Source organism: Neptunomonas sp. ABH4_499, assembly GCF_056160565.1.
This window is the reverse complement of the sequence record NZ_JBSWXK010000012.1, coordinates 1-115343: the sequence shown is the minus strand read 5'-3', so window position 1 is coordinate 115343 and position 115343 is coordinate 1. Positions and strand designations below refer to the sequence as shown.

General features: G+C 48.7%; 107 protein-coding genes, 8 tRNA genes and 3 pseudogenes (1 of these 118 running past the window's edge). 43 read left to right on the top strand and 75 right to left on the bottom strand.

Going from position 1 to position 115343, the window contains the following annotated elements:
* Nucleotides 1-338: the end of a hypothetical protein gene (locus ACXAF9_RS13540; protein WP_475075137.1), read on the top strand. The gene continues 835 nt to the left of window position 1, outside the view; 338 of the gene's 1173 nt are visible here — the last part of the coding sequence; its start codon lies beyond the left edge, outside the window; the stop codon is at nucleotides 336-338.
* A 128-nt stretch (nucleotides 339-466) separates the two neighbouring features.
* Nucleotides 467-1432 carry a methylenetetrahydrofolate reductase gene (locus tag ACXAF9_RS13535; RefSeq protein WP_475075134.1) on the top strand — a complete coding sequence of 322 codons (966 nt, stop codon included), beginning with the start codon at nucleotides 467-469 and terminating at the stop codon, nucleotides 1430-1432.
* Here the strand turns inward: ACXAF9_RS13535 and ACXAF9_RS13530 are convergent.
* The 3 genes from ACXAF9_RS13530 to ACXAF9_RS13520 are packed head-to-tail and all read right to left on the bottom strand — an operon-like array spanning nucleotide 1429 to nucleotide 3903.
* Nucleotides 1429-2175: a retropepsin-like aspartic protease gene (locus ACXAF9_RS13530; protein WP_475075132.1), complete on the bottom strand. Its 747-nt coding sequence runs from the start codon at nucleotides 2173-2175 to the stop codon at nucleotides 1429-1431. The genes ACXAF9_RS13535 and ACXAF9_RS13530 overlap by 4 nt on opposite strands.
* Before the next feature lies 1 nt (nucleotide 2176).
* Nucleotides 2177-2551: a translation initiation factor Sui1 gene (locus ACXAF9_RS13525; RefSeq protein WP_475075129.1), complete on the bottom strand. Its 375-nt coding sequence runs from the start codon at nucleotides 2549-2551 to the stop codon at nucleotides 2177-2179.
* Between the two features lie 23 nt (nucleotides 2552-2574).
* Complete coding sequence (locus ACXAF9_RS13520; protein ID WP_475075126.1) at nucleotides 2575-3903, bottom strand: deoxyguanosinetriphosphate triphosphohydrolase; 1329 nt, start codon at nucleotides 3901-3903, stop codon at nucleotides 2575-2577.
* Nucleotides 3904-4398: 495 nt separating this feature from the next.
* Between ACXAF9_RS13520 and ACXAF9_RS13515 the strand changes: the two genes are divergently transcribed.
* Nucleotides 4399-4965 carry a peptidylprolyl isomerase gene (locus tag ACXAF9_RS13515; RefSeq protein ID WP_475075122.1) on the top strand — a complete coding sequence of 189 codons (567 nt, stop codon included), beginning with the start codon at nucleotides 4399-4401 and terminating at the stop codon, nucleotides 4963-4965.
* A gap of 24 nt (nucleotides 4966-4989) precedes the next feature.
* Here the strand turns inward: ACXAF9_RS13515 and ACXAF9_RS13510 are convergent, their stop codons facing one another.
* From ACXAF9_RS13510 to ACXAF9_RS13495, 4 genes are read right to left on the bottom strand one after another with little or no spacing between them, the layout of a single operon-like run.
* Entirely contained in the window at nucleotides 4990-5550 is a 561-nt protein-coding gene (locus ACXAF9_RS13510) for a nitroreductase family protein (protein ID WP_475075120.1), read from the bottom strand.
* Between the two features lie 34 nt (nucleotides 5551-5584).
* Nucleotides 5585-6412 (bottom strand): NADPH-dependent 7-cyano-7-deazaguanine reductase QueF, encoded by an 828-nt coding sequence (queF, locus tag ACXAF9_RS13505; protein WP_475075118.1) that lies wholly within the window; start codon nucleotides 6410-6412, stop codon nucleotides 5585-5587.
* Nucleotides 6412-7185: an ABC transporter permease gene (locus tag ACXAF9_RS13500; RefSeq protein WP_475075116.1), complete on the bottom strand. Its 774-nt coding sequence runs from the start codon at nucleotides 7183-7185 to the stop codon at nucleotides 6412-6414. Before ACXAF9_RS13500 ends, queF begins: the two co-directional genes overlap by 1 nt.
* Nucleotides 7182-8114, bottom strand: coding sequence for an ABC transporter ATP-binding protein (locus tag ACXAF9_RS13495; RefSeq protein ID WP_475075114.1), 933 nt, complete (start codon nucleotides 8112-8114; stop codon nucleotides 7182-7184). The genes ACXAF9_RS13500 and ACXAF9_RS13495 overlap by 4 nt, the downstream gene beginning before the upstream one ends.
* 107 nt (nucleotides 8115-8221) lie before the next feature.
* Here ACXAF9_RS13495 and ACXAF9_RS13490 point away from each other — a divergent pair, with 107 nt between their 5' ends.
* On the top strand, nucleotides 8222-8629 hold the full coding sequence (locus ACXAF9_RS13490; RefSeq protein WP_475075112.1) for a PA2817 family protein: 408 nt from the start codon (nucleotides 8222-8224) through the stop codon (nucleotides 8627-8629).
* Between the two features lie 34 nt (nucleotides 8630-8663).
* On the opposite strand, the gene ACXAF9_RS13485 is transcribed toward ACXAF9_RS13490, so the two are convergent.
* The 11 genes from ACXAF9_RS13485 to ACXAF9_RS13435 all read right to left on the bottom strand — a co-directional run bounded on the left by ACXAF9_RS13485 (nucleotide 8664) and on the right by ACXAF9_RS13435 (nucleotide 17526).
* Nucleotides 8664-11441, bottom strand: a complete 2778-nt coding sequence (locus ACXAF9_RS13485) for a diguanylate cyclase domain-containing protein (RefSeq protein WP_475075110.1) — start codon at nucleotides 11439-11441, stop codon at nucleotides 8664-8666.
* Nucleotides 11442-11456: 15 nt separating this feature from the next.
* Nucleotides 11457-12569 carry a hypothetical protein gene (locus tag ACXAF9_RS13480; RefSeq protein WP_475075108.1) on the bottom strand — a complete coding sequence of 371 codons (1113 nt, stop codon included), beginning with the start codon at nucleotides 12567-12569 and terminating at the stop codon, nucleotides 11457-11459.
* 61 nt (nucleotides 12570-12630) lie between these two features.
* Entirely contained in the window at nucleotides 12631-13056 is a 426-nt protein-coding gene (locus ACXAF9_RS13475) for a hypothetical protein (protein WP_475075106.1), read from the bottom strand.
* 108 nt (nucleotides 13057-13164) lie between these two features.
* Nucleotides 13165-13240, bottom strand: a tRNA-Glu gene (locus ACXAF9_RS13470).
* A gap of 12 nt (nucleotides 13241-13252) precedes the next feature.
* Nucleotides 13253-13328, bottom strand: a tRNA-Gly gene (locus ACXAF9_RS13465).
* A gap of 33 nt (nucleotides 13329-13361) precedes the next feature.
* Nucleotides 13362-13437: transfer RNA gene (locus ACXAF9_RS13460), tRNA-Glu, on the bottom strand.
* Nucleotides 13438-13496: 59 nt separating this feature from the next.
* Complete coding sequence (locus tag ACXAF9_RS13455) at nucleotides 13497-17036, bottom strand: DUF6701 domain-containing protein (protein WP_475075104.1); 3540 nt, start codon at nucleotides 17034-17036, stop codon at nucleotides 13497-13499.
* Nucleotides 17037-17159: 123 nt separating this feature from the next.
* Nucleotides 17160-17235 (bottom strand) — tRNA-Gly (locus ACXAF9_RS13450).
* Between the two features lie 24 nt (nucleotides 17236-17259).
* Nucleotides 17260-17335 (bottom strand) — tRNA-Glu (locus ACXAF9_RS13445).
* Nucleotides 17336-17346: 11 nt separating this feature from the next.
* Nucleotides 17347-17422, bottom strand: a tRNA-Gly gene (locus ACXAF9_RS13440).
* Nucleotides 17423-17450: 28 nt separating this feature from the next.
* Nucleotides 17451-17526, bottom strand: a tRNA-Glu gene (locus ACXAF9_RS13435).
* A gap of 131 nt (nucleotides 17527-17657) precedes the next feature.
* Here ACXAF9_RS13435 and ACXAF9_RS13430 point away from each other — a divergent pair.
* On the top strand, nucleotides 17658-18383 hold the full coding sequence (locus tag ACXAF9_RS13430; protein WP_475075102.1) for a hypothetical protein: 726 nt from the start codon (nucleotides 17658-17660) through the stop codon (nucleotides 18381-18383).
* Here the strand turns inward: ACXAF9_RS13430 and ACXAF9_RS13425 are convergent.
* From ACXAF9_RS13425 to ACXAF9_RS13415, 3 genes are read right to left on the bottom strand one after another with little or no spacing between them, the layout of a single operon-like run.
* The gene (locus tag ACXAF9_RS13425; RefSeq protein WP_475075100.1) at nucleotides 18367-20064 is read right to left on the bottom strand and encodes a sensor histidine kinase; all 1698 of its coding nucleotides are present in this window, start codon (nucleotides 20062-20064) and stop codon (nucleotides 18367-18369) included. The two genes, ACXAF9_RS13430 and ACXAF9_RS13425, sit on opposite strands and share 17 nt — an antisense overlap.
* Nucleotides 20065-20070: 6 nt before the next feature.
* Nucleotides 20071-21123: a substrate-binding domain-containing protein gene (locus ACXAF9_RS13420; protein ID WP_475075098.1), complete on the bottom strand. Its 1053-nt coding sequence runs from the start codon at nucleotides 21121-21123 to the stop codon at nucleotides 20071-20073.
* 22 nt (nucleotides 21124-21145) lie between these two features.
* Nucleotides 21146-22249 carry an HDOD domain-containing protein gene (locus ACXAF9_RS13415; protein WP_475075096.1) on the bottom strand — a complete coding sequence of 368 codons (1104 nt, stop codon included), beginning with the start codon at nucleotides 22247-22249 and terminating at the stop codon, nucleotides 21146-21148.
* A 588-nt stretch (nucleotides 22250-22837) separates the two neighbouring features.
* Here ACXAF9_RS13415 and ACXAF9_RS13410 point away from each other — a divergent pair.
* From ACXAF9_RS13410 to ACXAF9_RS13385, 6 genes are all read left to right on the top strand, one after another.
* Nucleotides 22838-22966 (top strand): hypothetical protein, encoded by a 129-nt coding sequence (locus ACXAF9_RS13410; protein ID WP_475075094.1) that lies wholly within the window; start codon nucleotides 22838-22840, stop codon nucleotides 22964-22966.
* A gap of 12 nt (nucleotides 22967-22978) precedes the next feature.
* On the top strand, nucleotides 22979-23407 hold the full coding sequence (gene aroQ, locus ACXAF9_RS13405; protein WP_475075092.1) for a type II 3-dehydroquinate dehydratase: 429 nt from the start codon (nucleotides 22979-22981) through the stop codon (nucleotides 23405-23407).
* A gap of 100 nt (nucleotides 23408-23507) precedes the next feature.
* The gene (locus ACXAF9_RS13400; protein WP_475075089.1) at nucleotides 23508-23834 is read left to right on the top strand and encodes a hypothetical protein; all 327 of its coding nucleotides are present in this window, start codon (nucleotides 23508-23510) and stop codon (nucleotides 23832-23834) included.
* A 14-nt stretch (nucleotides 23835-23848) separates the two neighbouring features.
* A complete protein-coding gene (locus ACXAF9_RS13395) occupies nucleotides 23849-24847 on the top strand; it encodes an NAD(P)/FAD-dependent oxidoreductase (protein ID WP_475075087.1) in 999 nt (332 codons plus the stop codon).
* 3 nt (nucleotides 24848-24850) lie between these two features.
* Nucleotides 24851-25492, top strand: coding sequence for a GTP cyclohydrolase I FolE (folE, locus tag ACXAF9_RS13390; protein ID WP_475075085.1), 642 nt, complete (start codon nucleotides 24851-24853; stop codon nucleotides 25490-25492).
* Between the two features lie 34 nt (nucleotides 25493-25526).
* The gene (locus tag ACXAF9_RS13385; RefSeq protein ID WP_475075083.1) at nucleotides 25527-25874 is read left to right on the top strand and encodes a DUF6482 family protein; all 348 of its coding nucleotides are present in this window, start codon (nucleotides 25527-25529) and stop codon (nucleotides 25872-25874) included.
* Here the strand turns inward: ACXAF9_RS13385 and ACXAF9_RS13380 are convergent.
* From ACXAF9_RS13380 to ACXAF9_RS13335, 10 genes are all read right to left on the bottom strand, one after another.
* Nucleotides 25871-28036 (bottom strand): putative bifunctional diguanylate cyclase/phosphodiesterase, encoded by a 2166-nt coding sequence (locus tag ACXAF9_RS13380; protein WP_475075081.1) that lies wholly within the window; start codon nucleotides 28034-28036, stop codon nucleotides 25871-25873. The genes ACXAF9_RS13385 and ACXAF9_RS13380 overlap by 4 nt on opposite strands.
* Nucleotides 28036-30900 (bottom strand): hybrid sensor histidine kinase/response regulator, encoded by a 2865-nt coding sequence (locus ACXAF9_RS13375; protein WP_475075078.1) that lies wholly within the window; start codon nucleotides 30898-30900, stop codon nucleotides 28036-28038. Before ACXAF9_RS13375 ends, ACXAF9_RS13380 begins: the two co-directional genes overlap by 1 nt.
* Nucleotides 30901-30905: 5 nt before the next feature.
* Nucleotides 30906-32030, bottom strand: a complete 1125-nt coding sequence (locus ACXAF9_RS13370) for an ABC transporter substrate binding protein (protein ID WP_475075075.1) — start codon at nucleotides 32028-32030, stop codon at nucleotides 30906-30908.
* An 18-nt stretch (nucleotides 32031-32048) separates the two neighbouring features.
* The gene (locus ACXAF9_RS13365; RefSeq protein WP_475075071.1) at nucleotides 32049-33182 is read right to left on the bottom strand and encodes an ABC transporter substrate-binding protein; all 1134 of its coding nucleotides are present in this window, start codon (nucleotides 33180-33182) and stop codon (nucleotides 32049-32051) included.
* 20 nt (nucleotides 33183-33202) lie between these two features.
* On the bottom strand, nucleotides 33203-34795 hold the full coding sequence (locus ACXAF9_RS13360; protein ID WP_475075069.1) for a hypothetical protein: 1593 nt from the start codon (nucleotides 34793-34795) through the stop codon (nucleotides 33203-33205).
* On the bottom strand, nucleotides 34792-36129 hold the full coding sequence (locus ACXAF9_RS13355; RefSeq protein WP_475075067.1) for an MFS transporter: 1338 nt from the start codon (nucleotides 36127-36129) through the stop codon (nucleotides 34792-34794). Before ACXAF9_RS13355 ends, ACXAF9_RS13360 begins: the two co-directional genes overlap by 4 nt.
* Nucleotides 36130-36137: 8 nt before the next feature.
* Nucleotides 36138-37277, bottom strand: coding sequence for a diaminopimelate epimerase (locus ACXAF9_RS13350; protein WP_475075065.1), 1140 nt, complete (start codon nucleotides 37275-37277; stop codon nucleotides 36138-36140).
* A 399-nt stretch (nucleotides 37278-37676) separates the two neighbouring features.
* On the bottom strand, nucleotides 37677-38396 hold the full coding sequence (locus ACXAF9_RS13345) for an SDR family NAD(P)-dependent oxidoreductase (protein WP_475075062.1): 720 nt from the start codon (nucleotides 38394-38396) through the stop codon (nucleotides 37677-37679).
* An 18-nt stretch (nucleotides 38397-38414) separates the two neighbouring features.
* Nucleotides 38415-39725, bottom strand: a complete 1311-nt coding sequence (locus tag ACXAF9_RS13340; RefSeq protein ID WP_475075060.1) for an ABC1 kinase family protein — start codon at nucleotides 39723-39725, stop codon at nucleotides 38415-38417.
* A gap of 37 nt (nucleotides 39726-39762) precedes the next feature.
* Nucleotides 39763-40443 carry a glutathione peroxidase gene (locus ACXAF9_RS13335; protein WP_475075058.1) on the bottom strand — a complete coding sequence of 227 codons (681 nt, stop codon included), beginning with the start codon at nucleotides 40441-40443 and terminating at the stop codon, nucleotides 39763-39765.
* 171 nt (nucleotides 40444-40614) lie between these two features.
* Here ACXAF9_RS13335 and ACXAF9_RS13330 point away from each other — a divergent pair, with 171 nt between their 5' ends.
* The 4 genes from ACXAF9_RS13330 to ACXAF9_RS13315 are packed head-to-tail and all read left to right on the top strand — an operon-like array spanning nucleotide 40615 to nucleotide 45025.
* Nucleotides 40615-42105, top strand: a complete 1491-nt coding sequence (locus ACXAF9_RS13330; protein ID WP_475075055.1) for an exonuclease domain-containing protein — start codon at nucleotides 40615-40617, stop codon at nucleotides 42103-42105.
* Complete coding sequence (locus ACXAF9_RS13325) at nucleotides 42095-43627, top strand: cryptochrome/photolyase family protein (protein WP_475075051.1); 1533 nt, start codon at nucleotides 42095-42097, stop codon at nucleotides 43625-43627. The genes ACXAF9_RS13330 and ACXAF9_RS13325 overlap by 11 nt, the downstream gene beginning before the upstream one ends.
* A 20-nt stretch (nucleotides 43628-43647) precedes the next feature.
* On the top strand, nucleotides 43648-44175 hold the full coding sequence (locus ACXAF9_RS13320; protein ID WP_475075048.1) for a lipocalin family protein: 528 nt from the start codon (nucleotides 43648-43650) through the stop codon (nucleotides 44173-44175).
* A gap of 13 nt (nucleotides 44176-44188) precedes the next feature.
* Complete coding sequence (locus ACXAF9_RS13315; RefSeq protein WP_475075045.1) at nucleotides 44189-45025, top strand: TonB-dependent receptor domain-containing protein; 837 nt, start codon at nucleotides 44189-44191, stop codon at nucleotides 45023-45025.
* Between the two features lie 51 nt (nucleotides 45026-45076).
* On the opposite strand, the gene ACXAF9_RS13310 is transcribed toward ACXAF9_RS13315, so the two are convergent.
* Entirely contained in the window at nucleotides 45077-46156 is a 1080-nt protein-coding gene (locus tag ACXAF9_RS13310; RefSeq protein WP_475075042.1) for an acyltransferase family protein, read from the bottom strand.
* A 169-nt stretch (nucleotides 46157-46325) separates the two neighbouring features.
* Between ACXAF9_RS13310 and ACXAF9_RS13305 the strand changes: the two genes are divergently transcribed.
* Entirely contained in the window at nucleotides 46326-46883 is a 558-nt protein-coding gene (locus ACXAF9_RS13305; protein WP_475075041.1) for a TFIIB-type zinc ribbon-containing protein, read from the top strand.
* Here the strand turns inward: ACXAF9_RS13305 and ACXAF9_RS13300 are convergent.
* From ACXAF9_RS13300 to ACXAF9_RS13290, 3 genes are all read right to left on the bottom strand, one after another.
* Complete coding sequence (locus ACXAF9_RS13300) at nucleotides 46865-47779, bottom strand: substrate-binding periplasmic protein (RefSeq protein ID WP_475075039.1); 915 nt, start codon at nucleotides 47777-47779, stop codon at nucleotides 46865-46867. The two genes, ACXAF9_RS13305 and ACXAF9_RS13300, sit on opposite strands and share 19 nt — an antisense overlap.
* Nucleotides 47776-50187, bottom strand: coding sequence for a bifunctional diguanylate cyclase/phosphodiesterase (locus ACXAF9_RS13295; RefSeq protein WP_475075036.1), 2412 nt, complete (start codon nucleotides 50185-50187; stop codon nucleotides 47776-47778). The genes ACXAF9_RS13300 and ACXAF9_RS13295 overlap by 4 nt, the downstream gene beginning before the upstream one ends.
* A gap of 130 nt (nucleotides 50188-50317) precedes the next feature.
* On the bottom strand, nucleotides 50318-51004 hold the full coding sequence (locus ACXAF9_RS13290; protein ID WP_475075034.1) for a GntR family transcriptional regulator: 687 nt from the start codon (nucleotides 51002-51004) through the stop codon (nucleotides 50318-50320).
* Between the two features lie 339 nt (nucleotides 51005-51343).
* Between ACXAF9_RS13290 and ACXAF9_RS13285 the strand changes: the two genes are divergently transcribed.
* The 8 genes from ACXAF9_RS13285 to ACXAF9_RS13250 all read left to right on the top strand — a co-directional run bounded on the left by ACXAF9_RS13285 (nucleotide 51344) and on the right by ACXAF9_RS13250 (nucleotide 61855).
* The gene (locus ACXAF9_RS13285; RefSeq protein ID WP_475075032.1) at nucleotides 51344-52402 is read left to right on the top strand and encodes an ABC transporter ATP-binding protein; all 1059 of its coding nucleotides are present in this window, start codon (nucleotides 51344-51346) and stop codon (nucleotides 52400-52402) included.
* Nucleotides 52403-52458: 56 nt separating this feature from the next.
* The gene (locus ACXAF9_RS13280) at nucleotides 52459-53790 is read left to right on the top strand and encodes an ABC transporter substrate-binding protein (protein WP_475075030.1); all 1332 of its coding nucleotides are present in this window, start codon (nucleotides 52459-52461) and stop codon (nucleotides 53788-53790) included.
* Nucleotides 53791-53837: 47 nt separating this feature from the next.
* Nucleotides 53838-54692, top strand: coding sequence for an ABC transporter permease (locus ACXAF9_RS13275; protein ID WP_475075029.1), 855 nt, complete (start codon nucleotides 53838-53840; stop codon nucleotides 54690-54692).
* Nucleotides 54693-54694: 2 nt separating this feature from the next.
* Entirely contained in the window at nucleotides 54695-55513 is an 819-nt protein-coding gene (locus ACXAF9_RS13270) for an ABC transporter permease (protein ID WP_475075027.1), read from the top strand.
* A 10-nt stretch (nucleotides 55514-55523) separates the two neighbouring features.
* A complete protein-coding gene (locus ACXAF9_RS13265) occupies nucleotides 55524-56219 on the top strand; it encodes an aspartate/glutamate racemase family protein (RefSeq protein ID WP_475075025.1) in 696 nt (231 codons plus the stop codon).
* A gap of 142 nt (nucleotides 56220-56361) precedes the next feature.
* Complete coding sequence (locus ACXAF9_RS13260) at nucleotides 56362-59712, top strand: MHYT domain-containing protein (protein ID WP_475075023.1); 3351 nt, start codon at nucleotides 56362-56364, stop codon at nucleotides 59710-59712.
* 11 nt (nucleotides 59713-59723) lie between these two features.
* A complete protein-coding gene (locus tag ACXAF9_RS13255; protein ID WP_475075021.1) occupies nucleotides 59724-60749 on the top strand; it encodes a response regulator in 1026 nt (341 codons plus the stop codon).
* Between the two features lie 191 nt (nucleotides 60750-60940).
* Nucleotides 60941-61855, top strand: coding sequence for a helix-turn-helix domain-containing protein (locus tag ACXAF9_RS13250; protein WP_475075017.1), 915 nt, complete (start codon nucleotides 60941-60943; stop codon nucleotides 61853-61855).
* A gap of 49 nt (nucleotides 61856-61904) precedes the next feature.
* On the opposite strand, the gene ACXAF9_RS13245 is transcribed toward ACXAF9_RS13250, so the two are convergent.
* On the bottom strand, nucleotides 61905-62309 hold the full coding sequence (locus ACXAF9_RS13245; protein WP_475075015.1) for a cytochrome b/b6 domain-containing protein: 405 nt from the start codon (nucleotides 62307-62309) through the stop codon (nucleotides 61905-61907).
* The gene (locus tag ACXAF9_RS13240; RefSeq protein ID WP_475075013.1) at nucleotides 62290-62610 is read right to left on the bottom strand and encodes a PepSY domain-containing protein; all 321 of its coding nucleotides are present in this window, start codon (nucleotides 62608-62610) and stop codon (nucleotides 62290-62292) included. The genes ACXAF9_RS13245 and ACXAF9_RS13240 overlap by 20 nt, the downstream gene beginning before the upstream one ends.
* Nucleotides 62611-62649: 39 nt before the next feature.
* Here ACXAF9_RS13240 and ACXAF9_RS13235 point away from each other — a divergent pair.
* The 6 genes and pseudogenes from ACXAF9_RS13235 to ACXAF9_RS13210 all read left to right on the top strand — a co-directional run.
* Nucleotides 62650-63348: pseudogene (locus tag ACXAF9_RS13235) on the top strand (methyl-accepting chemotaxis protein); the annotation flags it as partial.
* 33 nt (nucleotides 63349-63381) lie between these two features.
* Nucleotides 63382-63765, top strand: coding sequence for a CZB domain-containing protein (locus tag ACXAF9_RS13230; RefSeq protein ID WP_475075179.1), 384 nt, complete (start codon nucleotides 63382-63384; stop codon nucleotides 63763-63765).
* A gap of 183 nt (nucleotides 63766-63948) precedes the next feature.
* A complete protein-coding gene (gene speD, locus ACXAF9_RS13225; protein WP_475075011.1) occupies nucleotides 63949-64764 on the top strand; it encodes an adenosylmethionine decarboxylase in 816 nt (271 codons plus the stop codon).
* A gap of 220 nt (nucleotides 64765-64984) precedes the next feature.
* Nucleotides 64985-65866 carry an MBL fold metallo-hydrolase gene (locus ACXAF9_RS13220; protein ID WP_475075008.1) on the top strand — a complete coding sequence of 294 codons (882 nt, stop codon included), beginning with the start codon at nucleotides 64985-64987 and terminating at the stop codon, nucleotides 65864-65866.
* A 42-nt stretch (nucleotides 65867-65908) separates the two neighbouring features.
* The gene (locus ACXAF9_RS13215; protein ID WP_475075006.1) at nucleotides 65909-67654 is read left to right on the top strand and encodes a bifunctional protein tyrosine phosphatase family protein/NAD(P)/FAD-dependent oxidoreductase; all 1746 of its coding nucleotides are present in this window, start codon (nucleotides 65909-65911) and stop codon (nucleotides 67652-67654) included.
* Nucleotides 67655-67713: 59 nt separating this feature from the next.
* The gene (locus ACXAF9_RS13210) at nucleotides 67714-69417 is read left to right on the top strand and encodes a SulP family inorganic anion transporter (RefSeq protein ID WP_475075004.1); all 1704 of its coding nucleotides are present in this window, start codon (nucleotides 67714-67716) and stop codon (nucleotides 69415-69417) included.
* Between the two features lie 7 nt (nucleotides 69418-69424).
* On the opposite strand, the gene ACXAF9_RS13205 is transcribed toward ACXAF9_RS13210, so the two are convergent.
* The 8 genes and pseudogenes from ACXAF9_RS13205 to ACXAF9_RS13170 all read right to left on the bottom strand — a co-directional run bounded on the left by ACXAF9_RS13205 (nucleotide 69425) and on the right by ACXAF9_RS13170 (nucleotide 80244).
* Complete coding sequence (locus ACXAF9_RS13205; RefSeq protein WP_475075002.1) at nucleotides 69425-70156, bottom strand: 3'-5' exonuclease; 732 nt, start codon at nucleotides 70154-70156, stop codon at nucleotides 69425-69427.
* 3 nt (nucleotides 70157-70159) lie between these two features.
* On the bottom strand, nucleotides 70160-72034 hold the full coding sequence (locus tag ACXAF9_RS13200; protein ID WP_475075001.1) for a DUF294 nucleotidyltransferase-like domain-containing protein: 1875 nt from the start codon (nucleotides 72032-72034) through the stop codon (nucleotides 70160-70162).
* A gap of 93 nt (nucleotides 72035-72127) precedes the next feature.
* Nucleotides 72128-73780, bottom strand: a complete 1653-nt coding sequence (locus ACXAF9_RS13195; protein WP_475074999.1) for a BCCT family transporter — start codon at nucleotides 73778-73780, stop codon at nucleotides 72128-72130.
* Between the two features lie 157 nt (nucleotides 73781-73937).
* A complete protein-coding gene (gene dbpA / locus ACXAF9_RS13190) occupies nucleotides 73938-75320 on the bottom strand; it encodes an ATP-dependent RNA helicase DbpA (protein WP_475074997.1) in 1383 nt (460 codons plus the stop codon).
* Nucleotides 75321-75387: 67 nt separating this feature from the next.
* A complete protein-coding gene (locus ACXAF9_RS13185; RefSeq protein WP_475074992.1) occupies nucleotides 75388-77346 on the bottom strand; it encodes an alkaline phosphatase D family protein in 1959 nt (652 codons plus the stop codon).
* 114 nt (nucleotides 77347-77460) lie between these two features.
* A complete protein-coding gene (locus ACXAF9_RS13180) occupies nucleotides 77461-78252 on the bottom strand; it encodes a CLCA_X family protein (RefSeq protein ID WP_475074989.1) in 792 nt (263 codons plus the stop codon).
* A gap of 9 nt (nucleotides 78253-78261) precedes the next feature.
* Nucleotides 78262-78924 carry a carbonic anhydrase gene (locus tag ACXAF9_RS13175; protein WP_475074986.1) on the bottom strand — a complete coding sequence of 221 codons (663 nt, stop codon included), beginning with the start codon at nucleotides 78922-78924 and terminating at the stop codon, nucleotides 78262-78264.
* A 112-nt stretch (nucleotides 78925-79036) separates the two neighbouring features.
* Nucleotides 79037-80244, bottom strand: a pseudogene (locus ACXAF9_RS13170) (pyruvate carboxylase subunit B).
* A gap of 247 nt (nucleotides 80245-80491) precedes the next feature.
* Here ACXAF9_RS13170 and ACXAF9_RS13165 point away from each other — a divergent pair.
* Nucleotides 80492-81790, top strand: a complete 1299-nt coding sequence (locus ACXAF9_RS13165) for an NtaA/DmoA family FMN-dependent monooxygenase (protein ID WP_475074982.1) — start codon at nucleotides 80492-80494, stop codon at nucleotides 81788-81790.
* A 2-nt stretch (nucleotides 81791-81792) separates the two neighbouring features.
* On the opposite strand, the gene ACXAF9_RS13160 is transcribed toward ACXAF9_RS13165, so the two are convergent.
* Entirely contained in the window at nucleotides 81793-82602 is an 810-nt protein-coding gene (locus ACXAF9_RS13160; RefSeq protein ID WP_475074978.1) for an IclR family transcriptional regulator, read from the bottom strand.
* A gap of 157 nt (nucleotides 82603-82759) precedes the next feature.
* On the opposite strand from ACXAF9_RS13160, the gene ACXAF9_RS13155 reads away from it, so the two are divergent.
* Nucleotides 82760-84832 (top strand): TonB-dependent receptor, encoded by a 2073-nt coding sequence (locus ACXAF9_RS13155; protein ID WP_475074974.1) that lies wholly within the window; start codon nucleotides 82760-82762, stop codon nucleotides 84830-84832.
* A 62-nt stretch (nucleotides 84833-84894) separates the two neighbouring features.
* Here the strand turns inward: ACXAF9_RS13155 and ACXAF9_RS13150 are convergent, their stop codons facing one another.
* Genes ACXAF9_RS13150 through ACXAF9_RS13135 form a run of 4 tightly spaced genes read right to left on the bottom strand, consistent with a single transcriptional unit; the run spans nucleotide 84895 to nucleotide 88702 of the window.
* On the bottom strand, nucleotides 84895-85857 hold the full coding sequence (locus ACXAF9_RS13150) for an ABC transporter substrate-binding protein (RefSeq protein WP_475074971.1): 963 nt from the start codon (nucleotides 85855-85857) through the stop codon (nucleotides 84895-84897).
* Between the two features lie 9 nt (nucleotides 85858-85866).
* Nucleotides 85867-86916 carry a FecCD family ABC transporter permease gene (locus ACXAF9_RS13145; protein ID WP_475074969.1) on the bottom strand — a complete coding sequence of 350 codons (1050 nt, stop codon included), beginning with the start codon at nucleotides 86914-86916 and terminating at the stop codon, nucleotides 85867-85869.
* Entirely contained in the window at nucleotides 86913-87929 is a 1017-nt protein-coding gene (locus tag ACXAF9_RS13140) for a FecCD family ABC transporter permease (protein WP_475074965.1), read from the bottom strand. The genes ACXAF9_RS13145 and ACXAF9_RS13140 overlap by 4 nt, the downstream gene beginning before the upstream one ends.
* The gene (locus ACXAF9_RS13135; protein WP_475074963.1) at nucleotides 87929-88702 is read right to left on the bottom strand and encodes an ABC transporter ATP-binding protein; all 774 of its coding nucleotides are present in this window, start codon (nucleotides 88700-88702) and stop codon (nucleotides 87929-87931) included. Before ACXAF9_RS13135 ends, ACXAF9_RS13140 begins: the two co-directional genes overlap by 1 nt.
* Before the next feature lie 246 nt (nucleotides 88703-88948).
* Between ACXAF9_RS13135 and ACXAF9_RS13130 the strand changes: the two genes are divergently transcribed.
* Nucleotides 88949-89197, top strand: coding sequence for a hypothetical protein (locus tag ACXAF9_RS13130; RefSeq protein WP_475074960.1), 249 nt, complete (start codon nucleotides 88949-88951; stop codon nucleotides 89195-89197).
* On the opposite strand, the gene ykgO is transcribed toward ACXAF9_RS13130, so the two are convergent.
* From ykgO to ACXAF9_RS13100, 6 genes are all read right to left on the bottom strand, one after another.
* A complete protein-coding gene (gene ykgO, locus ACXAF9_RS13125; RefSeq protein WP_475074958.1) occupies nucleotides 89194-89337 on the bottom strand; it encodes a type B 50S ribosomal protein L36 in 144 nt (47 codons plus the stop codon). The two genes, ACXAF9_RS13130 and ykgO, sit on opposite strands and share 4 nt — an antisense overlap.
* A 13-nt stretch (nucleotides 89338-89350) precedes the next feature.
* Nucleotides 89351-89605, bottom strand: coding sequence for a type B 50S ribosomal protein L31 (locus tag ACXAF9_RS13120; RefSeq protein ID WP_475074956.1), 255 nt, complete (start codon nucleotides 89603-89605; stop codon nucleotides 89351-89353).
* Nucleotides 89606-89722: 117 nt separating this feature from the next.
* Nucleotides 89723-90307: a LysE family translocator gene (locus ACXAF9_RS13115; RefSeq protein ID WP_475074954.1), complete on the bottom strand. Its 585-nt coding sequence runs from the start codon at nucleotides 90305-90307 to the stop codon at nucleotides 89723-89725.
* Nucleotides 90308-90355: 48 nt separating this feature from the next.
* The gene (locus ACXAF9_RS13110) at nucleotides 90356-91183 is read right to left on the bottom strand and encodes a helix-turn-helix domain-containing protein (RefSeq protein ID WP_475074952.1); all 828 of its coding nucleotides are present in this window, start codon (nucleotides 91181-91183) and stop codon (nucleotides 90356-90358) included.
* 85 nt (nucleotides 91184-91268) lie between these two features.
* A complete protein-coding gene (locus ACXAF9_RS13105) occupies nucleotides 91269-91640 on the bottom strand; it encodes a YbaN family protein (RefSeq protein ID WP_475074950.1) in 372 nt (123 codons plus the stop codon).
* Between the two features lie 70 nt (nucleotides 91641-91710).
* The gene (locus tag ACXAF9_RS13100) at nucleotides 91711-92640 is read right to left on the bottom strand and encodes a LysR family transcriptional regulator (RefSeq protein ID WP_475074947.1); all 930 of its coding nucleotides are present in this window, start codon (nucleotides 92638-92640) and stop codon (nucleotides 91711-91713) included.
* A gap of 120 nt (nucleotides 92641-92760) precedes the next feature.
* Between ACXAF9_RS13100 and ACXAF9_RS13095 the strand changes: the two genes are divergently transcribed.
* Together ACXAF9_RS13095 and ACXAF9_RS13090 are read left to right on the top strand one after the other, a co-directional pair.
* Nucleotides 92761-93177, top strand: a complete 417-nt coding sequence (locus ACXAF9_RS13095) for a VOC family protein (protein ID WP_475074945.1) — start codon at nucleotides 92761-92763, stop codon at nucleotides 93175-93177.
* A 25-nt stretch (nucleotides 93178-93202) separates the two neighbouring features.
* Nucleotides 93203-93796, top strand: coding sequence for a glutathione S-transferase family protein (locus ACXAF9_RS13090; protein ID WP_475074944.1), 594 nt, complete (start codon nucleotides 93203-93205; stop codon nucleotides 93794-93796).
* A 607-nt stretch (nucleotides 93797-94403) separates the two neighbouring features.
* Here the strand turns inward: ACXAF9_RS13090 and ACXAF9_RS13085 are convergent.
* The 17 genes from ACXAF9_RS13085 to ACXAF9_RS13005 all read right to left on the bottom strand — a co-directional run bounded on the left by ACXAF9_RS13085 (nucleotide 94404) and on the right by ACXAF9_RS13005 (nucleotide 105827).
* The gene (locus ACXAF9_RS13085) at nucleotides 94404-94505 is read right to left on the bottom strand and encodes a hypothetical protein (protein WP_475074941.1); all 102 of its coding nucleotides are present in this window, start codon (nucleotides 94503-94505) and stop codon (nucleotides 94404-94406) included.
* 16 nt (nucleotides 94506-94521) lie between these two features.
* Complete coding sequence (locus ACXAF9_RS13080) at nucleotides 94522-94689, bottom strand: GNAT family N-acetyltransferase (protein WP_475075177.1); 168 nt, start codon at nucleotides 94687-94689, stop codon at nucleotides 94522-94524.
* A 12-nt stretch (nucleotides 94690-94701) separates the two neighbouring features.
* Nucleotides 94702-94857 (bottom strand): hypothetical protein, encoded by a 156-nt coding sequence (locus tag ACXAF9_RS13075; protein WP_475074939.1) that lies wholly within the window; start codon nucleotides 94855-94857, stop codon nucleotides 94702-94704.
* A 30-nt stretch (nucleotides 94858-94887) separates the two neighbouring features.
* The gene (locus ACXAF9_RS13070; protein WP_475074937.1) at nucleotides 94888-95568 is read right to left on the bottom strand and encodes a penicillin-insensitive murein endopeptidase; all 681 of its coding nucleotides are present in this window, start codon (nucleotides 95566-95568) and stop codon (nucleotides 94888-94890) included.
* Nucleotides 95569-95593: 25 nt separating this feature from the next.
* Nucleotides 95594-96055, bottom strand: a complete 462-nt coding sequence (locus ACXAF9_RS13065; RefSeq protein ID WP_475074934.1) for a hypothetical protein — start codon at nucleotides 96053-96055, stop codon at nucleotides 95594-95596.
* Between the two features lie 179 nt (nucleotides 96056-96234).
* A tRNA-Pro gene (locus ACXAF9_RS13060) sits at nucleotides 96235-96311 on the bottom strand.
* Between the two features lie 85 nt (nucleotides 96312-96396).
* Nucleotides 96397-97626 carry an FIST signal transduction protein gene (locus ACXAF9_RS13055; RefSeq protein WP_475074933.1) on the bottom strand — a complete coding sequence of 410 codons (1230 nt, stop codon included), beginning with the start codon at nucleotides 97624-97626 and terminating at the stop codon, nucleotides 96397-96399.
* Between the two features lie 150 nt (nucleotides 97627-97776).
* The gene (locus tag ACXAF9_RS13050; protein WP_475074930.1) at nucleotides 97777-98136 is read right to left on the bottom strand and encodes a MerR family transcriptional regulator; all 360 of its coding nucleotides are present in this window, start codon (nucleotides 98134-98136) and stop codon (nucleotides 97777-97779) included.
* Nucleotides 98108-98419, bottom strand: coding sequence for an integration host factor subunit alpha (ihfA, locus tag ACXAF9_RS13045; protein WP_475074926.1), 312 nt, complete (start codon nucleotides 98417-98419; stop codon nucleotides 98108-98110). Before ihfA ends, ACXAF9_RS13050 begins: the two co-directional genes overlap by 29 nt.
* A 15-nt stretch (nucleotides 98420-98434) precedes the next feature.
* A complete protein-coding gene (gene pheT / locus ACXAF9_RS13040) occupies nucleotides 98435-100822 on the bottom strand; it encodes a phenylalanine--tRNA ligase subunit beta (protein ID WP_475074922.1) in 2388 nt (795 codons plus the stop codon).
* 48 nt (nucleotides 100823-100870) lie between these two features.
* A complete protein-coding gene (gene pheS, locus ACXAF9_RS13035; protein WP_475074919.1) occupies nucleotides 100871-101854 on the bottom strand; it encodes a phenylalanine--tRNA ligase subunit alpha in 984 nt (327 codons plus the stop codon).
* 188 nt (nucleotides 101855-102042) lie between these two features.
* Nucleotides 102043-102399 carry a 50S ribosomal protein L20 gene (gene rplT / locus ACXAF9_RS13030; protein WP_475074916.1) on the bottom strand — a complete coding sequence of 119 codons (357 nt, stop codon included), beginning with the start codon at nucleotides 102397-102399 and terminating at the stop codon, nucleotides 102043-102045.
* Nucleotides 102400-102439: 40 nt separating this feature from the next.
* Nucleotides 102440-102634: a 50S ribosomal protein L35 gene (gene rpmI, locus ACXAF9_RS13025; protein ID WP_075171641.1), complete on the bottom strand. Its 195-nt coding sequence runs from the start codon at nucleotides 102632-102634 to the stop codon at nucleotides 102440-102442.
* 93 nt (nucleotides 102635-102727) lie between these two features.
* Nucleotides 102728-103270: a translation initiation factor IF-3 gene (gene infC, locus ACXAF9_RS13020; protein WP_475075175.1), complete on the bottom strand. Its 543-nt coding sequence runs from the start codon at nucleotides 103268-103270 to the stop codon at nucleotides 102728-102730.
* An 18-nt stretch (nucleotides 103271-103288) separates the two neighbouring features.
* On the bottom strand, nucleotides 103289-105205 hold the full coding sequence (gene thrS, locus ACXAF9_RS13015; RefSeq protein ID WP_475074914.1) for a threonine--tRNA ligase: 1917 nt from the start codon (nucleotides 105203-105205) through the stop codon (nucleotides 103289-103291).
* Nucleotides 105206-105364: 159 nt separating this feature from the next.
* Nucleotides 105365-105511, bottom strand: a complete 147-nt coding sequence (locus ACXAF9_RS13010; RefSeq protein ID WP_475074912.1) for an entericidin A/B family lipoprotein — start codon at nucleotides 105509-105511, stop codon at nucleotides 105365-105367.
* Between the two features lie 76 nt (nucleotides 105512-105587).
* Nucleotides 105588-105827 (bottom strand): DUF2789 domain-containing protein, encoded by a 240-nt coding sequence (locus ACXAF9_RS13005; protein WP_475074910.1) that lies wholly within the window; start codon nucleotides 105825-105827, stop codon nucleotides 105588-105590.
* 174 nt (nucleotides 105828-106001) lie between these two features.
* Between ACXAF9_RS13005 and ACXAF9_RS13000 the strand changes: the two genes are divergently transcribed.
* Entirely contained in the window at nucleotides 106002-106628 is a 627-nt protein-coding gene (locus ACXAF9_RS13000; RefSeq protein WP_475074908.1) for a YigZ family protein, read from the top strand.
* 135 nt (nucleotides 106629-106763) lie between these two features.
* On the opposite strand, the gene ACXAF9_RS12995 is transcribed toward ACXAF9_RS13000, so the two are convergent.
* On the bottom strand, nucleotides 106764-107324 hold the full coding sequence (locus tag ACXAF9_RS12995) for a hypothetical protein (RefSeq protein WP_475074906.1): 561 nt from the start codon (nucleotides 107322-107324) through the stop codon (nucleotides 106764-106766).
* A 202-nt stretch (nucleotides 107325-107526) separates the two neighbouring features.
* Between ACXAF9_RS12995 and ACXAF9_RS12990 the strand changes: the two genes are divergently transcribed.
* The 4 genes from ACXAF9_RS12990 to ACXAF9_RS12975 are packed head-to-tail and all read left to right on the top strand — an operon-like array spanning nucleotide 107527 to nucleotide 112425.
* Complete coding sequence (locus ACXAF9_RS12990; protein ID WP_475074904.1) at nucleotides 107527-108690, top strand: YjgN family protein; 1164 nt, start codon at nucleotides 107527-107529, stop codon at nucleotides 108688-108690.
* The gene (locus ACXAF9_RS12985; RefSeq protein WP_475074902.1) at nucleotides 108687-109775 is read left to right on the top strand and encodes a M48 family metallopeptidase; all 1089 of its coding nucleotides are present in this window, start codon (nucleotides 108687-108689) and stop codon (nucleotides 109773-109775) included. Before ACXAF9_RS12990 ends, ACXAF9_RS12985 begins: the two co-directional genes overlap by 4 nt.
* 41 nt (nucleotides 109776-109816) lie before the next feature.
* Complete coding sequence (locus tag ACXAF9_RS12980; RefSeq protein WP_475074900.1) at nucleotides 109817-111895, top strand: DUF4150 domain-containing protein; 2079 nt, start codon at nucleotides 109817-109819, stop codon at nucleotides 111893-111895.
* Nucleotides 111892-112425: a hypothetical protein gene (locus tag ACXAF9_RS12975; RefSeq protein WP_475074899.1), complete on the top strand. Its 534-nt coding sequence runs from the start codon at nucleotides 111892-111894 to the stop codon at nucleotides 112423-112425. Before ACXAF9_RS12980 ends, ACXAF9_RS12975 begins: the two co-directional genes overlap by 4 nt.
* A 76-nt stretch (nucleotides 112426-112501) precedes the next feature.
* On the opposite strand, the pseudogene ACXAF9_RS12970 reads toward ACXAF9_RS12975, so the two are convergent.
* A pseudogene (locus ACXAF9_RS12970) lies at nucleotides 112502-113452 on the bottom strand (IS30 family transposase).
* An 80-nt stretch (nucleotides 113453-113532) separates the two neighbouring features.
* Between ACXAF9_RS12970 and ACXAF9_RS12965 the strand changes: the two are divergent.
* Genes ACXAF9_RS12965 through ACXAF9_RS12955 form a run of 3 tightly spaced genes read left to right on the top strand, consistent with a single transcriptional unit; the run spans nucleotide 113533 to nucleotide 115205 of the window.
* Nucleotides 113533-114177, top strand: a complete 645-nt coding sequence (locus tag ACXAF9_RS12965) for an AHH domain-containing protein (protein WP_475074898.1) — start codon at nucleotides 113533-113535, stop codon at nucleotides 114175-114177.
* The gene (locus tag ACXAF9_RS12960; protein ID WP_475074896.1) at nucleotides 114174-114773 is read left to right on the top strand and encodes an imm11 family protein; all 600 of its coding nucleotides are present in this window, start codon (nucleotides 114174-114176) and stop codon (nucleotides 114771-114773) included. Before ACXAF9_RS12965 ends, ACXAF9_RS12960 begins: the two co-directional genes overlap by 4 nt.
* A gap of 3 nt (nucleotides 114774-114776) precedes the next feature.
* Nucleotides 114777-115205, top strand: a complete 429-nt coding sequence (locus ACXAF9_RS12955; protein WP_475074894.1) for a hypothetical protein — start codon at nucleotides 114777-114779, stop codon at nucleotides 115203-115205.
* Nucleotides 115206-115343 lie beyond the last annotated feature (138 nt).

The following is a 115343-nucleotide window of genomic DNA, read 5'->3' as shown; positions in this document are numbered from 1 at the left end:
GGGATGACCAAGGCTTATGGGGGATTGTACAAACCGGGCTGACCAGTCGATTTGCCAAGGGGATCGTTTTAGATGATCGATCAGAGCCCATCAGCGCCTTGATACCGCGCGAGGCTGATGAACGCTTGGCGGATAAAACCAGCTCCTTTTTGGGGAAGCGTCTTCACCAAAAGGTAGCCACAACCTATGTGTTTAACTATCAAAAAGGGGTGATCGGTAAAAACCCAAACACCATTCATCCGGGGCAACAGTTGATCATCGTGGCTTTTACCGAATCCGAATTGCTCGATATTTACCAAGCCTTCGCCCATCAAGACCCATCCGGAGGTCAGCTCTGATCTGATAACGACAGGTTATTAGCCATATTCAACATAACGCGTAAAGATTTCATCTTCTGATCCAATCACTTGAAATCGATTCACTGTTAGAATGGCTCCTTACTTTGTTATCAAAAAGACAGAAAATCATGAGCGCATCTCTTTCACAACGTTTTTCCGATCCTAATCGCGGTGTTTACTTTGTAGGTACGACACCTCCAAAAGACTCCACACCGATGGATCGCGTCGAAGAGATCGCTGTCAAGCTTTTGGATCGCCTTTCGGCTGTCGATTTCGATGGCTTGATCGTGTACGACATTCAGGACGAAAGCAGCCGAACCGACAAGCCGCGTCCTTTCCCCTTCATGCACACGCATGATCCACGGGATTACTCGCGCTTGATTCGTCAAAAATCGGCTCACCCTGTGATCACCTACAAAAGCGTGTCACAACGCGATCGTGCTGACTTCGAGCAGTGGTTGAACGATGCGTGGGAAAACTACGATATCCGTGACATTGTGATGGTCGGCTCCCCGTCATCCGAGGGTGAAGTCCGTCTATCCCTGAACGAGGCGTACAGCACTCTTGCGGATAACCAAAATGACTTTCACCTAGGCGGCGTAACCATTGCGGAGCGCCACGCGAAAAAAGGTGACGAGCACCTGCGCTTAATGACTAAAGCTGAACAAGGTTGTGAGTTTTTTGTCTCACAAGCCGTTTACAACGCTCAAGCAACGGTCGACTTACTGACGCGCTATGCAGTGTCATGCAAAGAGCAAGGCGTACTGCCAAAGCGCATCATTTTGACGTTTACGCCGTGCGGCAGCGCTAAAACGCTGGAGTTTATGGAATGGCTGGGTATTTCGGTACCGGATGCCACCAAACTGCGCATTCTGAACGCACCCAATCCCTTAGCTGAGTCGGTTAAGATTTGCCGTCATAACCTAGAGATCATCCTTGAAGCGTGCCTGCATTTAGGCATTCCGCTGGGCCTTAATATCGAATCCTTAACCAACCGTAAAGATGAGATCGATGCGTCTATTCGTTTGTTCAAGCTGCTGAAGGCCACGTTGGACCTAAAGCTTGCCGAACGTGAAGCAGAAGAAGAGCGCTAGCCTTCGGGTTGCTCTTTGGCTAAAGTCTGGAGCTCTTCGTAACGCTTAGGGTTCCAGATAATAACGCTGCGCTGCTTATCCAACTTGTAATCAACGTTCATCAAGAAATCCATCCCTAAAAGACCGTCAAAACCGCTGTTGGGCTGCTTGTTTTTGATCACCAAGGAGCGTGCGTTTTTGGCTTTGTAAGGCCCAATCTCGATCTTATCAAACTCAATCTGGCTTAAACGCACAATGCCACCGCCGGCCACTCTGGCGTACCCGGCTTCGCTTTGCTGTGGCTCTAATCGTGCCAGCGCATCGTCGTGAAACACGGTGCTGGATGCTCCTGTATCCATCAGCATGGTCACTTGCGCCGAATAGCCATGATAAGTCACGGTCACAGGCACCAAAATTTGGTTACGCTGAATCACCACCGGGGTTTCTAGCTGACTGAGCGCTTTGGATAACTGACGCTCGGACATTAACTGTCGAATCGTGGTTGAGGCTTTGGTGTTGTTCTTTGAAAACTCACTGACATTGCTGACCATGCCAGAGGGGCTTTGAATCTCTAATTGATCCTTAAAGCGGTCGGGCACCTGACTTAGGCTGCCAACAAACACTTTTCGTCCGTTTTCATCAATGTACTTGTAGATATCTGCTTCGGCCTTGCTGATCATTAAGATCATCAACATTGCCGCCAGCACAAAAAAGATCGCAACCCAACGGATCTGCTGACATCGCTGGCATCGTTTTTTGGCCATGCTAGCCTCCTGCTAATTTAACCTTGAATCCTTTCTTTTCCAGCAGCGCTTTGATCTTATCGCGATGATCCCCTTGGATCTCGATCACATCATCCTTTAGCGCACCGCCGGTACCACATTGCTGCTTGAGCTCTTTTGCTAACTTTTTCAGCGCGTCTTGAGCGATAGGTACACCGGTGACGGTCGTAACTCCTTTTCCTTTGCGCCCAGAAGTCTCACGTCGAATTCGGACAATGCCATCCAACGTTTCCAAACGCGCTTCATCCGCTAGGGATTGGCACTCGCACGCCTCTTTCGGCTTACGACAGTCCGGGCATAGATCGCCCGATTCTGTGGAATAAACGAGTCGACTGAGTTGATCTTGTAAACTGGCCATAACTGCTCTTGGGTCAAAAATTCTTACTGGCTAAGACCTGTGATTTGCCGTCCTAGATAAGCGGCGTAATTGTCGGTCATCCCGCTGATAAAATCCAATGCGCGCATGTACGCATGGTACAAGGGCCAATCAGCACCTGGGGCGTGAATCCCCATGAGGCTGATGATTTTCTCGCTGCGATAGCTTAGGTCATCCACCGAGCCTTTTTGGTACTGCTCAAAGACGGCGTGACAAAACGCATCCAGCAATACCCCTAATGAGCTGTAGGCACCGACTTCCAGCTCCGCTTTGCGAGTGTCCGGAAATACGCGGGTACGAGCCAGATGCTTAGCTTTAGCGAGCCCTGCTTTCACATTGGGATCGCCATCGGCCAATAGTTCCCCCTGATAGGTGCCTGAGATGATGGCATCGTAATGTTCGATGAAAGCCATCAAGGCGGAGTTGACCATGTTCTCCATCGCACGACCGCGCAGTGCCGATATCTTACGACGCGCCGACGCTGCTGATTGGAAGATCTCATCCTCCAATTCTTGATCGCCGCACAATTCAAAGAGGATTGGCTTAACCGTATCAAAGTCGAGAATGTTGAGCTCAATCGCATCTTCAAGATCTAAGATGGCGTAGCAGATGTCATCCGCAGCCTCCATCAGATAGGTTAGTGGGTGTCGACAGTAGTAGTTGTCACCCAGTGGCACCAAGCCTAGCGCTTGGGCGACGGTATTTAAGGTTTCTACCTCGGTTAAATAGCAGCTGAACTTGCCTTTTCCGGTGGCTCTATCAGACGTCCACGGGTATTTCAGCATGGTGCCTAAGGTTGGATAGGTTAAGCGCAAACCACCGTCGTATAGATGGTTTTCGATGCAGGTGACCACTCGAAAGCCTTGTGCATTGCCCTCAAAGGTTTCAAGGTCGAGCCGCTCGGCTGCGGATAACGGTGCCAGAAACTCCGATTGAGCAAAACGTTTAAACCAGTCGCGAATGGCGTACTCCCCCGCATGACCAAACGGCGGGTTACCGATGTCGTGAGCAAGACACGCTGATTGCACAATCATGCCGATGTCATCGGCGGTCGCCCAATGCGGCAGTCGGTGACTGAGCCACTCCCCTGCCCGAATGCCTAAGCTTCGGCCAACGCTGCCTACCTCAATGGAGTGGGTCAGGCGTGTATGGATATGGTCATTAAGGGCCAGCGGATGCACTTGGGTTTTGCGTCCTAAACGGCGAAAGGCACTGGAGAACACAATCCGATCGTGGTCTTTATGAAAATGACTCCGCCCCGCTTCTTCATACGCCGATGAGGACTCATGTCCGTATCGCTGAGTCGTTAGAAGCTTTTCCCACTGCATTTCCATAATACGCCCTTGTTGGATCCTGTTTAACAGGATCATAACGGGTTCTGATGACATAAAAAAACCGGCAAAGGCCGGTTTTTCATCTTTTAAAGGCTATTCGACCTTAAATTGATTCACAATCCGTTTCAGACTGCCTTCTAGATCGTTCATCTCTTTGGATGTGCCCGACAAAGTGTGTGCGTTACGCGAGCTACAATGACTTCGTGTCGGATGCTCTCTACCTAAGCCTCTCCAAGGTCCATTAATTTAGCTCTCACCATCAGCATGACGATGACTATCGGAGCGACTAAAGGTATGATCGCCAACAGAATCACTTTGTGTTTGATTTTTAACGACTTCATCTCTGTTCCCGTGCCAGTGGCTTACCGTTTTCTTTTTTTATGCCTTATTCGTTATTGGCGTCAGAGCTCAAATTATGAGCTTCTAATATAAAAGTAGATCAAACGGCAAAAACTGCACGCAACAGAAAGAGTTATTTAATAGGGAGTTGAGACCATGCAACTGTTTACGACCGTACGATCTGCCGCTTTTCTACTTGCCACGGCCTTCTCGTCAGCCGCCTTGGCCGCCCCCACTGTGGTGATGAACACCTCGGTTGGTGAAATCGAGATCGAGCTTTTTGATGATGCCGCGCCCATCACGGTCGAAAACTTTGTCCGTTACATTCAAGATGGATTTTATGACGGCACTCAGTTCCACCGTGTTATTCCTGGCTTTGTGATCCAAGGTGGTGGCTTTACGGCGGAGATGGTTCAAAAGGAAACACGCACTCCGATTAAAAACGAGTCGAATAACGGCCTTAAGAACAAGCGTGGCACCTTATCGATGGCGCGTACACGAAATCCAGACAGCGCGACATCCCAGTTTTTCATCAACTTGGTCGATAATGCCAACTTAAATGGCTACGGACCGCAACCAGGTTACGCGGTATTTGGTAAGGTGACGAAAGGGATGGAGATTGTGGACGAGATCGCAAAAACACCGACCACCACCAAGCCACCGTTTCGAGATGTGCCGGTTGAGCCGATCACGATTGTCGATGTACACGTTCAGGCTGAGTAACCCCAGCCTGAACAACGACAGGGGTTAAACCCCTGTCCAGGCCGTCATCAAGCCATCTAGAGATTCTTCTTCCAGCGTTCTAAAACGCTTCACGGAACCTAAGTAAATAAAGCCTACGATCTGCTCATTGGCTTTCAGTCCAAGCCCCGCTTTAACCGTGTCGTTAAAAGCCATTTCACCAGTGCGCCACATGGCACCAAGCCCCATCGTATAGGCTGCCTGAACCACCGCATGCGCAGCACAACCGGCCGTAATGACCTGCTCTACTTCCGGCACTTTTGGATGATCGTGCACGGTTGCGATCGCCACCAACAAGGTCGGTGCACGCAAAGGCATTTTCAGAAGTTTAGCTTCTTTATCCTCGGGCAGATCCGGATTCGCCGCTTTACCCGCTTTTAGGTACAACTTGGCCAGCTCGTTTCGCGCTTCGCCTTCGATCACTAAAAAGCGCCATGGCACTAAGTTGTCGTGATCCGGCGCACGGCGCGCCGCTTTAAGCATCTCTTGAAGTTGCTCTTGTGTCGGAGCAGGCTCCATCAAAACCGGTGCTGACACGCGGTTTTGTAACATCTCTAATGCATCCATTAACTCACCTTTGGGTTATGTTGTCGGGCACTGACTATTGACGATGTAAACGGGTATTTTCTACCGTGCCCTGTTCGGTACTGCGGTACGGGTTTATATCTAACCCACCACGTCGGACGTAACGCGCATAAACAGTGAGCTGTGTGGGCGAACATTGTTCCCAGATATCCATAAAAATGTTCTCAACGCACTGTTCATGGAAGTCGCCATGCTCCCGGTAAGAGATCAAATATTTGAGCAAACCGGCATGGTCGATTGCAGGCCCCTGGTACTGAATTGAGATACTGGCCCAATCCGGCTGACCAGTGACCGGACAATTGGATTTCAACAAATGGCTGTACAGCGATTCGGACGAAACCTCATCACTGTTCACACTGAGCAGGCTAGCGTCTGGCGTGTATTGATCCACCTCGATATCCAGCTCATCAAGGCAAACGCCGTTAAGCGTCACCGGCATCGTAAACTCATCTGGGTGATACAAGTCCACCGAGACATGCCCACCCGCCGCTTCGGTTAAGTCTTTTTCCATCTGCGCTTTAACGACAGCATCGCTGTCAAAACGGCTCAGATTGTAGGAATTTAAGTAAAGCTTAAAGGACTTAGACTCAATGATATGAGTCGACGCAGCATCGATCGTAAACACGGCAATACGTGCTACAGGCTTACCTTTGGGCGTTAGCCAAGAGATTTCGTAACCGTTCCAAAGATCAACCCCACGAAAAGGCAAATCTGCGCGATCAACACCGCGCTTTTCCCAGTTTAGTGCCCGCTCAATCGGATAGAGCAAAGTGGCATCGTACTGATTCACGTATTGCGTATCACTGCCCAGTGGCGACGCTTCTAGAACTTGTTCTTCTTTCATCAGTGACGAATCCCCTTACCCCGATTCAACAAATGCAGTGCCAATGCGAAAAGCACGACATTAAACAAGATGATCATTGTAAAGGCAAAGCCGACATGAATATCGCTTACCCCTAAAATACCGTAACGGAAGGTATTGATCATATACAGAATCGGATTCAACTGAGACACACCCTGCCAAAACTCAGGCAGCAACTGAATCGAGTAGAACACGCCCCCCAAATAGGTGAGTGGTGTTAAAACAAAGGTTGGGATGATCGAGATATCATCAAAGGAGTTTGCAAACATCGCATTCACAAAACCACCGATCGAGAACAGCATCGACGTTAGCACAACCGTGAGCACTGTAATTAAGAAATGATGGATGCTTAAATCGGTGAAAAACAGTGACAACAGCGTCACAATCACGCCCACTGACAAACCTCGGCACATACCACCGGCAATATAGCCCGATAGGATGACCCAATTTGGTACCGGTGATACCAACATCTCTTCGATGTTCTTTTGAAATTTCGTACTGTAAAACGAGGAGACCACATTACCGTAGCTGTTTGTTATGACAGACATCATAATCAGACCCGGCACAATAAACTCCATGTAATCAAACCCGCCCATCTGGCCGATACGCTCACCAATCAAGTTACCGAAGATGATGAAGTACAGGGTCATGGTGATGGCGGGCGGCAGCAAAGTCTGCGCCCAAATACGTGTAAAGCGGCGTACCTCTTTACTGACGATGGTATAAAACGCAACCCACAATTCAGCGGCTTTCATTGTGCCCCCCCTTGTAGGTTTTTCTCGACCATGGATACAAACAACTCTTCAAGACGGTTCGATTGGTTACGCATGCTCATCACTTCGATCTCTTGATCGTGTAGCGCTTTAAACACAAGGCTTAAGCCTGCATTTTTAGGCACTTCGACCAACAAGGTATGCGCATCTTGAAGGCGCGTGACATAACCATCGATGCTCGGCGCCTCTGGCAGATCTTTATTGAGGTCGAGTATCAGCACCTCTTTATCCAGTTGTTGCAACAGTGCCTTCATACTGGTGTTTTGCACAATGGTGCCGTGATCGATGATCGCGATGTTTCGACAGAGGTTTTCCGCTTCTTCCAGATAGTGCGTCGTCAGAATGATGGTAGTGCCCTTTTTATTCAGTTCGGTTAAAAAGGACCACATAGAACGACGAAGCTCAATATCCACTCCTGCCGTTGGCTCATCAAGGATCAGCAGCTTTGGTTCGTGCACCAAAGCCCGCGCTATCATCAATCGACGCTTCATACCGCCCGAAAGCATACGAGAGGGTTGATCTCGCTTATCCCACAGCCCCAACTTCTTGAGGTAATGTTCGGCACGCTCACGCGCAACCTTCTTAGGGATGCCGTAATAACCTGCTTGGGTTTCTATGATGTCCTGCACCTTTTCGAACTGATTGAAATTGAATTCTTGCGGCACCACCCCAAGGCAGCGCTTAGCAGCCGCGATCTCTTTTTCCAAGGAATGGCCAAAAATAGTCACATCGCCCGAGGTTTTGTTAACCAGGGAGGACACGATACCCAAGGTTGTGGATTTGCCCGCCCCATTGGGGCCCAGCAAGGCAAAAAAATCGCCTTCTTGAACATCAAAGGAGATCCCTTTTAATGCTTCAAATCCATTTCCGTATGTTTTTGTCAGATTGTTTATCGATAACGCTTTTGACATGAAACCTCAGTCTTTGCACTTGATCACTTTAGACATGCGTATTCTAACGTTAAACTAGGTGTTTTTGGTGAAGCTGCACCCATCTATACAGCAACAGAGTGTTCGTTATGCAAAATGATCTGGCCTACCTGACCTTCCACATCGATTTGATGAAGCAAAGCTACAATCAATTGATCCAGTTTATCCCGTTTACTCATGACCCTTTGAGCGCTGAAGATGCTGAGTTTTTAACCCTGTATGAGCGCACATTAGAAGCGATGGAAAAACAGGAAGGCGCTTACACAGAACTTGGACAAGAGTTAGCCGGTCAGTGGATTCGCCGCTATCCAGAACTTGCACCGATTCTGCCTCGCGACCTTTTATGGTTTTTTGGTGGGGAGTGTCTGCACTTCATGCCGGATGATGAGATTCAGCAGTTTCAAGCATTGGACGAGAGACGTTACGAAGCCGAAGCTCAAGGCATCGAGTTTGAGTACGCCAAAGAGCGCGCTACAGCCTTAAAACTATTGCACTGAACCGTTCTACACCAACGCCCTTTGCGCACAAAGCTTAAGGGCGTTGCAAGAACAGCTGAACGGACTGCAAGGTCATGGGCTCTCCGTAATAGGGGCCAATCCCCAATCGAGCGCCTTTTTCTTTAACGGCCGCTTCACATGTACTGCTCTTTATTCCATCCGCGATATAAACGGTGCCAAGCTCATCTGCCAGGCGCATCATGCTCTTGAATTTGAGCTGATCCTCTTCATCGCTTTCTTGCATCATTGAAACAGGAACTCGCATGTAATCATGCGGCAGAATATGCGCAATAAACATCGCCGGTCGAACTCGGTCGTTTGCACGAATGGATATCTTCAACCCCAACTGATGTAGACGCGCCATTAAGTCTTCGAATCCGGCTTCCATCTTGATGATGTCATCACTGATCAACTCTATCACGCAGTAACGCGTAAGCTCCGGCATTTGTCGAAACGCCTGCTCGACCAAGTGGAACATCTCGTTTAATTGACCTTGTCTGATTCGAATAGGCAGCATTAACAGCAAATTCGTATCAATCATACTGTTCCAAAGCGGGTACTCTTCAATGGCGTATTTGAGCAACTGCTCGTTAACGCGGTACTGCAAACCACTCTCTTCGCACAGTCGATCAAACTCCGATTCGCTCAGCGGCTCACTCTCTAAATCGGTCCAACACGGACTGACCGAAAAGCCCGCCGGTCGATGACTGGTTAAGCTCATTACTGGCTCGTAACAGCACCCTAGCTGCTCTTTCATGACCGCATCATGAAAGCGCTCTAGACGAGTCGTTTCAGGCTCATCATCCGACGGGCTGTGTGGCATCTCTTTATGCACAACAAAGCTATTTTCGCCTTGCTGTTTCGCATAAAACATGGCTGATTCAGCTTTACTGACAAAACTTGCAACATCTAAAGCGTGATCCGGATAAAAACTAATCCCCATAAAGATCGACAAAGGCACACTGTGATCACCGATGGTGACAGGTGTTAAGAACCCTTGGATTAATTTACGCGCAACCGTCTCAGCGTGTTTATTCTCTTTCAGGCCTTTCAGTACGATCATGTAGGTATCGTCACTGAAACGAGCCAACATATCATCATCACGTAAGACATTAGAGATCGTTAACATAATGCCATTAACGACACTTTCCGACTCGGCCTCGGTAAAAACATTATGGGTCGTATGTAGCCCCTGAACTTCAAGACAGATCATGGCCATACCACGCCCTTCAAGACGCGCTTGCTCCATCTCTTCCGGTAATTTATCCAGAAAAACTTCCCGGTTGGCCAATGCCACACCTGGATCTGTAAACGCCAACCAGGCAAGTCGCTCTTCGGCTTTCTTTTTATCAGTGATATCGATACCAAGCGATACGATGATGGATACCTCATGACTCGTTTCGATAATCGAATTGATCCATGAGTAGTGATGTATACGCCCATCTTCCAGAATCATTTGGGTATCAAACCGAGCCATTCGCTGCACACCAAGATAGAGGCGCTGAAGCTGCTCTTCCGCCTGTCGAGACAAGAGCTGATCTATCGATAACAGATCCGAAAAGCCCTTATCCCCTTGCAAAACGTCTTTACCAAAGATGGTTTCAGCGCAGGCATTACCGGAGATCACCACCCCATCCATATTCTGAATCATCAAAATACTTTTAGAGGTATCGAACAACGCCGAGATAAGCTCGCGCTCCATATTAAGCGCATGTAAAGCCTTCTCGAGTCGATCATCAAGGGCTTTCTCTTCGGTCGAGAGCTGGCTGACCTGCAACTTAAGATCCGCAAGACTGGCTGTCGTGACATTAAACTCATCGCGAATAAAGTCATTATTGGTGATCAGCAACCCGGCTTGGTCCACCTGCAGAGCCGCCAAAGCACGCTGCTTCACCCGAAGCGATAAAATATAAGCCACCAAACCAAGCCCAACAAAGCTACTGAACAAGGAAATGGCCAAGAGTTTTTGATTAGAGGTCAGCGTGTTGTGATGTTCGGTCGCATCCGAAACCAAGACCCAGATGGAATCATCGGAATCAAAACGACCAGGGGCGGTCATGTAGACCTCATACCGCCCATCAAAGGCATCGATTTCATACAAAGCATCAAACCGGAAGTTTGGGACTTGCTTACTGAGGGCGTTTAAGATTTGTAGGTTACGGTTTCGCTGTGTCAGTTGCGAAAAGTCCATTGCCCAATCGGATACGTCCTGCCAGTTATCTTGGCTGAACTTAGCAACGCCGATATCGACCCCCGTCAGCTGCTTGTAGTCCACCACTAAGTCATGAACCGCACGGCCTAAGATAATGACCCCCGACACCTTACCCTCGTTCAGCAAAGGCACGGCTAAGTAGCGGTAACACGATTGGTTGCAGTGTAACTTTCGGACCGGGTATTCATATTGTAGGGCCGACAAGACAAGATGGTCGTATCGATAAGCGGTATCGCCCCATTGCTCAATCAATTGACCGCCAGCATCGTAAATCGCAACAGTGTCGAGCATACCCATGGTTTCAAAATAGGAGTAACGGGCGGAAATTAAACTTTGTACCCGATCAAGCTTCGCACCGGCATCGGATTCCACCACTAAGGATAAGGTTTGAGCAAGCTCTAACTGCTTTAGAAAAGACGCGGATAACGAGCCTTCCAACGCTTTGATGTTGCGTTCATTCAACTGCGCCCGGGTCGCATCGTATTGCGTCACCAAGGTGTTATTGATGTAACAGAAGATCGCCAGATGGGCTCCAAAAAGGGAGACCATCAAAGGAATTAGAATTTTCCAGCGTATGCTTAAGAAGAACGGCTTCATCATCCCTGCCCGCTCGGATTAGAATCGGTATGCTAGTTGGAACAATACCATATTCCAGTTGGGGTTTGTGTTTTGTTGATTGTTATCAGCGACAGGAACCCTAGCCGTACCTTGGATATGATGAACTTCTGCTCTAGCAAGCCAATTAGGACTGAATCGCCAACCAAGACCAAGCGTCAAGTCTTTAGACCACATGCTATGTGCCGGTACGCCTAACCTAGCCTCAGTCTTACGTCCGCTTGGGTCTTTAGCATTTCTGTGGGTGATATCATATCGAAGCAACATGTTTACGGTAGGGGTCAACCTCCAATTCGCCTGAGCGTAGTAAGCTTCGAAAACGCGCTCGTCAGCCGCTTCAAATACACCCCCTAAGTCCGAATAATCGAGATAGTGACGGAAGTATTCTGCACTGAATGAAACATTCTCTAAATTATACTCGCCTCCGAGCGCGAATAGACGGACACGAATATCGCCACTGTTCATCCCAAAATCATTTCTAGGACCTGCTTTGTAGCTCGGAGTGTACTGACCTATGGTGGTTTCAATTCGCCAAGCATCCGTTGATGAATTGATAGCAAAGTTACTGATCAAGGCTTCCGCACCCACAAATCGACCACTCAAATTCTCCCTAAAAAACACAACCTCAGTGGTTTTATCGTGCCGCATATCCCCATAAAACAAAGAATAATCAAATCGGTAATCATCAACGTACTTGCTACCATACAACTCCCCGCCAATTGCCGCCATTTGGACATCTCGCGTTTCTTCAGTGTACATAGACTGAGGTAGCAGAATTGAATTTCTCGCAAAGGGTACTTCACGGGTGGGGTTGTGGATTCCATGCTTGAGTTTTAACTTACCAAGCCTTACGCCTAACGTATCTGTCCCACTATCAATGACATTCGTATCAATGCTTAGGTAATCCCATTGAGGACTTTCTTCCGTCATACTGCCTATCTTACGCGCAGTCACCTGACCACCTAAGCGAACCCTAGCGGTTGGTCGCCAAATAGCATAGAGACCCGCCTCACGAAAATCGGTCGAGAGGCGATCATCGCTGTTACCCGCAAAATTATGATCGTCGGTGTAAACAAACCCTTGAGAGATAAACCCACCCCAAGAGAAATCCATTGACGTGCTTTCTGATGCAGTAACCGCAGTACTCGACAGCCATAACGAGAGCCACAGATGCTTAGTCCACCTGAACAATTTTCACCCCTTCCGCTAACGGGATTGACTCATCATTGATGTAACCGATGCCTCCCTTGGTGCTTCGAATGCGAGTCACCATATCCTCAATTGTGGATACCTTTCTAGGAGGCGCGCCAGTACCGCTAAAAACCGCCCTATCCCACGACATTCGGAGCTGATAAGGAAACATGTCCAGCTCTTGTTTTACGAAGGATTTATGAAGCATATTTTGATCTGGTAAAACAAACACCCGAATGGGCGAACCATCGGGCCACCTGACAGAGCGCATCGAGAAGATGGATCTTAACTCGTGCCGGGTAAGCTTATTGATCATGACGCTTTCATTCACGATGACAGCATCAGCCGCAGCGACTTGTGAGGTACAAGCCACCAATACTGCCAACACTACACGGGAAAAATACGACACAAAAAGACTACCAACAACAGACAATCAGGGAGCAAGAATTATAGCGCAACCGAGCCAAAAATCTATGTAAAAGGTAGGGAAATCAAGGATAAATAAGAAAGGTTTAGATGGCGTCCCATAGGGGGTTCGAACCCCTGTTACCGCCGTGAAAGGGCGGTGTCCTAGACCACTAGACGAATGGGACGTTTCTAAATTTTGGAGCGGGAAACGAGACTCGAACTCGCGACCCCAACCTTGGCAAGGTTGTGCTCTACCAACTGAGCTATTCCCGCAAATATCAACCCACACAAGAGAGTGTAAGTAGATGGCGTCCCATAGGGGGTTCGAACCCCTGTTACCGCCGTGAAAGGGCGGTGTCCTAGACCACTAGACGAATGGGACGCATACCTCGTTGAGGAGGCGCGTATATTAAGAGAGCTCCACCCCCATGTCAACACTTTTTAATACTGTCTTTGAAAAATAACACGATCATCATTTCGGTACTGGCCAAACGTCACCGTCGCACTGGGGTTTTCATCGACGCCATCGCCATCATAGTCAAACCTAAGGTGCTCCAGCGCACTCAAATCAATGCTTAACTGTACCACGCCTTGAGCCCCCGCCTGCTGACCAGAGCTCAGTTCAAGACCAGCGTCACCCTGTTCTACCCTAAAGTCGACATCTGGATAAGCGTATAGTTGATTGATACTTCCGCTGGCCGCAAGACTGCCCTCTTGATCAACAAAGCTCATTTGCGATGCCTGAAATACTGAGCAACTGTCATCGGCATTCACGACAAACCCAGCAGAGGTGTAGTACTCCACCAGCCAATTTAGCGGGACCCACTCCGTTTCCGGGCCATACGCATTATCTACTCTCAAGCGCCCAAAACGCTGCTCATGAAGATCAATGTTCGATACCGTAAACGATGCACACACCTCATCACTCCATAGGCCGTCGCTGTCGCTGTCGACCTTATAACAAACCCCTTCCCCATCGGTAAGATCAGCTGCGGAAAACAAGAGTGACATATCCCCGGCAAAAGGCACCTGCGGCGTGACGCCTTTTTGGTAGCGCACTTGATCAGCATAAATCGACAGCCAACCTTCTCCATCATAGTTTTGATCGGTGCTTAACCAATCCCCAACGGCCAACTGCTCCTCCAATACCGCTGAGGCGACACCACTGCTGTCTTGATAACCACGATCGGATGCGGCCGCCGAAAGCTTCCAGAAACTCGCCCCGTAGTTAGAGGTTGTTTGGCCTTGGGCATTTTTTGCGACGACATTGAGCTCAACCGGCTGATCACTGACCACCCACTTACCCAGATAATTGAACCGATCCAGCCCGCACTCGCTACTGAATTCAGGCCCTGAACTTGAGAGATCAAAAAACGCCGGTATAAAGCGCCCGACGACCTGACTGCTTGCAGCAATGGAGTGACCGAAGTAATTGTCATCCTCGGCACTGATTACCGTTACTCCAACCTCGCTAAAGTGCGCTCCACTATCCACCCAGCGACCATTCGCAAAACCGGACGCGATGTTTAGCCAAAGGGGCTGATCGGTCACAGCCAAATTACCCGACTGAGTTGACAGGATGCCTTGCGCACCTCCGGATGCAATGGTGGGTGCTTGATACACAGCAGACACCTCTGCTTGTGCAGGCTGGTAGTTCTCGGTGATTGAGCCGTTTGCGCACATCGCCTCGACGGACAATTCAAACGGCTCACCCGCAAGCCAGGTTACCCCCGACGCTACCGATGGGTTATTTAAGAGCGTGCCGGACGGCGTTTTTGCAGTGACATTGAGCCTTGCCGGATAAGCAACCCAAGTATCATTCCCCTCCAAGGTCGCATACTCACCCTCGACCGAGAGCGATAACTGCACTTGACCCGCATCTGGGTATTCAGCGGTAAACTGCGCCTCGCCATTGGCATTAAAGTTGAGCTCCCGAGAAGCCGACGTGCCATTTTGCAGCGTGGTAGATTGCCCCCCACTTTCAAAAATCATCGACTGATTCCCGGTATTGGGCGAGACATACTCAAACAAGAGACTTGCGTTTCTTACGCCATTCATCGTCGCCCCGCAGACCATCGCCTGATCACTCGAACGCACCGCTCGGACTGTGACTAGTGATGAGGCAAGGCATGACTCAGTATCAGGTACATCAAAGATAAGACCAGACTCACTGATGGTGAGGTTTTGATCTTCACTGTCGGCACTGTTTCGCCGATCCGTTTTTATACCATCGCTGACATCAAAATTGATCGTCTCTGAAGCCCCGACTAAATCAGGATAAGCAAACTGCAAAGTGACCGAGGTTTCACCATTATCGGGAAAACGATAGCGCGCCTGACCGTTACCCAGATTCGTCAACACACCAGAACCTGACACCACACTCAGCCACTCCCCTTTACCGGAGGAGGTAGTAATCAAAATTTCGGCATCCATTGCGTCAACGGGCGCATTCGAGGCTTCATGCGCAGTAAAGGTGATATTCGAAGCCATACAACTCACCATCGAACCTGAATGACTGACCTCGTAATGATCCGTACGAGGAGGCTCAGTGCAATTACACGGGCGTAGTGCTCCATCGTAGTTTCGGCCTGCCGCCTCATTGGTAAAAATGTCTGAGATCAGCTCCTGTGATAGATATTTTTCAAACACTTTGACCTCATCTAAAGCACCCTCTAAGTATCGCCCGCCGATGCCCTGGTCTTGACCAAGCTGCAGCTCGTTATCATTGTTAACCAGAACGCCCGTAAAGTTTGATTCTGCCACGACATTGCCATCCAGATAGATACGCTGTATGCCGTTTCGATACGCAATGGCCACATGATGCCACTGATTCAATGAAAGCGATTGATTGGAGGTTAATGTACGGTTATTACCCGCATCATCAAACCACCACCAAAAAATCTGACCTTGATTATTAAGGTGGAATTCGTAGTTTGTATCTTTGGAAAGAATCGTTTTAAGCTCTGAAGCCTGCGCTTGGGCGTACACCCAGGTAGTGACCGTCAGTTCATTACGTATATCCAGGCGGTAATCGTCTGGGATCGCGATGTAGTCATCCACCCCATCAAACTCAGCCAATCCACAGACTTGACCATCAATGGTGGATATAACGCCATTCAACGCAAAACCGTCTAATCCGTTGCCGCTGCTGTCTGCCACATCGCGACCACCCTGCCAATCGCACTGATCAAATCGATAATTGGCCACCGGATTAGGCACACCGCAATTACGAGGGGAGCCATCCCAGTTTCGACCATTGACATAATTATTATAAACCGCCTGAGCTTCACTAGTATTTAAGGCACCGTCAAAGATTAACAGTTCATCTACATAACCGTCCCAATCCTTATATTGATGAAAGCCACTTGCGACTGAGTTCTGATCTTGACCAATGACCAAACCATTTATCTCAACATTAACAGGGTTAATATCATTTAAATTAACGCAACCAAGGAAGCGCCCATCATAATAAATACAATTCTCAGCCCCCCTTCGAGTCCAAATATAGCTGTGCCATTGATCATCATTGGGATAAAGATTATTGACATAAATAGAGAACCGATTTCTCAAGTAAAGAACCATACGCGTATTTTGGGGTTCAAAAGCGATGAGCACCTCATTATCTGCATTGTTATTTGATGCCGAAAACAAGGCTTGTACTTGGTTAACCGTCGATGGCATTTTACCCCAAATTGAAATCGTGAAATCACGCCTCCCGTCTAAGGCATCTCGATTCAAGCTAAAATAATCTGTTGCACTACTGCGAGTCAGATCAGCAGCCCCGCACAGTGCGCCATCTGGGGTGTAATCAATAATTTCACTTGCACGCCCATGGCGATTATTACCGCTAAAGTCATTCAACTCGTTCGCAAAGCCACGCCAACCGTACTCATCAAAATGCCAATCACCGGTCAAAACAGCTGCAGGCGAACTTGCTGCCAACAAAATAAGTAAAAGAAAAAGACCCGGACGATACCCCACAGCTTACATCCCCAAAGTAAATAAGAACTTAGCGGCCAAAAAAGCAAAGCCTGAAGTCAGTATAGACAGGATGCAGAAATGCACAGACATCTATGGAAAGAATGTTACGATGGATAAGATATTTGGAGCGGGAAACGAGACTCGAACTCGCGACCCCAACCTTGGCAAGGTTGTGCTCTACCAACTGAGCTATTCCCGCAAAGAATCGCATTAAGCGAAAAGATGGCGTCCCATAGGGGGTTCGAACCCCTGTTACCGCCGTGAAAGGGCGGTGTCCTAGACCACTAGACGAATGGGACGTTTTAAACTTTGGAGCGGGAAACGAGACTCGAACTCGCGACCCCAACCTTGGCAAGGTTGTGCTCTACCAACTGAGCTATTCCCGCAATCATCGACTAACATGATGTTAGAGGATGGCGTCCCATAGGGGGTTCGAACCCCTGTTACCGCCGTGAAAGGGCGGTGTCCTAGACCACTAGACGAATGGGACGTATCGTTGCGCTTGAAGCTTCGCCTCAAATGCGGGGCGTATATTATGCTTGATTTAAAAAAGCGTCAACCGTTTTTTTTAATTTTTTTTCCTATAGAATCAATTACTTCATCTGGGTACGGAAATAACGAATGGGACCATACCAAACTACCGTTCTGATCGTTTTTATTTTGATCATTCTTGGATCAGCGGCGTACATTATCAATCACTTTGAGCAACAAAGAGCATTACAGCGTCAGCTCACCAGCGCTCTGAAACAGGAGGTTCGACAGGCTTCGCATCTTCTTACCCACTTCCCTCCTCAACTAATGACCTCCGAGCTGTACCTATTCTTACTGCAGTTTATTCATTTACAGTGGAAAAAACTGTACTCCGTCGTGCCCAGTGAAGAAAACCAAAAAGGACTAGCCGCGGTAGAGCAACGTCTTCAGAATCGTTTTCAACCAGAAGGTTTTCGAGATGGAGCCCTTACGGTGATGCACGACCGAAATCAAGCTATGTTTTCAGCCGCTATTATCCGAGAATTGGCGCAGTGGCTCAAAATTAAAAGTAAAAAACGCACAGCCTCATCAGAAACCTTGAGGGATCTTCTAAGCTATTCTCGTTACTGCTATGAACAGGTTGCCATCGATGCCATGATCTTTGATGCTATCGATAGCGAGTCACTTAGAAGCCCTCAAGTCGCCTATCACCAATACAAAAGCTGCTTAATAGCGCTTTCAAAGTTGGACAGAGGGATATTGGTTGATGCGCAAATGCACTCATTAAAGCTGCATATGCAAAAGATAGCCCCTCACGAAGAGGAGCCAGAACCCGTTGAACAAGATGAATCATCTGAACCTAAATCACCGGAGTAAATGGAGACATCGGCAATGTAACCGTTAAGGTGACTCCTTGGTTGGACTCAATCTTTAGAAACGCTCCAATGTAATCACAACGCTCTTCGATTCCAAGTAAGCCAAAACCTTTGGGCGCCCTGACTTCGACCACCATATCTGGCTTAAATCCTTGACCATTGTCTTCGATACATAGCACCAAATTGGACTCATCCTGCTTTAAGGTAACTGTGACTTTAGTGGCCAGAGCATGCTTGAGAGTATTGGTAAGAGCTTCCTGTGTAATCCGGTACAAATGGATATCGGTACCGGTTGGGCAAGTAACCTTACCTAGCCTAAGCTCCACATCAACACCCGACTGACGCAAACTGTCTAGCGTTGGAATTTGGGCAATCGATTGACTTAAACCCAGATGATCCAGTTCAGCGGGGCGTAACGCCATAATACGATCGTAAACCGTCGCGTACATCGCAGCGACCAGCTCTTTTATTTTGTGCGTATTTTTAAGCGCCGGACTGTTCATCGACACTTGATGCTCAAGGAGTGTTGCCTCAACACGCACTGCCGTTAGTAACTGACCAAGCTCGTCATGCAACTCTTGAGCTAAGTGATTACGTTCTTGTTCTTGGCTACTGATCAGTTGATGCAAAATCGAACGCTTTTCTCTTAGTGTCTTGCGCAATCGATCATTGGTAAGCTTTATCTGCTGACGATTATTCGCCAATTCAGAAACCACATCCCCCATTTGCAAACCAATGCGATTAAACTCTCGGATACCAGCAGGCATCCATACACGGGTCTCCTGAGCTTCCACTAATTGCTTGATGTAGTTTAATAGTTTTTGTAGTTGGCGATCCAGCGCAGTTGATAGTAAGGCAGCAACGATCGCGCTGACGAACAATCCGACCAAAGCCCCGATGATTAATAGCTTTTTAAGCTGCTCCATCAACGATTGCGTACTGCCTGGCTGCGAAAATAATTGCATTTCAAGAGGTACACCAAACCCTTGTTGCCCCATGATCAGCTGTACTTGAGAGTCACCCCCTTCTACGCCTGGGAAATCGTAATGCGCGAAGGCTTCACCATTGGCCAGCCAGATTGCTCGTGCTACATCGGATTGAGATCTACGTAATAACTGGCTTAAAAAGAGATCATTTTGCGACAATCGCACGCCGCCCAGTAACCTTGCGATGACTCTCTGCTCTTCATTGGTAACCAGGAAATCCTTCACTAAAAACCAATCATCAGCGACTTTCAGCAAAGACCACTCTGATCGTTTCATTGAGTTGAATTGTTCGTAGATCGACTCACATGCCGTATTACCCATGGGCATTAATGCGTTTTTGACCAACCAGCAGTTAGAGTCCGTATAAGAGTGCAGCAGTGCAAAATGATATTTAGGGATACGATCACCACTTCGTCCAAACGCTCGACGCTCAAAGCCTTGCCTATCCCCATGACTTAAATCGTACTCAACCCCAGGATGTTGAGCTAGCGTGAATAGATCTTGATCAATGAGTCGAAGTTGAACATTAAACTCATGCTCAATCCCCGACTTACTTTGCTCTAAGGCTCGGTACGCCTCTTGTTCCAGAATACGGGTGGTTGTGTAGTAGGCGCTGATCGAAAACGCCACAATAAACCCCAGCAGCATGGCCAAGAAAACCAAAAAGGTGATCGTTCTAAAGCGTAGTGTGAGCATCGGATTTTATGGCGCTCCGGAATAATAAAAAGCTTCGTTAATCCAAACTTCTAATTGAGCCTTGGGTGTTTGTTCATCTATTAACTTAAAATCACCCGAGTACACGAGTGGTATAGGCGTATTACGATACTCATTTGCGATCGCTTCTGCCATCGCAATACCACTTTGATCATTCACCCGCATCAAAACAACATCCAGCTGGCCTTGGCGATACGCCTCAAGCTCTGCGGCACCACCGCCCCAACCATTGACAACAATATCATCCCGCCCAAGGGCTTTTAGAGCATCTAAGGCGCCAAGTGCCACATCCGTCGCACAGGCATAGATGTACTTAATACGAGGGTTGGACTTGACCATTTTAAGCGTCGCTTCTTCTGCAATCAGGCGACTGGCATTGGTGTAATAGCTATCAACCAGGGTGTGGTAATTGCCCATTTCACGTTCGAAAGTCAGACCACGCTGCTCGCTAACTACCCCTTGATTCCAGAACAGAATGCCATATTGCGTACCTTCTGGGAAACGATCTTTAAAGTAATTCGCTAACTGCTTAGCACCCTCCTCGTGATCGAACCCAACATAAAGAAACGGCTGTATGTCAAACCACTCTTTTATCGGCCTTGTTAAATTCTGAATGATGACCTTGGGCTTTTCACGTTGTAACAAAAGCTCCACGGTGAACTGCTGACGGGAGGAGTTTAGAGTATAAACAAGAAAATCAGGCTCTTTAGCCAGCACCGATTGCAACTGCTGCTCCTGAAGGGAAACACTCGCATTGGGAGATGAGAAACGAATGTCCAACTCGTATCGAATACGAAGCTCCTCTAATCGTTTTTTCATCGAATCAATCGCTCGTTTCCAGTAATCCGACACTTGGATACCGGGCAGAACAATGGCGATTTTGACAGGCATGATCGGTGGTGACTCAAGCGCTGCACTGGGTGAAATCACTTGCTGACGAAATGCTTGACCAACATCCTCATCAGCAGCGACTGCAAAAAAACTGCACAAAACCAGCAACAACCCAAGAACTGGTGCAGAAATCCTTCCTAACTTCGTCATATCCATTCACCTGTAGGTGGTTTTAGAATGCGGTCGCCTCCAAAGCCTCTAGGGCCTTATGAAGCTTTTGTTCTTCCTCTTCATGTTCACACTGATACTGCTCGAGCGAACTCATCATCGGCATGCCCAAAACCCTTAAGGACTCGACACTTCGCCCTACACTTATAGCGGACGTTACCGGATTTGTCTCGAATGATAACTTGTTCGAAAATTGATGCGCGACGGCTTCAACCACAACCGACGGCATCCCCCAGAGCGCCAGCCAGAAAGCCCCTGCTTGAGATTCACACGTCGATAGCTGGAAAGCCGTATCCAAACTGAGAGAAGCCAGCTCCTTCTCATGCACCAGGGTTTGACCGAGATTGTGCAAAAGCCCTGCTAAGTAAGCTGAGTCGCAATCGGCGCGAGAAACGCCCATTTCAATGGCGATACGCTGCGACCAAAACGCCACATCAAATGCCGTGCTTAATGCGGCACTTCGTTTGTATTCATCTAAGTCAGACGTACTTGAGAAAACACCGACGACGACGACCAAATAGTAAAGTCGCTCAAGACCGATCCGCATCACCGCTTGGCGAATATCATAAACCGATTTAGCGTTCGAAAAATGACACGAATTCGCGCTTTGAAGAAGCTTCATCAATAAAAACTGATCTTTACCAATACAATCGATAATCATATCAAGATCAGGCTCATCGGATTTCAGCGCTTTGATCAGGGACAGATAGACGCCTTTGATGACAGGCACCGTTTCCATCTGACAAAGCCAACGACGCATGTCGCTTGGTACATCCAACGCATTGATGCGATCAAGGCTCGCCTCGATATAACGTAAATGATCATCATCAAATGCAGTAACCGCGATGTGAGCCGCCACCTGATCAACATTTACATGACCGCTACTATCCAGCACCAATACCCGAACGGCAACGGTGTACTCGTTACGTGCTTGTAAGCTTAGGCTTTTAAATAACGCAGGTTTCTCGGCAAAGATAAAGACACAATCCACTTCAGAATGCGCGCCCGCTTCATCCGCTTGAGTGTTACGCTTCCACCACTGCAGAGTGCGTTTAACCTGCTCGCTCGCATTTTCTGAGACCAAAAGCACAGCCTTCAGCTTTTCCATGCTTACTCTCTTTTTATACTGACCTCTCTTCTAATAATTAGCGACAACCCTGAGTAAAACTTGAAGATACGTTCAAAAAATTCCGAATAAAACGGATAAAAAAACCCGCACTGGGCGGGTTTTAATGGCGATGGACTTTTTAGCGCCAGCTTAACTTAGGGAAGCTACGAATAAATCCTCCAATCGACAACCACGAATAATTAAATCCTTTACTTTCAATAAGATATTTTGGCCGAATGCTTACGGAAATGACTTATTCGCAGCTTCCCTAAGCAGTCCATCGGATTACTGACGGCCATATCCAAACGACCCACTAAAGACTCTACAGCCTCTGGGTCATTGATGGTGCGGAAAAAGTAGTTCCCGTTCTCATCGGGAGTGAGGAGATCGCCAAATACGCCATGATCTACGGCACCATGTGCCGCATAATTCTGTGTTATCTAGAAGGAATGCACATCAAATTCAGCTTCTTTGAAGCTTGGGCATTGATCCTGTGCACTTTGTCATTGTAGTCATCTTCAACCTGATGATCGGCTTTGTGACCCGCCCGTGGGGATCTGTCTCTTTGTATCCAGCTCAATAGCGAATATGGGGATGGGTGCAATTTCCCGGCGCATCCTGCCGCTTTTCTTAGTAGAATTATTGGTTCTGGCTGTGATCACCTTATGTGCCTCAGACCGTTACCTTCCTGCCAAGATTGTTCGGCTATTGATTTAAGGGATAAGATTTATGAGTAAGTGCATCTACGTTTTAAATGGCCCTAACCTGAATTTACTCGGTAAGCGCCAGCCGGAAATCTACGGTTATGAAACGCTGGACGATGTAAAAGCGAAGCTCGAAACGCGTGCCGAAGGCAGCGAGTACAGCATCGAGTTTTTCCAGAGCAATCACGAAGGCGCCATTATTGATAAAATTCACGAAGCACGTGAAAACGCATGCGGCATTATCATTAACCCAGCTGCGTTTACACACACCTCTGTGGCTATTTTGGATGCGTTAAACGCCTTTGATGGCAAAGTGGTCGAGGTGCACATCTCCAACGTACACAAGCGCGAGAGCTTCCGCCACCACTCCTATGTGTCCCTTCGTGCCGAAGGCGTCATCGCAGGCCTTGGCACCTTTGGCTATCTTGCTGCGCTTGAATCTTTCCTAAATTAAACCACCACTCTCTTTAAAAACGCCTCTCTTTGAGGCGTTTTTTATTTGTGATCCTTTTGTGACAGCCAAGCGTAAATAAGCAAAGCTAGGAGGGATCACTATGAATGTATCCATGCTTAAATCAACGGTTAAGCATCATCGGTTTCAACAGGCCTCTTTCATCCAAAGTGCGTGTGGGCCGTATGTAATCAAGATCGACTACCTTGCTGATGATGGCAAGACCTCCTCCGCTTTATTAAAAGACAAACACAATCAAGTTATGAGCTTCAAAGGGCTAAGCCAGTGCTACCAGATTTGTCGAAAAGCTCACATTCGGGAAGCCCTTCTAGAGCAGTGGTTACCTCAGCTTGAAGCCTGTTATGACGATACTGAAACAATGAACCGGTCGCACCGCAAAGAAACGCATGCATTACCTGTTAGGTTTTAGTTAGGAATAGAAAAATGACCCAGAAAAAGATCGCTATCATCGGTGCAGGACTTTCCGGAAGCTATTTAGCCAGCACCCTGTCAAAAGCCGGTTGTGATGTCGCTGTTTTTGAAAAAAGCCGTGGCAGTGGTGGGCGAATGTCCAGCAGTCGACTGAGTGACGGCGCTGCCGATCTAGGTTGTCCTTACCTTGAGCCACTCTCCCCTATCTTTACCCACTGGTTAGAGCAACAACCTAACACCGAACGTTGGGAGGCTCGGCTTACCCACCATGCCGAAGGCATCGGAGAGGTATTTAATCCTTGGGTTGCCAACCCGCGTATGTCGGCGTTATCACGTCACTTATTGGCCGACGCCCATTTGCATGCTCAAGTCAGAATTTCGAGCGTGTGGCCGGATAAAGAAGGCGTATTACTGCGGGATGAAGAAGGCCACTCTATTGATCACTTTGACGCTGTGATTATCACCGCGCCTACACCACAAGCCGCCAACTTACTTGAAGCCATCCCCCGCTTTGAGCATAAAGCGGAGGAGTTGATGCCAAACCCACGTTTTGTGGCACTGTTAGGCCTATCTAAACCGGTCGATACAAACGCACAGGTATTGTTGAATTTCGACAACGGAGCGTGTTTGCGCCGTGCAATCCTTGACAGCGCAAAGCCAGGGCATCAAAGTGGCGGCTTTTCACAAATTTGGCAGCTAGAAACCCACGAAGACTGGGCAAAAGAGCACGTGGATGTACCGACTGATCAGATTGCAAATCGCATGATCGAATCCTTTGAGCAATGGCTTGGCCAGAGCATCGAAGTCGCACACTTTAGGTGTCACCGCTGGTTATACGCAACGCATCCTAGTGTGAATCCTACACCCTATTTATGGTCAGAAACGGATGGCATCGGTGTGGTCGGCGATTGGCTGACTTGTGAAGAAACCCCAAAAGAGACAACAGCGGCAGAGCGTGCTTGGTTAAGTGCTCACGCGCTGGCCTCTCACCTGATTTCTCAATGGAAGTAAACAATGGCTTTATCTAAAGAAGCACAACGCGTACGTGATCAACTGATCGAACTCGGTCTTGAGACTCCTCAGATCCCTGTTCAGTTATCGGATCAACAAAAATATGAACGCATCAAAAGCTTGATGGGCGAAGTGCTGGGCATGCTGGGGTTGGACTTGACCGATGACTCCTTGCAAGAAACACCGCATCGCATTGCTAAGATGTACGTTAACGAGATTTTCTCGGGATTGAATTACGAGCATTTTCCCAAAATTGCCCTCATCGAGAACAAGATGGCGGTTGAGGAGATGGTTAAAGTCAAAGAGATCGGCTTCACGAGTGCCTGTGAGCATCACTTTGTCACCATCGATGGGTTTGCCAAAGTCGCTTACATACCGAAAGAGACCATCATCGGTTTATCAAAGATCAATCGCATTGTTCGATTCTTCGCGCAGCGCCCGCAAGTTCAGGAGCGCCTTACACAGCAAGTATTGATCGCACTGCAAACCTTGCTGGAAACCGAAGATGTGGCCGTACAAATGAACGCCACCCACTACTGCGTTAAGTCACGTGGTGTGATGGACGCCAACTCCCAAACAGAAACCATGGCACTTGGCGGACTGTTTAAGAGTAGCGAGCGCCACCGTGCGGAGTTTTTACGCTAACCACCCAATAACGAACCCTCAGAGGGATGATGCGATGACCGTACCCAGCATTGAATTGTGCTCTTTCGATGAATATAAAACTCGATTCGCCGCCCAATTGCCAAGCGCTGTCGAGATCCATTCATTGGAGCGGATGATGTATCAGGTCAGTGTATCGTTACCTGATATCAAGGTCTGGATACGTCATCCTGAAAGGGGAGTTCAGCGTTTTAATGCACTTAATGAGATTCAAGATCATCTTAACGAGCACGCTGACTACTTTGCCGGCACGCCCGTGTATTTGATGTATCAAAATACGTTCGATGAGATGATCGGGGTAGAATCCAGCCCAGGCTCAACACGAACCAACATGGGCTGGCAAATTGGCAAGTACGACGCTTAAACCTCGCCAAGACGCTGGTTCACCAGCAAGAGACGCTTAAGATCATCCGGTGCAACGGGCTTACTGAAATAATACCCTTGCACCTCCTCGCATTTAAGGCCATTCAGGAACGAGAGCTGATCAGCCGACTCTACCCCTTCTGCCGTCACACTGAGATCCAAATTGTGGGCAACGGCGACAATCGCCTGAGTCACCGACGCATCGCCTTGATTGGACGTCACATGCGTGATGAAGGATCGGTCAATTTTTAATCGATCAATCGGGAAGCGTTTCAGATAACTCAGGCTTGAATAACCGGTGCCAAAATCGTCAATGGCTAAGCATACACCCAACTCTTTCAGTCGATGCAGCATATCAACGGAACCTTCAACATCATCCATCAGCATGTTTTCGGTAATCTCAAGCTCGAGGAAGCGTACAGGTAGCTGTGTTTCCTCCAGCGCCTCTTTTACCATCTGCTCAAGATTTTGTTTGGCAAACTGCTTCACCGATAAGTTAACGGCCACCCGAATGTTCGGCAGGCCTTCGTCGTGCCACGCTTTTGTTTGGCGGCACGCCTCATTCAGTACCCACTCACCAATGGGGTTGATCAGGTTACTCTCCTCCGCCACTGGGATAAACTCCGCGGGCGAAACCGCACCTAGCTCTTCACTTTGCCAACGTAATAAGGCCTCAACGCCGACAATTTGCCCCGTTTTTAACGAGACTTGCGGCTGGTACACCAAGCTAAACCCATCGAAACTGTAGTTAATCGATTGGCGCATCTGGTTTTCGATCATCAAACGTCGTGCTGTCGCTTGATTCATCTCTTCGGCAAAGACTTCAAAATTATTTTTACCGCCATGCTTCACGTAATACATGGCGGCATCCACATTTTTCAGCAACTGGCCGACTTCGATGCCATCATCTGGGAAGATCGCGATACCGATACTTGGAGTGATCACCAACTCGTGGCCAGCCAAACTGACACGACGACCGATGTTATCGATGATGCGCTTGGCAATGCGTTTTGCTTCTTCGGCGTTTTTCACAATCGGCAGCAATATCGTAAACTCATCTCCACCGAAGCGGGCAACCAAATGCTTAAAGTTAGTGCCGCCTTCAAAGCGCTCGGACATCCGTGCGCTTTTCATCAAACGCTTCGCCACTACTTTAAGCAGCATGTCACCTAAGCCATGACCAAAAGTGTCGTTGATGCGCTTAAAGTTATCCAAGTCCAGAAACAGAACCGCGCCTTGGTGCTGTTGGGCTTGCGCATAACCAATGGCGCGCTCTAGCTCTTGGCTAAAGACACTGCGATTGGCTAAACCGGTTAACGCATCGTAATTCGCAAGCTCCCAAATCTTATTCTGGGCGACGCTGAGCTCGGTTACATCCAATACCGTACCAGAGAGCAGTTCTAATTCGCCCTGATCACTTCGGGTGGATTCAATCTGATGCTTAACGACCAACAAACGCTCGTTTTGTATGATATGGTGCGACAGGTGACCCGACGCATGCTGATCAATGCTTTTTAATACTCGATGAAACCATAAGCGAATCTTGAAGCGCTCGTAACTCGGAACCGACTCTAAAAAGTTTTTGAAATGCGGCTCCACTTTGCCACGACGCTGGCCAAGCAAAAAGTACAGCTGGTCCGACCAATAAACCTCGCCGGTGCGGGCGTCCCACTCCCAGTTGCCCAGACCCGAAATACGCTGCGAGTTGACCAAGCGGCGCTCACTCTTTTTAAGCTCAATCAACTCGCTTTGGGTTGTACTTGCGCGTATCAGATTTTTAAGTCGCTGACCTAGGACTTGCCAGTTAAACGGCTTGGTCACAAAATCCGTAGCACCGGCTTCATACGCGGTGGTAATCGACGCCGTATCGTCACTGCCTGTCGAAATCAAAATCGGGACTTGTTTGCCAAAGGGCGTTGTACGCAACTGTTTGCAGGTTTCATAACCGTTAAGGTTCGGCATCTCAATGTCCATCAGGACAATGTCGGGCTGCACCTCTGCAAATAGCGCCAGAGCCGCTAAGCCATCGTGCGCTTCATAAACTTCGAAGCCCTCTAAGGGGAGCGCGTGTTGGGCCAGCATACGTGCGGTGATGTCATCATCCACAACCAACAATTTATGACGTCGCGCTTTTGCCGAATGACTCCTGTGCAGATCGCTCACTATGACTCCTCTGAGAGCTTAACTATAAGGTCGTTCAACGCTTTCTTAGAGCGTTCCATTTGCTGTTCTAAGCGCTGCACAATGTCATACAACGACGCATCGGCAATCCCAGCACGGGCTTTAAGCTCCAGCAGCTTGGCCTCCTCGGCCAGCGTCTGAGCACCGATGTTATAGCAACTCGACTTCAACGAATGCGCGGCTAAGCGCAAGCTTTCGGCTTCTTCGTTACGAATGGCTTCATGAATCTGTAATAAGTTTTCATCGGCTTTGGTCAAGAAAGCCTGAGCAATTTGTTTGAAAAACACTCCGCTTTGATCCATCGAGATCAAGTTTTCGATGGTCGCATTGTCTAAGGCTTCGCTGCCTTGAATTTCGGTTTCTTCGATCAGTGCTGGGGTATCTTGTGGCGTAACGTCGATTTCAGTGCTCATGTATTTCGAAATCATCGACAATAGGGTGTCACGCTGATAAGGCTTCGCCAGATAATCATCCATGCCCGCTTCAAGACAGCGCTCGCGATCTTCATTGAAGGCATTTGCAGTGAGCGCCACAATCGGTACCGCACCACGGCCCATCGCTTTTTCCATTTGACGGATCGCGGCCGTGGCTTTGTAACCATCCATACGTGGCATTTGGCAATCCATCAAAATCAGGTCGTACGGTAAGCGCTTAAACTGCTCTAAGGCTTGCAAACCATCTTTAGCAAGATCCACCTGAACCGAATCCCCAAGCGCCTTAAGAATCTGCAGCGCATAAGCTTGGTTTACCTCGTTATCTTCCACCAGCAGAATCCGACCTTGGCACGGTTTTATCACGGAGTCGGGTTGATCCGTCAGTGCAAGGTTTGAAGCATGATGATGGCTGGTATTCACAGGTTGTTCCGTGGTGACATCAAACGTCACTGTAAACCAAAACGTTGAGCCTTCCCCCTCGTAGCTTGAGAATCCAATCTCACCGTCCATCATATCGACCAGTTGCTTACAGATGGCAAGGCCAAGCCCTGTACCACCGAAGGTACGGGTGGTCGAGTTATCCGCTTGAACAAAGGGCTCAAAGATACGGCTCTGCTTTTCAGAAGAGATACCCACACCGGTATCCGACACTATGACTTTGATTTTGAGGGCGTCCGGCGTTTCTGAAAGCTTCTCGATGTAGATTGACACCTCACCCTCAGGGGTGAACTTGATCGCATTGCCAATCAAGTTGGTCAACAGCTGACGCACCCTCATCTCATCGGCCATAACCATCGGCATACGAGACTCCGGCAAGTAATGGAACAAACCAATGCCTTTGTGCTCCGCTTGCGGATGAAACAAGTCAACCTGCTGTTGAATCAGCTCATCCACTCTGAACGGCACATTCTCAAGATTAAGACACCCCGCCTCAATTTTTGAGAAGTCCAAAATATCATTGATGATCTGCAATAAGCTTTCGCTTGAGCTTCGAATCATGCGCATAAAGCGGCGTTGATCTGGCGTAAGCTCGGTTTCCAAGACCAGATCCGTCATGCCCAGAACACCGTTCATCGGAGTGCGAATCTCATGGCTCATGGTGGCTAGGAATTCGCTTTTCGCACGGTTCGCTTGCTCTGCAAGGTCACGGTCGTGATCGGCTTGACGCACTTGTTTGCGAATTTCATCTTCCATCACGGTAAAGGCTTTAGCCAGACGACCGACCTCATCCGTGCTTTTTGAAGCAAGCATCGTCGCTGGTAACGACTCAGGGGAGCTTTCCGAAAAACGCCCAAGCGCAAGATTATTGGTATAACGGGTCAGCACACTTAATGGACGAACCAAGCGCGAGATCACTATCAAAGCGGCTAACAAGCCCAGCAAGAAAATGATCAAGATGACTTGGGTTTGTTGCAGGATCAGCTTATTGCCCGGCGCTTTAATCTCCTCATTGGGCACCACTACCGCTAAGTACCATTGGAAGGAATCAAAATAACTGAAAAACACCTGCACTTTACGACCGCCAGAGAACGCCCCTTGATACTCAAGAAGATCCTGCCCCTGCTCGTGCTGTTCGATGATGCGATCCAACAACGGGGATTGCTGCCAATCCAATTGTGTGGTGTTCACATCGAGCATAACGGGCTGCTCAGGCGGCTCAATCAGAATGTTTTTATCTTTATCGAATAAGAAGGTAAACCCGGATTGAGCGACTTTGATTTGTTGCAAACTGTCACTCAGATCATCGAGCACAGACTGCATTTTAGCCTGGCTGCTCGCTTCAACTTGGTCAAAATTCAGCAACACGCCCATACGAAGCTTCCAGCCTTCAATCGGCAGGAAATACGCCATAAAATTTTGGGGCTTATCTTCAGGCGCTAAGGCCAAGCTGAACAAGCTGGTATCGCCTTGGTCCGACAGATTTTCGTGGCTCAACAAATTGGAGAGCAACTGCCCTTTAAGGTCTCGTATATTCCCCAAATATTTGCCTGCAATCGCAGGATTGTTGGAGGACAGCACACCCCCTTCTTCATCCAAGACAACAAGGTGTTTCTGGCCCAAATCCACACTGCGCGCCCATTCAAGAATAGAGGCAATGACCTCCTCTCGCGCTGCATCGGTTTGGTTTTGACTGTGGTAATAACCGTCCATGACCGATTGGATCAACCGCAAGGTGCGGTTCATGTCCTTTTTCATGTCTTGGATCAGTGCGACTTTCTCGTTCAGGGATCGGTTATAACTGCTTCGGATGTTTAATTCGGTCAACTCCAAAACGTTACGGGCCGAATGTTGCTCGGCCAACATCATCGAATCAGAAACGTCCTTCTGCGTGAAATACATAACCGCCGCTGATGTCACGACCATGATGGATGTGATCAACGCTAGAAATTTCGTTTTGATCGAATTAAACAAGGTGATTATTCCTGAGTTTCTATGCGCCAGTAGAGCTGATCAGCGGCCGCAAGTAGATAGGCATTCATATGAAAACCAATGACTTCTGCTGTTTTCATATTCAAGTAAATGTCGGGCGTTTCATGAAAGACTTGAGGGATGTCCCGAGGCTTAGTGCCCTTCATGACCTGTTTCATAGCATCAGCTACAAAACGACCTTCCCTCACCAGCCCAAAGGATCTTGATGCACTTAACAAATAGCCTTTACGGACTTCGTCCTGACCGTATTGTGAAAACGTCGGAAGGCGCTTCTCGATTGAAAGCTGGACAATCTTTTGATGTGTTCCGGGCAGCATTCCGCCCTGCTCTGTGATGTAAAGCGCGTCTGATTTATCGCTTAAATACTCATAACACTCCAGTAGAGATTGCTCGGCTAACGCATAGTCACTGATGTCACTTTTGGTGTAACAACTGACAATTTCAAAACCACGCTCTTTAGCCAACCGCTCAATATCGGCGATAGCCGCATAAGAGCGCCCAGCCAATGAATTTTCGTAAGCGACACCTAACCGCTTAAAGCCAATTAAATCGTGATACATACTCAGTTGATTAAAGTGTCGGTCTGGGCTCATTGCCGCAAAAAGGTGATCGGCACCTGAATCCGCAACGCTGTCTACAATGCCTGAATAAACAGCATTACTGGTCGACATCACTAAACTGGGGACATTGTGTTTGATGTTGGATATGTCCATACCCGCCCATGTCCCAATCGCAAGTACGATGTCCGCAAGCTTGCCTTGATTGAGTTCACGTTCAAGCCTTACGCGAAGCAAATCACGTTTTTGATCGTCCCAATCAGCTGAATAAAAACCCTCTCTGACAAAGGTAATGTGATCGTTTGATGCTTGCGTGCTCAGCCACGACCACAAGGCTTGGGTGTTGTAATTAGGAAACTCAGGTATCGGCTGCGACTCTATAACCCCAAGCTCCATAAGCCCTTTTGCCATTGAGCGTAAGGTTTTGTAATAGTCGAGATAATCCCCGCCTTGGTACATCACCAAACGTGCAGGCTTAGACAGAGGTTCAGCACTAACAACACTGCTGAGAATGCTGGTGACCAGTAATACAAATGTTAGAAACAAAGCTCGCATGAATCCCGTACTCCGCAATCAGGGCTCAATTGATGTGTAAATTTCGTCGGCTAACCCAAGCAACATGATCGGAGGATTAAAGCCAATTGCCTCAGCACTCTCAAGGTTAATAGCCATACGAACGGGTTCTTGGAAAATCTGGGATATATCACCTGGGAGCTCACCTGCCCAAACACGACCGACGGTTTCAGCGTGATGTCGGCCCACGTATTTAAAGCCAGCTTGTGAGAGGCTTAACATCACTCCGTGTCTGACTTCATCACCACCGGTTTGCGAGAACGTAGGGACATGATGCTCGTTCGCGATTTTTACTATCGCCGGAAGCGTACCGTTGTGCACACCACCTTGCGCGGTTAAATAAATGGCATCGGCCTCATTAGAGAGTTTTTCTATGCACTCTAAAACAGTACTGTCTGCACGTGATTGGTCATGCGTGTCACTGATGGTGTGGCACTCCACCACCTCAAAACCTAAAATTTTGGCTTTTTCGTATACGGTCTGTAATGCCGCATAGCTGCGCCCTTCTACCGTGTTTTCAAAAGCCACGCCCAGCTTTTTGAAAGGCACGTAATCGTGAAAAATTTTGATCTGCTTTTGGTATCGTTCAGGATCAACGGTGGCGTTAACGTGTTTAAACCCCGAATCTTCTGCACTCGGGACGATGCCGGCTAATACTGGCTCAGTGGTAGATAGAACTAAGGTTGGTACTGAATGATTGTCTGTAGCAAGGTCCTGACCTGCCCACGTTCCCATTGCTAAGACCAGATCAACCTCTTTGGCGTTGAGTCGGTCCATCAGAACACTTTGCAGAGCTTGGCGCTCGCGATCATTCCAATTAGCGGTCACAAAGAAGCTATTCGAGAATTGGATCTTATCTGATTGAGCGTTCTCAACCAGCCAGTCCCAAATTGGCTTTGCCTCTTCCCCTTCAAACTCGGGGATCTCTTTCTTTTCAACATACCCAAGCGCCATCAAAGATTTGACTGTCTCGAGCAGGATCTTTTTGTAATAGATGTAATCGCCACCTTGATAGTAGCCAATGACCAGAGGCTCCTTTTCGGGAGAAGCTTGTTTTGGAGGGGCAGCAAGCAGCAGTGTCGATGTGAATAATAAAGAACCGAACACTACCGCTGTTTTTACTGCTGAAATCATAGTTCACCTGTTAATGGATACTAGCGCACCATCCTTGATGAAAATGATTTATCCTTAAACCATTCGCTGATTAATTGATTAAGGTGATCCATCACATCGGGTTTCTTTAACACATCGGGTATTGCATCGCACACCGTATCCACGAGGGAAGCGATATGCGCATCCTTGATCGTTAAAGTCTTCAGCTGACTGATACTTAAATCATTTAATGATTTTTTTTCGGCCATTTCGATCACACCCAAAGGCGCAACCTGATCACTTTCAACGTCAAATACCATTTGGATCCCAGAAAGGTAACCCGCTGTATTGACGTTTTTAAGAGGGTCTAACGTGTCCCTTAACCGTTCATCCGCTGATATTGACTGTAGAATACCTTCTTCCATCGTCAATAGGTAATCTGCTTGGTAGTAGCCACCGAGTCCGGTAACCCCTCTTGCAAAAAGAAGTACTAATAAGCAGGTAAAAACAGACGGTATAATTGTCTGATTTTCAAGGCTAAATCTTAATGTATCTTCTGTAAAGGGTAAACTGAAAAGGACACCAGAATCGTCACGCCCTTTAAGCTTCAAACCACCTTCATCCACCAAACCCAGAGGTATACGCCGATTTTTCTGGTCAATCCCCCAGAATAAAAATGTACCCGATGCTGAGAAAGGCGATTTACTGACCTCTTCATTTTCAATACGAGATAATAACGTCTCAAAAGACCAACAGTTTTTCTTTTCATCCAATGTCGCTATCAACTTTTCACGACAAGATTGATTAAAAGCCAATAAACTGAATAGGCTTTTAGGGTTATCAATATCTCTTAAGATGAGTGATGTGGATGCCTTTTCCAACTCGACATAGACGAGATCAGCCTTAGAGCTGACGTGCGAATTCAATAAGCGCCAAATCTGGTGATTAATAACAACCGACTGTTCGGTATAAGTATTTTCTAAATGCTCGCTCAAACTGTAAAAACGATCCAACCAATCGATAACAAACGTTTTATACGTTTCACTGCACTCCAGTTTTCGGATGCGTTTTTTCGCGTTATCAACACCTTGTGCATTGATGCCTCGCACGCAAGACACTATTTCGCGTTTGATTTTGTCGGGGAATAACGGAATCCGAATTGGCGTAATCGGCTTTTCAACGCCATTAACCCTTGGATACAAAATCAACCCTCTTGGGTAAGTCAGATTATCCAAAGGCACGTTTGCACAGGCCAACACAGGTATCGTGGTTGCAGGCTTTCCGTTAATGTTTCGCCAGCTAAACAACAAAGTCCCTTGAACCGACTGAGCAAAGTAATCCACCCCATGATGGTTTGCCGTCAAAACAACCGGATTGGCTAAAAACTCATCGGCTGTGCGACGAGCCACCTCTTCACCCAGCAGACCTTGGGTGTGCTCATAAAGCACCTGTGCCACATCCTCACGTGGCTGAAAGCTCACCTCGCTGAACTGGTTTTGCGTGGCAAGGTACTCTTCTACTGTCAGGTCTCCGTACTGCTCCAATGTGCGCTTTACCACAGGCAAGGCTTGACCGACTCTCTCTAGCCATCCATCCAGATCGCTTGGATATACATCGATTGGTTGGATATCAGGAGAAACACTTTGACTGGTCATGATACTTCCTTGGAGAGCGAGTCAGTGGAAACAGTTTTAGATCGAGTCATCACAGCCAAAGCAAGGATGCATGCCAGATAACAGACACCAAAGGCCGTTAGGGCAAATGAGCTATCGGCCGTGAAATAGATAACTGAAAAAATCATCGGCCCTAGCATTTGGCCAATACGACTGGTAGAGCGGAAAATCCCAAGTACTTTACCCGTGCCCAGCGCTTTGGCGGACTCAAGCGAGAGCACATACGCACTTTGCGAGGCCAGCACTAAGCTGTTCGAGCAGCCCAACAAGATGATGCTGATGATAAGCGCAACGATTGAGTGACTAAGAGCAAACACCAAGAAAGACAGGCCGCCGAGTACCCCACCCATCAACATGGCATTGCGATAGCCCAATAAACGGTCGGTCAGCTTGCCCGCCCAAGGACCAAGCAGGGTCAGCACGACACCAAATAACATCACGATTTGGCCAATGACCGTTTCTGTGACCCCTTGATCATTCAAGAACAGTGGCGAAAAGTAATTTAGGAGGCCCACAACCGCAATCGAGGCCGGCATGCTGCTGAAAAAGACGGCGGCGATCACTTTAGGATCGAAGAGGAAGCGCTTTAATGCCCCTTTCGATGCGAGATTCACATCGGGAGCTTTGGCCACAGCTTCGCTGTTCATCCCTGCTAAAAAGATCGCAAAGTAAGCGCCAATGGCCGCAACCGACAGAAGGCTGACCCCGAAAACACGCTCATACCCCCAAACATCGGCGATAAACGCACCAAGCGCTGCACCGCAAATACTGCCGGAATAGAGCCCGGCAAATAGATGAGATAAACCTTGTGTTCGATTTTTTTCACCCGCGTGCTGGATCACAAAGGTTTGTGAGGACAAGGCTATTAATCCGTAACCGATGCCGACAATGGCACGTGAGGCGATAAAGGTGACCGGGTCTTTGGCCATAAAGCTCAGTACCATACCTGCGAAAGCGATGATCAAGCCTGCCGTAAAGGGTATGCGCCACCCCGAGCGGTCCGCCCACACACCACCGACCAATAAGGCGATGCCCACACAGAGAAACTCGGCCGAAATCGGTAAGCCAATCAACCATGCGAATAAGGCACCATCGACGTCGCCCGATAAGCGCTGCATGTGCAAGGGAATGATGGCCATACATAAATCAATGCTGACCAAAAAGAGAAAAATCGCCGGACGCATCAAAGGATAAACAGGGTCAGCACCGCCTGAGGAAAGCGCAGCTTTGCGCTGCCCCCAGTAGCGGTAAAACACCCAACATTCGACACACAAAAGCGCGGCGACGATCAGCATGGTTAATGAGCTGCTGTTCATAAAGCCCCCTAAGCGCTTTTAGAGATCATATTCGAGTGTTCTGCATTCCTTGCATTGACGGCCTCTTCGGCACTGATGATTAAGGCCTTTTTCATGTGGTAAGTACCTTCAAACAACAACATCGGTTTGGATTCGATCTGCCAAGTAGCCTCCTGCTGAGAAACTTGAATAACCGCGTCCTTATCGTGCCAGCGACAACGATGAGGGTATACCGTGATCGCCGTTTGCTCAGGGTGAAATCGTTGTTGCATCGTGTACGCAACCGCCATGGAGCCTGTACCGCATGCTAAGGTTTCCTTGAAAACCCCACGCTCATAGCAGCGATTTTCGACGGTTTTCGCATCCAAAATTTTGGCAAAATTAACGCTGATCCCTTTCGGAAAACGACCCCCATGCTGCTGATTTACGGCATGGCCAATGCGTTCGACCCACCAAGAACCTGGGTCATCGCCACAGCGATACCCGCCGGGCACGGATGCAGGGTTATAAAGAGAGCCTGTTAAAAAAGATAAGGACTCATCCTGTTCCGGAAAGACCACAAAATGGGGTTCGCCGGTAAACGAAACGTGACCGTTTAAATCCAAATGGCTTTTCTGATTCGGAAGACCATCCAACTCGATGGTTAATGTGATGGGGGTAAGCCCCTCTTCTAACTGAGTCTGGGTAATGGGCTTCATTAATGCTTGTGGCATTGAGCGCGGTGCGCCCATATCCGCCCAACTCCCCTCTAGATCATCACGCGTGCCGATACGAATCATCTTCGGGGTCGGCAGCGGCATCTCGGTCATGATGGCGGCATCGTCAATACCATGAAACAGATGTAAGTGACGTGCGATGCACATCAAGCCATTACCGCAACACAGCGCTTCTTCACCATCGGGCTCAAACATGCGAAAAATAAACGTATCTTCAGGCACATCAGGAAGCGCCCCCCAATACCGGTGCACACGCTGTATCTCTTTAAGGGTGGTTTTAGTGGCCTTTTGCAGAATAAGCAGATTATCGCTGCCTACTCCGAAACTCATGTTGGTGGCTTGGTAAGCAAACACGGGCAAAGCGGATTCGCTCAGCCATCCCTCTTGGGTTAAATCCACAACAACAAAGTTGTTTCCGCAAGAGGAGTATTTAAAGAAAGGGATTTTTTTCATAACGAACGCCCCTTACTGCTCAACTGAGACGCTCCATATCGTTTAGCGACAAAACGAATGTGCATACTACAACTGTTCACGCAATCATCCATAAGAAGAGTTATACAAAAGACTGTTAGCCCTGTAACTGCAACACCAGTACATACTGGATGCATTGATCGCACTGAGCGACATCCTACTGTGGCTTCCAATCAATTTCAAACAATCGTTTAAAAATGACTATGGAGCATTCACTTGTCGCCAACAATAGCCTTTTATAACTACGACTAAAGAAGCCCTTCCTTGTGGATGAAACAAAACGTCCAAGACATCTACAGCCCACATCGAGGTTTTCCCAACTGAATGGGGGATAAACCTCGACTTAATTAAACGGCCGTTCTGTTAAACTATTTAGACAAATTAAGGATTTATTAAAGAAGAATCCCACGCAAAGATCTTGCCGGATTGGGCTGGCGTTAAGCCTTGGAGAACATCCAATAAGTAAGCAGCGCTTTGATCTGCACTGAACAAGCGTGATTCTGGTACACGCCCTTGGAAAGGTTTTGAGAGATTGGTATCAACGGTGCCCGGATGCAAAGCGGCAATCACTAATTCTGGATGGGTACGCTGAAACTCGATGGCCGCGGTTTTGATCATCATATTGAGTGCAGACTTGGCAGCACGATAGCTGTACCACCCGCCTAAACGATTATCCGAGATACTGCCCACACGTGCTGAGAGCGCTGCAAAGTACGTGCGTTTTTTGTGATCAAATTTGGGCAGTACGTGCTGTGCAACCAACATGGGGCCCAGCGTATTCACCGAAAACTGCTCTAATGCATACTCCGTATTCAGTGACGCTAAGCGCTTTTCCGGAGTACCCGCTTCGCTTGATAAGACCCCCGTTGCCACAAAGACAAGGTCGAGCGTGTTAACTGGTATCAGGTCGGTTGCCGCCGCGACCGATAGCGCATCGGTGATATCACACTCGATCAACTCAATTTTGGGGTGTGCTGGCACCTTATCGGTGTTTCTCGCGATCGCATAAACGATATCGGTATCAGGAGCATTGCACAGTTGTTGGACAAGCGCCTTGCCAATACCGCCAGATGCACCAAAGACCGCAACGGATTTGAACATCGAACACCTCCAAGCGTTTTAACGTTCAAGATAGGATAGGTAGATGGATCGCACATCAACCTGGGCTTTTAACTTACGTGCCATCAAGTAAAGGCCAGCGAGCTTACGGTGCAGAAACAGCACATCCACAGGCGGGGTATGCCATGCTTCAGGCTGACGGGAGATCTGCATACCTTTTTCGCGGATACGCTCGGCCAGATCCGATGCGCCAAAATCATAGTTGCCTTCGACTCGAAGCGGCTCTACGGCGAGCTGAAAAAGGGATAAAATCACCGCTCGGTTAGCCACATCCAACCCTTTATGGAAGAAGCCCAACGTTTTTAATGCCTGTTCAAGCATAGTTTCATCCTGATCAACGGCTGCTTTGATGGCACTGAAATACTGCTTGGCAAACTCAGAGGTGTATTCACGAAGCGCACCGAAATCGAGCAAAATCAACTGACCGGTGTGGGGCTGATAGTGGTAGTTAGCTAAATTGGGGTCGGTCTGTACTGCGTGTATCTTCATCAGTTCGAAGAAGAACAGCTCAAACATCAAGGACACCACTCGATTACAATCGGGATGATTAACCAAATGCTCAAGGGGTTCGCCCTCCTCGAACGACATGGCAAGCACATCTTGATTTGAATGATCTAGATAGTAATCCGGAACTCTCACCTCGCTGGCACGCTCAAACTCAGACAGTTTCCAGTTAAACCACTCCAGTGCCTCCCCTTCTTTTAGGTAATCGGCTTCCTTTTGAAGCTGTAACTTGGCTTCATCCAAAAGCGGATTAAGATCCAAATCTTTAGGCACCAAGCCCGTCATCCGCAACAAGGTCGCGACGTTGGCCAGATCGCTGTCAATGCTTTTCCGCACACCCGGATATTGCACCTTTAAAGCCATCTCGCGGCCATCTTTCGCAACAGCTCGATGCACTTGACCAATCGAGGCGGCGGCGACGGGTTTATAGGAAAAAGTCGAGAACCGATCCATCCACTCCTCGCCCCAGCTTCGTTCAAGTACTTTAATCAGTTGGGTGGTCGGCATGGTTTGCGCTTCGGAACGGAGCTTATTTAAGATCAAAGACAGCTCTTCCGGTAAAACACTGCCCGTATCCATCGAGATCAGCTGCCCAAGTTTCATCGCCGCCCCGCGCAAGGTAGACAGGCGCTCTGCCACTTGCTCGATGTTTTTGCGGGTCAGGATCAAATCACTGATCTGCGGTTTTTGGCCAGCCAGCCATTGACGCCCCCCATCTAACAAGATGTTGCCAGCGATTCGGCCAGCCAAACCGCCCATGTGGGCCATTCTGGACAGGCGATGTTTGGGGACGTTTTTTCCTTTCATAACCTAACTACTGTGCTTTCCTATTGCTTTAACGTTTTTATTGAGTGGGCAAATTGGCTTCAATGACGTTCACTAAGGCTTCGCTTTGAGGTTTAACTCGGCTAGAGAAGCTTTGAATAAATTCGCCATCCGGACCAATTAAATATTTATGGAAGTTCCAGCCCGGATACTCACCCGAAACCTGTGCTAGCTGCTGGTAAAATGGATGCGCCTTTGATTTAGCCGCATGAACTTTCTCGAACATGGGGAAGTTGACCCCATACGTCAGCTCACAAAACTCTTGAATCTCTTTCTCGGTACCTAGCTCCTGACCAAAAAAGTCGTTAGAGGGGAAACCCAATACTACAAGCCCCTGATTTTGGTAGCGTTCGTAGAGTGCCTCAAGCCCTTCATACTGTGGCGTAAACGCGCATTTACTGGCCGTGTTCACCACTAAAATAAGCTTACCTTGATAAACATCACACAATTGCTCGCGAGTGCTTTCGCCTAAGCGTTTAAACTCAAAGTTCAGTAACGAGCTGCATTGGGCTGATTTGAATCCGTGCGTATCAGACGCAGCGTGACCATCCGCTAAAGCCGGCGACGGAAAAAACACCGTTGTCATTAACCCCACAAAACCCAGCAATAAGGCGGGCAAAACGTTAGAAATCACCCGCATGGGGCCTAAAACGACCTTTTGCGAGTGTTCGGCGTGAGCAAGAGATATGAACCGTTTCAACGAGGTGCCCTCCTAACAATGGGTGATTCATCAGGTTGGGTCGATTTACCACGCTTTAAAAGTGCGTAGAACCCATCTTTGATTCGCTGATTCTAATACGCTTTAGCGCCTAAAACAGATCTAAACATCAACAAAATTCGTACCATTGGAACGCTAGAAAGGAGCACTAAATTGATCTTATCTGAAGGCTTTCCTCCATCAATGGTTCTTGTTGATCTTGAAACCACCGGAGGAAAATCGACTCAAGACCGCATTATCGAGATCGCCCTCATCCGCATTGAAAAGGGCGAAGTTATTGATCGATGGGAGCAGCAGATCAACCCTGACATGACGGTGCCGCCTTGGATTACCCGATTAACAGGGATTTCCACCAGCGATGTCATCGACAAGCCATCGTTTGAAGCCATTGCCGATGATCTGTTTGATCGGCTGCAAGGGGCCACCTTAGTGGCACACAACGCCCGCTTTGATTACGGCTTTCTTAAAAATGAGTTTAAGCGTTGTAATATCGACTACACCACAAAACCCTTGTGCTCGGTTAAGCTCTCCCGCGCTTTGTACCCACAGTTTAAACGTCACGGCTTAGATGCACTGATCGAGCGATTCAACCTACCCATGCCAGACCGGCACAGAGCCATGGCCGACACCGATGCCATCTTGCACTTCTTTGATCACCTAAGCCGCAATTTGGACGCCGACGAAATCGCAGCCACCTGCCAAAGCCTTCTGAAACACGCAAGCTTACCCAGCCATTTACCCAAGTCTTTAATCAAGGAGATACCGAATCGTCCGGGTGTCTATCGTTTTTACGCCGATAATGGTCGGCTCCTTTACGTGGGTAAATCCGTTGCACTGAAAAACCGCATTTTGAGCCATTTCAGCAGTGACCACGAGAATGCAACGGACCTTAAAATCAGCCAAGCCATTCATCATTTGGATTACCAAACGACCCCAAGCGACTTCAGTGCCCAGTTACTTGAAAACCATGAAATCAAACGGGATCAGCCAGCGTTTAATCGTCGCCAAACGCGTCACAAAAAGCTGTACCAGCTTGAAAAAAGCCATGACGAGCACGGCTATGCAAAACTTACGATCGTACAAGCGGACATGAACAACCATGCGGGTATTGGGCAGCGTTTTGGTTTGTTTCGCAGCCAAAAACAAGCCACGACCGCTCTAGAGGCCCGCGCCACACGACACCACCTTTGCCAACGACTGACAGGGTTGGATAAGCGATCAAACGGGCGCTGTTTTGCCCACCAGCTAAAGCGCTGTCTAGGTGCCTGCATTCAGGATGAACCCATCGCCCTGTACAACGAGCGGGTGGATGAAGCGCTCGAGTCGATTCGCTCCCTGATTTGGCCCTACTCGGAACCTGTGCTGATTCGTGAGCCAGATCGATTCGCCGACGAGGGAGACCCAACACACCACTGGCATTTGATCGATCAGTGGGTGTACTACGGTCAGATTGATGATGAAGCCGCGCTAGCATCGGCACTTGAGCGAATCAGCGATGAAACCACCGCGTTTGATCTTGATACCTACTACATCTTAAATCGCTTTTTGAATCAGCCAGAGCAGATGAAGGATTGGGGGCTGACCATCGTACCGGTCAGTCAGGTTCTATCAAATGCCGCTTGCGAGGTGCCCCTTGAACCGTAGTTGCTATCTGATTCTTGGCGATCAGCTTAATTGGGACAGCCTGGTATGGGAGTCCATCGACGCCGAAAACGACATCGTTTTGATGTGCGAGGTACTGAATGCCTCGTTAAAGCCGCGCTCCTCTAAGCAACGAACCACGCTGTTTCTTTCGGCCATGCGTCATTTCGCCCAAGAGGTTAAAGACAAAGGCTATTCGCTGATCTACTACTCAATCTCTCATGAACTCGCCGATTTTAGCGATGCTCTCTCCAAGGCCAAACGCGAAGAGGGTTTTGATCGACTTGTCACCGTGTTACCTGGGGACGCTGAAGTGTTATCCGAGCTAAAACGCTTTGCACAATCAGAATCAGTTCACTTTGATTGCCCTGAAGATCGGCACTTTATCGCTCGCCCTGGCGAGTTTACAGAGTGGCTTAAAGGCCGAAAGCAGCCCCGTATGGAATACTGGTATCGAGTCCTTCGAAAACGCACGGGCATCCTCATGATTAACGGCGAACCCGCCGGTGGGCAATGGAATTATGATGCGGATAACCGCAAAAGCTTCGGCAAAGAAGGCCCGTACATAAAGCACCCACCCCATCGCTTTCGCCCGGATAAGATCACTCAAACTGTGCGCGAGGAGATCGACCAATACCTTCCCGATTTGGTCGGCGAGCTGCCCCACTTTGAGTGGCCAGTAACGCGGGATGAGGCCCTACTGGCCTTGGACGACTTTATTAAAAATCGTTTGCCCGAATTTGGCGATGTGCAAGATGCAATGTGGACCGATGAGCCTTGGTTAAATCACTCACTGATCTCCTCCTCCATTAATTTAAAGCTATTAAACCCGATGGAGGTAATACAAGCGGCCGAACAAGCCTACTTTCATGAGAAAACGCCCCTCAATGCCGTTGAAGGGTTTATTCGGCAAATCTTAGGCTGGCGAGAATACGTGCGTGGTTTGTACTGGAGCCATAAAGATGATTGGCTATCGATGAATGCACTCGATGCGCATAACGAGCTTCCTCCGGCCTATTGGGGGAAAGACACTCACATGACCTGCATGTCGCACGCGTGCGCTCAAGTCCTTAAAGAGGGCTATGGCCATCACATTCAGCGCTTGATGGTGACAGGCTTATTTTCCCTATTATGGGAAGTGAAACCCACGCTCATCCATGAGTGGTATTTAGGCATGTACGTCGATGCCGTTGCTTGGGTCGAGATCCCTAACACCATTGGTATGAGCCAATACGCAGATGGTGGCATCGTGGGCTCCAAACCCTACATTGCCAGCGGCAATTACGTATCCAAGATGTCCAATTACTGCAAATCGTGCCGCTACAACCCCAAAAAAGCCAGCTCAGATGACGCCTGCCCAATGACCACCTTGTATTGGGCGTTTATTCATAAGCACCAAGAGCGTCTTTCTCAGAACCCTCGCTTGGCCATGCAGGTCAAGCATTGGTATCGCAAAGAGGATACAGAGCAAGACGCCATTTTAGAGCGCGCCAAATGGCTGCATAACCATCCCGATCAACTTTAGGAATCACATAAGGAACTCTGATGATCAAATCCATCCTACTAGGAACACTGTTACTGCTCGGGTTAACAGGCTGCAGCTCAACGGATCTCCCAAAAGGCGTAATCCCCGTCACGCCTTTTGAGTTGAATCGCTACCTAGGCACTTGGTACGAGATACGCCGCCTCGATCACTCCTTCGAGGAGAGCCTAACCGACGTGACCGCCACCTACTCCTTGCGTGAGGATGGCGGCGTTAAGGTGATCAACAAAGGGTTTTCCAAAGAGGATAACGAATGGAGCGAGGCCGAAGGCAAAGCCTACTTTATCGATTCGTCCGATGTAGCTCGCTTGAAAGTCTCCTTTTTTGGACCCTTTTATGGCGCTTACAACGTCGCCAAACTGAGTGATGAGTACGATATGGCGCTGATCATTGGCCCCTCGTTTGAGTACGCTTGGTTACTGGCCAGAACGCCAACGCCCTCTCACGCCCAATGCCAGCGTTTTTTGGAGGCTGCCACAACATTAGGCATTGCAGAAGATCAATGGATCACCGTTCAAACCTGCCGATAATGAACAAGGTTCGGTGACCAAAGGGCTGATCAGTCCCTTTTATCGACGCAAAGCACTCGAAAGCGCGTATCTTGAAACGCTGTCTCACCTGCCCGAACCCATGCACCCAAGCGAAGAGCATCGTTACATCTTGCTCCAAACCCTAATGGAGCTGGACAGCTACTTGGATAAACTGCCGGTCAATGTCAGAGATGTGTTTTTGATGACGCAGCTTGAGGGCAAAAAGTATCAAGCCATTGCCGACGAAACCGGTTTCTCGCTGTCCGACACCCTCGGCTTTATGGATGACCGCTTGTTATTGACACTCGGTACGCGCTACCAAAACATCAATGTGAAAGACTACTCTTACGATGGTGTGCTCGACACAGAATACGATGAAAGCGCCACATCCCCACTGTACGGCGTGCTGTATCGCTTAACACCGGATGTCTCCGTGTATGCCAACCACGTGGAGTCACTGCAACAAGGTGACACCGCACCCAACAGTGCAGACAACAGCGGCCAAGTGTTTAAACCCTTCCATGCCAAACAAAATGAGTTGGGCATCAAATGGGAAGGTCAGCGCTTTGCAGCCAATGCGGCCGTTTTTGAGATTCAACAACCGTCTGGCTACTTGAAAGACAACGTGTACGGCATCTATGGCGATCAAGTGAACCGAGGCCTGGAAGTCAGCGCCTATGGCAACATCACCCGTAACCTGCGCGTTAACTCATCCGCCGCTTGGACCGATGCTGAGCTGAAAAACATCACCAACCTAACCAATGAAGACTACTGGGCATCAGCTGCCGGTGGCTACCTAACGCAAGGTGAACCACGCGAGATCAAACTCTCGCTGACCACCGAGTTCTAACCCCTTCAAGGGTATTCATCGTGGATGGATACCCTGGTTTTCGGCTCGACATCAGACCACTTTGCTTTTCTTGTTAAGAGGCACCCGCCCGATACCAAATAAGGCTTTTATCCAACCACGAACCCAGTATTCCCCTTTCACTGCAATCCCGAACGCTATGACGGACAAAAAACCAATTACGATCCACGGATAAAAGAAAAGAGGGATACCAAAAATATTGGGTGGCATCTGTACCATCATAGAAATCATCGCGTTTTCATGGATAAGGTAGAGCGGGTAGCTGACCAGCCCAAAAAACATGAATACTCGAAACGACAGAACTCTCTGAATCACATCTACTTTTAAACTGAGCGAAAACAAAGTGGATATCATCAACATGGTCGCAACAGCCGGCGTGATTCCAAATAACGCAAAACTACTGATATAAGCAACACAGAGCCCTGCGATAAAATAGCGCCCTTGCTGGGTGTGATGATATTGATAAAACAGTGCGCCTGAAGCAAACCAGCCAAAGTACTCCAAAGACAGTACGGACGTCACTTCGAGCAACACAGCAAAGAGAGGCACATCAAAGCGGGTATACAGCTGATGTATCACCAAAAACGCGACATACAGCACCAAGAGCGCAGAAATAAGAACCCGACGCCCCAAGGTAAAGTAGACAGCGCCAGCAATCACGTAGAATTTAAACTCAACAAACAAGGACCAAAATGCCCCCTCTATCGCCCTTAATTCTTGGCCTAGCACGAACGACCACCAGTCGGGTTCTATGAACGTCAGTCCTGGTAGCAAATGAATAAGAGACGGTGCTCCGACAGGACGGTGCGGTAGAAACGAGGCGGTCAGATAGACCAACACCGAAGCGATTAACATGGCAGGGAATAAGCGCAGAAAACGCTTCCCCATAAAAACGGCAAAGCTTGGCGTCTTATCCAGTGTCATAAAAATGACAAAACCGGAAATTAAGAAGAACAACTGAACACCGAGCCAGCCATAGCTAAATAATGGAAACTCGGCAAACTCATCTCCAAAGGGGACATGGTCCGGCCAACGGGCATAAGCGTGGAACCCCAAAACCAACAAAATAGCGATGCCCCTTAGGCCATCTAAGTAATCAATCCTTGATTGCACAACGTATCCTTTAGATGTTCAGTCCTGTGTATAAATTAGCAATTACCATTAAAAACGAAAAGCACTAACCATCTTGCCCTTGATGCCAACTTTACCCATAATTCAGGTAGCTATCGCGTTAAGCGGTTGAATTTAAAAAAGGATTTTTTAACTCGTAAAGGAGTACGCCATGAACTGTACCAGCTGTCGTTTTGGGGTATTAGAACCCACTTTATTAGATGGCCTATTCAACGCACGTACCTGCTCAAAATGCGACGGGCATTGGATTTTGGTAGAAGAGTTTGTCGAATGGAAAAAGAACAACCCTGATCACCCTTTCATTCAAGACACCGAATGGACAGAAGATCAATCGGTTGATACAACAAAAGCTCTTTTGTGCCCAAGCTCTGGCGTCATCATGCGCAAGATTAAAATCTCGACCCAAACCGATCACAAGATCGATTACAGCCACATGGTGGGCGGTATCTGGCTAGATAAAGGTGAATGGGAGCTTTTAAAAGCGCATGGTCTTGCTGGGCAACTCAATACCATTGTCACCAAAGAGTGGCAAAACAAGCTGCGCCACGAAAATACCAGTCATAATTTTTCCGAATTCTATGAACAGAAATTTGGCAAAGACAACTATGACAAAGTCAAAGAGATCCGCGAATGGCTCTCATCTCAGCCGCAAAAAGCCGATCTAAGAGCCTACATCATGGCCGATAATCCTTACTCGGCGGTGGAATAACCCTCCATCGGCACCAGTAAATACCCTTTTCTGGCAACCTCTTGCACCTCAGTCTCTGAATATTCAGGGTTAAGGAGATAGAACACGGTGTGAGGTTGCACATCGGTTAAAAAGCCCAACGCTTTTTTCACCTCAGGTTGCTGATAGAAAAGATCATCAAACCGACCATCTTGAATCGCAATGTCCAACCCCTTTTGGATCGTTTCGGCGAGTTTTGGGTTGGATTTTGGCACAAAGAAATAGATAGGCCCGAAGTAATACACAACGGGACTTGGCGCAATTACCAAGCCCCGGCGCTCTATCATGGATTGCTCGGCCCAGACTTCGTAGACACTGCGCGGAAGTAAGTCCGCCCGCTTTTGTGCAACCCAATCAAACAAGGCGTGGTAACTGCCGGTATAGACACTTAGGCCATTGCTTTTTAGGATCTGATTATCCGGCCAGCCAAAGCCTTGGGCGATGGATAGGCGCTTGAGTTGATCCAACGACTCCATCTGAGCAAGGTCGGGCACCCACTCGCTTCGGGTCACCAGCACTCGATACCCAAGTAGCCCTTTTAACAGTGGCACCTTGATCGGGATGGCTCGTTGCTCGCGCGCTTTACTGGTCATTCCCCAAAACACCCCTAACCCTTGCCCACTGGCGGCCAGTGTAAAGGCGCGCTCTTGGGAGATAAGTTGTGTCACTGGCTCCAGTTGATATTGATCGGCTTCACCTGCGGCCTCCAAAGCCAGTGTAAGCATCTGGATAAAGTAGTTTTGTCGCGGGTCTTCATTGATGGTCCCCGCGGTATAGCGGATGGTTTCAGGGGCAGCTTCTGCATTCGCTGGCACGAGACAGATCAAACACGCACTGATAAGCATTTGCAGGCTGCTGTTAAGCAACCTTTGGGTCATGGATTGGGCTCCGATTGTTGTTTTTTTGTTGGGAGTAACCGCTTAAATACGCCCGGTTCAATGGGGACACTGTACAAATACCCTTGCAGGTAATCGCACCCCATCTGTTCAAGAATCTTTTGGGTGGGAAGGTCTTCGACCCCTTCAGCCACCGTATCCAACCCCAAATTTTTCGAGATTTGGATCACACTTTGGACCAACACCTGAGAACTTTTATCTTGCGTTAGCCGCTTAATAAAGGCTTGATCAATTTTAAGCGTCTGGAAAGGATAACAGCACATGTAATTGAGCGACGCATACCCACTGCCAAAATCATCAATGGCAATCCGCACACCCAAATCCGTCAAAGCCTTCAATCTCTGCAGAATGGACTCAGAGCCCGGCAGATAAAGCTGCTCAGTCACCTCTAATTTAAGAGAGATCGGCGGAAGGCCACTTAAGGCTAATGCGTTTTTCACCTTGCAGACAAACGCATCGTCCTCGAGCTGGATTGGCGATACATTCACACTCACATAAAAGTCCGGCAGATCTTTTTGCCACTCTTTGGCATCAAAACACGCCTTCATAAGAATGATCTCCCCAAGGGTATCAATCTCGCCTAAGCGCTCGGCCTCTGCGATAAACTCCGTGGGGGAGATCTGCCCAAGCTCCGAATTTTCCCAACGGGCCAAGGCTTCGCAACCCACCACATGTCGCCCCTCGCGGGATAGGATGGGTTGATAGTGAACGAAAATTTCTTTCAGGCAGTCGCCACTTCGAATACGTGATGCGATGAATAAGCGTCGGAATGAGCCATCTTTTAAGGTCGGCTCATAGAAGTAGAATCGGTCTCGGCCTGTGTTTTTCTTGGCTTTATAAAGCGCCGACATCGCGTGTTTATGCAAGGTTTCGGGGTCATCACCATCATTGGGCGCGGTTGCAATACCCCCAACAAGATGGGCATCCACTTCATGCTGACTGAGTTTAATGGGCAGGTCGAACTGCGCCGAAATGTCTTCCAAAAGTTTGAACAGCGTGGCCGCGTTTCGCTCCCGAAACTGCAGAATACAGAGAAACTCCCCCTCCCCAGAACGGGCCAGAAACGAGGTTAGGGGCAGCACAGCCGAGATACGCTCAGCGCTTTTGAGCATCATCAAGTCCGCATATTCAAGACCAAACGATTCCATCACCGGTCGGTACGCACGCAGGGAGAACAATACTAGGGCCAAATGACCTCGTTCTTGAGTGAGTGCATTTAAACAATTACCCAAATGCTCCAAAGCCATACGCAGGTTGGGAAGCTGAGTAATCGGGTCTGTTTGAGTCAACTCCTGTTGACGGGCATAAGCATTTTTAAGTTCAGTCGTATCGGTAATTGAGAAAACGTACTGATCTTCACTGTCAAAACCGTTGTAGTAATGGTGGCACTGAATCTCAATCCAGATGGGTTTCTCTGTGAGCGTGGTTAAAAACACCTCTTTCACAAAATGATCGTGCAGATGTTGATGAGTAATGATGCTCGACAGTGAAAGGTGAGGATCAATGCGACGCAGCAACAGATCCGTATCTAACACTCTGGCATCGAGCCCCAATTGATCGAACAATCGCTGGCACTCTTGGTTCATAAAGCGGATCAACCCGTCGCCAGAGGTAATAAACACCGACGCCTTAGACGACATAGCAGCCTGATACACGCGCACCCGCTCTGCCCGCGTTTCTTGAAGCTCTTTAACCCCTTTGGCAAGACGGATGCGCATCCCCTCAAGCGATTGGCAAACCTCATCCAACTCATCGACCTCTTTGTGAGTCGGGCGGCCTAATTTAAAAGGAACGTTTAACTGATCCAACGAAATCGATGAGGCGGTTTTGCGAAGCTCGTTAAGGTGGCGAAACAGCAGCTTGTGAAGGATATACATGATGATCAAAGACACACTCAACGTTTTGATAAAGTTGAGGATCAACAAAATGATCATCTCGCGCCCAAGCGTAGCGTAGATGGTTTCTTTATTAATATGGACTAACAGCTCACCAATGTTGATCAGCTGTCCACCGAGTTGATACGTGAGGTTATAGCTTTTTATCTCAGTGAAAGGCCCAAGCGAGCGCTCCCCTACTGCGATGCTGTCCATATTGGGCGTGTTCAGGATGGCAAAATCCACAAACGGAAGCTGGTTTATTGCGTTTAAATTGAGATCAATCAGCGGTTTGTCAACACGCCATACGGCGTCCAACAAAGAGGGGAGAAAAGCGTATTCGGCATCGCGTAATCGAACATCCAAGCTGGTTAAGGCTTGGCGGTAATTACTGTACATGTGGATAAGGGTGACGGCGGTGGCAAAAAGGGAACTTGCCAAAACAATGGCCAGCAAAATTTTGATCGTTAGCGGGTTATGCCTTCGAAAATGCCTAAGCCGAGCTAGCAGTCTCATCCCGTTGACCTCACCTGAGCTTCCCTAAGGTGTACCAGTGTAGATCAGTTTGAGAAAAAATAAAGGAAGTTGCTTACGGAATGTTATGATGCATTTGTCGTACATTTTTGGACGATTTAATCGATTTTCTTTACACATTCGACGAAAAAACCTCAGAAAGATCCACATCATGCGACACATTGTCCAACAGTAAGCGCCCTTCTATGGTGTGCATATGCTGATCACTGAGCTGCTGCGCCTTGAGTAAATCCCCATCAAATAAGGCACCTACAATGGCTTGGTGCTCATCGTTAGAGCACTTTACTTCGGGCATCTCTTGATAAAGCGCGATGATCAAAGAGCTGCGCTTGATTAAACCATCGAGCACATCCGCCAGCACATCATTGCCACAGATCTCGGCCAATAGGGTATGAAACCGACCCGATTCATGGATAATCCGCTGCTTATCTTGCTTATTGATCGCCTCTTTTTCCTTATCGAGCTGCTTTTTAAGCTGGTTGCGCATCTTAGGCGTGAGTTTCTCGGCGGCCAAGGATACGACGGCACGCTCAACCACACGACGCGCTTCAAAGATATCTTTCGCTTCTTTAACGGAGGGCTGCGCCACCACTGCCCCTTTGTTCGGCACGATGGTGATCACCTTATCCTCGGTGGCAAGTCGCTGCAGCGCCGCCCGAACGTGGTTGCGATTCGCATCCAACGCCTTAACCAGCTTTGCCTCGATAAGACGCGTACCGGGTGGCAAACGATGATCAACGATCGCTTCTGAGATCGCGAGCATGATCTGCTCGACCGACGCTTGAGACTTGGTGCTCATCAACACTCCTATGAACAAACACATCGGTTAAAGACAAACTCTAACCGTTAAAGATTGCTAACAATTTATTCCATCGTTTAAAAAACTGCAAATGACACGATCTACGCTATATCTCTGGATATTAATGCACAAAATTCGTGCAAAAACTTAATTTTGCACCACAAAGCATCAAATCAATCGCATCACACTGAATCATCCGTTTCAAAGAAAAACCTGACCGATTTAATTGTTTCTTTGATAAGTCATTTAAAAACAGTCAGTTAATTAACAAATCGAAACGATTGGCACAGCACCTGCAATTATAAATTACATAGATTGTTAACAATTTGGTGAATGGATATGCAAAAAGGGTCTGTGGAGTTGGTCAATGTGGTTAAGCGTTACGGCCAACAGGAAGCGGTGAAATCGATCAACCTTGAGATCGAAGGCGGCAGCTATTGCTGCTTACTGGGCCCAAGCGGATGCGGCAAAAGCACCACCCTTCGAATGATCGCAGGTCATGAGGCCGTTACCGAAGGGGATATTTTACTCAATAACAAAAACGTCACCGACCTTGCCCCACGCCAGCGAGGCACCGCATTGATGTTCCAAAACTACGCTCTGTTTCCCCATTTAAGCAGTTTAGATAACGTGGCTTTCAGCCTACGTATCGCTGGCGTCCCAAAAGCGGAGCGCCACGCCAAAGCGCGAGATATGCTTGCGATGGTGAATATGGAATCGTTTGCCGATGCCCTACCCGATCAGCTCTCAGGCGGACAGCAACAGCGCGTCGCATTAGCACGCGCCTTGATCAATCAACCGGATGTAATCCTGCTGGATGAACCGCTGTCCGCTTTGGACCCTTTTCTGCGTACCAAGATGCGGACCGAGCTTAAAAACATCCAAAAGCAACTTGGCATCACCTTTATTCACGTGACCCACTCTCAGGAAGAAGCCTTTGCACTGGCTGACCAAGTCGTAGTGATGAATCACGGCGTGATCGAGCAGGTCGATACGCCACAGGGCATCTTCCGCACACCCAAAACGACCTTTGTGGCCCAGTTCATTGGTGGACACAACATCATTGAAACCGACGCGTTTGAGCAACGCATTGCTAAGGATTATTTAGACCAAGTGATCAACGCCCCCTCAGAATTGGCGGGTGTATCGCTGCGTTGCGATCAAATTCAACTCACTCAAACTCCCACTGAGCACAGCCAACCCGACCCTATCACCATTGAGCTGGTCGAGTACCAAGGCAGCTACGTGCATGTGAAAGGGGCATTTAATGACGGCTTAACTTTGTCGGTGTTTCAGCCCGACGATCAGTGGCTGGCCTCCCCACTTCACACCGGTGACCAAGCGTATGCCAACTGGCCACACACGGCTTTGAATCCATTGTTCCACGCCCAAGGGTAAATCGCCCACACTTACTTTCTTAAAAAACGGCATTTTGCTGCAAAAGGAGCTTTACGATGAGTCATGACGATACAAAACACGATGCAACCGAAACAGCGACTGAGCAATCCACGTCTAAAGGCTTATCACGCCGCGGGTTTATCAAAGCAGCCGGTGCAGCGACAGGCGTTGCTTTAGGCTCGGGCGCAATTACGGGTTTTCCGATGATCTGGGCGCAGAACATTAAAAATGTCACGCTTCGCCAGTTTGGGACCGGTGTATCCAACCTCAATGCGATCGCCGAGAAAGCCAAAGAAGATTTGGGCATTACGCTTCAACTTACCGCTTTGGATTCGGATGCCGTGGCACAGCGTGCGGTCACTCAGCCCAAATCTTGGGACATCGCCGACATCGAGTATTGGATCTGTAAAAAGGTCTTTCCTTCGGGCGTGATGCAACCGATGGATATACGTCGACTGAAAAACTACGACAAGATCTCCCCGCTGTTTATCAACGGTAAGCTCACCACCGATTCAGTGATCGCCCAAGGCACCGCCCCACATACCGTGGGTTTTGTGGAGGGTCAGGACTCTACCGTGTTTGCGGATTCAGCAACGCAGTGGATGACCTTGATTCCAACCATCTATAACGCCGATACGTTGGGTATTCGTCCCGATTTAGTGGGCCGACCGATCACCAACTGGCGCGACATTATGGACCCGGCGTTTAAAGGTAAAACGTCGATTTTGAACATCCCCTCCATCGGCATTATGGATGCTGCAATGATTTGCGAATCCATGGGCGAGATCAAATACGGCGATAAGGGCAACATGACCCGCGATGAGATCGATCAAACCATCGAGATTCTCAAAGCCGCTAAAGCCAACGGCCAGTTCCGCGCGTTCTGGAAAAGCTTCGATGAGTCCGTCAATTTGATGTCCTCGGGCGAAGTCGTCATCCAATCCATGTGGTCGCCCGCCGTGGCAGCGGTTCGCTCTAAGGGTATCGCGTGTAAGTACCAACCGCTTGAAGAGGGTTACCGCGCGTGGGGTGGCGGTATCGGCTTGGCCAAGCACTTATCGGGCCTTGAGTTGGATGCCGCGTACGAATACATCGACTGGTACCTATCTGGCTGGGTCGGCGCCTACCTGAACCGCCAAGGCTACTACAGCGCAGCACCGTCCACCTCTCAGAAATTCATGACCGCCGATGAGTGGGGTTACTGGATTGAAGGCAAACCGGCTCAAGGGGACATCCTAAACCCAGACGGAAAAGTGATGGAAAAAGCCGGTGCCGTGCGTGACGGTGGCTCCTACGAGGATCGAATGGGTGCGGTTGCCTGCTGGAACTCTGTGATGGATGAAAACAAATACATGGTTCGTAAATGGAATGAGTTTATCGCCTCTTAAGCGATCACCGGCCCGAAAGGGCCGGCCTTTAAACACACGGAGTTCGTATGGTTCTAAAATCGTTTAACCCCAGTTACTGGCAAATTGCACCCTTGACCTTGGTCCTGATGCTGTTTTTGCTGTTCCCTGTCATCACCATCATCATCGTGAGTTTTTGGGACTACAACGCGTATCAGTTAATTCCCGATTTCATCTTCGAGAATTACGAGTTTTTGCTGACCTCCTCGGTCACGCTAAAAGCCTACTTAAACACCTTTTTCTATGCGATCAGTACGTGGGCCATTACCCTAGTAATCGGCTTTACCATTGCCTATCACTTGGCGTTTTACATCAAAAGTCCGCTTTTGCAGGCGATCCTGTTCATCCTGTGCACCGTGCCGTTTTTGACCTCGAACATCATTAGGATGATCTCGTGGATTCCACTTTTGGGTCGTAACGGTTTAATCAACTCTAGCCTTGAGGGCATCGGCTTAATCAACAGCCCGATCGAGTGGCTGCTCTACAGCGATTTTTCGGTGATATTAGCCTTTGTGCATCTGTACACCCTCTTTATGGTTGTGCCCATTTTTAACGCCATGATGCGTATTGATCGAAACCTCATCGAGGCCTCCATCGATGCGGGCGCATCGCCACTCCAAACCCTATTCCAAGTTGTGGTGCCGCTGACCAAATCCGGCATTGCGATTGGCTCCATTTTTATCATCACCCTCGTGATGGGGGACTTCATCACAGTACGTTTGATGAGTGGCGGACTCAGTGCGTCTGTCGGGGTATTGATCCACAACGAGATTTCACTGCTGCAATACCCTGCAGCGGCGGCAGGTGCGGTGGTCTTACTGGCAACCGTGCTGATCATGCTCACGGTCTTGTTCCGCTTCATTAACATCAAACAGGAACTTTAACCATGGCGCGCATCACCTTGCAAAAACGAAAGCCAGGCTTCTATTTACTGACCTTTGTTTTCGCCCTCTTTATGCTGTTTCTATATGGGCCGACCTTAACCATTGCGATTCTCTCCTTCCAAGGGCCCGATGGGGGGCTAACCTTCCCGATGAATGGTGTGTCACTGCACTGGTTTCATGCCCTTTTTGAAAAACAACAGGTGGGGGATTTTGGCGGCTCCTTGTTACGCTCACTTTTGCTCGGGTTTGCGGTAATGATCTGCACCGTTACCTTTGCCCTGCTGGCGGGTTTGGCGTATCGACGCCAGTTTAAAGGCTCGAATGTGATCTTCTACCTAACCCTGGTGAGCCTTATTCTCCCCTCGATTTTGATCAGCCTTGGGATCGGCATCATGTTTGACCGCTTAGGCCTCACACCTGAGTGGTACACCTCGGCCTTTGGGGCGCATTTAACGTGGACACTGCCGTTTGGCTTGCTGATTATGTTTGCGGTGTTTAATCGCTTTAACAAATCTTATGAAGCAGCAGCGGTAGATATGGGCGCCACCGCATGGCAAACCTTTCGGTTAGTGGTCTTCCCGCTGATTTTACCCAGCTTAATTGGTGTGGGTTTGTTTGGATTTACTCTCTCTTACGATGAGTTTGCACGCACCCTGATGACAGCAGGTAGTTTTAATACCCTACCGCTTGAGATCTTTGGCATGACCACCAACGTCACCACACCCGTTTTATACGCGCTTGGCACCACCACGACGCTGTTTTCCTTTGTACTGATCGCCGTTACCTTGATCAGCATCCATTGGATTAAGCGCCGCCGCTAAGGAGAAAGAGATGCGGTTACTGATCATTAACCCAAACGACAGCGAAGCGATGCGGCACACCATAGAAGCACGCTGCAAAAACATCGCCCTACCGGATACTCACATTGATGTGGTTTGCGCAGGCTCAGGGGTTGCCAGTGTCGAGGGCTATCGGGATGGGGCTTTTGCCCAGATGGGCGTGGCTAAGACCATTATGGCCTGTGAAATCAGTCCAGCACCCTATGATGGCTACTTGATCGCGTGTGCGGATGACACAGGGTTGTATGCGGCCCGGGAAATTGCCAAAGGGCCTGTCCTTGGCATTGGTGAAGCCGCCATGAAGATGGCCGCAAGCCTTGGGTATGGCTTCATTATTTACACGGCGCAGGACAAATCCGTTGCCGTACTGGAGCAAAACGCCCTGCTGTATGGTCAAGAGCGCCAATGCAAAGGGGTCTTTGCCGCGAACCGCCCTGTGCTGGACCTAGAGCAAATGAGTGATGAAGATCTTAACACCACCGCAGAGACGATTCTCCATGCCGCCACTGGTTGTCGAGCCGAAAGCGTTGTTCTTGGGTGCGCGGGGTTAACTCTCTTTCATCAAACATTAACCCAAGCCCTACCAATCCCCGTCATTGATGGGGTTCAGTGCGGCGTCTCATTACTTGAGGCAATGGTTAGAAACGGCTTAAAAACCAGTAAAGTGAACACCTTTCAAGCGGCGTAATGCCGCTTACTCCCTTAGCATGACTCGCGCCTAGCAGAATCCGCCCCCTGTTCTACACTTAAGTTGTCCGCCACTTGGCACTCTTGCCATGAAAAACCTCTAACCGTTGCTTCTTGTTTAGGCTTAGCTACAGGAAACAACGATGTGGGCGATAACTTACTTCATGAATCTACTCGACCTACTTTCGAACTACTTTATCACCAACATGGATGGGGTAACCGCCGTGACCTCAAGCTATAACTATGGCTTGGTGGCTCTATCTATCGCGGTGGCCATGTTCACGTCGACAATGTCACTGCACCTGGTGAACATCTCTGTTTTAGGTCGAAATCCGGTCTATCAGCAGGTGGCTATTTTCACCAGTGGGTTAGCCCTAGGTTTGGGTATCTGGTCTATGCATTTTATTGGGATGCTCGCCTTCCAATTGCATACCCGTATTTATTACGACCCAGCGCTCACGGCTCTCTCAGCGGTGCCCGGCGTCATTGCCAGTTGGGTCGCCCTCTTTTTAAGCGCTCGGCAGTCACTCTCGACACGTTCACTCATTGCAGGGGGCATTATCGTCGGCTCTGGCATCGGCATCATGCACTACCTTGGCATGTTCGCGATGCAGATGGGCCCAATGATGCAGTACGACCCCGCTTGGTTTGCCGCCTCTATGGTAGTGGCCGTTATTCTTGCGATTGTGGCGCTGTTAACCCAGTTCCGTTTTCGTTTAGCCAACCTCAGTAACATGGCACGTAACTGCCTTGCCGGCATGATCATGGGTATTGCGATCTCGGGCATGCACTACGTCGGGATGAATTCCGCAGTCTTTCTCGTCGACGGTCAAGAATATGTGATCGATAACGCCACCAAAGGCTCGCAGGTGTTTTTAGGCGTGGCGGTTGCCTTGGTCACACTGGCTGTAATGATGCTGGTTGCCGCCACCAATTGGCTGATGCGCTACCGCGAGATATTAAACGAGGTCGGCGAGAACGAACGTCGCCTGAAAGCCATTTTGGAAACCGCAGTGGATGGCATCATCACCATCAGTGACCGCGGTATTGTGCAAGGTTATAACCCCGCTGCCGAGCGCATTCTGGGCTGGCAAGCAGACGAAGTGGTCGGCAATAACATTAAAATGTTGATGCCTGAGCACGACGGCTACTTGGCCAACTACCAAAAAACCCGAGAACGCAGCATCATAGGCTCGGGACGTGAAGTCATGGCCCTGCACAAATCCGGCGCGCTCGTCCCTATTCGCTTAGGTTTTGGTGAAGTGAAACTGAACCAAACCACCACGCTCTACGTGGGCTTTTTAACCGACATCTCTCACCGTCACGAGATGGAAAAAGCGCTAAGAGAGCGCGAAGCACAGCTGTCCTCTTTAATGAATAACATCCCAGGAGCCGCGTTTCGCTGCCGCTATGACGAACAATGGTCGGTTCTATACGTCAATGACGCCATCGAGGCTTTGACGGGCTGGACACCTTGCGCCTTTATCAAAGGCGAGATCCGAATGCTGGATCTGCTGTTTGACGAAGACAAAATGACAGTGCTGAAACACCTTAAGGACATGCACCTTAAGAAAAACTACACCATTGAATATCGCATTCGTCATAAACAAGGCCATACCGTTTGGATCATGGATCGCGGTACATTCCACCAACCTGAAGCAGGACATGATGGTTGGATTGATGGCTTGCTGTATGACATCAGCGATCGCCGCCAAATGGAAGAATCACTCAAAGAGGAAAAAGCCAAAGCCGAAAAAGCCGCCGAGGCAAAGGCCGCCTTTATGGCCAACATGAGCCACGAGATCCGAACCCCAATGAACGCCATCATCGGGTTTAGCGACATTATGGAGGAAACCCAGCTTCATGACGATCAGCGTAAATACCTGAACACCATCCACAGCTCAGCTAAATCTCTGTTGCATCTACTGAATGACATCCTCGACAGCGCCAAAATGGAAAAAGGCAAACTCGACCTAGAAGAGATGGATTTTTCACTGACTGAGCTGGTCGATTCGGTGATCTCCACTCTGTGGTTGCAGGCCCGATCTAAATCCTTAGAGCTCAACCTCACCATTGAACCCGAGGTACTCGAACACTACTTTGGCGCGCCGGATCGAATCCGACAGGTATTAATGAACCTTCTGGGCAATGCCGTTAAGTTTACCGAGCAAGGCTCTGTGAGCTTACATGTGTATGGCAGCGAGCAGGATGTCTGTTTTGATGTGATCGATACCGGCATCGGTATCTCTAAAGAGCGTCTGGCGGCCATCTTTGACCCATTCACTCAAGCTGATGCCTCGATGAGCCGACGTTACGGCGGTACTGGGCTTGGCACCACCATCAGTAAGCAACTGGTCGAATTAATGGGCGGTCACATCTATGCGCACAGCGAGTTAAATACGGGCAGCACCTTCGGCTTTAGCTTACCCTTAAAACCCGGAAAAGCGGTTCAGAAACGCGACATTCGCTGCATCGAAACCTTGCCAGAACTCAGCGTACTGGCCGCCGATGATATCGAACAAAACATACAGCTGTTAACCCTAATCCTGGAGCGACAAGGGCATCGCGTGACGGCTGTATCGAACGGTTTAGAAGCGGTAGAGGCCTATCAAAACGACACCTTCGATATCGTATTGATGGACATTCAAATGCCAAAACTCGATGGCCACAGTGCCGCGAAAGCGATCCGCCAATATGAGCAAGAACACGGCCGCCCTGCTACACCCATTATTGCCTTGACGGCCAGCGCGCAAAATGAAGATAAAACCGCCGCCGATGAGGCCGGTATGTCAGGTTTTGCAACCAAACCCGTGGACTTTGATCAGCTCAATGCCGAGATGGCACGTGTACTTGGGTTGAAAGATCAGAAAGCCCCCTCTTTGGAGGAACCTACTTCTGCGCCGATCAAGCCACATGCTATTCGAGATGACAAAGGCTTAAGCCTTTGGGGTGATTTGGCTCTATACACACAAGAATTGCACCGATTTGATCAAGATTTGACCCAGCATATTGCTGAAATTGAGCGCCTATTTGCCCAAAATGATTTACCAACGCTCTCGACCAGAGCACATGCTTTGCGCGGAGTTTCAAGCAACCTTGCACTCGCACCGCTGGCCTCGTTGCTAGGCGACATCGAAAACGCCTCAAAGTCATACCACAGCGAAAAACTGGCGAGCTTGTTGGAACAGGTCCCCAGTGCGGTTGACGCATTTAGGGAAGATCTAATCAATCGCTTTCAGCAAACCCAAGCGGCCAAGGTCACCGATGAGTCATCCAACCATGAAGATACCGAGCAATATCACCGTTTGCTGTCTACACTGATTAAACACGCAGACCATTGTGAAGTGGATGATGACGTACTAGAGGCCTTTTTAAACAGCGCGCCCAATCAGGCTAAAGCGGCGACCAACGCCATCAACCATGCATTTTCCGATTTTGAGTTTGAAGACGCCAAAAAGCAGTTACTTGCGCTTCAAAGCACCACAAGCAGTTAGGCTAACCGTTAATGAACAATGATGCGTACCGTATCTTGGTGGTGGATGATGAGCCCACCAACCTAAAAGTGCTGAAAGGCGTCCTTCAGGAGGATTACCGTCTCTCGTTTGCTAAAAACGGAGCCGATGCTCTGTTACTGGCCGAAAAAGACCAGCCGAACCTGATCTTGATGGATGTCATGATGCCGGATATGACCGGCTTTGAAGCGTGCACCGCTCTTAAATCCAATCCAAAGACGACCGATATACCACTGATCTTTGTAACGGCACTGAATGGGGACGTTGACGAAGCGAAAGGCTTCGAATTGGGGGCTGTGGATTACATTCAAAAACCGATTTCACCGGCCATTGTTAAAGCGCGTGTCAAAAATCACTTATCTCTGATTCGGGCTGAATCTCTTCGAAGAACCCACATTGAGTTGATTCAACGCCTTGGTCGCGCCGCAGAGTACAAAGATAACGAAACCGGCATGCACGTGTTGCGCATGAGCCACTACTCCCAAGTGCTAGCCAAAGCCGCAGGCTTTTCGGATGAGGAAGCGGAAGACCTTTTACAAGCCGCCCCCATGCACGATATTGGGAAAATCGGGATTCCCGATCATATTTTGCTCAAGCCTGGCAAACTTACTGACGACGAGTTTGAACAGATGAAGCAACACACCTTGATTGGTGCCGAGATACTCGGGAATTCAACCGCGCCCTTGATTAAACTGGCTTATCAAGTCGCCATGACCCATCATGAGAAATGGGATGGCAGTGGTTATCCAAAAGGATTAAAAGGAGAGGAAATCCCATTATCCGGGCGGATCATTGCCGTTGCCGATGTGTTTGACGCACTGACCAGTAAACGTCCCTATAAGGAGGCTTGGAGTGTTGAAAAAACAATTGAAGTGATGAAATCCAATAGCGGATCCCACTTCGATCCTCATTTGATCGACCTATTGATTCAAGAGCTGCCCACATTGTTGGAAATCAAAGCACGCTTTTCAGATGACCAAATCACCCAAAACCATTACATGAGCCTTTGGGAAAATTAATAGATATAAATACCTATTCACATTTTCATAAAAAAATTGTACTTTTTTTGAAATAACGGTAGGTTTTCGCGATGTCTGACTAGCATCCTAACCGAAAAAAACCTTGTAAATCATAAAAATAAGATCGAAACACACTGTTTGATGTACTCCGTCATCACCAAAGGTGTGATTTTCGCAAGGGCATAAGTACGATGAATACATCCGCATTGCAGATACCGCACTTCTCTTTGTATGGAGAGGAGCAACACATTGATGATCCTGACTTTATTCACATAGAGCAGATCGCCCATCGAAGCCAAGAGCATGGCTGGGTTATCCGCCCGCATCGCCACCACAACATGTTCCAGATGATCATCTTGCTAAGTGGTGGTGTAGATGTGAAACTCGATGAGCAAAAGATCTCTCTGAACGAGCCCTCAGCCATCACTATACCCGCTGGATGCTTACATGGATTTCGCTTTGCTCCGCATACTCAAGGGGTGGTTTTAACCTTAGCTGACAGCGTCCTGAACACTGAACAATTCTCGAAACTGGCGCAGTTCTTAGGCGTATTGCTGTCACACCCACAGGTTTTAAAATTGCAACCAGGTGACGACGACTATCGCCAATTAATGTGGCTGGTATCGCAACTTGGCTGGGAGCTGAATAACCCGCGGCTGGGACGCAGTCTCATTTGCGAGTGTTATTCTTTAAGCTTAATGACGTTGATGCGACGCATCCACGATCAGCAAAGTGCCAATAACCCCAATGAAAACCCACACAATCGTCTCATCAGAGAACTGAAATCTCAGATCGAACAGCATTTTCGCGAGCAATGGACCGTTCAGGATTACGCGGATGCGTTAGGGACCACCACCACAACCTTAAACCGCATGACCTTGCAATGCTTGAACAAAACCGTGAAAACCATGTTATTGGAGCGCGTTCTGTTAGAGGCCAAACGACGTCTTATTTATACCCGCAGCAACCTAGACCAAGTCGCTTTTGATCTGGGTTTTAAAGATCCGGCTTATTTTTCTCGGTTCTTCAAACGGGAAACCGGCATGACACCAGGACAAATGCGCCGACAGATGCAAAGCGAAGATACGCCTTTGCTGTCGGCTTAATGATTAATCACTCTTGGAAACACGCTGTTTGCGCCCTGTGATCATCTGCTTAAGGGCCTTTAACACTGAAAAAAACCACTGCTGTAATGTACACAAGCACCAAGGAGAACGTCGCGTTAGCACAAAACGCATGTAAGTTTTCAGCCCAATCTTCCCCCCAAAAAGCATCCAAACCGAGCATCCACCCTGTCACGCCTGTTGCAAGCAAAGCCAGTAAAAGCGCATAGACCATCAAAGCCCCTACTGGGTTATGACCGTCTTGCTCAGATAGTTCACCGGTTTTTAGCTCTTTTAAGTGCTCTTTTATCGCCGCCCAATTCGGCAAAAAACTGGAAAATCGTGCCGTGCGGGGGCCAATAAAGCCCCACACAAAACGGATTCCAAGAGCGCTTAAGATATAATACCCAACCCACTCATGAGGATCACTCCCTTCCTCAAGTATGAGGTAATTCAACAGAAACCCAAAAGCCACCGACCAATGAAACAGGAGGATAATGGGATCCCAAATAACCTTCTTGGAATCCATACATCACCTCAGACCAATCGATTTCTTGTTTAACGATGTCGCCGTTAATTGGGTTGAAGTAGATTTCTACTTTCTGATCTTGTGCATTGTGACCATAGATTTCGTAACAACCACCAGAGGTCGTTTTGAATTTCTTAATTTTGTAGCCTTGCTCTTGCAGATCCTGTTGAAATTTAGCTTCTGGAATCCAAGACTCTTTATTACCGTCCGTACACTTTGGACCAGCCATTATTCATACGGTTTATTAAAGGAATTAAAGCTTAAGCCGATGATTATTAGAAATGGGCATTTGATAAGGTCGTTCGAGATTATGTGGCTGTCATCTAAAAAACTAAAAGAAGAAAATCAAACCTTACAAAAAAAGCTTGAGGAGCAAAAAGCATCTCATCAAGCTGAAATCGAAAGACTTAACCAGAAAATTGAACAGCTAACGCATGAAAAACACGATTCAAAAGGGACAGAGCATTGCTCAGAGCTTTTAGCCATGCACTTGAAAGGCGGTAAAATGCTCAACGAGATACGGAACGGCTTAGCTAACTCAGCCACCGAACTTAATATTGAGCTAGATACCCTTCATAACTTACAAGGGGTGTTTGATGAAACCAGATGCGCCATCAAGCGCTTGCAAAGCACTTCATTGCTGATCAACGATCATGCGAGTGACAGTTCCAGTGCTGCCGATTCTCTTGATAATACCAGCCGAAACATCACTCAATTAGTATCGACCATCAAAGAGATCTCAGATCAAACGAACCTTTTAGCATTGAATGCGGCGATTGAAGCGGCACGCGCTGGAGATGCAGGTCGCGGATTTGCGGTTGTCGCTGACGAGGTTCGACAACTTGCCGCAAAAGCCGGTGCAGCCAGTAGTGAGATTGAAAAACTGATCAACTCAGTCAGCGAGCAGACCCAACGCATCAAGATGATGATTTCCGATAATACTCAAAGCGCCATCGATATCGGAGCCTCCTCAGAGCAAATTCAAACTGTCATTCATCAAATGATGACTTTTTCACAACAGATGAGCTTGGTGATCGAGCATGCTGCAAATAATAGCTTTATTGATACGGTGAAGCTGGATCATGCAGTATGGAAAAGCAATGTCTACGAACTCCTTCAAACAGGCAACTTTAAACAGGGCGTCAACTCGCATGAAGAGTGCAGACTGGGCAAATGGTATTACCAAGGACGTGGCAAAGAGAACTTCGCTAATCTTCAATCCTTTAAGCTGATTGAGCAACCGCATAAAGAGGTTCATAATTCAGGTAAGCATGCTCTGAACCTCGCAGCCTCAGGTAACATGAAAGAGATGCTTCGCGCATTGGAAAACATGGAAAATGCCAGCCTAAAAGTTGTCATCGCTCTAGATCAACTTATTGATTAATAAAGCGAGTAACCCCACTTAAGGCTGCATGATTGTACGTTAAAGAGTGATCATGCTGTATTAACCACATTTTTCACTTTTTCTTTAGGGGCTTGTGCAATAAAATGCGCCCTTTCGGCGACTGGGTAACTCCAACCACACCCAGCTCGCATTTAGTTGTTCACATGTGGGGGATATACAACATTGGCACCTACCTCTAACGGTAAAATCAAGCTTCAAGGGTTCAATAACCTGACGAAAAGCCTGAGTTTTTGTATTTACGATGTCTGCTATGCCAATACGCCTAAGCAGAAAGAAGAGTACATCGAATACATCGACGATCGATACAACGCTGACCGATTGACGGAAATCCTTTCGGAAGTCTGTGACATCATCGGCGCGAACATTCTGAACGTCGCGCGTCAAGATTACGAACCGCAAGGTGCGAGTGTTACGATTCTGGTTTCAGAAGAGCCTGTGAAAGACTCTGACCGTGTCGACAAATCCGAAAAACCAGGCCCACTGCCGGATACCGTGGTGGCTCACCTCGATAAGAGCCACATCTGTGTTCATACTTACCCAGAAAGTCACCCGGATGACGGCATTTGTACGTTCCGTGCCGATATCGAAGTATCGACCTGTGGTGTTATCTCGCCACTGAAAGCACTGAACTACCTGATCCATAAACTGGAATCCGATATCGTTACGATCGATTATCGTGTTCGTGGTTTTACGCGTGATGTTAAGGGCGTTAAGCACTACATCGATCACGATATTAACTCGATCCAAAACTTTATGAGTTCCGATATCCACGACAACTACCAGATGGTTGACGTGAATGTGTATCAGGAAAATATTTTCCACACCAAGATGATGCTGAACACACCTGACCTAGACCAATACCTGTTTGGTACGACCAAGCGTGAATTGACCGGTCAAGAAGTCGACGATATCTCTGAGCGTCTGTTTAAAGAGATGAACGAGATCTTCTACGGGCGCAACATGCCCGACATGAAATAAGACGCCTCTGTCTTAGCGAGATATAGAAGCCGACCTCAGCGTCGGCTTTTTTGTGCCTCATCCCCTTAAGCGCTTGTTGCCACCTTAAACATCTGTAATCAGCTTAAAGTTTTTACCTGAAAACCTTGCCAAACTCCGCGCTATTACATTAGCATATATTTATATGTTTTAAGCTTATTACTTAAAAGAATATTAAATATTTTGTTAAGTGAGGTCTGTTATGACAACTGTCGAATCCGCATCACCGATGGTCACATCCTTCTTTGATGAGCCCACCTTTACCTACAGCTATATCCTGCAAGACCCTAACAGCCAAAGTTGTGCCATCATCGATTCGGTACTGGACTTCGACTACGCCAGCGGCGAAACCTCAACCGCATCGGCCGATAAGCTGCTGGACTTTGTGAAAACGAATCACCTCACCGTTGAGTGGATCTTAGAAACTCACGTTCACGCTGACCACCTGTCTGCAGCCCCCTACCTGCAAGCACACACCGGTGCAAAAATTGGCATTGGCGAGCACATCACGACGGTTCAAAACACCTTTGGCAAAGCCTTTAATGCAGGCACGGAGTTTGCCCGCGATGGCAGCCAGTTTGATGCTCTGTTTAAAGATGGCGACACAATCCAAATCGGGCAACTGCTCGGCAAAGCGATACATACACCCGGTCATACCCCTGCTTGCATGACCTATCTGTTTGGTGACGCTGGGTTCGTCGGCGATACCCTCTTTATGCCGGATTACGGTACCGCGCGTTGTGATTTCCCAGGTGGGGATGCCTCTACGCTGTTTCAATCGATTCAGAAGCTCTTTGCCCTGCCCGATGAGACACGCCTGTACATGTGTCACGACTATAAAGCCCCCAATCGGGATTACTACGAGAACCAAACCACCGTTGGCGAAGAGCGCTTGAACAACATCCATGTCGGTGCAGGTGCGACTGAACAAAGCTTTGTTGCGATGCGTACCCAACGTGATGCGACCCTCTCGATGCCTCGCCTTATCTTACCTTCTGTACAGATCAACATGCGCGCAGGTCAGATGCCGCCAGCGGAAGAGAACGGTCAAGTTTACTTAAAAGTCCCGGTCAATCTGTTTTAACGGATTGCGTTCACCTTCACCCAACGCCTAAGAGTGATGATCATGCAGATAAAAAAAATCAGTCCGTTTTTAAGCGTCACCCCACAATTGACCGCCAATGACATCGGGGTTGCGGCTGCACAAGGGTTCAAAACCATCATTTGCAACCGACCCGATAATGAAGCCGAAGACCAACCGGCACGTGCCGAGCTTGAAGCGGCCGCCAAACGCTACGAGATGAGCTGGTACTACCTGCCGGTTGTGCCGGGTCAGATCACGGATAGGGATGTCGAGCAGTTCGCATCGACCATAGCACAAGCACAAGGGCCCGTGCTCGCTTTTTGCCGCACAGGCACCCGCTCTACTACCCTGTGGGCGTTGAGTGAAGCGCATCATCTGGACACCGACGCCATTTTGGCGGCGGCTCAAGAAGCCGGTTACGACTTATCCAACCTGCGCGAGCGCTTAAAGCTGATGGCCCACGAAAAAGCAGCCTCCGCCCCTAATGCCAAAAGCAACACCGGCAAGCATGATGTGCTGATTGTCGGGGGTGGCGCAGGCGGACAAGCAACCGCTGCAAGCCTTCTGAAACGCAGCCCAAACCTCAATATTGCGATCATCGAACCCAATACCGAGCACTACTACCAGCCGGGGTGGACCTTGGTCGGTGGCGGCGTGTTTGAACGCAAAGATACCATGCGCCAAATGGCGTCCGTAATGCCACAAAACGTAAAGTGGTACCACACCGCTGCCTCCGCGTTTAAGCCTGAAAACCAACAGGTCATTTTAGAAAACGGTGATGCCATTGGGTATCGTATTCTGGTGGTGGCGTCAGGACTTACCCTAAACTGGGATGCCATCCCAGGCCTTCGAGAGACCCTTGGCAAGAACGGAGTCACCTCTAACTATCGGTTCGACCTTGCCCCTTACACTTGGGAACTGGTTCAGCAATTGCGTGGCGGCAAAGCCCTATTTACCCAGCCACCTATGCCGATCAAATGCGCGGGCGCACCGCAAAAAGCGATGTACTTATCGTGCGATCATTGGCTTAAGCAAAAGCGCATCAATGATATCGAAGTCGAATTTTGTACCGCAGGTGCCGCTTTGTTTGGTGTCGCCGATTATGTTCCGGCGCTTATGGAATATGTCGAGAAGTACGGTGTTGGACTCAACTATCAAACGAACCTGATTAAAGTCGATGGTCCTGCACATACGGCATGGTTCAAGGTTACCGATGCCGATGGCAACACTCAGGAGGTCGAAAAGACTTTTGATATGCTGCACGTATGCCCGCCTCAAAAAGCCCCTGAATTTATCGCACAAAGCCCACTGGCGGATGCAGCCGGTTGGGTGGATTTAAACCCAGAAACCCTGCAACACAAACGCTACGGCAACGTATTCGGACTGGGCGATTGCGGCAACACCCCAAACGCTAAAACGGCTGCTGCCGTTCGCAAGCAAGCCCCGGTTGTGGCCGAAAATGTCTTGATGGCGCTTCAAGGTGAAGTCCCACGTGCTATTTATGATGGTTATGGCTCCTGCCCACTGACCGTCGAGCGCGGCAAAATTGTCCTAGCTGAGTTTGGTTATGGCGGTAAATTACAGCCGACCTTCCCAAGCTGGTTGGTAGAAGGCAAACAGCCAAGCCGTCTGTCGTGGTTTTTGAAAGAAAAAATGCTGCCATGGATCTACTGGGAAGGGATGTTAAAAGGCCATGAGTGGCTCGCTAAACCAGAGATCCTTAAGCACCGCCCGCAAGAACACGAAGCGGCCGATGCGTGTGATTTTGGCGATCAACGCAAGCCGTAAGGTTAGGGCCTAAGCATTTGGGCCCTTATCGCATCTAGCTCTGACAGGAACCGGTATTGATGAAGTCCTTACTCCCCTGCACTGAATGGCTCTCTAAATACAATCGATCGATGCTGACCAACGATGCGGTCGCGGCGGTGATTGTCACAGTGATGCTCATTCCACAGTCTCTGGCCTATGCCCTCTTAGCGGGCTTACCGCCCGAGGTTGGTTTGTACGCCAGTATCTTACCGCTGTGTGCCTATGCCTTATTTGGCACCAGTCGTACACTGGCGGTGGGGCCTGTGGCCGTGGTCTCATTAATGACGGCCGCCGCTGTAGGCGAGTTTGCCCGGCAAGGGACACCCGAGTACCTGACCGCAGCCATCACCTTGGCTTTTTTATCTGGCGTTATTTTGATTGCCATGGGCTTTTTAAAGCTCGGTATGATGGCCAACTTTTTAAGCCACCCGGTGATCTCTGGGTTTATTACCGCCTCAGGGTTGATCATCGCGGCCAGTCAGCTTAAGCATGTGTTGGGTGTGTCGGCCAGCGGCCATAATTTATGGGACTTGTTTGCATCCATGGGTAACCAGTTAACGGAGGCAAACCTACCAACCTTGATTCTGGGGGTTGGGGCATTAACCTTTCTGTTCTGGGCACGTAAACGCCTTAAGCCATTACTGCTATCACTTGGGCTACCCAAGACTTTGGCCGATATTTTGGCCAAAGCGGGCCCTGTTATGGCAGTGGTCGTGACCACATTGGCCACTTACGCCTTTGATTTGACCTCGCTGGGTGTCAAAGTGGTAGGAGATATTCCGCAAGGGCTACCGGGGTTAGCGCTCCCGGCGTTTGATGCTGGCCTTTGGCAGGATCTGTTCGTTGCGGCGTTATTGATCAGCTTAATCGGCTTTGTGGAGTCCGTTTCTGTCGCTCAAACACTAGCGGCAAAACGTCGCCAAAGGATTGATCCAAACCAAGAGTTGATCGGCTTGGGCTCATCCAATATCGCCGCTTCCTTATCCGGTGGCTTTCCGGTCACTGGCGGGTTTTCGCGCTCCATTGTTAACTACGATGCTGGGGCCGAGACGCCTGCAGCTGGCGCTTTCACCGCCATCGGCATCGCCCTTGCCACGGTGTTTTTAACCCCCTTATTGTTCTTTCTACCTAAAGCCACGTTGGCTGCGACCATCATCGTTGCGGTTTTGTCGTTGGTGGATTTTGCAGCCATCAAGCGCACTTACGCGTTTTCCAAAAGTGACTTTGTTGCCATGATGGCCACCATTGTGTTGACTTTAGTCGAAGGAGTTGAGATCGGGATTGTCGCCGGTGTTAGCTTATCGATTGCGCTTTACCTGTATCGCACCAGTACTCCGCACAGTGCCTTGGTGGGCTGTGTGCCTGGCACCGAGCACTTTAGAAACATCGACCGACACCGCGTGGATACGGACCCAGCGATTTTGACCCTACGGGTGGATGAAAGCCTTTACTTTGCCAACGCCCGTTTTTTAGAGGACCGCGTGTACGACCTTGTCGCCACCTACCCTCATGTCCAACATGTGATCTTGATGTGCCCAGCTGTGAACTTGATTGATGCGTCGGCGCTTGAGAGCTTAGAGGCGATCAACCATCGATTAAACGACAGCGGCGTCACCTTGAACCTATCGGAGGTCAAAGGGCCGGTGATGGATCAACTTCATCGCAGCCACTTTTTACAGGAGCTGACCGGCGAGGTGTTCCTTAGCCAATACGAAGCGTGGAAAGCCCTTAAACCCCAATAAGTAAGTGTTATTCCCACACTTGGCTGATGGGCAGGTTGTTCGCTTCTAAATGACTGAGTTGGGCAACCAACAGCTCGGCCGTCGCCAGTGCATCCGTTAACGCGTGGTGCGCTGGATACGCCGGCAGGTGATAGCGCTCCCGCGAGTTGGCCAAACGCACCGAATCTGGTGACATTCTTAACAAGGCTTTTAGTTTAGATGGGAGAGACTGTCGGCACAGACGTTTCTCAATGGCCATCGTATCCACTAACGGAAAAAGGCACTCTTGATCGAACAGCTTAAGCGAAGCTCGGTTCAGAAAAGAGCGCTCTATGTTCTTATAGTGCACCACCATCACCCGCCCTTGCATCATGGGCAGCAACTCCGAAAACACCGCGCGCAACGGGTCGGCATCGCTGACATCGGTGTGGGTAATACCATGAATCACCACCGTTTCATCTTTGAGATCTCGGTGCGGCTGTATCAGCCAATGCTGGCTTTGACTGTAACGAATGCGCCCAAGCGTAAACGGCACAACCCCGATACTGAGTATGCTGTCCCTTTCGACATCCAGCCCCGTGGTTTCAAAGTCCATGGCCAAAAATTCGACCTGATCAAGCGGCGTATCGGCTTCTGGGCAACCCGCCTGATAAAACTGCGCTAACTGGCCCGGAAAATTGGCTTGGAAGCCTTTTTGTTCGAACAGGCTTGGCCAATCCAATGGCTGATCCGCGATCGGTTTGAGTAAGGGCGATCTCATGACTTAAAAACGGCGTCCTGGCGGGTACTTAATGGGTAAGAATTTCTGAGCCCCAGCTAAAATCTGGAAAGCATCTTTCAAGTTCCGGCGCTCAAAGGGGCTGATTTTGCTGGGTTTAATGTTGTTATCCGGCTTTTTGCCCTTCTCGATCGCTTTGGCTTGATGCTGAATCCGAACCATCGAGATAAACTCCAAGGCGTCTTTCAAGTCCGGCCCTCGCCCTTCTGGAAGAATGTTCGCGGCAATGATGTCATCTAAGCGCTCAAACGAATTGAGAGCCATCGAACCGATCGCCAGTGCGTGCACCCGGATCAGGTCACTTAAAGGGGCGGTACCTCGGCGTTTAAGGTTGATGGTGTTGCGATGCTCACCATCGGTTTCGAGTACAAAATCTTTAAAGAATCCCAAAGGCGGTGTGCGCTGCAGCGCATTTCGGGTTAAGCAGGCCAAAAAATGCGGGCTTTGGCGGGCTTTATTCGCAATCAGGTGGCGCAGCTCATCGGCATAGCGCACCTCGCCCGCCACCCCTTCAAGATCAAAAAAGATGGAGCTATTAAGCAAGGTTTCGGGGGTCGGCGAGTCAATCCATTGGGTAAAGTAATCCCGCCATACCGACAGCGGCTGACGCCAACGCTGGTTGGTCGCCATGATGTTGCCTTTGCAGTATTTGTAGCCGCATTCGGCCAAGCCATCGCTGACAAATCGGGACAGCTGCAAAAAGTAGTCGCCGTGAAGCTTCTCGTCATAGTCATCGCTTAATATCAGGGCGTTGTCCTGATCCGTGACAATCAGCTGCTCATCCCGCGCCATCGAGCCTAACGCCAAAAAACAATAAGGCACAGGCGGTGGGCCAAGCGACTCTTCGGCCATCTCTAGGAGGCGCTGTTTTACGCTTCGGCCAATGACAGACATCGCACTGCCAATCATGTGCGAATTTGCATCCTCGTTGACCATCCGCACAAAGCTTGCTTGCATATCGGATTTTAATTGCGCCATCGCGCTGATGGAAGGCGCATCAAAGATACTGCTGACCACAAACAAGCTGTTGTGCGACTCATAACGGATGATGTCCGAGATACCTATCACACCAATCGGTTTGCCACCCGATAACACGGGCAAGTGGTGCACGTTGTTCTTCAACATGGTCAGCATCGCTTCAAACACAAAGTGACTGGCTTCAATGGTGATCAAATCGTCACTCATGATCTCGCGAATCGGTGTATCCAACGGCAGCCCCTCGGCCACCACCCGAGTGCGTAGATCTCGATCGGTCACGATGCCAACAACCGAGGCCTCCTCGCCTTCTGCCATCGATTCGACCACCAGCATGGAGGAGACCGTCTCTTCGGTCATGGTAATCGCTAAGGTTTGGACACTTTGCTGAGCCTCGATCCTGACCGGCGGGCGCGTAATCAACTTACTCACCGAAGAGGTCATCAGCTCGTTCGCATCCTGATGGCGATTAACGGCTTGGTTTAGGCGCTTGTGGTTATGGATTTCAACAAAGTCCGAAAAACGGTCGTAATACTCAAATAAGCGAATAAAGACAGGCTTGGGGATTAGGTAGATTAGGGTGTCTTCCAAAGCTCTCGCTGGGAATCGGCTCGGTGAATGCGTCAGTAAGCTTTGTTGGCCAAAAATGCCCCCCACACCCAAACGGTTGTAGAGATCCCCATTCCGACGAAAGATCTCGACACTGCCACTTCGGATCACATAAAGATCGCTGTGCTCTTCACCCAGTTTGACAATGTCGGTATCGGCCCGAAAGTAAGCCACATCGACCGCTTTGGCCAGCTGGGTCAGTTCATCTTCCGGTAACCAACGAAAGGGAACGTGCTCTTGCAGAAACGTCAGTACTTCCAGTTGTTCTATTTCCACAGGTTTATCCCTTTTTGTTGATCAATAGCGCACAGTGTTAGGCATAAAAAAACCGAAGGCAAGCCTTCGGTTTTTCTGACCAGCCATCAGGGCTTAGCCACGTGGCTCCGAACGCAAACCTTGAATCACAGCGATACACGCTACCAGCAATACAATGGTGAACGGTAAACCGGTTGAAACGGCCATCGCTTGCAGTGCAACTAAGCCACCACCCAGAATCAGGGCAATAGCCACCAAGCCTTCAAACGTACACCAGAACACACGCTGTGGTTTTGGCGAATCCACTTTACCGCCTGCGGCAATCGCATCGATGACCAAAGAACCCGAGTCAGACGAGGTCACAAAGAACACCACCACCAAAATAATGGCAATGAACGAGGTGATCTGCGCCAAAGGCAAGGCATCTAGCATAGTAAAGAGTTGGATCGGCAAGTCGGCTTCCTGAACGGCAGTGTAACCATCATTTACGACTTGGCTGATGGCGGTACCACCAAATGCGGTCATCCACAAAACACACGCTGCTGATGGGATAAGCAACACCGACACCATGAATTCACGTACTGTACGACCGCGAGATACACGCGCAATGAACATACCCACAAATGGCGACCAAGAGATCCACCACGCCCAGTAGAACGCCGTCCAGCCAGAAGCAAAGTTGGCATCTTCACGAGCAAAGGGCATCGAAAGCGCAGGCAAGTTTTGCAGGTAAGCCACCATGTTGCTGGCAAAGCCGGTAAGGATGGCAAGCGTCGGCCCAACAATGATCACGAACAACAGCAGAAGCGCCGCTAGGGTCATGTTGATCTCGGACAGGCGTTTTACACCGGCATCCAGACCCGCTAACACCGATACCAGCGCAATTGCGGTAATGAAAACAACCAATACAACTTGAGTGGTTTCACCAGTAGGCACACCGAATAGGTAGTTAAGGCCCGCACCGGCTTGAGCCGCACCCAAACCCAACGATGTTGCCAAACCAAACAAGGTCGCGAACACCGCTAGAATGTCGATGATGTGACCAGGCCAGCCCCACACACGCTCACCCAAGATAGGGTAAAACACGGAGCGCATGGTCAGCGGCAGTCCTTTATTGAACGAGAACAGCGCCAAACCTAACGCCAACACAGCATAGATCGCCCATGGGTGTAGACCCCAGTGGAAGATGGTTGCGGCCATGCCTAAACGCTCGGCAGCAGCAGGGTCACCCGCAGCACCGCCCAAAGGCGCCCAGTCGGTTCGCACGCCATTCTCTAAAGAGGTGCCACCTAAGGAGGTTCCGAAATGCGATAGAGGCTCTGATACCCCGTAGAACATCAGACCGATACCCATGCCGGCTGCAAACAGCATAGAGAACCAACCCAAGTAACCGTAATCCGGCTTAGCTTCGGTACCACCGATACGCACTTTACCCAGAGGAGATACGATCAGGAATAAGCACAGCAGGACAAACACGTTACCCGCAAGCAAGAAGAACCAATCAAGGTTAGTTGTTAACCAACTGCGAATGTCGCCAAATACAGGGGCAACGCTGTCTTGGAACAATAGCGTTATCAAAACAAACGCTACAATGGTCAGTCCGGAAATCAAAAAAACTCGGTTGTGAATGTCCAGACCAAATGGACCGACTTGCAGAACAACGTTGTCTTGTCCTACTTGATAGTCAGTATCGATGGGGTTTACGAGACCGTCCGGCGTCATTAAGTCGCTTTCTGGCGAGGTGTTTTTTTGAGATTGATCATCCATTAAAAGACGCTTCTCCGCTGTGGTGTTACTGAAACCCGAGCATGTAATGCCCGAAGATTTACTTAGTACTCTAACAATTTATTGACCAAAAGATCAAATTGTCACCACAGCGAAGGAACTTATCATCCGTTAAATAAACGTTTGATTTGTCAGAAATTTAACTGAGCTTACGCACTTTGACGCGGCGCTTTTTAATCCCATCCTTCTCTAAAATGCCCTGCGCTTGATGTAAGTATTCGGTTTTGATCGCAACCAAAGAGCGCTTGGCTTTCACGCTGATTTTACCGATGTCGTCCGCACTCATAACCTGACTGGAGGTTAACGCCCCAACGATGTCACCTGGGCGAATCTTATCTTTCTTCCCAGACCCTAACTCCAACGTCGAAAAGAGCGGCAGTGGGATTGGGGATTTGCTCGGTTTCGGCAAGGGCTTTTCGATCAAGGGTTCTGGCAAGTACTCGTTAAGGCGATCTAAACGGTGCTGCTCCTTGGCATCAAACAAGGTACAAGCAAGACCGCTCTCCCCCGCTCGGCCCGTACGGCCCACACGGTGTACGTGCACCTCTGGCTCAAAAGCGATGTAGGCATTAATCACCAAATCCACCGAGGCGATGTCCAAACCGCGGGCAGCGACATCGGTAGCCACCAACACGTTGGCAGAGCCGTTCGCGAAGATCGCTAAGGTGTTATCGCGTGCGTTTTGATCCAGGTCGCCGTGCAAGGGTTTGACTCGATACCCTTTTCGATTAAGGGCATGGTAGACCTCATCGACATCTCGCTTGGTGTTACAAAACACCATCGCAGAGGTCGGCTGTTGTTGGCGCAAAAGCTGATCGATCAGATCAAAGCGTGCGTCATCCGACTCTACTTTATAGACGCGTTGCTCTATGTTTTGGTGCGCACTTTCACTCTCAACCGATACCGTAACCGGCTCTTTTAGGACACGTTGCGCCAAAGATTGGATGTTATCGGGGTAGGTCGCGCTAAAGAGTAAAGTTTGAAGCGTGGGTGACTCAAGCGCCGCTTGGATGCGCTCGATGGGCTCTTCAAAGCCCATATCCAACATACGGTCTGCCTCATCTAAGACCCAGTGACGGCACGTCGATACATTCAGTGTGCCTCGCTCAAGGTGATCCACAATGCGCCCTGGTGTACCGACCACAATGTGAGGGGCCACCTCTAAGGACACCAATTGCCCTTTAATCGGTACGCCGCCACACAGCGTCAGCACCCGTAGGTTCGCCATTTGACGCCCAAAGCTTCTTAAAGACTCAGCCACTTGGTCGGCCAACTCACGCGTGGGACACAACACCAAGGCCTGAACGTCGCGCTGCTCCAACACCAACGAATGCAACAGCCCCAAGCCAAACGCAGCGGTTTTACCAGACCCAGTTTGGGCTTTGGCCAAGACATCTTGGCCATCCAAGACCGCAGGAAGCGCCGCATGTTGAATCGGTGTCATGGTCGCAAACCCTAATGAGGCTAGGTTGTCGATCAGTTCTTGGCGAAGCGGCAGCGTGGTAAAAGCATCAGTGGTCACAAGGGGCCCCAAAACATGAATAAGTTAAAGCGCTAGTGTACAAGAATGCCATCAAAAGGTATTGGCTTTACTCCCAGCGGGGCTGACCTTCTTCTAACTCAAAATCCACATCCGCTTGGTTGGCACACAGTTGTCGAACGCGATTGGGCGCACCATAATCATCCAGCATCACCCAACCAATGCCAGCCGCATTCAAAAGTCGCTCCCCTTTGGCCGTATTCTCAGGCCGCCTTGGGGTGATCTTCATGCGACGTCGCTTAGTAAACCAGTTCAAAGGGGATGACGGTGCATACAGCCATCGGTTCAAACGGTCGAACACATCCAGCAACTTAGGCGGAAACTCGTTGCGAATCCCGCTGCTGGTAATCTGCCAAATATTGGGGCTGTTTTTTTGCCCACGTAGCTCAATGTCGTAAACAAACGAGTAATGCACATCGCCCGATAAAATCACAAAATTATGCGGTGTCCGTGGATGACGAAACAGATTCATCAAAGCATGTGCCGCCCCTTTATGCGCCATCCAGTTTTCGGCATCCACCAGCAGCGGGTGGCCAAACCAGGTAAACACACGCTGAATATTTTCGATCAACTTAACACCAAAGACGGGCGCCGGAGAGACCATCACCACCGCTTTATGGTCCAACAAAGTATGCTGTAAATCGGTCAGCGCCTCCCAATCCATCAAACCTGAGGGTTTATTGATGCTGCTTTCCGAGCGCCAGCGGTGGGTACGTGTATCGAGCACAATCAAAATGGGCTGGGTGTCCCACTCGTAATGCCATTGATTAAAAGCAAAGAGATCCGTTAACACTTGATCATGCACTTGACTGCCGGGCGCTTTAAACGCCGACCGGACATCGTTGACTAACTTTTCCGGGAATTTTTCGGGCGCATTACCAAAGCCTTGAAACACAAAATACGCCAATAACGCATTACCAATGACTCGACGCGACAATGGGTGCTCATAGGCGGCCTTTTCCCAGGCCGCGGTTAGGTTCCAATCGTCGGTGACATCGTGATCATCAAAGATCATCGCGGTAGGCAGATGTGCAAGCACACGCTGCACGCTCGAGAGTGACTCTACAAACCCCTTAAGGGGCACCACCTCTTTCTCGAAACGCTCGCGTTGCTCGGTATCCTCGATGCAAGCCGGGCACGACCAATTCACCGAGGCCCATAAAGCAGGCGACCACACCATCAAATACATGGTGACCATTTCGGATAACGTGATCAGATGGTTTTTGGCGTTACTCGACGTAAAAACCGACTTTTTAGCCCCTGAAAAAAACTGCTTTCGAAGTTTTCCGGCCAACTCGGTTTTCGGTAGAACCTCGTCGCGCTTGTAGTAATAGGGATGGGTATAGCACAACTCGCGCGAATCATTAAGTTCGGTACCGTCTAACGGCTCTGGGGTAAAATCCAGTCGGTCAATCACCTGATGGATCGCGCTCAACATTGGGCCTGCAACATCGTCGGCGTAGACCTGATCGCCCGTCATCAATAAGAGCGATGGCCATTCAGCTTGTTCGCCAATCTGCGCTTCGGTGTGGTCCTTCAGTAAGGATTGCAAGAAGGCATCGGCACGCACCAAACCATCGCCACTGTCGTTTTTTTCGACGGATTCGGCTGGCATCAGATGCGGTTTTCGACAAGAGCCATGCAGCAAGGAGTGCATTTTGCGCTTTAGCACAAACCCTGGCGTCGAGCGCTCTTCGTAGCACAGCCCTTCAACAAGATCAGTTACCGCGTAGGTCTTGGACTCATCAGAGGGTGTCAGCGAGATCGAGTAGTTAATCCACTGATCAAAAGGCAACTTGGAACTTGGCTTTGCGATCAAAAGAGTTTGATACACCGATGGCGATAGCTCAATAGACTGCACATCCAGTTCACTGAGTGCAATCTCCCCCTCACCGGAGGAGAGCTCAACCTGCCACTCGCACGCCTTAGAGGTTACAAGCCAGAGGATCGCCTGATCAGCGGTGACTCGCCTAAGAATCGGCCCTGCTAACACCAAGGGTAAAGCCATTAAGTACTGCTACCTCGTAGAATCGTAACGTTAAGTTATGACTCTAATGTAAGGCTTTTGATCCAAATATGAAGCAAATTAAATGATCTTTACCTTATTAACAAAACGTAACGCTCATTGATTTTCGCGCATGAGCGCACGGCCTAACGCCCCAAAATAGGCTTGAAAAGCTACGTTGCAGCGCTCGCGTTGATCGCCTTGCGGATAGAGACCGGCTTTAGCCTCGGGGGATTGTTTGGTGCCTTTCACCAAAAAGTGATTAGTGACGGCCGCATCCTGTACAAAGGCTTCAAAGGCACGGGCGCACAGTTCCTCTGGCAGGCTGTAATACAACTGACCAAGCGATTGATCCATGTTGGCCGACGCTTCAAACATCTCACTTGGGCCATCCCCTTCATCATCAAGGATGACCGCTTTTAAGCAGGCAAGGTAGAGATCATTCAGCGGGTGCGCCACAGGGGTTGCATCCATCAACCAGGCTTTGGACGCAAACAGGTGACTGGGCGCATCGGCAAAGACACGCGGGCCTAAATAATGGTCCAACGCATGAAACCATTCATGTGCAATGCTGCCAGGGCCTGCGTTTTTTGCTAATGCAAAACTGCGCTCCGATGGGCTGTAATGGGCCGCAACGCCAGGTCGTCCGCCTTTGCCATATTGCAGCGCTAATGAGCCACGCAACGAGATTAAGGTTTCAGGGCCATTCAGAATCAACATCAAATCGCACAAGGCATCATAAAAATGCGCGGCGGCTACGTGTTGTTCTTGCTGGGTGACCCATTTACCAATGCTGATGGCGCGAAAATCAAATCGCTTTCGGATATCAACAAAGCCTACCTCCTTTGCCTGACGATGATCAGGCCCGTTTCGGAAGTAGGCTTTGGACGGTTTGGAGTTCTGTGTCACTGAACCGGATTACGCTTCCACTTTTTTGATGATCTCATCATAGTGCTCACCAAAATCGCGGAACGACGTATCGTGCTGGCTGCAGCAGCGGATGGTTCCGGACTTGATGTTGTACACCCAACCGTGAATTTCCACTTTGTGGGTCGCCATTTTTGCCGCGACGACCGGGTGCGTTTTCAAATGCTGCACTTGCTGAAGTACGTTTTCTTCGATCGCTTCGTTTAGGTGCTCGCCACCCACCGGGCAATCGGCCGGGATATCGTGACGCTCGCGTACGATTTCCATAGCTGAACGGCAGTGACCCAACCACTCTTGTACGTGCGGTAAGCCTTTAAGACCATCAACATCCAGTGCGCCTTTAACTGCACCGCAATCGGTGTGGCCACAAACGATGATGTGACGAACACCCAGCACGGCAACCGCATACTCAATGGATGCGGTCATACCACCGGTTTCATTGCTGTGCGGCGGGATAATATTACCGGCGTTACGGCAGATAAACAGATCCCCAGGGTGGGAGCCCGTTAACAAGTTAGGGTCGATTCGGGAGTCTGAACAGGTGACGAACAGAACGTCTGGATTTTGACCGGTTGCCAAAGTGCCAAACAAGTCTTTACGCTCAGGATAGATGTTTTTCTTAAATTCCAACACACCACGGATGATCTGATCCATTACCACTCCAAGTTCTTACGTTTCTCGTTCTCGTTGGGTACGACCAAAGTCGCACCCTTTTATAGTGCGGCTAAGATACCAAGAGTGGCCTTAGCCGACCAGTGAAATTGACTTATGCAATTTCAATCAGGACTTCACCTGGGGTCACACGATCGCCCTTTTCAACATACACGGCTTTCACTTCGCCTGCGATGTTAGCGTGCACTTCGGTTTCCATCTTCATGGCCTCCGTTACTAACACTCCTTGCCCGGCTTTAACCTGATCACCAACAGCCACCAGCACATCGACAATGTTACCCGGCATGGTCGCACTCACGTGACCTGGTTCAGTCGCTTTTTTGCGGCCGCTTTTGGTCTCTGCGACATAGCTGTTCAATGGCTGGAATAACACTTCCTCAGGCATACCATCCAATGACAAGTACAGTTTGCGATGACCTGAATCCGAATCGCCCACACCGGTGATGGCTACTTCGTACGTTTCGCCGTGTACATCGATTTTAAATTCAGTCGCAACGCCCGCTTGTGCCTGTGTTTTGCCGGCTTGTTCTTGTGGTAACAGCGCTTCTGGCTGCAAGGTGCCTTCTTGACGTTGTTTCAAATACTCACGCCCCAAATCTGGGAACATGGCAAAGGTCAAAACGTCCTCTTCCGATTGAGCAAGGTCTCCGATCTCGCTGCGCAGCTTGGCTAATTCGGGTACGAGTTGATCTGCAGGACGCCCCTCTTCTACAAGCTCGCTGCCGATGGCTTTCTTTTGCAGCTCTTTATCCACCTCGGCCGGTGGTTTGCCGTACCCACCTTGCAGGTAACGCTTCACTTCGTTGGTGATCGTTTTATACCGCTGACCGGAAAAATGTTATAGACCGCTTGCGTGCCCACAATTTGAGACGTTGGTGTCACCAGTGGAGGGAAGCCCAAATCCGCACGAACACGCGGGATCTCATCAAACACATCGCGGATTTTATCCAGCGCGTTTTGCTCTTTTAGCTGATTCGCTAAGTTGGACATCATGCCGCCTGGCACTTGGTTGATCTGAACCGAGACATCTTCGCGGGTAAACTCACTCTCAAACTGATGGTACTTCTTACGCACATCGCGAAAGTAATCAGCAATCTCGGACAATAACTCCAAATCTAACCCAGTATCGTATGGGGTGTCTTTCAGGGCCGCTACTTGCGATTCGGTTGCCGGGTGGCTGGTACCGCCGGCCCACATGGTGGCGGTGAAAAAGGTAAAACCTAGTAGAACGATCGAGGTGGATAACAATCCTTTTCGATCCGATTGTGGCACTTCACTGAGTGGATAATCATGCACTGCCATGTTGCTGCCCTCCCGATTGAGTATGAGCAAGCCTTGCAAATGGCGTACCTAAATAAAGCTGACCTTTTGGTCAAACCGTCTTTAAACGTGCTGAAAAATGAGCAAAAGTATGGGTATTGGTTTGGTTTTAGTGCAGGAACCTCCAAATTCGTTGCGAATGAAACACACATCAACTCAATCCCCTCTTTCCAAATAAAAATGAGAATTGCTATCATCTACTAATTGATACACCAGCATAGGGATCATCATGAGTCAGCCTCTTCATATTGGAATGTCACTTGCCCCCACTTGGCTAAGCGGTGAAGCTTGGCGTCGAAAGGATAGCCGGATTGATGAGCAGTTCTCTGTACCCTTTTACCAAACTGTTGCCGCAAAAGCGGAAGCTGCGCATCTGGATTTTCTCTTTTTGCCCGATACGCTTTTTTTAGACCAAACCGCTGTACAAAAAGGCGGTGGCTTTGCGGGGTTAGATCCCACCTTATTATTGGCGGCGCTAAGCCAGTCGACATCTCATATTGGACTATTGACCACGGCGTCCACCACCTTTGGTAATCCCTATTTGTTGGCTCGGCAGCTACAGACCATGAACTGGTTAACTCAAGGTCGCATTGGTTGGAATATTGTAACGGCACTTGGGGGGCAGCATAATTTTGGGCTGGATCAGATGCCCTCTTCATCGCAGCGCTATCAACGCGCCAAAGAATTTACCGAGGTAGTGCAAGCCCTTTGGGCTAGCTTTCCAAGTGATGCCCTTAAACGCGACCGAGACGCCGGCGTATTCGCCGACCCATCTTGCATTCACCCGATTGATCATAAAGGCGACTTTTACGCAATTGATGGGCCATTGAATACGCCCGCTTACCCCGCTGAGATTCCTTTAATCCAAGCAGGCGCTTCCGATATTGGCCGACAGTTTGCGGCTTCTGTCGCTCATGCGGTTTTTGCCGCCACTCCAGACTTATCGGCCGCCAAGGATTTACGATTCGACTTGCGCTCCCGCGCGAAGGGCCTTGGACGCAACCCTAATGATGTCCGAGTATTGCCAGGGCTCAGCTTATATCTTGCCGACACAAAGGATGAGGCGAAAGCCTTGTATCTGGAAACGCATAGCCGGGTGGATCAACAGCGTCGAATTGGTTTTGTCGAAGAGTGCACAGGGCTGTCCCTAACTGACTGGCCATTAGATAAGCCAATCACGGAGCGTGACTTGCCAGCCCACCGCGGTAAAGTCAGAAGCCAAACCCATGCAGACCTTGTTACACGATTGATCAAACGCGAAGGGCTCGGTCTTGAAGCGCTATTACAGCGCCCCGAGGTGATTGGATCGGCCCATTGGCAAGTGATTGGTACGGTGGAGGATGCTTTCAAAGCCATTCAGGACTGGCACACCCAAGAGGCCATTGATGGTTTTATCTGCACACCTGGCGGGTCTTGGGGGTCTGTGGGCTTAGCGCTCACCCAATTGATGCCGATGCTGGCCGATGCGGGATTACTACGCCGCCATTATCAGCACACCACCTTTATGGGGCATTTAACCGAATCCTAGAGTTAATGCCGAAAGCGCTCTGTACCTGTGAGTTGCGCGATAGTCCTGGCCACCTCTTTCAAAGGTACGCTGACATCAGGTTGCTGCCCCAGATGATCAACCGTGGTCACAAGGCAGGCGACCTCCCCCTGCGCATCAAAAACAGGGGCCGCTTGACCGGTAATTTCAGGGATAAGGTGACTGCGCAATGCCAAAAATTGCGTCTCACGGATCTGCTCAAGCTGCTCTTGCTGTGGCGGCTCGCCTCGAAAGTGCGCCGGTTGATAATCACGTGCCACTTTAATCGCCGATGGGTGCATATAAGCTTGAAACATCAATCCACAGGCGGTGTTGTCTAGGGGCAGTATTTCACCGAGCGAGAGCGGATTGATCGAAAAATAAGCACTTTTATACCATCGAATTAAAGCCGGCCCCCGTTCTGTCCAAATCGCAATACCGCACCCCGCCTGAGCGGTTTGCGCCAAGAGTTTCATCTGCTGCGATGCGACCTCAATAGGATTGATACGACGAATGGCTGACACACCTAAAGCAATCGCTTGAGGGCCTAGGTCGTAAAACCCCGTAGCGGCATCTTGCGCCACCATCCCCTCTTTGACTAACGACTGAAGGTAGCGATGCGCCATCGAGGCACCCGCCTCGGCACGTTTTGCAATCTCGCCAAGCGGCAGTGGACAATCCGATTCATTAAGGACGTTTAAAAAACGCATCGATACCGATACGGACTGAACCAAACCCGATTGTTTTTCCACCCAACTGTCTCCCATCACATCAACGGTGGCAAAGAGTGCCACAGATTCAAATCGAACGCACATACCTTGCTGTTCACGCCCACAAGGTACATAGGCTCATTTATCAAACAATAAATGATAACAATTTTTATTTAGATTTATTGTTTTTTAGAATGCATTTTGTATTATGGAATGGTTTTTTAACTTTCCTTTGATTTGTGAGTTGTATCAGGTAAACCCAATGGCTACTTTTTCCAGACGTTCTTGGAACGCCGCACTCTTTACCCCTTGCCTTTTGGCAGCAGCAATCGCTCAGGCGGATGACTCCCCCTCATCTGAGGTATCCCAGTTACCTGTATTAATGGTAACTGGCGAGAAAATGGACCGTACTATGCAGGACACCGCTTCAGCGGTAGGCGTTGTTACGAGACAGCAGTTGGATGATCAATCTCAAGCATGCTCGGTGTCCGATGCAATAAAAGATTTCCCCAACGTGTTTTACACCGACACCACTGGCGCACCGATCATTCGTGGGCAGGACACACAAGGGCCCAATTTTGGCTCTTTGGCCTTCTTTGGCGGGACAGTGCCGCGTGCCGCCATCAACCAAGATGGGCACTATTTAAGCTTCTATGAGTTTGTCTACAGCTCTGCCTCGATTTGGGATTTGAACAACATCGAAGTCTTTCGTGGGCCGCAAACGTCATCGCAAGGTGCGAACAGCATCGCAGGCGCCATTATTGTTAACACCAACGACCCAAACTTTACCCGTGAAGGTGCGGCTCAATTGGAAGTCGGTACGGATCAGCGCCGTCGTGCCTCGCTGATGTTATCGGGCCCGTTGAATGAGGATGTCGCGGCACGCATCGCTTTGGATTACAACAGCAAAGACACCTTCATCAAATACACTCGATCTGACTTTGCCAAAGGTGACACCGATCAGGACTTTGAAAATAAAAATGCGCGCATCAAACTGCTCTGGCTGCCCTCCTCTGTGCCAGAGTTTGAAGGTAAGCTGACCTATAACCACATCAGTAACCAAGCCCCAACATGGGAGTCTGCATCTCAGCCTTATAAAGATTTGGAGAACGCGACAAGCTCTATGCCCAACTGGGTTATGGACGCCGATACGTGGGTAGCGGATACCCGCTATGAGATCAATGATCAAACCACCGTCCACAACCAGCTGCAGTACACCGATTTGCATGTGGATCGCGTTAGCGAGCCCTTCAATAGCGGCCAAGCCTTGATCGAGCAGGAAAACGTCTCCAATGAAACGCGCATCAATTTCGGTACCGAAGATGGCGTACTCAAAGGCGTTGCAGGGCTTTATGTGGCTAAAACCACGTCCGAAGACACACTGTACATGCGGGGCGTGTCTCAGTTTGATGATGAGAAACGTCAAACAGGCCTATTTACTGAAGTAAATTACCAACTGACTGATCGTTGGCTCTTAACCGGTGGACTGCGTTACCAACAAGATCATGTAAAACGCAGCGGTACCTCAAGCTACGCGAGCGGCCCTCTCTCTTTTGATGAGACCTTTACCGCATGGCTGCCACGCGTGTCGCTGGCGTATGACGTGTCGGAACACACTACCGTCGGTGGCTTAATCAGCACCGGCTACAACCCAGGCGGTGTGAACTTAAGCTTTGTCAGCCAAGACTTCATCACCTTTGATGAGGAGCGCGTCACTAACTACGAGCTCTTTGCCCGCACACGCCTTTTAAACGAACGCTTAGGCCTTTCAGCAAACCTCTTTTACAGTGATTACAAAGACTCTCAACGTTTGCTGCCCAACTATTTAAACGGCGTTCAGTACGGCAGCATCGTTGTGAATGCCGAGGAAGCAACGGCGTATGGACTTGAAGTAACTGCCGACTACCAAGCCACACAAGCCCTTTTATTGCGCAGCTCATTGGGCTTATTGCACACCAACATTGGCTCCTTTACCAGCGAAGGGGGCGAGTCGTATGAAGGCAACGAGTTTGGTAAAGCACCGGGTGTGATGATGAGTTTAGGCGCCGATTGGCGTGTGGCTCCGCAATGGCGTTGGTCGGGTGAAGTCCGCTATATGGATGGTTACTACTCAACCGATAAAAACGAAGCCGCCTACGAGGTAGACAGCTATCGTGTTGCCAATACCCGCCTAGCCTATACCCCAACGGATGACCTTGAGTTTTATCTATACATCAACAACCTGTTCGATGAGCGAGCAGAAACCTATCTTTATGATGACCGCGCCGTGGGCGGTATTGTGGCCAACATGCTCGAGCCTCGCCAAGCGGGTTTAGGGGTTAAATACCAGTTTTAATCGATCACTTCCCTTCCGATCCAAAGGCTCTGTCGCTTTCGCGAAGAGCCTTTTTTTATCCATCACAGTTTTGATTGATCAAGCCATGCTTCTATTTGATCAAGGGCATGCTCGGCACTGGCAATGGATGGTGTCGTCACTTTACCAGAATCCAAATACAGGATGCGCCCCTCACGTGCCGGGACGAGAAACTGCTTCCACCCAGGCAGAATCCGATCCATAGACGCTTGTGTCTTGCTAGGAGAGCGATCCGCTTCGTTGTAGCTATTGAGTAAAATCAATAGATCGGGGTTAAGCTGACCGATAATTTCGGAGCTGATCGGCACAATGAAGGTCGACCCCAAACCGGAGCGTTCATTTTTGTCCTGATACGCTAGGCGTTTAAAGCCTAGATTTTCCATCGCTTGCACCGCCCCTGACATTTCACCGATGGCATTGACTTGATCGGTCAAGAATAAACCTAAATACGTTGGTGGCTGGTCATATTTGGGCAGCTTCGCTTTAACCTCGCTCAAGCGATGTTGGTAATGGGCTAAACGCTCTTCGTACTGATCTGTCCGATTAACCACATGTGCTAAGTCCTTCTCGGGGGATACGCCAGACACCCGTCCAGTACTGCTGTTTTGCAAATAAACAGGCGCAATGCTCGAAAGTCGTGCGGCTTTATCTGCGTCGTATTCGGTGCCAATGATGAGGTCCGGCTCTAGGGCATTTAATTTCTCTATATCTAAGTTACCCAGCGCACCAACCCCGTGAGGTTTAGGGCCCGCTTGGCCAAAAATCTCGTGATAGAAATCCACCGACATTAGGGACTCACCCTGATCCGTTCGGCCATAGCTACCGATGGGCGCTAATCCAAGGTCCGTTAACGGTACGCCCAACAAAGGCTCGTGTAGAACCACCACCCGAGCCGGATGGTCAGGCACACTGACCGAACGCCCCGTCGAGTCCGTTAAGGTCCGCTCGGCCAACGCAGAGTGAGCCGTCATTAAACCGATCAAGACCGCTAAACACTGTCGTTTCATGTGTTCTCCTTACCTTGAGCGAGACCCAAAGGATCGCACCCGCATCATGACAATAAACATAGGTACCCCAATCACAATCAAACTGAGACCCAATGGGACAGGTGTGTTGGCAGACATTAGCCGTGTGAACAAATCGGCAGCAATCACGAGCAAAGCCCCCATCAAGCCCGCTAACCACAACCGAATACGACCACTTAATGGGCATAACCAGCTCACCAAGTGCGGGGCTAATATGCCCAAAAAGGTCACAGGCCCAACGGCGGACACCGCCACCGAACTCATCGTTACCGCCAACACCAATATCATCGGACGAGTCACCCGGGTAGGCTCACCTAAAGCGGCGGCCATATCCTCCCCTAGCTCGTAACGACTTAACGCGCGGCCAACCCAGATAACAGCGGGCACACTGATCAACAACCAAGGCAATAAAGAGGACACGCTGTCCCAACTGGCTTGAAACAAAGAGCCACTCAACCAAGCCGATACGCTGTAGGAGGTTTCAGGCGGGGTATATAGGAGCAAAACCCCATTTAATGAAGACAGTACGGTGTCGACGGCGATGCCCATCAGTAAGATTTCGAGACCTGTCTGGGTAGAGCGCCCCACTAAACCAATCAAGAGGAACGCCACCGCACTGCCACCTAAAATGGCCACCAATGGCAACCACACCAAGTTGATGTGCGGCATCACAATTAAAGTCACCAAAATGGTGAGCATCGCCCCTTGGCTAAGCCCCAGCAGGCCAGGTTCTGCAATCGGATTTCTGGATAAGGCTTGCAGCATCACACCGGTCATGGCCAAGTTCCAACCCGCCAATGCCCCAAGCAACAGACGAGGAAGCCGAACATCCCAAAGGGCAAATGCCTGAGCGTTGGTTAACGCCCCATTCCAAAATGATGCTAAAGGGATTTCCGTGGTGCCTAACAGTAAAGAAAGGCCTGCTAAACCCATGATCAAAACCAGCAAAACTACGCCTAGAATGATCGCTGATACGGGGAGTAACAGCCCGCCTACACGCCACAATCGACGTCCACTGGTGGAATATTCAACCCCCATCATGCGCTGCGATCTCGTTTGATACTGCGGCTTAGATAGTAGTGTCGCACCACCCAAACAAAGAACACGCCCCCCACAAGATCCATCACCAGCCCTGTATTCAAAAGATAAGGGGCGATGATCGTCCTTGCGATTAGATCCGCCAACACGCACAGCACTGCGCCCACTAAGGCACACGCGGGCAAAGTTCTTGTAAACTTCGCCCCAACGACCGGCCGGACTATATGCGGGACCATCAACCCGATAAACGCAATGGGGCCACTGACGGCCACCGCGGAGCTGGCCCCTAATACCACCGCGATGAAAGCAATGCGGGTTAACCAAGATGTCGAAACACCCATTGAGGCTGCTTTTTCATGCCCCAACAGCAGCAAAGAAAGCGGCCTTGCTAAGGCCATTAGAGCAACGATAGATACAAGGCCAATGGGATAGAAAGCCGACAAACGCTCTACATACACATGGCTGATATTGCCCACCGCCCAATTTAAGAAATCCGTTCGGCGTGTTGGGTCCGATAACAAAATCGCATTGGCGATACCGGCCAACAGCATTGAGATTAACACCCCAGAGAGCACCAATGAGACGCCTAACACCTCTTTGGTACCGGAAATGGATTTGGCCATCAAAGATGCAGCAAAAAAGGCCAAGCAACCGCCCAATATGGCAAAAACACCTTGTGCCACCAGCCCGAAATCACTGTAAAACACACACAGCAAGGTGGCGGTCATCGCACCTGCGTTGATCCCCAATGTCGAGGGCGAGGCCAAGGGGTTTCGTGTAAGCCCTTGCAGAATGACACCTGAGACTGCCATCACCGCCCCACAATAAAGGGCAATCAGTACCCGAGGCATGCGCTGATACTGAATCAAAGTATGGTGGTATTGTATGGGGTCAAATGACACCAAGGCCTTGATGACCTCTTGAGGGGAAATCCAAACTGCGCCCACACTCAGACTGACCATTGACAAGATCACCAGTAAAACACCATTGCCTACCCAAAACGCAGTGCGGCCCATCAAAAGGCGACCTGATGTTTAGGCAGGCAAACAAGGCGATCATCTCGATAAAAGACATCGGCCTCGACATCAAACACCGCTTGGATTGTGCTCGGCGTTAATACCTGATGAGTATCACCGCTGTGAACTAAGACGCCCTCTTTCAGGAGTAAGACATGGTCCGCAAAGGAGGCGGCAAGATTTAAATCGTGCAAAACCGTGACAATCATCTTCCCTTGGGTGCTTAACCTTTTTAAGAGCGCCAAAATGGAATACTGGAAATGCACGTCAAGATGATTAACCGGCTCGTCCATTAGGATGCACTCTGCATCCTGAGCCAACACCAAAGCGATCCACGCCCGCTGTTTTTGGCCACCCGAAAGAGTACTAAGGCGACGATTGGCCTCGTTTTGTAAGCCCACCGTCTCTAACGCCTTGTGAAATAAACGTCGGTCATCCGCACTTGGGCCGCTGAACATCGATTGACGCGTGTAGCTGGCCATTTCGATTAGATCCCCCAGCAACATGTAGTCGGGGCTGTGGCTTTCCTGGGGTAAATAAGCAATCCGCGAGGCGATCTGTTTTCGACTGAGCTGATCTAGCGGCTCACCTTGATAGGTTGTCGTACCGGATTGACGAGGTATCAGTCCCAACATCGCTTTAAGCAAGGTGGACTTACCGCATCCATTAGGTCCAATTAAAGCGGTGATGGCCTTATCCGGAAATTGACACGAGACATGGGATAACACGGTACGATGCCCATAGGACACCGTCATTTCTGATACTTCCAGCACACTTGGCCCCTTAGAACGAATGATGTTAGCACCATCACACGCAGCGTTCAGACAAGGCCATAATGTTAATGAGATTCGTTATCGCTTTCAATAAAATCAGAATGCATTCCGATATAAGGAATCAAAAATCCAGACCATTCAGCGGCACCTGTTGCGTCGTCTTAACCCGATCCAACGCCACAATCGTTCTAAACCACTTAACGTTAGGATTATTCACCGAACACGTCCCTTGGCGTTATCCTAAACGTGCTTGGGGCGATCAGCGCGGCCGCATTGGGGCTGCAGTCCCTATCTTCACCGCATTTAAACCTAACTCTGTTTGGGCTTTTGATCTATGTTGAGCCGGTTTTCTTAATGCTGGCAGCTTGGCTGCTCGGCGACACTCTAGAGCCAGGGGAGTGGCCAACCTACATCGCTATCTGGTTGGCCGTGATGCTGCTTGTGGCAGAAGGGGTCATCAGTCTACAAAGGAAGCAGCGAAAACAGCGTGCTTAACGCTTCTTCTTTACCGTTCCTTGGCGCGCTTTAAATCGCGGGTTGGATTTACAAATCACGTAAAACCGCCCGCGACGCTTCACAACCTGACAATCAGGATGGCGCTTTTTAGCACTCTTTAATGAGCTAACCACGTTCATACTTCTCTCCTACTTATCCTTGAGCACGTTTGCCAAAGCGTTTGTTGAACTGTGCGATACGTCCTTCGGCACGGGCCTGTTGTTTTTCACCGGTATAAAACGGATGCGATGCGCTGGATACATCCAATGTGATGAGGGGATAGGCTTGCCCATCGTCCCACACAACGGTTTGGTCGCTGGTCGCGGTAGTGCGGATTCGAAAGTCCCGCCCGCAACTGGTGTCTCGAAAAATAACGTAGCCATAATCGGGATGAATGCCTTTTTTCATAAAACCTCCATATGTTATATCATAACAATTGTAACCTATTCTCATTATCAATAACAATAGAGTGATCAGAGCTCCATAACGTCACGTATCTCGTTAAGCTCGCGAAGAGGGTAAGTCCTAAAACGACATCACACTTGAAACAATGAACTGAGCAGCAAGGTATCCTAAAAGTACCGCCATCAACCGGTTGATCCATACAAGCACCGAAGGTCGGATTCGTTTGCCCATCCACCAGCCAGCCATCAGATACACGAGTGGTGCCCCAAAGGCCATCACTCCCAAAATAAGAGAAGGCGCGACCACCTGCCACCCGGCTAGGCCAACCTTAGGAAACAAAACACCGACAATCGGCAAGACCGCTATCATGGATTTCGGGTTTGTGATCTGCATGATAAAGCCTGTTTTAAAACCCAACTGAACCTTGGTCGCCTTTGTTTCGCCACTGGCTTTGAATAAGCCAAACGCCAGATACGCAATATAAACACCACCCACAAGACCAATCCCTTGTTGCATCCATGGGGGAATAACCTGGCCGCCCAAAGCGCCCACCACTAAGAATAACAGTGCCATGGCCGCACCAACGCCAACACAAAAGAGCAGGGCTGATCTTAGCGTTTCCGTCATACCCGTCATTAACGCAAGGCCGTTAACTGGCCCTGGGGTGTACATAACACCAAACGCAAACACCAAAATTTCGAGCATAAAATCCCCTTCTGTTTCCAGAATAAAAAGTAAAGGTTAGGTTTTTGGTTAACGTATCAAAAGGCGCTGATACTGGTGAGGCGTCATCCCAAACACCGGCTTAAAGCGGCGATTAAAATGGCTAAGGTCATTAAACCCTAAGTTGTGAACCACATCGGTCAGCGACATGCCGGATTGTAGAGCTTGGCGCGCTCGATTAACGCGGCTGTTTAACCAATACTGATGCGGCGTCATGCCTGTGTAGGCCTTAAAGCGCCGCAGAAAATGGAATTTAGATAAACACACAACACTCGATAAGCGATCCAGATTGACCTCTTCATGGATGTTGTCTTGCAGATACTCGATGGCCCGCTCAATGACTCGGTCTTGTTTAAAGGCGATCTCTTTTGTTCGCACACGTTGGATCGACATCAGATACGCCAGCATATCGAATAACGTGGACTCATATTCGCTGGCGGTCGCATCCGCGTTCTCGGTGATGGCGCAGAGTCGTAACACCCACTGCTTGAGTGTGGGATCTTCAAGCACAGGACTCTTAATCCGAAACATCCCTTGGGCTAGATCGAACGCCTCCAAAACAGAATCGACCTGTGTTGGATTTACGTACAGCATGGTGTAGTTAAGGACAGAGCCATCCCCTGAGGAGCCATCGTGGGCGTCGCCAGGGTTGAATAGGATCAAATTCCCGGGGTAGCTGTGGTGCTGCTCACCCAGCGAGTAAAAATCTTGGCGACCGCTTAAGGTAACGCCAAACGAATACTCATCATGCGCGTGCATACCGTAGGAGAAATCGGTCATCGAGGCTTTGAGCAGAAACACATCCCGCAACGCATCGTTTTGCGCGTAGTAAAAGCGGTTGTGTTCGTTACGAGCCATAAGAGGTGCCTTAGATCTATCGAATGTGAATCATCAATAGCATCACTCTAGCAAACAACCACGGCTTAAGATTGGATAAAATTGCTCAGTGCCGGTCCGAGGGCACCGGCAAGCGCCATAGCCAGATCAGAATAGCCGCCATCGTGATGGCGATGACGAAAAACCACACATTAATGCCATAGCGATACACTACAAGGCTCAGGCCAAATGCCATGCCAAGAGTTGCGAAGATTTTCGCTGATAAGGGGACTGCGCGATCATCTTGCCAGTTACGCAGATGATGGCCAAACTGCGGATGGTTTAGGAGCCAATCGTGCAACTGCGGCCACCCCTTACCCGCTGCCCAAAGCGCCATAATCAGGAAAACCGTGGTCGGCATCACCGGTAACATAGCACCAATAAAGCCTAACGCTATAAAAAAGAGGGCGAGTAATCGCCAAAAAAAAGTACCGAGCATTACACGCTTGTGCTCTGTTGTGAAAAAGGCAGGGTCATTTGACCAGATGTGAGGTTAATTGCAAGAACCCTTAACCATTTTTAAGACATCTGGCGGACAATTCACTGTCCATATCCGATAAAGCCGCTTCAAGCTTAGAGACCACCCAATTTAAAAAGTTTCGAACCCTTGGGGATAACAAGCGTGAATGGGGGTACACAAATTGGACAGGTACCGGTGGTTGCTCAAAATCACCCAAAACACGCACCAATTGCCCAGATTGAATCGCCTCAAACGCTTGGTAACTAAGAAGCTTCACAGCTCCCAAGCCCTCTTTCGCGGCATTAAGCGCGACATCGATTTGATTGGTAGTGAGCCTTGGATGATGCACCTGCACGGTTGTTTTACCGGATTCGAAAAACAGCCACTCCCGACCAAAAGCGGTTTCGTTAATGGTTGGCCAATGACTTAGATCACTTGGGTGCTCTAGTGGCCCAAACCGCTTAAGGGCCTCTGGACTTGCGAGGACAACACCACTCACCTGCCCTGCTCGTTTCGCTACCAGCGAGGAATCCGAGAGGTGACCAATACGCAACGCCAGATCAAACCCTTCCTCGATGATGTCCACGACCCGATCCAGCAGGATCAACTCGATGTTCACTTGCGGGTGCTGTGAAAGATAAGCGTTGATCAAAGGAGCCAAGTGTAAACGCCCAAAGGTGACTGGCGCAGTGAGTGTGAGCTTGCCAGAAATCGTTTCGCGACGAAGATCAATCGACAGCTCCGCGGCTTCAACATCCGCCACGATCTTACGGCAATGCAAAAGGTACTCCCGACCATCATCGGTCAGCGAGATGCGCCTTGTACTCCGATTGAGCAACCGAACGCCTAAATGCGCCTCGAGTTCGGCCAACGTGCGCACCACCGCCGCCGGGGATCGGCCAATCTGTTCAGCCGCCTTAGAGAGCCCGCCTTGATCAACAATCGCCACAAAGACCGACATGGCCTTGAGTTTATCCATCTATTTATCAGCTTTTCTTAATAATATTATCAAGAATACAGCATTTATTTCGTTTTATGGAGCTGACTTAATAGCCAAACACCGCCTCACACGATAGGCAACAGAAGATAGGAGCAAGGCATGCAAGCGGGTTTGAGCGGCCACACCCTAACGGCTTTTGATCACATTGGGATTCGCGTATCGGATAAATCCAAGGCGACTCGTTTTTATGAGCGCCTTGGGTTTCGTCAAACGGGGTACTTTTCAACCCACGAAGCCAATGAGATGACCAATCAGCATGGGCTTAGGATCAATCTCATCTTCAACGCAAGCTCAAGGGCCGGTAACAATAATGTGCTGTTGGATCAGCCGATCAAATGGCCTGGCGTGACCCATCCAGCCTTTGTGGTGGACGATCTCTATCAACTCAGGGACTGGCTATTGGAAGAAGGCATCACGATTACCGAAGACATCCATCCACTGGGGCCACGGCGGATCACCTTGTTTATCCGAGACCCTGATGGCAACGTACTGGAATTTAACCAACTCACCTCGTAAAGCGAATAACAACAAGGAGCGACCCATGAAACTGTACGATTTAGAACTCTCTGGTAACTGCTACAAGGTACGACTGCTGGCTGCACTCGCCGGTATTGAGCTTGAGATCATCCCAGTGGACTTTCTGGACGGTGAGCACAAGCGCGCACCCTTGATCGACAAAAACCCATGGGGCGAGATCCCAATCTTAGAGGATGACGAACTGATCTTGCGTGATTCACAAGCCATCTTAATCTACCTTGCTAAAAAGCACGCCGGTGCTCAGTGGTGGCCAGAGGAAGCCGCGCAGCAAGCTCAAGTGGCACAGTGGCTATTTACCGCCGCGAATGAGATCCAACACGGCCCAAACGCCGCGCGATTGGTCGATAAATTTGGCTATGAGCTGAACAAAGCGGACACCTTGGCCATGAGCGATCGCATCCTTGCTTTACTTGAAAGCCATTTAGCCCAGCACGACTGGCTTGCGTTGAATCGCCCAACCTTGGCCGAGTGTGCGGTGTTCCCATATGTGGCCTTGTCTCACGAAGGTGGAATCCAACTGGATCAATACCCTGCCATAGGCCGCTGGATGGATCGCATTAAAGCCCTTCCAAACTTTATCACCATGCCGGCTATCTAACGTCATCGGGTAGGCATTCGCTGTATCGCCTACCCTCTTTCCATTCGGTTTACATAAGTTTTCGATCGATCCAGATCGCTTTTGCTAACTTCTAGAAGGGGAAAGTGCTCATAAGTCACCCGTCTTAGTAAAAACGATGTTTTTCTAAGCACTTTAAACGATTCACCGTTTTTATATCCAATGTAAGACTCGCCTCTAACAGAACCCAATAAGCCGTTCCGATCTTCGAAATAGACGTACTCAACATTGCCAGTCATCGTGTATTTCATAGTATTTGATAGAAAAGACACATCGACGGCCTCCTGCTCATAAACAACCTGATCGACAGCCAGTAGCCCCAAAACCAAAACAAGCAAACACAGAGCCCAAGCCTTTTTCAGCGAAAAAAGCATATATCTTAAGTGGAACATAACCTTGACATCCCTTTCACAAAAATCACTCACATTGAGGCAAGACTTTCTTTAATTCGCTGTCTATATCCAAAATAAAAAACCGATATTAATAGAAATTCAGGAAGGCCCAGTGATACAGATATTGAGAAGAGATTTCAGTGCTAGTCATTAAGGAAAAGAACCACAAGGAGCGTCTAAGTGGAACCTCACTTTGCTCACTCTAAGAGCTTCTCTAAATACAAAGTTTGAAAGACAAGCCCAGAAACCTCAGCGATGTCCCCCTCTTTAACGAACCCGCATCGTTCGTAAAATGGCACAGACGGTAACGAAGCCCTAACGGACAATGGGGTCAACCTTCACAAAGGGTAAAATGGCCGACAACAGCGCTTGACCTACGCCTCTTCGTTGCGCGCAGGGATCAACAAACAGCATCGCAAGGTGCTTTCCCTCTTTTAACTCGATAACACCCACGATTTGCGCGCCTTCCTTAGCCGTAAGAATGACGTTGCCGCTCTACATTCGGCTTTTATAAGCCTCGGGCGTTGCCAGTGCTTTAAATGCCTCAACGCCCTCTGGTTTTACCGTATCTGCGACATCTTCCATAAAGGCACGTAACGAAATTTGGCTAACAATATCCGTATCTTGCGCTGACAATGGCTGAATGTGCATACCGAGCTTCCTTAAAATGAGATCCGTTCATCATTGGCAAGGTATCACAAAATCAACGTGATAATGCTCATCGTGTCTAACCCAAGAACGCTTTTTAGACAGTTGAATATGCGATTGTATGTATCGAGAGTACTGAGTTTTGAAAAGCCCAGCTTGTAGCTCTGGGGCAAAGATCACGCGCCAAATTTTATATCCACGCGCTTTAGCGCTTTTATCCAGAGCAACAAGGTGAGCCGCGAGCGCCTCATAATCGATCCGATATTTGTCATACTGCCCACGACGGCTAAACTCGATGTTATAGCCGAATTTATTTAATGGGTGGGTCGGTAAATGGACGGAATTACCTTCATCGTCCATCACAGGTGTCATGAAATCGACTGACAACCCATTTTGATGGGTTTTATGGGGGCGAAACAGACCACCCTCTTCAAATCCGGTCTCAGCGTATTTATACACTTTTTGAGGCTGATCATGTTCGAGAGATGAATAGGCATCCAGCAGGATATCTCTAACCTCTGAGTGAACATAAGTCCGCCCAGCTAGACTTGCCGTGTAGCTGTAGGTGACAAAATTAACACCACTTGATGGCAGCTTAACGCCACCCTCAAGCGAACCGTTCGACGTTGTGCCATGACATACACTTTTTGCATTTATCATGGTCGACATTAACATCAAAACAGCGGTTATGATCGAGACTTTAGCGATTGGCATCGTAAACACTTAATCTCGATAGAGTCTACAACGACAACCAACCAGAATCGGGATCATTACCGAAGCTATCAAGCGAAGCCCGGCCTACGTAGGTGTGTTGGCAATGGTGACCGTAGTAAACAGGGAGTAAATCTTCCGGTAAGGTGACGGTTACTTTCCACTCGTAACTTTCATTGGCCGACAGCACTTGGGCATCAGCAACCGTTACATGATGACTGTGGGTCACCGTTTTCACCGTATGGTCACGAGTTGAACTGCTCACGTCGCCATCCTCGCTGGAACGCTCGGTCACCCTGACCTTAACTCGCTCACACCCTTCAATATCAAAGTACACTCGGCTAACTTTTAAATCTTGATCACCAATGGTGGCCTTCACTGTAATGTCGAAGGGCTTTCCTAACTCCATACCCTCTGTTTCAAAATAAACAGTCGCACCGCCGCCTGTAAGCGCATTTTTGAAGGATTTAACTTTGTCGAAAAAACCCATGGTATTCATCCTTGAACCGTTTGAAAGGAAGCGAAAATTACCATAGAAGAGCATCAACGACTGTAGGAAAAATTAGTATTTCGCCCTGTTACTTGTAAAAAGCAAACTCAGATTTAGGCCCAAAAAAACCCCAAGGCTTTATGGTTCTAAAATAATCCATTGAATTTAAAGAGAAAAATTGGTCGGGACGGCAGGATTTGAACCTGCGACCCCTTGCACCCCATGCAAGTGCGCTACCAGGCTGCGCTACGCCCCGACTAAGGATGTGAGATGGCGAAAGCACCTCACAAGAGAGGCGCTCATAGTAACCAAACTGATTGAATCTGTGAAGGTTTTTTTACTTACTGGGTGACGATCTCGTCGGCAATCACCAAAACCGTGGCGGTCTGGTTATAGTGCCCAACCGAGCCACCTTGGGTATGACCCTGCTCGCCAAAGGTGTTGAAACCGATCATCGGTACATCATCTCCGCAGACCTCTTGAATGATTCTAAGATCATTAACCCCCAACCGCGTTTTAAGCTGATGGCGAAGGATGCAGTTAAAGACGATGATGGCCGCAATTTTCTTCGGACTTCCCGCATCCACAATCGCTTTTTGCAGTGTTTCTCGAAACTGCTGCTCAGCAATGGCTTTATCCGTTTTCATGGCGCGCAAAAAAGCGCCGACCGGAATCTCGGCATAAAAGCTGACCGAGCCATCGGAGTTAAGCGCTTGAGCACTTTTGATGGTGTACTCACCAAAAACATCCGACGACTTAATCCCAAACGGGTGTTGTACAAACAGCTCGGGGGTCAAACCCCCTTGGCCCATCAAGTTGGACAACACCTCTTTGACAGGCTTACCGTTTAGCGTTTTAACAACACGCCCATCGGATTGGGTGACCACCGCGCCCTGCCCCGCGGGCAGATAAGGGTGCCCCATCGCCGTTCCCATTTTGATGGCCGTACTGAAACTTGCAACCACCGCGGTATCGGTTTTGACGCCATCACAGATTTGGTAGGAGATCGGCTCTTTCCCATCGCCCGAGGTGGAGCCGCCAATCACTTGGGCTACCGTTCCGGTTTCCAGTAACAGCGCTCTTAGGAAGGCTTCTTCTTGGGATGAACAACCGTCTGGTAACACAATGTTAACGCACGGCTTGATACGGGAGACTTCCGAGGCCCCTTTGCTGTCCAAAGCGATAGCCATTAAGGACATGACCGCAGGGTTTGATACCAACTTGCCTTGGGCTTCACGGATCGCTTGCTGAGCGGCTTTAACGGGGCGTATCGATAGTGCCTCGCCTGCACCAACACCAACGCTGAAATACGCACTTTGCAGCGCCATAATAACCACAGAGCCCGATTGTGGCTCTTGGTAAAGATGCGATAGCTCCCCGGCGGCACTGCCCCCGACAATAGGAACGTCTTGACCGACCGTATTTCGGACGGTGGTGTATACAGAGTTGATATCGAGTTCGATACTGACGAAGCAGAAAATAATATCGGGTTTACTAACCGGCTCCAGTGCTTGAGCAATGGCCGCTTTTGCATCTGTACTGTGTCCAACGCCAACCTTGATCACACTCATCTTCCTGATTCCTATTATTATGTGGAGACTGATAGAGCGTTCTTGATCCTAAACAAGATAGGAAAAATGACCAATACGTTGGGGGAAATTCGGTGCGAAAGTGCAGTACTTCCAGCCCAATGGGTTAACCCATTTGGGCTAGAAAGAGGATCAGCGTTGCTTGAGCGTATCGAGGATTTGCTCTAACTCGCTGATGGTTTGACGGATTAACTCTTTGTAGCGGCGATTTTCATCCACGCCCTGATCACCACTGAGCCACTGCTTCGCACCCGAGATGGTGTATCCCTGGTCATGAAGTAGGCTTTTGATCTCGCGGATCAGGATAATGTCCTGCTGCTGATAATAACGCCGGTTGTTTCGCTTAACCGGCTTTATTTGATCAAACTCTTTCTCCCAGTACCGCAAAACGTGCGCTTTAACTTCGCACAGCTGCTCAACTTCACTGATTTTGAAGTATTTTTTGGGAGGAATAGCGGGTAGATCAGGCTGACTGGGACCTGCTGTCTGCATAGTCGTCTACACGGTCCTTAAGTTTCTGGCCTGGTCGGAAGGTCACCACTCGGCGGGCGCTGATCGGTACTTCTTCACCGGTCTTTGGGTTGCGCCCAGGCCGTTGGCGCTTATCACGCAGGTCGAAGTTGCCAAACCCGGACAACTTCACCTGCTCGTTAGCGGCGAGGCTTTCACGAATTTCATCAAAAAAGGATTCAACCATTTCCTTTGCTTCGCGCTTATTGAGACCTAACTCCTCGAACAAACGCTCTGCCATGTCTGCCTTAGTCAAAGAACTCATGAACACCACCTTTGCTTAATCTCTTAATGTTGCTCCTGCATGTGAGGACAGTGCATCAAGAACCTGGTTAATGGATTCGTTGATCTCCTCGTCATTAAGAGTGCGCGAAGGATGCTGATAGGTCAAGCCCAAAGCGATACTTTTTCGTCCTACTTCAATGCCTTGCCCTTGGTAAACGTCAAACAAGAGCACATGCTTGAGGAATTCACCACCCGCATTGAGCGCTGTCGTGCGAAGAAGATCGTATGGGGTTTTCTCATCAACGATCAACGCAAGGTCACGACGCGACTCAGGGAATTTAGACAATTCCTGATAGCGTGGCAGCTTACCTTCAATAAGCGGGTCTAAGCGCAGCTCGAACACGTACACAGGCGCATTTAGGTCCAGCGACTTGATCAAGCGTGGGTGCAATGCGCCCATGAAACCAACCGTTTCACCGTTACGCTCAATACGTGCACACTGACCTGGGTGTAAAGCAACGTGGGTATCCGCAACAAAGCGGTACTCGCTGGCCGCACCACCGAGTGCAAGCAGAGCCTCAACATCCGCTTTAAGATCAAAGAAATCAACCGGCTTAGACTTGCCAGTCCAGCCTTCTGGCTCACGGTTACCTGAGATCAAGCCCGACAGCACGTTCTCTTGGATCAGCTCTTCGCCAACACTTAAGAAACGCTGACCGGATTCAAAGAAGCGAACACGGTTTTGTTGGCGGTTCTGGTTGTACTGCAAGGCTTTAGCAAGGCCTGGCCACAAGGTTGTACGCATCACCGCCATCTCGGCAGAGATCGGGTTTGCCAACGCTAACGCTTCATATTGATCATCAAACTGCTTTTGAAGGCCTGCCTCAATAAAGCTGTAGATGATCGCCTCTTGATAGCCTAAAGCCACCAGCGAGCGGCGCAGTGTTTTGAGGCTGATCTTAGACTCATCACTTGGCACAAATGACAGAGCGCTGCTTGGCATCTTAACCGGTAAGTTGTTGTAGCCGTATACGCGCGCTAACTCTTCGATCAAATCCACTTCAATACTGATGTCGAAGCGATAAGAAGGTACATTAACGGTCCAGCTATCATCCGCATTGGCCGTCACACCTAAACCTAAACGCGTTAAGATCTCTTCGATCTCAGCTTTGGGCATATCGAACGCCAACATCTGATTCACTTTCGCTTGACGCAACGTGACGGTACGCGCTTTTGGCAGATGTTCGTCGCTTTTCGCTTCAACGATTGGGCCTGCAGCGCCACCGCAGATTTCAAGCAGCAATGCGGTTGCACGCTCCATAGCATCGTGCTGCAACTGATAATCGACGCCACGCTCATAGCGGTGCGAAGAGTCCGTGTGTAAGCCATATGAACGTGCACGGCCTGCAATTGCGATCTGATCAAAGTAGGCACACTCTAGGAAGATGTCACTCGCATCTTCGTTAACACCGGTGTCTTGACCACCAAAGATACCCGCCATCGCAACAGGGCCGTTGTGATCGGCAATGATCAACGTATCGTCGTTGAGCGTAACTTCGTTGCCATCCAGCAGCGTCAGCGTCTCGCCAGCATTTGGCATACGCACAACAATACCGCCTGAGAGCTTGTTCAGATCAAACGCGTGCATCGGCTGACCTTGCTCTAGTAGAACAAAGTTTGTGATATCCACAACCGGGTCGATCGAGCGAATCCCCGAGCGACGCAGCTTTTCTACCATCCAAAGCGGTGTTTCTGCCTTCACATTGATGCCTTTAATCACGCGACCTAGGTAACGTGGGCACGCCTGTGGCGCTTTAAGCTCAATCGGGAAGGTATCATCAATGCTTGGAGCCACTTTGGCGATCTCAACGTAGCTGACAGGCGCTTTGTTAAGTACACCGACTTCACGCGCTAAGCCCTTGATGCTCAGGCAGTCACCGCGGTTTGGCGTTAAATCCACATCGATGATCTGATCATCCAAATCAAGATATTCACGCAGCGACGTACCTACGGGCGCATCCGCAGCCAGCTCCATAATGCCGCCGTGATCTTCTGATAAACCAAGCTCGTCTTCAGCACACAACATGCCGTGGGATTCCACCTGACGCAGCTTCGCCTTTTTGATTTTGAACTCACCCTCGGGGGATGGAAGCACCGCACCGACTTTCGCAAAAGCCGTTTTTAGGCCTGCACGTGCGTTAGGGGCGCCACACACCACTTGGAAGGTTTCGGTGCCATCAGACACTTGGCACACTTGCAGTTTATCGGCATTTGGGTGCTGCTCGGCACTCAGAATCTCGCCGACTACAACATTGGAAAACGCTTTGGCAACAGGCTCTACGTCGTCCACTTCAAGGCCTGCCATGGTTACTTGATCAACCAGGCCTTGGGTATCAATGGATGGGTTAACCCACTCTCTTAACCATTGTTCACTGAATTTCATCTTACTTTCCTGAAACTAATTCGGTTCGGTTGGATGTCGTTGCGAGAATCACTTGAATTGATTCAGGAATCGCAAATCGTTTTCAAAGAACAGACGTAGGTCGTTGACGCCATAACGCAGCATCGCCAAACGCTCTACCCCCATACCGAACGCAAAACCGGTGTATTCTTCTGGGTCGATACCGGACATTTCGAACACTTTTGGGTGAACCATGCCGCAACCCAAAACTTCCAGCCACTTGCCGTCACCACGGTCGATATCCACTTCGATCGAAGGCTCCGTAAACGGGAAGTAAGAAGGACGGAAACGCACTTTCACATCTTCCTCGAAGAACTCGCGCAGGAATTGCTCCAAGGTGCCTTTTAGGTCGGCGAAAGAGATGTCTTTATCAATGATCAAGCCCTCAACCTGATGGAACATCGGTGAATGAGTCTGATCATAGTCACAACGGTAAACACGACCTGGACACACAATGCGGATCGGTGGCTGTTGCGTTTCCATCGTGCGCACCTGTACACCAGAGGTGTGGGTACGTAACAAGGTGTTTGCATTAAAGTAGAAGGTATCGTGCATTGCACGCGCCGGGTGATGCGATGGGATATTCAGCGCTTCGAAGTTGTGATAGTCGTCTTCGATTTCTGGGCCTTCGGCCACTTGATAGCCGATGTTGGCAAAGAAAGCTTCGATGCGTTCCAGTGTTTTTGTCACCGGGTGCAAACCACCAACCGGCTGACCGCGACCTGGTAAGGTCACATCAACGGTTTCGGCCGCAAGTTTCGCTTCTAATTCAGCGTTTTCCAGTGCTTCTTTACGCGCTGAGATCTGCTCTGAAACGTGTTGGATCGCTTCGTTGATCTTTGCACCAGCCGCAGGACGCTCTTCCGGTGTTAATGCGCCTAAGCCCTTGCGCAGTGCAGTAAGGGGGCCTTTTTTACCCAGATACTCTACACGTACCTGATCCAGTTCCTGTAGGTTGCTGGCTGCGCTAACCGCGGCCGATGCCTGGTCCAGGATACTTTGCATATTGTCCATGTCCAACTCCAGTTCATGGGGAGAGGGTGAATTGATTCAGTTATTCTGCGAACCTCAGATGACAAACATACGTTGCTCTGATGTTGGCGCAATAACCCAACCTTGGGCCGAAAAAAACAGGGGAAGAGTTCGCACCCTTCCCCTGTGATGTATAAAGCATTGCAACCTCTACAAGAGAGGCGGGTGCATTAAGCCAAAGAAGCTTTTGCTTTCTCTACTACCGCAGCAAACGCAGCTTGCTCGTACACAGCCAGATCAGCCAGTACTTTACGGTCGATTTCGATGTTGGCTTTTTTCAGGCCAGCAATGAAGCGGCTGTAAGACAAACCGTTGATACGTGCAGCAGCGTTGATACGTGCAATCCACAGAGCGCGGAATTGACGCTTACGCTGACGACGGTCACGGTATGCATATTGACCAGCTTTGATGACAGCCTGTTTAGCTACACGGAATACACGGCTACGAGCACCGTAATAACCCTTAGCTTGCTTCAAGATTTTCTTATGACGGCGACGAGCCTGAACACCACGTTTTACACGAGCCATTCTTTACCTTCCTATTTCAAATTCTGTTAATTAAAGCGACTTAGATGTACGGCAGCATGCGACGGATCAGTGCTTTATCAGCAGCGTGAACCTGAAGCATTGGACGAAGCTGACGCTTACGCTTAGTGCTTTTCTTAGTCAGAATGTGGCTTTTGAAGGCTTGCTTGTGCTTAAAGCCATTAGCAGTTTTCTTAAAGCGTTTTGCCGCACCACGGCAAGATTTAATCTTAGGCATTACAAATCTCCACGCATTCGTTGATTTTCTGAGGATTCGCATAACAACAAAAACCCGCAGCCTTAACGACTGTGGGCTTTTGCATGTGACGAATCACTTTTTCTTCTTCGGAGCCAAAACCATGATCATTTGACGACCTTCCAGCTTTGGACGCTGCTCTACTGAACCTAACTCTTCGAGGTCGCCCTCGATACGGTTCATCAGCTGCATACCCAGCTCTTGGTGAGCCATCTCACGACCGCGGAAACGTAGTGTTACCTTGGCTTTATCCCCTGCTTCAAGGAAACGTATCAGGTTGCGTAGCTTTACCTGATAATCCCCTTCATCCGTACCCGGACGGAATTTGACTTCCTTGACCTGGATTTGATGCTGTTTCTTCTTGGCTTCGTTGTCCTGCTTTTTCTTCTCGTACAGGAACTTGCCATAATCCATCAGTTTACAAACGATCGGATCAGAATCAGAAATTTGCACCAAGTCAAGTTCAGCCTCTTGAGCCATCTCAAGAGCCTGATTAAGCGACACGATACCGACTTGCTCACCGTCTGCAGCAATCAGACGTAATTGTTGAGCCCTAATATTCTCGTTGATGGGTGCACGGTTTTCACGGCGTGCACCTCTTCTGTTATCGCGCTTGATTGTTATATCTCCTAATTATTAGTCGTCACGACTCTTACGTTCCACGTCTTTGGCGAGGAATTCAGTGAAGGCGTCTAATGACATGGTACCTAGATCTTCACCTGAACGGGTGCGAACAGCGACTTGGCCGTTCTCGACTTCTTTATCACCCACAACCAGAAGGAAAGGAACTTTCTGAAGAGTACGCTCGCGAATTTTAAAGCCGATCTTCTCGTTTCTCAAGTCTGAAACCGCTCTAAAACCAGAATTTTGCAGCGTTTCAACCACTTTTTGACAGTAATCGGCCTGTTTATCGGTAATATTCATCACCACCGCTTGTGTTGGTGCCAACCAAGTCGGCAGCGCACCTGCGTAGTTTTCGATCAGAATACCGATGAATCGCTCAAAAGAGCCCAAAATTGCACGGTGCAACATGACCGGTGTTTCACGATCGCCCTTCTCATTAACGAACTGAGCTTCTAAACGGCCCGGCATCGAGAAATCGACCTGGATGGTACCGCACTGCCATACACGGCCGATGCAGTCGCGCAGTGAGAACTCAATTTTAGGACCGTAGAAGGCACCTTCACCTGGCAGCTCTTCCCAATCCAAGTTTGCGGCATTCAGTGCATCTGCCAGAGCTTTTTCCGCTTTGTCCCACACCTCGTCAGAGCCTACACGCTTTTCAGGACGTGTCGACAACTTGTAGATGATCTCGCTAAAGCCAAAGTCGGCATACACTTCGTGTAGGAAGTCGATGAAAGACGCCACTTCAGGCTGAATCGCATCTTCAGCACAGAAGATATGAGCATCATCCTGAACAAAGCCACGTACACGCATGATGCCGTGTAATGCACCAGAAGGCTCATTACGGTGGCACGAGCCAAACTCAGCCAAACGCAACGGCAGGTCACGGTACGAACGAAGGCCCTGGTTAAACACCTGAATGTGGCACGGGCAGTTCATCGGCTTAACTGCAAAGTCTTTGTTTTCCGAGTGAGTAGTAAACATCTGCTCAGAAAACTTATCCCAGTGGCCGGATTTTTCCCAAAGGGTACGCTCAACCACCTGAGGCGTTTTGATCTCTTGATAACCGTGTTTAATTTGCTTGGCACGCATGTATTGTTCGATTTGTTGGTACAAGGTCCAACCATTCGGGTGCCAGAACACCATACCCGGTGCTTCTTCTTGCAAATGGAACAAGTTCAGCTGCTTACCCAACTTACGGTGGTCGCGTTTTTCAGCTTCTTCCAAACGGTGCAGGTACTCTTTAAGCTCTTTTTTATCGCTCCAAGCCGTACCGTAAATGCGTTGCAGCATCTCGTTATTGGAGTCTCCGCGCCAGTAAGCACCTGCCACTTTCATCAACTTGAAGGCTTTGATGTGACCGGTGGATGGAACGTGTGGGCCGCGACACAAGTCGATGAAGTCGCCCTGCGAGTAAAACGACAAGTCTTCATCGGTTGGGATGCTGCTCAGAATCTGAACCTTGTATTTTTCACCCATCTCTTCGAACAATTTAACCGCCTCGTCGCGGCTCATCAAAGAGCGGGAAACTTGCAGATTCTGCTTCGCAAGCTCGGTCATTTTCTTCTCGATCTTTTCAAGATCGTCCGAAGTAAACGGGCGCTCGTAAGCAAAATCGTAATAGAAACCGTTTTCGATCACCGGTCCGATGGTGACCTGAGCACCTGGGAATAACTCCTGTACGGCCATTGCCATTAAGTGAGCGCACGAGTGACGAATGATCTCAACGCCTTCCTCATCACGAGCGGTGATGATGGCCAAATCTGAATCATTCTCAATGGTGTGGCTGGTATCAACTAATGTGCCATCGACTTTGCCGGCCAGTGCGGCTTTGGCAAGACCTGCGCCGATGTCGGCTGCGACATCAAACACAGAAACAGGGTTTGCAAACTCACGTTTGCTACCATCAGGTAACGTAATAACAGGCATGTTCTTTTCCTTAGATTTCGAACGTCACGACCCCCACGACAGGCCTATGACATGGTTAATCACATACATACCAAGTATGTGGCAGGCCAATATTTTATAGGATGCGAGCCTGCTAACCAACCGTTTAAACGGATTTCTTACCTAAGGATAAAAATGGAATTAGGAGTGCTTTTGAGCGGCCCGTTCGATCGCCTGTCCGCCTTTTTGAATATCGCGTCCAAGCCCTTCCATCGCACTGCAGCCGATCAGCAAAGAAGCACTAGTAATGGCGAGCACAGAGGCCCATATTTTTGTTAATTTACGCATGAATTTATCCTGAAACTAAAACGGCGTATATCTTTTTCATGCTATTCACCTTTGTCCGTATGATTTGCCAGTGTGGTTAAGCTTGCTCGTGCAATAGTGCATTTAGCTCGTCAACACTCTCGGCCCATGCCGCATCAAACTCTCGACTTTCTTTCAAAAACTGAGACTGGCCTTTTGACCAAAACTCGGCGTTTTCGATCTCAACACCGTCCTCTAATGGATGCGCTTTTATAAAAGCCTCGATCTCACTAGGTTGATCACTTAAGCCTAACTGCAAAAACAGATTCGGTAGTGTGTGCTCAGTGGTGTCCATCATCGCCTCCCTACGGGTGATTGAATGCGTTTACATTGGAGTAGACAGGTTGTCTCTAAAAAAATTCACTTTCTTTATACGGATCACCATCCTCTTTGGGTTTACTCTTGTCAGACAAAGCAGAGGAATGATCCAATAAAAGGCCATACCTACCACCCTTAAAGAACGAGATCGGCCTTGAGCAAGAGTTACTTCGCACCAGAGACGTATCAGATCACCGAGATCGAGATCAAAAAAAGCCGCTTCATTGCCGAAGCCTTTCCCATCAGCAGTGCCGATGAAGCCAAGCAGATGATTGACCAAGTGAAATTGCGAGAACCGACCGCCAGCCATCACTGCTCGGGATTTATCTCTGGATCCCCGCTGGACAGCGGTAAAGCCGGTGCGTATGGGTTCAGCGATGATGGGGAGCCCACAGGCACTGCCGGCAAACCCATATACAACGCGATCAAAGGGGCCAACATGGGTGGCGTGTGCATCGTGGTTACGCGTTACTTTGGGGGCACCAAGCTTGGTACAGGCGGTTTGATTCGAGCCTATGGCGATAGCGCTCGGGCCGTTTTAGAGCAGATCACCCCAATCGAAATCATCCCAACCACAGTGATGAAACTTAGTTTTCCCTACAGCGCCACGGCGTTTGTGGACAGCGTTGTGCATAATAAAGAGCTCGCCGTGTTCGACCAGCAGTTCGCTGAATCGGTGGATTATTGGTTACGCGTTCCAAAGGAACAAACCCTGCCCATCAAGCATCTTTTTGAGGAAGGGGGCAAAGGGGATCTCCTCGTCAAGGTGATCGAAGACTGATCCTTAATACCGAACACGCGCAAGATCTAACAAAGAACCCGAGTGACGATTCCACTGACCTTGATCACCTGGTTTGTGCTTATTCCACTGGACTATCTGTGGTGGGAGCTACTAGGACTATTTAATCCAAGCTGATCACGGAGTCACTTGCAGGTGGGTTCGGGTTAAAAATTGGTGCAGATGAAAGCGCTGATCGGGACTGACCGGCAATGACTCAAAATCCTGAGGGTCGATCTGATTCGTCCCATCAAAGGGTATATAGTAAGTTGCAACAAACCAATGATATGGCCCGCGGATCGATTTGTTGGCAACCACCATACCTGGGCGTCCATGCTTTGGTTCGCATGCCATAACCTCGCTCTGGGTCAGTAGCCCTTGAATGGACTCTTGTCGGTGTTGATACAGCTGACACCCTTCATCAAACGCCTCAGTAAATGAGCGGGCCCCTTCTCCCTTTGCCGACTTTTTAACCATCAAGATCACCTCCTTAGCCGTATTCAGATCGCCTTCGCCGACACCATAACGGTAGGTCACACTGCTATTGATCTGACGACTCAGTGATTTGAGCGACATAGTTTTAGGCTTAGCCAAGTGATATTGCTCTTGATAGGTAACCTCATTAGAAAACCCACGAAGGACAAGGTGATCGGGCACCGATGAGTGGCTACTGCACCCCACCATGAGCGCTGTGGACAAGATAGCCAGGCAGCAAGACGCCAATTGGGTATGCTTTTGTGTTTCGATAACAATCACCTCCGTGTATGTGCACTTGATGATAGCGGCAAATCGCCTAGGAATATTTCCTATTTTTCATTACCTTACATGACGACTGGCCCTTTTTTGCTACAATTGGCTGCGTTTTTTACTCCCCTATTTTATCTTTACGAAAGGAATCGTAATGGAAGGCCAACCAAACACCTCTCAACGCTTTGTTTTTCAAGGGCGCGACGGCGAATTCTTTAAGATCTGGATCGTTAACGTATTACTGAGTATCGCCACACTGGGGATATATTCGGCGTGGGCCAAAGTACGTGTAGAGCGCTACTTTTACGGCAATACCTTCTTTGATGGGTCCAACTTTGAATACCACGCCACAGGATGGCAAATTTTCAAAGGGCGCGTCATTGCGATCATCGCCCTAATGATTTACGTCATACTCAGCAATATCCACTTAGAGAGCTCCCTAATTGTGCTTGCCCTGTTGGTTTTGGCAACACCTTGGATACTCTGGAGCAGCTATCGATTTAAAGCGCGAGTTTCGAGCTACCGTGGAGTACGCTTTACCTTTACCGGTACTCTAAAACGCGCTTACTGGATTGTACTTATTATCCCGTTTGCGCCCGCTATTCTTCTGGGTGGATTAGCCTACGTAAGCTACGAATTCTTTGACTTGCCAGTTGTTGCCGCCATCAGCGGCACGATTGCAGCATTGTCGTTTTATCTTGTGATCCCTTATGTTCAGGCTCGTATTCATGAATATCACGCTAATGAGATGTGTTATGGACAAGGCCGCTTCTCGACCGAAATTTCCACTTGGTTTTTCTACAAAACCTATTTATGGATCCTGGTTGCAGGCTTTGGCTTAGCTTTTGCAATCTTAGGTGTGCTGGCCATTGTTGGCTCGGGCAGCGTTGTAATCGCGATCATGAATCAGGACTTTCAAGCACTGAGCGGCTTAATAATGGCACTTGCAGGCGCGATGGCCTATTTTGGGTTATTCGCATTTTCATTTTGGGCGAAAGCGTTTATGGAAGCACGCATCAGTAACCATGTGCTTGATCACCTCACCTTGGATAACGCGGTTACCTTTAACAGCACATTGCGTACCATGCCACTGACCGGTCTACTGATTACTAATTGGCTGATCATCATGTTTACATGTGGCTTAGGCTACCCTATTGCAGCTATCCGACTGGCCCAGTACCGAGCAAAGTCGTTCGAAGGCACCATCCATCAAGATCTGAACCATTACGTACCCCAGCAGCAACAAAAGCAATCCGCATTGGGTGAAGAGCTGGGCGGCGTATTTGACGTACAAGGCGATTTAGGACTGAGTTTGTGACAAACCCCTTCATCATTACTGGATACCTTTACCCAGAAAACAGTTCGGCCCGTTATCGGGCTGAACTGCTGACACGCGGTAGCCATTTTAAGTTACACATTGTCGATGAAGACAACCCTCATCTGATGGGGCAGTTTTCCCAGCTGAACATCAGTAGCCGTGTAGGCAGCATCCCAAGACGCATCCGGTTCCCGGATGGTTGGGAGTTAGAAACCCACAATAACGACGCGGTGGACTCCTGGATTGGAGAGTGCGGTCAAAGTAAAAGCGCACTCATCATCCATACGTTAGAGACCAATCTTAAATGGATATTGGCAAGCCTTGTCCTCAGTGTTCTTTCGGTTGTTCTGTTTATTACTTGGGGCATCCCAGCGATTAGCCATATCGCGGCGCAACAAATCCCCGATTCTGTGGCCGAGTTTATCGGCGAGCAAACCCTAAATAGCTTGGATGAGTTTGCGTTAGGGGCCAGTGAAACCCCCATTGAAACCCAGTTAGAAGTCCAACGTTACTTTAAAGATACCTTAGCCGACCGCTATACAGGCACCTTGGATTTGCGCTTACACTTTAGAGCCTTTGGCATGAGTGAGGAGCCCGTAGCCAACGCATTTGCCCTACCCTCCGGTGATATTATTCTGACTGATGAGCTGGTTCGACGCTTACAAACCAAAGAGAAGATTGGCTCGGTTATCCTCCACGAAATTGGACACGTCGAAGAACGACACGGGCTTGAGCAAGTGATCGCCGCATCCGGCTTAACCATGGTAACCTTAGCCATCTTTGGCGGTGACTTGAGTTTTGGCCAAGAGATATTAGTCGGCTTCCCGGCCTTCTTATTGCAACAGGACTACTCCCGCGGTGCCGAGGAGGAAGCGGATACATATGCACTCGACAACATGGTGGCTTTGGATATCCCCACCTCTGAGTTTGCGGACGCCCTAAGCCTAATCGCACCCGAAGGGTACGAACAAAACAACAATGAAGAAACACTCAGCGAAGAAAGCCTAAGCAACTGGCTGTCCTCGCACCCAGAGATGCATCAACGGATTGAACACGCCCGCCACTATGATGAAGGACATCGTTAGTCAATAGTGAACAGCGCAGGCATAACTTAAGGAAAAGTACCATGGCAGGTTCTGGAAGCATTGCCACCAAAAACGGGGATTATGTTCTCGTTAATACCGCACCGGATGTGTGCTGGACAAAGGTAGGTAAAAAGTGGCGCCCTATCCCGTATAACATTACCCACACTATGGCGAACAGTGAAAACGTTAGCCCCAATGTGTTTGCCGGTGGCAAACCCGCTTTTATGCATGGTGAAAGCTTTATCACAGGCATTACAGGTGATGAACCAGGTCGTCGAGGCGGTATCGTAACGGGGACACTCACAGAAATCAGTTTTGCCTTGGATAAGAGCGCGTCGGTTCATGTCAACGGCATGAAATCCGTTCGTACGGGCGACTGTGTTTGGATGAACCAACAAACGCCTGCCGCCAAACAAGGAAAGGTTGGGCCAGATGGGCAAACGAGCTGGCTTAAAATTCAAGGGGTATATAAAGATCGTTGGAGAACCCCTATCCATAGCTGCCCGGTTGTTCTTAGCATAAACGAATCCAGCGTTCCTTTTACGGCCTTAAGTGGTGGTGAGGGCTATAACAGTGCGGCGTCATCCGAAGCGATGGCTGTGGAAACAAAGGATCAGCCTGGTACCGTTGTTCGACAAAATGTTGAGCCTGGTTCTGTAAAAGTTGAAGGTGTTGAAAATAAAGAGCTTGAAGAGGCAACATTAGAACTAAAAGCTTCATTAAGAGAATCATTCGGTTTTGAGCTAAAAAAATTAAACAATGCTATGTTTCCATTCCAGCAAGACTGGAAAAAATATGGAGGTAGCTCTGCATATATTGCTTCCGCTAAAGGAAATATCGTCGGGGCGGAACGGTGGTTTCAAGACTTAGTTAATACTGGAGACGTTTTTGACAATATCAACTTTGAAGATGTAAAAAATGGAACCATCAGTATTTTATCCAGAGCTATCCCAGGAATTGGAATTTCCTTCTGGCTGAGTGAAGGCTTTCAATCCGGTGATTTTTCGGCTTGGTTTAAGTCTGAAATGGAGGAAAGACGGGCCGAAATGGAGCAGATCGCCTCATTAGTAAAGTCATCTGCTGAAAATATTGTAGAAATAGCTGACTACTCGGTTAAGATCTATAAGCATGAGAAAGAGATAAAAGAATTCCTCGTACATCTACACGAAGCTAACATAGATGATGTAGAGCTATTTGTAGAAAATGTGATAGGTGACATTGATCCCAAGCTTGCAAAAGACATCATGACCAATACTGATAATCACTCAGTATTCCTTGAGTATTTTGGGGATTCAATAGGCAGGGAGTTTGCAGCCTTTCTCGCCAGAGTTATTGAAATAATACCTCCAAACTTCTACTTCTTTCTTGTGGGAGCTGCTGGATTCTATATATTACTTGAAGTTATTTTTGGAATAATATTAGGACTCCTATTTGCGCCTGCTGCTGCAGGTCGTTTAGCATTGATCATAGCCAGATTGACTCAAATTGGTAAGGCGACCATTGCTGTAACAAAGGTTAAAGGTACAGCCCTAGCAATCGAAGCGTTTTTGAACATCCTTGAATTTATTAAAAATTCGATTGACTTACTCAAAACGATTGGAAAAAACTTAAGAATAATTAGATCACCGGAATTGAAGAAAGAAGGACAGACTGGTGAGACGTTACTTATAGAGAGAAGCGTTTTAAATTTACTGGATCTCGATGATCTGTTTGGTGATCTAAGGCAGCCATATCCAGGCTTGAAAGAATATGAAACCATTGATGGAAGGATAACAAAAAACCCTAAACTACAAATCATATTTAAGGGAGATAAAGCAATACCTCTTGAAAAGGGAAACTCATACATATGGGTAGTTGACAAAGATGGTAACCTACGAATTGGGACTGAGGAGAAGATTGCACCAGGGCAAAAACTTGGGCATCCTTCTTTAGTTGAGGACGAAGGTGCTAGAGTAGGCGGAGAAATAAAGTTCAACTCAGAAACTAAGGAATGGAGAATCAATGACAAATCAGGAAGATTTAGTCGCGGAAGAACTAAAGAAGAAAGAACTAAAATTCTTAACAACGTCCATGAGTTATTTTTAAATTCGGGTTTAGATGTTGGAGTAAAGCAACCATGAAAAAAAATCAAGAATTATATGACTTGTTAAATAATGACATATTTGACTTAGATGAAGAAAGTATTATCAAAACTCTGTCGCTTTATGAAACAGAAGAAATTTTTTCATGCTTAATCAGTAAACTTGAAAGTATAGCTAAATACGACAACACATATGAAGACCCATGGAAAATCGGGAGAATATTTGGAGATATAGATATCAGAATAGATGACAAAATAATGTCAAACTTAATAAATTATTCTTCCGAACTAAAGATAGCATCTTTTAACTTTTTATCAGGCTACTGGGACACATCAGAACCAGATTTGAAAAATTATAAGAACTTTTTAGATTATGTATACACTTTCATTAACAGCAAATGGGAAAAAAATATATCTGAGGCTGCAATAGATGCAGTTGCGATTTCTTATGGAAACAATAAAGAGCTGTTTAACGACAAATATGTAAAAGAACTCATAAAGAACTTTAAAGACTTCGCTCAAAACAACGATCTAAACCCTCAAGTAAAATCCCTTATTCTTAGAGTATAAAGATGCTGCCCACAGAAAACTTTAATCGGTTATAGAAAAACACGCGAATTCAACTACCAAGTGCACCACCCGCTATTTAAGCAGCTCGGCTCATTTCTTCAAACACTACGGCTGGCTGCTTGAACCCAAGACACTTTCTTGGTCTTAGATTGATTTCTCGTTCTATCTGCGACAATTGATCATCCTTTATAGTCCTTAAGTCCGTCCCTTTTTTGATGTATTGGCGCAGCAGTCCGTTGAAGTTTTCATTCAATCCTCTCTCCCACGAAGCATACGGGTTCGCAAAATACACATCGGCTCTCAGAGCATTAGCAACAGCCTCGTGGCCGCAAAACTCAAGTCCGTTATCCGCTGTGATGGTATGCACGTAATGACGATGCTGCCATAGCATTTGGATCATGGCGTCACGCACTTCATCTGCGCTTTTCGCTTTCACTTTGCGAATCAGATACAACTTCGATTTACGTTCAACCAAGCTCACGATAGCGCCTGTACCTTGTTTTCCTAACACAGTATAGACTTCCCAATCGCCCAGTCGCTGCTTCGTATCAACAATGCTAGGTCGGTGCTAAATACCCACACGATTAGGGATGATCACGCGTTTTGAACGGCTTCCTTTGCGATATTTACGACCATTATGGCGTAGCTGCCGATACAAACTTCCGCCTCGTAGTTTGTCACAATAGATATAGTTGTAAATCCACTCATGACTGACCGGGTAGCCGATCAACTGGCCGACACCCGCTATCTGCTCTGGACTCCATTTGTACGATAAGCAATATTCAACAAACATGACCGTCAGCTCGCAGACCTTCGACTTGGCGGACTCTTTACGGCGCTTGAGTGCCAAAGCGTGTGCTTTTTGCGGTATGTAGTCACGAGAAGACATACTGTTGCGACGTACTTCACGGCTAACGGTGGCATGGTTTAGCCCCATCTTTCTGGCAATCTCTCGAAAGCTTAAGTTCTCGCTTAGATAGGCTGAAATCTGGTATCTTTGACCTTCGATCAACTGCTTGTAACTCATGGTAATACTCTTTTTTGTTTGGCTACGATAGAGTACCACCAACAGGCAGTTGATCTCTCCTCACCGTTTAACCATGAGTGGTGCACTTATTATCTGAATTTGCGGATTCTAAATATCTTAAGACAATAACTGAAGCTATTGCTAAATTTGAAGATCACCCAAAGCATTCTAAGAATGGAGGAATTAATATGCAGGCGCATCATTTGATTTCTGAGCAAGGTTTGAGTAAAGCTACATATTTAGAACAAATTGATCATTTAGGGTACGATATTAATGTTCTGGAGAATTTAGTATTTATACCTACAGATCCATTCGATGCATGTCACATGGGTATCCAGGTGCATCGCTCAGGCCATACATCTAAAATTAACACCTCAAACGATCCCGATGATGATCATCCTCTAAGTTATCATGATATAGTAAGACGTAAAGTTGACAAACTGTCAATTCATATTGACGACATCTGTGAAAACAAAGATTCAAGCAGTAAAAACAAAAAAAGAATCCAAAATCTAATGAACAATACCAGTTTCGAAATACTTAAAGATATAAGAAATTTCAAACTAAAACTAACTTCATCAGCAAGTAATTTTGAAACAAAATCGAAGATAGGGTGTTCTAATTTCAATAATATAAATAAGGATAGAAAAACAACCGAATGCAAACTAAGTAGAATCCATAATATAAAACCACCTAAAGAATATAAACTTGAGATTGGAAGATGAAATACTACATACCCTTTAAAGAAATTAAAAAATCAACACCAATGCTAAGCTTGAGCAAAAGCTCAAAAAACATAAAAATAAAGGATATCGGCAAGCTCAACAGTACAGTATTCGTCGAGGACTCCTACAAAGAACTTAACAAATCATTATCGCCTTCTCCGATCATGACTCTTAATGTTGCACTTGTTGTAAACGAGAAGATAAAAAACTTCATTACAGAAATAGATGCCACTATCAACATCGAACAAGCTTGCTACATCAAATCGGATAATGAGTATATAGAGGACTACTGGATCATCACCCCAAGTATAAATAAAAGTGTTATCGATCTAGAAAAATCTGTATTCGATGTAACTGTTATTGACGAAGATATGCCATCATTAAACATGTATGACTTCGAAAAAATTGTGGTCAACAAAGAAATTAGATTAAACACAATATTCTTCCGCGAACCATATTTAAGAGATCTAGTTATAACAGAAGAATTCTTAAATTTCTTACGAGAAAATAAGCTTACAGGGTTAAGCTTCATGGATATAGAAAATTATGAAGACTGGAAAACCGTAGAGCACCATGAAGATCATATAATAATTTAAGTGATGAATTACTTTATTCCAGTAAGAGATAAAACTAGAAACTTTCCTGTTCTTTCAGTTCACAATCTTTCTGAAGATTATGAGCTAAATGACATTGGTAAAAAAGCCACTACATTATTTTTCGAAGAAGCTTTCCCTTCACCTAAAGGCAGAGTAAAAGATAACTTCGACATAATGATTTTACACAACCATTTAATTTGTAAAGACTTACTAAAGGAGTACATACTAAGAAACAACCAGAACTTGCCCTTTGAAAAGGCAGCCTGTATCGATAAAAATGGCACTTATCACGAGGATTATTGGATTTTCCGACCTACTAGTAAGATAAGCAATATATCTCTAGAAAACTCAGAGTATAAAGCAGTTATAATTGATGAAGACGAGCCTGATCTAAACCTTTACAAATTCGCAAAAATAGTTAGTCGCCCCTGAAAAAAACGTAACCGTATGATTTATAGTGGTTTATAATGCGGTTCGAATATGGAAAACCCGCTTTTTTTGCCCTTCAGGGCCCAAATAGTTGCAGAATCGTTGATTTATGAAACCGAAGAAGAAGCTTTCAGAACCGCA

Excerpts from the sequence above, each read along its gene's own strand:
- ACXAF9_RS13535 (WP_475075134.1), top strand. The coding sequence starts at position 467 with ATGAGCGCATCTCTTTCACAACGTTTTTCCGATCCTAATCGCGGTGTT.
- ACXAF9_RS13530 (WP_475075132.1), bottom strand. The coding sequence starts at position 2,175 with ATGGCCAAAAAACGATGCCAGCGATGTCAGCAGATCCGTTGGGTTGCG.
- ACXAF9_RS13525 (WP_475075129.1), bottom strand. The coding sequence starts at position 2,551 with ATGGCCAGTTTACAAGATCAACTCAGTCGACTCGTTTATTCCACAGAA.
- ACXAF9_RS13520 (WP_475075126.1), bottom strand. The coding sequence starts at position 3,903 with ATGGAAATGCAGTGGGAAAAGCTTCTAACGACTCAGCGATACGGACAT.
- ACXAF9_RS13515 (WP_475075122.1), top strand. The coding sequence starts at position 4,399 with ATGCAACTGTTTACGACCGTACGATCTGCCGCTTTTCTACTTGCCACG.
- ACXAF9_RS13510 (WP_475075120.1), bottom strand. The coding sequence starts at position 5,550 with ATGGATGCATTAGAGATGTTACAAAACCGCGTGTCAGCACCGGTTTTG.
- queF (WP_475075118.1), bottom strand. The coding sequence starts at position 6,412 with ATGAAAGAAGAACAAGTTCTAGAAGCGTCGCCACTGGGCAGTGATACG.
- ACXAF9_RS13500 (WP_475075116.1), bottom strand. The coding sequence starts at position 7,185 with ATGAAAGCCGCTGAATTGTGGGTTGCGTTTTATACCATCGTCAGTAAA.
- ACXAF9_RS13495 (WP_475075114.1), bottom strand. The coding sequence starts at position 8,114 with ATGTCAAAAGCGTTATCGATAAACAATCTGACAAAAACATACGGAAAT.
- ACXAF9_RS13490 (WP_475075112.1), top strand. The coding sequence starts at position 8,222 with ATGCAAAATGATCTGGCCTACCTGACCTTCCACATCGATTTGATGAAG.
- ACXAF9_RS13485 (WP_475075110.1), bottom strand. The coding sequence starts at position 11,441 with ATGATGAAGCCGTTCTTCTTAAGCATACGCTGGAAAATTCTAATTCCT.
- ACXAF9_RS13480 (WP_475075108.1), bottom strand. The coding sequence starts at position 12,569 with ATGGATTTCTCTTGGGGTGGGTTTATCTCTCAAGGGTTTGTTTACACC.
- ACXAF9_RS13430 (WP_475075102.1), top strand. The coding sequence starts at position 17,658 with ATGGGACCATACCAAACTACCGTTCTGATCGTTTTTATTTTGATCATT.
- ACXAF9_RS13425 (WP_475075100.1), bottom strand. The coding sequence starts at position 20,064 with ATGCTCACACTACGCTTTAGAACGATCACCTTTTTGGTTTTCTTGGCC.
- ACXAF9_RS13420 (WP_475075098.1), bottom strand. The coding sequence starts at position 21,123 with ATGACGAAGTTAGGAAGGATTTCTGCACCAGTTCTTGGGTTGTTGCTG.
- ACXAF9_RS13415 (WP_475075096.1), bottom strand. The coding sequence starts at position 22,249 with ATGGAAAAGCTGAAGGCTGTGCTTTTGGTCTCAGAAAATGCGAGCGAG.
- ACXAF9_RS13410 (WP_475075094.1), top strand. The coding sequence starts at position 22,838 with ATGGGGATGGGTGCAATTTCCCGGCGCATCCTGCCGCTTTTCTTAGTA.
- aroQ (WP_475075092.1), top strand. The coding sequence starts at position 22,979 with ATGAGTAAGTGCATCTACGTTTTAAATGGCCCTAACCTGAATTTACTC.
- ACXAF9_RS13400 (WP_475075089.1), top strand. The coding sequence starts at position 23,508 with ATGAATGTATCCATGCTTAAATCAACGGTTAAGCATCATCGGTTTCAA.
- ACXAF9_RS13395 (WP_475075087.1), top strand. The coding sequence starts at position 23,849 with ATGACCCAGAAAAAGATCGCTATCATCGGTGCAGGACTTTCCGGAAGC.
- folE (WP_475075085.1), top strand. The coding sequence starts at position 24,851 with ATGGCTTTATCTAAAGAAGCACAACGCGTACGTGATCAACTGATCGAA.
- ACXAF9_RS13385 (WP_475075083.1), top strand. The coding sequence starts at position 25,527 with ATGACCGTACCCAGCATTGAATTGTGCTCTTTCGATGAATATAAAACT.
- ACXAF9_RS13370 (WP_475075075.1), bottom strand. The coding sequence starts at position 32,030 with ATGCGAGCTTTGTTTCTAACATTTGTATTACTGGTCACCAGCATTCTC.
- ACXAF9_RS13365 (WP_475075071.1), bottom strand. The coding sequence starts at position 33,182 with ATGATTTCAGCAGTAAAAACAGCGGTAGTGTTCGGTTCTTTATTATTC.
- ACXAF9_RS13360 (WP_475075069.1), bottom strand. The coding sequence starts at position 34,795 with ATGACCAGTCAAAGTGTTTCTCCTGATATCCAACCAATCGATGTATAT.
- ACXAF9_RS13355 (WP_475075067.1), bottom strand. The coding sequence starts at position 36,129 with ATGAACAGCAGCTCATTAACCATGCTGATCGTCGCCGCGCTTTTGTGT.
- ACXAF9_RS13350 (WP_475075065.1), bottom strand. The coding sequence starts at position 37,277 with ATGAAAAAAATCCCTTTCTTTAAATACTCCTCTTGCGGAAACAACTTT.
- ACXAF9_RS13345 (WP_475075062.1), bottom strand. The coding sequence starts at position 38,396 with ATGTTCAAATCCGTTGCGGTCTTTGGTGCATCTGGCGGTATTGGCAAG.
- ACXAF9_RS13340 (WP_475075060.1), bottom strand. The coding sequence starts at position 39,725 with ATGAAAGGAAAAAACGTCCCCAAACATCGCCTGTCCAGAATGGCCCAC.
- ACXAF9_RS13320 (WP_475075048.1), top strand. The coding sequence starts at position 43,648 with ATGATCAAATCCATCCTACTAGGAACACTGTTACTGCTCGGGTTAACA.
- ACXAF9_RS13305 (WP_475075041.1), top strand. The coding sequence starts at position 46,326 with ATGAACTGTACCAGCTGTCGTTTTGGGGTATTAGAACCCACTTTATTA.
- ACXAF9_RS13300 (WP_475075039.1), bottom strand. The coding sequence starts at position 47,779 with ATGACCCAAAGGTTGCTTAACAGCAGCCTGCAAATGCTTATCAGTGCG.
- ACXAF9_RS13295 (WP_475075036.1), bottom strand. The coding sequence starts at position 50,187 with ATGAGACTGCTAGCTCGGCTTAGGCATTTTCGAAGGCATAACCCGCTA.
- ACXAF9_RS13290 (WP_475075034.1), bottom strand. The coding sequence starts at position 51,004 with ATGAGCACCAAGTCTCAAGCGTCGGTCGAGCAGATCATGCTCGCGATC.
- ACXAF9_RS13285 (WP_475075032.1), top strand. The coding sequence starts at position 51,344 with ATGCAAAAAGGGTCTGTGGAGTTGGTCAATGTGGTTAAGCGTTACGGC.
- ACXAF9_RS13280 (WP_475075030.1), top strand. The coding sequence starts at position 52,459 with ATGAGTCATGACGATACAAAACACGATGCAACCGAAACAGCGACTGAG.
- ACXAF9_RS13275 (WP_475075029.1), top strand. The coding sequence starts at position 53,838 with ATGGTTCTAAAATCGTTTAACCCCAGTTACTGGCAAATTGCACCCTTG.
- ACXAF9_RS13270 (WP_475075027.1), top strand. The coding sequence starts at position 54,695 with ATGGCGCGCATCACCTTGCAAAAACGAAAGCCAGGCTTCTATTTACTG.
- ACXAF9_RS13265 (WP_475075025.1), top strand. The coding sequence starts at position 55,524 with ATGCGGTTACTGATCATTAACCCAAACGACAGCGAAGCGATGCGGCAC.
- ACXAF9_RS13260 (WP_475075023.1), top strand. The coding sequence starts at position 56,362 with ATGTGGGCGATAACTTACTTCATGAATCTACTCGACCTACTTTCGAAC.
- ACXAF9_RS13255 (WP_475075021.1), top strand. The coding sequence starts at position 59,724 with ATGAACAATGATGCGTACCGTATCTTGGTGGTGGATGATGAGCCCACC.
- ACXAF9_RS13250 (WP_475075017.1), top strand. The coding sequence starts at position 60,941 with ATGAATACATCCGCATTGCAGATACCGCACTTCTCTTTGTATGGAGAG.
- ACXAF9_RS13240 (WP_475075013.1), bottom strand. The coding sequence starts at position 62,610 with ATGGCTGGTCCAAAGTGTACGGACGGTAATAAAGAGTCTTGGATTCCA.
- ACXAF9_RS13230 (WP_475075179.1), top strand. The coding sequence starts at position 63,382 with ATGATGACTTTTTCACAACAGATGAGCTTGGTGATCGAGCATGCTGCA.
- ACXAF9_RS13220 (WP_475075008.1), top strand. The coding sequence starts at position 64,985 with ATGACAACTGTCGAATCCGCATCACCGATGGTCACATCCTTCTTTGAT.
- ACXAF9_RS13215 (WP_475075006.1), top strand. The coding sequence starts at position 65,909 with ATGCAGATAAAAAAAATCAGTCCGTTTTTAAGCGTCACCCCACAATTG.
- ACXAF9_RS13210 (WP_475075004.1), top strand. The coding sequence starts at position 67,714 with ATGAAGTCCTTACTCCCCTGCACTGAATGGCTCTCTAAATACAATCGA.
- ACXAF9_RS13205 (WP_475075002.1), bottom strand. The coding sequence starts at position 70,156 with ATGAGATCGCCCTTACTCAAACCGATCGCGGATCAGCCATTGGATTGG.
- ACXAF9_RS13195 (WP_475074999.1), bottom strand. The coding sequence starts at position 73,780 with ATGGATGATCAATCTCAAAAAAACACCTCGCCAGAAAGCGACTTAATG.
- ACXAF9_RS13185 (WP_475074992.1), bottom strand. The coding sequence starts at position 77,346 with ATGGCTTTACCCTTGGTGTTAGCAGGGCCGATTCTTAGGCGAGTCACC.
- ACXAF9_RS13175 (WP_475074986.1), bottom strand. The coding sequence starts at position 78,924 with ATGGATCAGATCATCCGTGGTGTGTTGGAATTTAAGAAAAACATCTAT.
- ACXAF9_RS13165 (WP_475074982.1), top strand. The coding sequence starts at position 80,492 with ATGAGTCAGCCTCTTCATATTGGAATGTCACTTGCCCCCACTTGGCTA.
- ACXAF9_RS13160 (WP_475074978.1), bottom strand. The coding sequence starts at position 82,602 with ATGTGCGTTCGATTTGAATCTGTGGCACTCTTTGCCACCGTTGATGTG.
- ACXAF9_RS13155 (WP_475074974.1), top strand. The coding sequence starts at position 82,760 with ATGGCTACTTTTTCCAGACGTTCTTGGAACGCCGCACTCTTTACCCCT.
- ACXAF9_RS13150 (WP_475074971.1), bottom strand. The coding sequence starts at position 85,857 with ATGAAACGACAGTGTTTAGCGGTCTTGATCGGTTTAATGACGGCTCAC.
- ACXAF9_RS13145 (WP_475074969.1), bottom strand. The coding sequence starts at position 86,916 with ATGATGGGGGTTGAATATTCCACCAGTGGACGTCGATTGTGGCGTGTA.
- ACXAF9_RS13140 (WP_475074965.1), bottom strand. The coding sequence starts at position 87,929 with ATGGGCCGCACTGCGTTTTGGGTAGGCAATGGTGTTTTACTGGTGATC.
- ykgO (WP_475074958.1), bottom strand. The coding sequence starts at position 89,337 with ATGAACGTGGTTAGCTCATTAAAGAGTGCTAAAAAGCGCCATCCTGAT.
- ACXAF9_RS13120 (WP_475074956.1), bottom strand. The coding sequence starts at position 89,605 with ATGAAAAAAGGCATTCATCCCGATTATGGCTACGTTATTTTTCGAGAC.
- ACXAF9_RS13115 (WP_475074954.1), bottom strand. The coding sequence starts at position 90,307 with ATGCTCGAAATTTTGGTGTTTGCGTTTGGTGTTATGTACACCCCAGGG.
- ACXAF9_RS13110 (WP_475074952.1), bottom strand. The coding sequence starts at position 91,183 with ATGGCTCGTAACGAACACAACCGCTTTTACTACGCGCAAAACGATGCG.
- ACXAF9_RS13105 (WP_475074950.1), bottom strand. The coding sequence starts at position 91,640 with ATGCTCGGTACTTTTTTTTGGCGATTACTCGCCCTCTTTTTTATAGCG.
- ACXAF9_RS13100 (WP_475074947.1), bottom strand. The coding sequence starts at position 92,640 with ATGGATAAACTCAAGGCCATGTCGGTCTTTGTGGCGATTGTTGATCAA.
- ACXAF9_RS13095 (WP_475074945.1), top strand. The coding sequence starts at position 92,761 with ATGCAAGCGGGTTTGAGCGGCCACACCCTAACGGCTTTTGATCACATT.
- ACXAF9_RS13090 (WP_475074944.1), top strand. The coding sequence starts at position 93,203 with ATGAAACTGTACGATTTAGAACTCTCTGGTAACTGCTACAAGGTACGA.
- ACXAF9_RS13075 (WP_475074939.1), bottom strand. The coding sequence starts at position 94,857 with ATGCACATTCAGCCATTGTCAGCGCAAGATACGGATATTGTTAGCCAA.
- ACXAF9_RS13070 (WP_475074937.1), bottom strand. The coding sequence starts at position 95,568 with ATGCCAATCGCTAAAGTCTCGATCATAACCGCTGTTTTGATGTTAATG.
- ACXAF9_RS13065 (WP_475074934.1), bottom strand. The coding sequence starts at position 96,055 with ATGGGTTTTTTCGACAAAGTTAAATCCTTCAAAAATGCGCTTACAGGC.
- ACXAF9_RS13055 (WP_475074933.1), bottom strand. The coding sequence starts at position 97,626 with ATGAGTGTGATCAAGGTTGGCGTTGGACACAGTACAGATGCAAAAGCG.
- ACXAF9_RS13050 (WP_475074930.1), bottom strand. The coding sequence starts at position 98,136 with ATGCAGACAGCAGGTCCCAGTCAGCCTGATCTACCCGCTATTCCTCCC.
- ihfA (WP_475074926.1), bottom strand. The coding sequence starts at position 98,419 with ATGAGTTCTTTGACTAAGGCAGACATGGCAGAGCGTTTGTTCGAGGAG.
- pheT (WP_475074922.1), bottom strand. The coding sequence starts at position 100,822 with ATGAAATTCAGTGAACAATGGTTAAGAGAGTGGGTTAACCCATCCATT.
- pheS (WP_475074919.1), bottom strand. The coding sequence starts at position 101,854 with ATGGACAATATGCAAAGTATCCTGGACCAGGCATCGGCCGCGGTTAGC.
- rplT (WP_475074916.1), bottom strand. The coding sequence starts at position 102,399 with ATGGCTCGTGTAAAACGTGGTGTTCAGGCTCGTCGCCGTCATAAGAAA.
- rpmI (WP_075171641.1), bottom strand. The coding sequence starts at position 102,634 with ATGCCTAAGATTAAATCTTGCCGTGGTGCGGCAAAACGCTTTAAGAAA.
- thrS (WP_475074914.1), bottom strand. The coding sequence starts at position 105,205 with ATGCCTGTTATTACGTTACCTGATGGTAGCAAACGTGAGTTTGCAAAC.
- ACXAF9_RS13010 (WP_475074912.1), bottom strand. The coding sequence starts at position 105,511 with ATGCGTAAATTAACAAAAATATGGGCCTCTGTGCTCGCCATTACTAGT.
- ACXAF9_RS13005 (WP_475074910.1), bottom strand. The coding sequence starts at position 105,827 with ATGATGGACACCACTGAGCACACACTACCGAATCTGTTTTTGCAGTTA.
- ACXAF9_RS12990 (WP_475074904.1), top strand. The coding sequence starts at position 107,527 with ATGGAAGGCCAACCAAACACCTCTCAACGCTTTGTTTTTCAAGGGCGC.
- ACXAF9_RS12980 (WP_475074900.1), top strand. The coding sequence starts at position 109,817 with ATGGCAGGTTCTGGAAGCATTGCCACCAAAAACGGGGATTATGTTCTC.
- ACXAF9_RS12975 (WP_475074899.1), top strand. The coding sequence starts at position 111,892 with ATGAAAAAAAATCAAGAATTATATGACTTGTTAAATAATGACATATTT.
- ACXAF9_RS12960 (WP_475074896.1), top strand. The coding sequence starts at position 114,174 with ATGAAATACTACATACCCTTTAAAGAAATTAAAAAATCAACACCAATG.
- ACXAF9_RS12955 (WP_475074894.1), top strand. The coding sequence starts at position 114,777 with ATGAATTACTTTATTCCAGTAAGAGATAAAACTAGAAACTTTCCTGTT.